We start from the raw sequence: 113,112 nt of genomic DNA, 5'->3' as shown, positions 1-113,112 counted from the left end.
TGTAGCCGTTCTCGTCGCGTATCGCCCAATCCAGCGAGCTGTAGAGCAGCTCGTTGAAATGGCTGAAGTAGCTGTTGACGTAGCGTTCGTCGTCGCCCCACACCGTGGTGAGGCAGCCCGGCGGCAGCGGCGGCACGAACACCAGCACGCCCTTCTGCTGTGGCGGCAGTTCTTCGCCGGTGCCTTCGTCGATCACCTTCATGCGGTAGCCGGGGCTCGGCAAACCAGGCGAGCCGAATTTCACCGGCTTGAGATCGAGGCCGGGCATCAGCGTGATGGCCGGCCAGCCGGTCTCGGTCTGCCAGTAGTTGTCGATCACCGGCACGCCGAGGCCTTCGGTAATCCAGTGCGCGGTCGGCTCGTCCAGCGGCTCGCCAGCCAGGAACAACCATTTCAGTGCCGATAGGTCGTACTTCTTCAGCCAACCGGCGTCCTGCTTTTTCAGCACGCGAATGCCGGTGGGCGAAGAAAACATGGTGCGCACGCCGTAACGCTCGCACAGCTGCCACCAGATGCCTGGATCGGGATGCGTGGGAAGCCCTTCGTACAGCAGCGACGTGGCGCCACCGATAAGTGGTCCGTAGACGTTGTACGAATGCCCCACCGCCCAGCCCACGTCGGAGGTGGAGAACATCACCTGTCCCGGCGCGATGTCGAACACGGTGCGGATCGACAAGGCCATCGCCACCGCGTAGCCGCCCACATCGCGCTGGATGCCTTTCGGTTTGCCCGTGGTGCCAGAGGTGTACAGCAGATAGCTGGGCTCGTTCGATTCCAGCCAGGCGACCGGCACCTCCGCGCCTTCGTACGACGCGCGCAGGCTGGCGTAATCGAGATCGCGGTCGGCGACGCGCGTCATCTGCGGATCCAGGCCACGATCGACGATCAGCACATGTGGTGGCTTGTGCGTCGCCTCTTCCAGCGCGGCATCGACCAGCGGCTTGTACGGAATGACCTTGCCACCGCGCATCCCGGCATCGGCCGCGATCAGCAACGCGGGCCGCGCATCGTCGATGCGCAGCGCCAGGTTGTGCGACGCGAAGCCGCCGAACACCACCGAGTGGATGGCGCCAATGCGTGCGCACGCGAGCATCGCGAACACCGCCTCGGCGATGTTGGGCATGTAGATCACCACGCGATCGCCCTTGCCCACGCCCAGCGAGGCGAGCACGGCGGCGAAGGTGTTCACTTCGCGATAGAGGTCGCGATAGGTGAGTTCGCGCGTGATGTTGGTTTCGGTGGAAATCGCCACCAGCGCCAGCTGTCCGCCGCGCTCTTCCAAGTGCCGATCGATCGCGTTGTAGCAGAGGTTGGTGGTGCCACCGACGAACCAACGGCGGAACGGCAGGCGAGAGGTATCGAGGATCTGCCGGGGCGGCGTTTGCCAGTGGATGCGCTCGGCCTGTTCGGCCCAGAAGGCTTCGGGTTCGTCCACCGAACGCTGGTAGAAATCCTCGTAGCGCATCGCTTGCACCTCGGCTCAGGCTGCTGACCGGATCTAGCCTAGTTCAGCAGCGCGAAACGGGCCTTGCGACCTTGGTCGAGTCGTGCCCCACGTGATCGCCGCAGCGGGCGACCACGCAGCCTGGTCCGTCAGAGGCAGGAAACTGCCGCGTCGCGATAGGCGGAGTTGTAGTCCTTCTTGATGTCCTGGGTTTCGTACATCATCACCTGCGCGCCCGTGCCATCGGCGGTCACTTCGACCAGCTCATGCGCACCGGCCTTGTCGTTCGCCGACACCATGCCCGACTGGTCCTTGTGCGAGGCGCTGGCCTCGGCCGTCTCCGCCCACTTGGCACGCACGCATTCCAGGTAGGTCGGGATGTCCTTGTTGGTGCGGCTGCTCATCTTGGGCGTGGTGTCACGCAGGCCGTGGGTGCCGCCACAGGCGGTCAACAGGGCACAGCAGGCGGCGATCGCAAAGAGTTGCTTCATGTCGGCATTCCAGTCGAGGATCGCCAGATTTAACCATGAAGCGCCACCCGACGGAGAGGCTTGACCCTCACGTCGCGTGAGCCCCCAGAGTGCCCGGCACGCAACGAGGACATCACCATGGAACTGACGGTCGGCGAATTGGCCAAGCGCAGCGGACTTACCGTCCGCACGCTGCATCACTACGACGCCATCGGCCTGCTGGTGCCCTCGCTGCGCTCCGCTGCCGGCTACCGGCTGTACGACCGGGCCAATATCGAACGCCTGCACCGTATCCAGGCCCTGCGCCAGCTGGGCCTGCCGCTGGCCGACATCGGAACCGCCCTGTCCGGGCCGCAGGCGCCGCTGGCCGAGGTGATCGATCGCCAGATCGCCCAGCTCGATCACGAGATCGCCAACGCCAGCCGCCTGCGCAGCCAGTTGGGGCGCCTGCGCGCCCAGTTGGACACCGGACAGGCCCCCGACCTTGCCGATTGGCTGGAGACCCTGCAGACCATGTCGCTCTACGAAAAATATTTCTCCCCCGAAGAACTGAAGACACTGCCGCTGCACACCGATCCGGACGTGCTGCCGCAATGGAGCGCGCTCGTCACCGCCGTGCAGTCCGCGATGGATCGCGGAGCGACCGTCGACGATGCGGACGTCCATCTGCTCGCCCTGCGCTGGATGGCCATGTTGGAACGCGGCACGGGCAACAACCCCGCGTTCCTGCTGCGGCTGCATGCGATCAACGAGCAGGAACCGCAGATGCGCGAGCTCAGTCGTATTTCCAAGGCGCTGGAACGCTTCGTGGAACAGGCCGTGATATCGGCGCGACTGGCCATCTTCGCGCGCTACCTGGACGAGGACGAGATGCAGCGCGTGCGTGCGAACTACGGCCACCAGATGTACGACTGGCCTGCGTTGATCGTCGAACTGCGCAAGGTCATGGCGGAGAACCGCCCCGCCGACGATCCTCACGTGCAGGTGTTGGCGCAGCGCTGGATGACCTTGTTCCGTGCCTATGCGGGTGACGATCCATCCACCCATGAACGCATCCGCGAGGCGTATGCCAAGGAGCCGGATCTGCGTCGAGGCAGCGCGGTGGACGAAACCCTTATCGCTTATCTGCGCGAAGCGTGGACCCACCAGCCACTCCAGTGAGAAGCGACGCGCGCCCCCATCCATGTCGACGTGCTAGGTTGGAGGCGCGCTTTCATTCATGCGAGGGGACGACATGCGACACCGCAAACTTTCACGACTGGGCGGATGGATGCTGGTGGTGGCGCTGGCCATCGTCGCGCCGATGGCACGCAGCGCCACGGACGATGCGACGCAGATCCGCCAGATCATGACCGACCAGCAGACGGCGTGGAATCGCGGTGACATCGATGCCTTCATGCAGCCCTACAAGGACGCGCCGGACACGACCTTCATCGGCTCGAAGATCCGCAAGGGCTATCGCCCCATTCTCGAGAATTACAAGAAGAACTACGCGTCGAAGGAACAGATGGGCACGCTTTCGTACTCGGACATCGAGGTGCGTCTGCTGCCCTGCGCCGACGGTCAGGCGGCCTATGCGATGGTCACGGGCCGTTTTCATCTGGACCGCACTGCACACGGCAGCGCAGCCAAGGACGATGGCGTGTATTCGCTGCTGTGGGAGCGCACATCGGCCGGCTGGAAGATCGTGCTCGATCACAGCAGCTGAACCCACCATCCGATCGTTGGCGTTGTGCCGGATTGCGATGCCACGCGACCACAAAGAAAAAGGCGGCCCAGGCCGCCCTTTTCGTACCGGCGTAAGCCGGCTTACTTCTTGGCGAACAGGTGCTCGACGCCGGCGCGCTCTTCGCGCAGTTCTTTGTCGGTGGCATCCATGCGGGCGCGCGAGAAATCGTTGATTTCCAGGCCCTGCACGATTTCGTACTTGCCGTTCTTCACGGTCACCGGGTAGCCGTAGATCACGCCCGGCTTGATGCCGTAGGAACCATCGGACGGGATACCCATCGAGGCCCAGTCACCTTCCGCGGTACCCAGCGCCCAGGTGCGCATGTGATCGACGGCGGCCGAGGCAGCCGACGCGGCCGAGGAAGCGCCACGCGCCTTGATGATGGCCGCGCCGCGCTGCTGCACGGTCGGGATGAAGTCGCTCTCGTACCAGGCCTGGTCGACCAGCGACAGCGCCGGCTTGCCGCCGACGGTGGCGTGGTGCAGGTCCGGGTACTGCGTGGAGCTGTGGTTGCCCCAGATGGTCATCTTCTTGATGTCGGTGCTGTGCTTGCCGGTCTTCTCGGCGAGCTGCGACAGCGCACGGTTGTGGTCGAGGCGGACCATCGCGGTGAAGCACTTCGGATCCAGGTCCGGGGCGTTCTGCTGGGCGATCAGCGCATTGGTGTTGGCCGGGTTGCCGACCACCAGCACGCGCACGTCACGCTTGGCGTGATCGTTCAGTGCCTTGCCCTGCGGGCCGAAGATGGCGCCGTTGGCTTCGAGCAGATCCTTGCGCTCCATGCCCGGGCCGCGCGGACGCGCGCCGACCAGCAGTGCGTAATCGACATCCTTGAAGGCGACGTTGACGTCGTCGGTGGCGACCACGCCGGCCAGCGTCGGGAACGCGCAGTCGTTGAGTTCCATCACCACGCCCTGCAGCGCGGGCAGCGCCGGGGTGATTTCCAGCAGGTGCAGGATCACCGGCTGGTCCGGACCCAGCATGTCGCCCGCGGCGATGCGGAACAGCAGGGCGTAACCGATCTGGCCGGCAGCGCCGGTAACGGCAACACGAACAGGGGCTTTCATCGGGGAGACTCCTTCAACTTGGGCTAACTAACTAAAGACAAGGCCCGCAACCAGTGGATGCGGGCCCCAAGACCATCAGGTCAGTTCTGCGAAGAACGCCTGGATGCGTTCCAGCCCGGGCTGCAATTGTGCGGTCGGGCAGGTATAGGAAATGCGCATGGCACGCGCCTCGCCGAAGGCCGAGCCCGGCACGCAGGCCACGCCCTTGGCTTCCAGCAACGCGGCGCACAGATCGACATCACTCTCGATACGCACGCCGTTGTGGCTCTTGCCGAAGGCCACGGAAATATCGGGGAACGCGTAGAACGCGCCCTGCGGATACGGGCACACGACGCCGGGAATCGCGCGCAGCGCGTTCACCACGACGTCGCGCTTGCCGGCGAACTCCTTGCACTTCGCTTCGGGCACGTCCTGCGGGCCGGCGAATGCAGCCACCGCCGCGGCGGTGATCACTTCCGGCACGCTGGTGATGTGGTTGGAGTTGAGCGTGGTGATGGCCTTGGCCACGTTCTCGGGGCCCGCGATGAGGCCCACGCGCCAGCCCGGCATGCCGTAGGTCTTGGACACCGAGTCGACGAAGATCAGGCGGTCCTTCAGCTCCGGCTTCAGATGCACGAAGTTGTGGTAGCCGATGCCGTCGAACACCATCGAGTTGTAGATGTCGTCGGTGACGATCCAGGTGTCCGGGTACTTCACCAGCACGTCGGCCAGCGCGGCGATTTCATCGCGCGTATAGACCATGCCCGTCGGGTTGGACGGATTGTTGAACAGGAACACCTTGGGCTTGCGTGCCAATGCGGCTTGGAGCTGCTCGGGCACCAGCTTGTAGTTCTGGTCCGGGCCGCAGTGCATCACGTTCGCCTTCACGCCGACGATATCGGCGATGTCGCGATAGGTGGTCCAGTACGGTGCGGCGAAGGCGATCTCGTCGCCCTCGTCCATCAACGCCTCGGCCAGGTTGTACAGCACCTGCTTGGCGCCGATGCCGATGGACAGGTTCAGACGGCCATAACCCTTGAAGCCCAGCTTCTCGATATGTACCAGGAAGGCATCGAGCAGCGCGTCGGCGCCGCGATTGCTGCCGTATTGCCCGGAGTCGTGCTGGAGCGCTTCGCGTGCGGCGGCGTACACATGCTCGCCAGGAAGGAAATTCGGTACGCCGATGGAGAAGCTGATGATGTCGCGGCCGGCAGCCTTGAGCTGCTTGGCCTTCTCGGCGATGACCATGATCGCGCTGGGTTTGGCGCGGCCGACACGCTGGGCAAGCTGGGGCATGACTTCCTCTGGGTGGGCGAGAAGACAGCAAACCCGGCGATTTTAGCATGCGGCGGCGCGTCATCCCCTTATCCCATGGTCGGCCCCTACGCCGACCGGACACGTGCGTATGCCCACGGGCGGGCGCATGATGGCCCGGCCGACTGGACCTGGCCGGCACGGCGGAGAAAGGGGCAACGGGCTGGCCGGAGGCCGCCCGGCAGGACAGCTCAGGAAACCTTACGAACACTCACCAAGGACATACGAATATGCACTGGCTCTGGGTGATCATTGTCGGTCTGGTCGTAGGTGTGATTGCCAAGGCGCTGACGCCTGGCAAGGAAGCGATGGGGTTCATCATCACCGCCATCCTCGGTATCGCCGGCTCATTCATTTCCACCTACATCGGCGAAAAGCTGGGGTGGTGGGGCGAGACCGGTTTCGTGCATTTCCTCGGGTCGATCGGCGGCGCGGTAGTGCTGCTGGTCATCTACCACGCCTTGTTCCGGCGCAACGCCACCGCGTGACAGGCTTGCCCCGGCGGTGCTTCGTGCGCCGCCGGGCCTTTGAAAACCCGGGATCAGGCGGCGCTGCCGCCGAACAGCTTGCCCGCCAGCGAGGCGAGCGAACCCAGGTCGAAACCGCCCTGCCCCTGCGCCGGCACCTGGCCGTCCGGGGTGAGATGGTCCACCGCATGCGGCAGCACCTGCGAGAGCTGGCCGAGCAACTGGTTCTGGTCGACGCCCAGCTTGCCCGCCGCTTCCTGCAGCAGCGAACCCAATCCGCCGTTCTGCAAAGCCTGGCCCAACTGGTCGCCGGATACCGGCTGGTTGGCGCCCGTGCCCACCCAGGACTGCGCCGCCTCGCCCAGCCCATGCTGCTGCAGCATGGACACCAGGCCCTGGATACCGCCCGCCTTTTCAATCAGCTGGCCTGCGATCGACACCAGCGACGAACCACCGGCCTGGCCGCCCTGGGCACCACCGAGCAGATCATTGAGGAATGACATGACCACATCTCCTTGCGAATGGAATGACGCACACCGGGTGCGGACTGGAGCCCTTCGATTCTAGGCCGGCGTCGGGCGCATCACCATGACAGCGGCCATAAAAAAAGCCGCCGTTCTCGCGAGCGGCGGCTTCTTCACATCGGGCGAACGAACTCAGCGCTGGTCGAGCACCGCGTTCCATTCCTGGACCCGGTCGGCCTTGGCGGCGAGCAGCGCGTCCACGTCGCCTTCCACGGTGACCTTCTCGATGGTGTCGCCCTGGCGGATGGCATCGACCACCGCCTGGTCTTCCGGGCCCACGACTTCGCCGAACACGCTGTGCTTGCCGTCCAGCCACGGCGTGGCGCCATGGGTGATGAAGAACTGGCTGCCGTTGGTGCGCGGACCGGCATTGGCCATCGACAGCACGCCCGGCTTGTCATGACGCAGCGAGGGATCGAACTCGTCCTCGAAGCGGTAGCCCGGGCCGCCACGGCCGCTGCCTTCCGGGCAACCACCCTGGACCATGAAATCGGCGATCACGCGATGGAACGACAGGCCATCGTAGTAGCCGCGACGCGCCAGGTTGACGAAGCTGGCCACCGTCACCGGGGTCTTGTCATCGTGCAGGCGCAGATGGATGGGGCCGCGGTTGGTGGTCATGGTGACGTTGATGGTCATCGGGTTTCCTTGTTCACATAGGCAGCGCGCAGGCCGAGGTCAGCCTGCGGGTTCGCAAGGATAACCCAGGCGGCGTCATGTGCAGGTCTCCGCTGGCTTGCAGTTAAGACAGTGGTTTATTTGGGCCCCAGCGTCCAGGCCGCCGGCATGCCGAGCGAGGCGCTGGTCAGCTCGCCGCTGCCGCGGGGTTGCGGGGTCGGCACGGGCACCACGGCGGGCCACGGTGCGCCGTCATAGAGATGGGCCCAAAGGCGATCCAGCGCCGCATATCCATAAGGTAGGAGCGGCACGTGCTTGTCGCCAAAACCGGGCAATGCGAGGAACGCATCGAAATGCTGCGCGTAGGGCACCTTCCAATACAGCGGGTGCCCACCCTTGCCTCGCAGCCAATCCACGTAGGGTTCGGACGTGAACGCCGTGGGCAACAAGCCGTCGGCGGCGCCATGCACCACCCATACCGGCAGGCTGGCGCGCGCGGGCTTCACGGCAGTAGCCGCCACGCCGTCGCGCAGGGCCTCTGTGCTTGCTTCGTTGTCCTCCCACAGCGCACGCAGGCAGCGGGCGCCCGGCAGCGTGGCATCGGCCGAATGATCGGTACCGCCGAACAAGCCCACGCCATTGCCCGGGGGAATGCCCGACGCGTCCGCCCACCACCCGGCCCTTACCACCGGGTCGGCTACGCCAGGCACACCTTTCGCGCCGATGGCCGAGTAGTGGAAACCGCAGGGCATATCGTCGGCGCCGCGCCGCATGTAGGCGGAGGCATAGGCCGCCGTCACGGCGCGCCACAGATCGAAGGCCGTGGTCGAAGCCGCCGTGGTCATCGCTTCATCGGTCCAGCCACCGGCGCGCAAATGTTCGTAAGCTTCGCTGGCCTGCGCCGCCACGCGGGTGCCGGACACCAGGCCGTGCTCATGCAACTGGTGGCAACGCTGTGCCCAGGCCGGCGGTACCTCGCCCTTGGGCGTGCGCGCCAGGGGCGCACCGTCAAAGCGTGGGTCGGCCAGTGCGCAGGGCAACCAGAGCGAGGCTTCGGTGGCGTAGTCGAACAACGCGCGGCCCTGATCAGGCACGCGCACGTTCGGCTCCAATGCGACCACCCCAGCCAGCACGCGATCATCGTCCAGGCCCGCGGCCTGCAGCACCGCGCCACCACCGTTGGACAAGCCGGTCGCGATGATGCGCGTGTTCTGCGCGGTGAACGGTGCCTGGTCGGGAAACGCGCGATCCAGCATCGCCAAGCCGAAGCGCGCCGCCTGCAGCACGTGGCGTCCCCAATCAGCCTCCGGGTTGTCGCCCGAATGAGCATGCTTCACGGCAATGTTTCCGTGCTGCACGGAGGCGGGTTCGAATTCCAGTGTCGCCGTTCCGCGCTTGGCGCGACCGCCGTCGAGCGCGACGCCCGTGTCATCGGCCGGGTCGAAATAGCCCGCACCGGTTCCCTTGTCCGTATAGGCCACGGCACAGCCGCGTGGCAGGCCCCAGGCCCCGGCGAGCGCGATGGCGCCATACACGCCGCGCGAACCGGACGATGCAGTGACCACCAGGCAGCGTCGCGCACGATCGAATCCGTCGGGCACCTGCAACAACACGCGATGCGGCGACTGCGCGCCCGGAATCCAGGCGAAAGCCTGGTACTCGCGCCCCGGCACGTTCGGCACGGCGCCATACACTTTGCCGAAGCCGCCGAGCGGCCCGAGATCGGCGATGCCTTTCCAGCTTGTCTGGATCGCGCGCCGACGCAATTCGGCCGCGGTCGGCTTCGACAGGGACGCGAACGTGGACTGGGTGCCGGCCAGGCCGGCCAGCCCGAGCCCCGCGCTGAGAAGGTCGTCGTCGCCTCGGTGCTCGGTGACGCGAACCTCGCCGCGAACGAAATCGGGGGCATGCATGCCGGTTTCCTTGGTCATGGGTGCGGACGCGCACGATGCCAGCACCGGCGCGAGCAGCAGCATCCATCGGGGAAGGCGTCTGGTCATGCCGTCCACCATAGCAAGTGATTTCGCCCCTACCATCGTACGAAAGTCCAGCACAGCAGCGGTCGCCACCGGGTGAGGACGTGACTTTCTGATCTCGACGCAGGCCTTTGGCCCCGCTAACGTCGGCGGCCATGACACGCCTGCTGATCGCCGACGACCATCCGCTGTTTCGTGCTGCGCTGCGCCAAGCCGCCAACGCAAGCGTCGACGGCTGCGTGGTGAGCGAAGCCGCCGATCTGGCCGGCGTGCTCGACGCCCTCGCCGGCGATCCGGACACCGATCTCGTACTGCTCGACCTGCACATGCCGGGCAGCCAGGGCTTGTCCGGCCTCGCCACCTTGCGCGGGCAGCATCCCAGCGTGGCGGTACTGGTCGTCTCCGCGCACGACGAGCCGCGCACCGTGCGCCGTGTACTCGACCACGGCGCGGCGGGATTCATTCCCAAGAGCGCCAGCCCGCACGAGATCGCCGAAGCCATCCGCCATGTGCTCGATTGCGGCCGCTGGCTGCCGCCAGGCCTCGCCCAACGCGTCGCCGCCCTGCCCGCCGATCCCGTCGATATCGATCTCGCCGCACGACTCGCGCGGCTCACCGAACAGCAATATCGCGTGCTCGCCCTGCTCGGCGAAGGCCTGCTCAACAAGCAGATCGCCGACCGGCTGACCATCCAGGAACGCACGGTGAAAGCACACGTCACCGCCATCTTCGAAAAGCTCGGCGTGCGCAACCGCACGCAAGCCGGCGTGCTGTTGAGATCGCTGGATCTGGCGGATTCGGTGAGGTTGTAGCGGAGGGCGTCTTCGCGTCGCGCGCGACAGATCCCTTGTAGGAGCGCACCCAGTGCGCGATAAGCCGACGGAGCGGACACGCCATCGCGCCACGGTCGCCCACTGGGTGGGCTCCTACAACAAAGCGAGTCCTTCACCTTCACCGATCTTTGTAGGAGCGCAGCCAGTGCGCGATAAGCCTACGGAGCGGTGACGACGTCACTCTGCGGTCGCCCACTGGGCGGGCTCCTACAACAAAGGCGAGCCCTTCACCTTCACTGACGCTTGTGGGAGCGCACCCTGTGCGCGACACCCTAAGCAGCGACACACCGCCGCTTGCATCTGCAAGCCTCAGGCACACCGACAAAAGATCACGGACCGCGAAACCCTCACCACCTTCCCACTGCCACCCGCTGCAGCACCTGCCTCAGCGCCAGCGGTTTCAACGGCTTGTACAACACGCCGATGCCTCGATCGAGCAGGCGTTGCCGCAGTTCACCGTCGCGGTCGGCGGTGAGGATCAGGGTGGGTACGCCCAGCGCGTCTTCGCCCAGTTCGTGCAGAACGTCCAACCCGGTGCGCCCCGCGTCGAGGTGGTAGTCGAAGATGTGCACGTCGGGACGCCACGGCGCGCACTGCGCCTGCTCCATCGTGCGTGCCGCGTGTACCTGCCAGCCCCAGCCCGACAGCAGCACGCTCAACGCGGAAAGAGCCGCCGGTTCGTTGTCCAGCAACAGGGCGCGGCCGGCCGGCAGTGGCTGGGCTTCGATCGGCGTTACGGCGTCGCGAGGCAGCGGATTCGCCCGCGGCACACGCAGCTCGAACATGCTGCCGCGCCCGCTCCACGATCGCAGTCCGATGGGATGACCCAGCAAGGCCGCCATGCGCTGTGCGATGGACAACCCGAGACCGAGGCCCTGTCCGCCGGCCGTGCTGCCGCGGCGGAACTCCTCGAAGATCGAGCGCTGCTCTTCCGGATCGATGCCCGGACCGTTGTCCCACACCTGCAAACGCAAGGACTCGCCCTGCATGCGCACGCCGAGCAACACACGCCCCTGCTCGGCATAACGCAGTGCATTGGAGAGGAAGTTCTGCAACACACGGCGCAGCAGCTGCGGATCGGAGTGCACCCACTGTCCACTGCCGACCACATCGAATCGGATACCGCGATCACCAGCCAGCGCCTGGAATTCCGCCGCCAGCGGATCGAACACATCCGCCAGGGGAAAGTCGCGCGGCTGCGCCTGCAGACGTCCTGCCTCCAGTCGCGCCATGTCGAGCAGACCGGCAAGCAGGCCTTCGGTGGCGGTGAGCGCGCCATGGAGATGCCGCGCCGTATTCGTATCGTTGCCGCGCTCGGCCAACGTATGGGCGAACAATTGCGCGGCATGCAACGGCTGCATCAGGTCGTGGCTCACTGCGGCGAGAAAACGGCTCTTCGCCTGGTTGGCGCGCTGGGCGTCCGCGGTCGCCGCGGCCAATGCCTGCGTGCGTTCGGTCACGCGCAACTCCAGCGTCTCGTTCGCGCGCTTGAGTGCGTCTTCAGCCTGCCGGAACGCCGTGACGTCGGTGAAGGTCGCCACGAATCCGCCACCCGGCATGGGGTTGCCGCGAATTTCCACGATGGTGCCATCGGGAAAGCGCCGCTCCGACAGATGCCGCGTGCCCGCGCGCATGTGCGTCAACCGGCGTTGCACGCGCGACTCGGATTCGCCAGGCCCGATCATGCCGCGATCGACGTTGTAGCGCGTGAGATCCGCCACGGGGCGACCCACGTGCAGCAGTTCGGCGGGGTAATCGAACAGGCTGGCGTAGCGCCGGTTCCAAGCCACCAGGCGAAGCTCGGCATCCACCACGCAGATGCCCTGGCTCATGTTCTCCAATGCCGCTTCGAGCACACGCTGGTTGAAGCGCAGGTCCTGCGCGGCCTCGCCCACGATCGCCGCAACGGTGTCGATCTCGTCGCGCCGTTGCTGTCGCACCACTTCCAGCAGCAAACGCGCAGACGATGCGCCGATGACGGCCGCCAGTTCGTGTTCCACCGCGGCGATACGCGTGCCACCCGCCACACCTTTCGGCGCCGCATCATCGAAGAGGCGCGCCACGCGCTCCGGCGGAAGAAATCGCGTCGCCAGCGCCCGCAGTTCCGGCAGGCCGATATCGCCCACACTCACCGACCGCATCGCGCGGCCGAAACGCGAGCCGGCCACGGCCAGCACGACGGCAACGTTCGCGATCAGGCTCAGCACCACAGCTCGCCCGAGACGACTCCAGTCGTCCAGGCCGAACAGCCCATCCGGCGCGAGCCACGCCAAACCAAGCGGTCCTTCGTGCCACCACGCCGGGCCGTGCGATTGCATGGTCGGCAGCAGCACATACAGCCAGACCAGCGTGCCAACGGCCAGGCCCGCCGCCACGGCGCGTGCACCCAGTTGCGGGCGATAGACGGCGATGAGCAATGCAGGAGCGAGGCCGGCCAATGCGGAAAAGGAAATCGCACCGATATCGGCCAGCGCGTCGTTGCGCGCCAGCACGCGGCTATAGCCCCAGGCCAGCAGGATCACCGCAAGAATGGCCACGCGACGCTGGTTGATCACCTCGCCGCGCAGGTCGCCGCGTTCATCGCGGCCCCAGCCCGCCCGCACGCGCAGCGGCGCAATGAAGTGGTTGACGATCATCAGGCTCAGCGCGAGCGTCGCCACAACCACCATGCTGGTGGCCGCGCTGAGTCCGCCGAGAAACGCCACCAACGCCAGGCCGTGCTGCCCACGGGCAAGCGGCAAGGCCAGCACGTAAAGATCCGATGGCACGCCACCCGGGCCGAGCCATGCATCGCCCAGCCGCGCCAGCGGCAGGATCGGCAGCGAGATCAGCAGCATGTACAGCGGGAACAGCCAACGCGCGGTACGCAGGTGCGAACCGTCACGGCACTCGACCACGCCTGCGTGGAACTGGTGTGGCAGCGTGAACATCGCCAGTGCGCCGAGCAGGATGAGCGCCGGAAATCCCGTGCTGTCGTGCTGCGTGCCGGCGCTGGCGATCAGCGTGCGGCTCGCGGGCGACAACACGAGCGTGCCAAGCGCCAGCATCGCGCCCAGCTTGAACAGCGACTCGAACGCCATGGCCAGCACCAGGCCGCGGTTGTGCGCCATCACCGATGCGCGCCGTGTGCCGAACAGCATCGCGAACAGGGCCATCAGCAAGGCGACGTAGAGTGCGCTGTCCTGCCAGGGGTCGGCTTCCGACAACTGGCCGCGGCTCAGCATGCCGTAGCTCATCGCTACCGCTTTCAGCTGCAGTGCGATGTACGGCACGATGCCGATCAGCACCACTGCCGTCACCAGGGCCGCAAGACCTGTGTGCCGACCCAGGCGCACGGCGATAAGGTCGGCCAGGGAACCCGCGTTGTAATCGCGCGCCAGCTGCACGAGTCGTCGCAATACCGCGATGGCGAACACATACATCAGGATCGCGCCCACGAACGTCGGCGGCAGCCACCATCCCGAGCGACTGGCCTGCGTGACCGTGCCGTAGAAGGTCCACGAGGTGCAGTGGATCGCCAATGACAGCGCGTAGATCACCGCCCAGCGGCGCTCGAACAGGTGCGGGCGCTTCTCGCCGAGCACGGCGACGCCGAACAGCAGACCAAGCCAGACGAGCGCGGCGAGGGTGATGGTGCTGGCGGTCAGCATGGGTGCATATCACTCCCTCTCCCCTCCGGGGAGAGGGTTGGGGTGAGGGGCCAGTCTTGCCTCAGTACTGCAACCGTGCCGCAAGCAGTCCCAAGGAAGAAAAGCGAGCGCTTCGCACATCGACACTTCAACGCGAGCACCCGCCCCTCACCCCAGCCCTCTCCCCGGCGGGGAGAGGGAGTCAATGGCGAAGTCCGAGCGCCTGGACAGCACCGATCAGCCAGCGCAATTGCACGCCCTGGCGGCTGTCGTAGTGTTCCCCCGAGTATCCCCACCAGTCCCAGCATGCCTGCGGATTCATGGGCGCGGTGCTCGCGCGGGTTTGAGGATACAGGACGGCCACGTCGTAGGCGTCCGCCCAGCGATTGAAGCCCGCATCCTTCACGAACGCCTCGCCCACCGCATCGGCGTTCTGCTTGCAGCCGTGGAAGGCGACCAGCAGTCCGCAGCGTTTGCCGGCGACGCAGTCCGGCGGCAGATAGATGTAGCCCTCCGCGGCGAGAAACGCATCGGCACCGTCGGGCCGGTATGCATCCTGATTGAAGCGCCGCAGTTCGCCCTTTGCCTCATTCGCACCACGCGGTGCCTTGCCGAACAGGCGGCCGAATATTTCTCCCGCGGCATCGAAACCGCAGTGGCCGAGGTACGGCGATACCGATTTGTCGCAATCGTCGCCCGTTGCGGCAATCGGCAGGTTGTGCGCGAAGGCGCGATGGCCATCGTTGGTGACCTGCAAGTTCTTCAAGGTGGGGTCGCCCTCACGCAGCGCTTCATAGAAACGCGCGCCGGCCTCTGCCACCACGGGCGACACGAGCGCATCGTCCTTGCCATGCAGCAGATACACACGCCCGTGTGCCAGATACTTGAACGCGCCGATGTCGCCTTTGGCCGAACGATCTTTCGCCCTGGCGGCCAAGGCAGCCGCGTCCGGTGCGGGTACGCCCTTCATGCACGTGCTCAGCGCGAGATCGAGGCGACCCGCGGCGCATCCGAACGGTCCGGCGGCGACGATCGCCGCCGCCGGAAACCATTCGGGATACGCCATCTGTACCTGCGTAGCCATATAGCCGCCCGAAGACAGTCCCGCTACCGCCACGCGTGCCGGGTCGAGCTTCAACGAGGGCAATCGCGGTGCATCGTCGGCGCGGGCAATGCCAGTCAGCATCAGTAACACAGCCATCAGCCCAGTGAAGCAACGCATGCGCATCTCCTTGATCACTCAGAAGGTATAGCGAGCGGTCAGCGTCACCATGCGCGGCGCGCCATAGAAGCCGGTGACGATACCCAGCGCCGCAATGTTGTAACCCGTCGTGCGATAACCCTTGTTCGCAAGATTGGTGCCTTGCAGGCTCAGCGTCCATGGCTGGTTGATCTGCCACACCACGCCGGCGTTCCACAGACCGTAGGCCGGCTGCATGATCAGCGGCGACAGCGTGGTCTCGGGATAGACGCTGGTCTGGTAGGTGTAGTTGATGCGACCGCTCACGCTTCCACCGTTGTCCAGCGGAATGGTGTGCTCCAGGTTCAGGCCACCCGACCACTTCGGCGCGTTGGTGAAACGTTGCGTGTCGGCGATGTTCTTGCCGGCGCTCATGAACTCGGTGTACTTGGTATGCAGGTACGCCCAGTTGCCGCTGAAGGTCCAGTTCTCCGCAGGCTTCCACGCGAACTCTTCTTCCCAGCCGTCGATATGGCCCTTGCCGGCGTTGGTGAAGTCGCCGAAGAAACCCTGCGCGCCATTGGGTTGCGTGTAGGAGGTGAACACGGACAGCTGGATGTCCGAATAGATGTTGTGGAAGAGCGCCGTGTTCAACATCAAGGTATCGTCGAAGAACGACATCTTGCTGCCGATTTCATACGAGGTGACCTTCTCGTCGGCAATCGGCCGGCACGATTGCGGGATCGCCACGCAGTTGGCGCGGATGTTGTAGCCGCCCGAATGGAAGCCCTGGCTGAAGCTGCCATAGAGCTTGATCTGGTCGGTGGCCGCATAGTCCAGCGACACCTTGGGCGACAGGTTGTGCGAGGTATGCGCGCCACTGAAATCGGCAAGCGTGCCGATCGGCGTGGTGAAGGTGTCGTTGGAATAGGCGTAGTTCTGGATGACCGCCGATTTCTTCTCGCTGGTGTAACGCAGCCCCACGTCCAGGCTCCACTGCGGGCTGATGTCCCAGGTGAAGTCGCCGTAGCCGGCGTAACTCTTGGTGCCGATGCTGCCTCCCGTACCGCCGTACTGCGACAGCAGCGGATAGTACGGTGGCGAGCCGAGGAAGATGTTGTGGATGTAACCCTTGGCCGTGCCATCGAAATAGAACAGGCCGAACACGCCGTGCACCGAGCCGCCGTTGTCGTAATTGGCCTGGAATTCCTGGGTGAACTGGTGGTCTTTGTAGACCGCGTTGACGTCGGCGATCTTCTCCGGAAGCGTGTCGAAGTCGATGTTGGTGTCGGTGGACGAACCGCGATACGACGAGATGGATTTCAGCGACCAGTCCTGGCTGACGATCCAGTTGAGCGTCAATGCGGTGCCCCACAGCGTGGTGCTGTTGCCCGCCGGCATGCCGCTGCGTGTGTCGAAATCGCTGGAGAGTGGCTGATACTTCGGGTCGAGCTTGTTGACCGCCAGCATCTTGGCGCCGCGCGGATTGGAATTGTCGCGCATGCCGTCGACCGAAAGTTGCGCGTTGAAGGTGGACGACGGGAAGAAGCCCAGCGACGCGCGCGCGGCATTGCTGTTCTTGTTGCCATTGCGGCTGTCGGTCAGCAGGTTGGTGCCGTAGCCGTCGTTGTGGCTGCTGGCGTAGGCCATGCGGCCACGCCACACGCCGTCGTCGGTGGCGCCGCCGATGGCGCCCTTGATGTCCTTCTCGCCATGCGTGCCCACGGTGCCTTCGACCGAGCCGGTGGTCTGCGTCGGCAGCGGGTTGGACACGTACTTGATCGCGCCGCCGATGGTGTTCTTGCCATACAGCGTGCCCTGCGGGCCACGCAGTACTTCGATGCGGTTGGTGTCGAACACGTCGAGCACGGTGCCTTGCGGGCGCGCCATGTAGACGTCATCGAGATAGATGCCGACGCCCGGGTCGAAGCCCCAGGTCGGATCGGCCTGGCCGACGCCGCGGATATACGCCGTGAGCGTGGTGTTGGAGCCGCGGGCTGCGTAGATCTGCAGCGAAGGCACTTTGCCCTGCAGGTCGGCGAGCGTCTGCACGTTCTGCTTGAACAGCGTCTGCGCGGTGAAGGCACTGACCGCGATCGGCACGTCCTGCAGCGTTTCCTCGCGCTTGCGGGCGGTAACCTTCACGCCCTCGAGCTGCTTGGCATCGGACGTCTTGGCCGTGGTGGCCGGCGCGGCATGGCTCTGCGGAGCCTCGTCGGCCTGCGCCATCCACGGACTGCAAAGCCCCACCGCCAGCCCGATCGCCATACTCAGATGCGTGCGTTTCATAGCTCCCCTCGCTTTGACGCATCCCGGACCCGGAATGCCGAATGTCACGGAGCTTAGGCAGCCGCCTTCACGCCCACACTTGTACCTTCGTACAGTGCCGCGGACGACATGCCGTCCGGATACTCGCCGCACGACGATGCCCATGAGGGGCATCCGGGGATGGGGTCGATGGCATTTCTGATCGTGCTGGCCGCGCTTTGCTTTCTCATGCTCACGGCCTATCGCGGCTACAGCGTGATCCTGTTCGCGCCGGTCGCGGCGCTGGGCGCGGTGTTGCTCACCGATCCGTCGCTGGTCGCGCCGATGTTCACCGGCCTGTTCATGGACAAGATGGTCGGCTTCCTCAAGCTGTATTTCCCGGTGTTCATGCTCGGCGCGCTGTTCGGCAAGGTGATCGAGCTTTCCGGCTTCTCGCGCTCCATCGTCGCCGCCACCCTCGGGTTGCTGGGCCGCGGCCGCGCCATGCTTTCCATCGTGATCGTGTGCGCGCTGCTCACCTACGGCGGCGTGTCGCTGTTCGTGGTGGTGTTCGCGGTGTATCCGTTCGCGGCGGAGCTGTTCCGCCAGTCGGATATTCCCAAGCGGCTCATTCCCGGCACCATCGCACTCGGCGCGTTTACCTTCACCATGGACTCGCTGCCGGGCACGCCGCAGATCCAGAACATCATCCCCACCTCGTTCTTCGGCACCAACGCCTGGGCCGCGCCGTGGCTCGGCACGCTGGGCGCGGTGTTCATCCTCGTCGTGGGCCTGCTCTACCTGGAATCGCGCCGTCGCAAGGCCGCCACTGCGGGTGAAGGCTATGGCAGCGCACTCGTCAACGAGCCGGTGGCATTCGAAGGTGACACGCTCGCGCATCCGGCCATCGCTCTGCTGCCGCTGGTGCTGGTCGGCGTGCTCAACAAGGTGCTTGGCGACGCGATCCCTCGCATTTACGGCGCCAGCCATGCCTTCGTGCCGGCCGTGATCGGCGACGCCAAGCCCGTGGTGCAGGAGGTTTCGAAGATCGCCGCGATCTGGGCCGTGGAAGGCGCCCTACTGGTCGGCATTGCCTGCGTGCTCGCGTTCGCCTGGCGCCCGGTGGCCCGGCGCTTCGCTGAGGGCAGCAAGGCCGCCGTGGGCGGCGCGTTGCTGGCCTCGATGAATACGGCGTCGGAATATGGCTTCGGCGCGGTCATCGCGGCGCTGCCCGGCTTCCGGGTGATCGCCAACGCCCTCCACGCCATCCCGCATCCGCTGGTGAACGAGGCCGTGACGGTCACGGCGCTGGCCGGTATTACCGGGTCCGCCTCGGGCGGCATGAGCATCGCGCTGGCCGCCATGGCCGACACCTTCATCCACAACGCCCAGGCGGCCGGGATTCCTCCTGAAGTACTGCATCGCGTGGCCGCCATGGCCTCGGGCGGCATGGATACCCTGCCCCACAACGGCGCGGTCATTACCCTGCTGGCGGTCACCGGGCTTACCCACCGCCAGTCCTACCGGGACATCTTCGCCATCACGGTCATCAAGACCCTGGCGGTTTTCGTGGTGATCCTGGCCTACAGCCTCACCGGATTGGTCTGACTCGCCCGGCGTCTCACGCCTGCTGCAATTTCCCCCTCGGCCCGCCCGGCTTCCCTCGGCGGGCCGCTTTTCCATGCCTGAACGGGTTTGTTAAGGCGGCACAAGCAAGCTGTCACATAACCCCGTATAATTCCGGAGTTATCCCTACTGAAACCTCACGCGACGGCCCCTGGCCGCCCGAGCCCATCTCATGTCCATCGAAAATCTGCGCAATATCGCCATCGTCGCCCACGTCGACCACGGCAAGACCACGCTCGTCGACCAGTTGCTCAAGCAGTCCGGCACGCTCAACGAGCGCACCGTCCTCGCCGAGCGCGTGATGGACAGCAACGACCAGGAAAAGGAGCGTGGCATCACGATCCTGGCCAAGAACACGGCCATCACGTGGACGGACAAGAAGACGGGCACCAAGAACCGCATCAACATCGTCGACACCCCAGGCCATGCCGACTTCGGCGGCGAGGTGGAGCGCGTGTTGTCGATGGTCGACACCGTGCTGATCCTGGTCGACGCGATGGATGGTCCGATGCCGCAGACCCGCTTCGTGACGCAGAAGGCCTTCGCCATGGGTTTCAAGCCCATCGTCGTGGTCAACAAGGTCGACCGCCCGGGCGCCCGTCCGGAGTGGGTGGTCGAGCAGGTGTGGGACCTGTTCGAGAAGCTCGGCGCCACCGATGAGCAGATGGAATTCCCGATCGTTTACGCCTCGGCGCTGAACGGTTACGCCTCGCTGGACGAGAACGCCCGCGAAGGCGACATGACCCCGCTGTACGAAGCGATCATGAAGCACGCGCCCAAGCCGGACGTGGATCCGGAAGGCGCCTTCCAGATGCGCATCAGCCAGCTGGACCACAACAATTTCGTGGGCGTGATCGGCATCGGCCGCATCCAGCGCGGCACCCTGAAGAAGGGCATGCCGGTCGCCGTGATCGATCGCCATGGCAAGAAGCGCCAGGGCAAGGTCGGCCAGGTGCTCGGCTTCCTCGGCCTCGAGCGCATCGAGCAGGACAGCGCCGAAGCCGGCGACATCGTCGCCATTTCGGGCATCCCCGAGCTGACCATTTCCGACACCGTGACCTCGATCGACGTGCCCGAAGCGCTGCCGGCGCTGAGCGTCGACGAGCCGATGATCAGCATGACCTTCCAGGTCAACAACTCGCCCTTCGTCGGCAACAAGGACCTGTCGGGCGGCAAGTTCCTCACCAGCCGCCAGCTGCGTGAGCGCCTGGACCGCGAGAAGGTGCACAACGTGGCGCTGCGCGTGGAAGACGGCTCCGACGCCGACAAGTTCCTGGTTTCGGGCCGTGGCGAACTGCACCTGTCGGTGCTGATCGAGAACATGCGCCGCGAAGGCTACGAGCTGGCCGTGTCGCGTCCGGAAGTGATCATCAAGGAAATCGACGGCCAGAAGATGGAGCCGATCGAGCAGCTGGTGGTCGACATCGAAGAGCAGCACCAGGGCGGCGTGATGGAGCGCCTGGGCATCCGCAAGGGTGAGCTGAAGAACATGGTGTCCGACGGCAAGGGCCGCGTGCGCCTGGAGTACCTGATCCCGGCGCGTGGCCTGATCGGCTTCCAGAACCAGTTCAAGACGCTCACCCAGGGTTCGGGCCTGCTGTTCCACGTGTTCGACCACTACGGCCCGTACACGCCGGTGGCCATCGCCAAGCGTCCGAACGGCGTGATGATCGCCAACGCCGGCGGCACCACCCCGGCCTACTCGCTTGGCCCGCTGCAGGAACGCGGCAAGCTGTTCGCCGCCGAAGGCGACTCGGTGTACGAAGGCCAGCTGATCGGCATCCATGCCAAGGACAACGACCTCACCGTCAACGCCATCAAGCCCAAGCCGCTGACCAACATGCGCGCCTCGGGCAAGGACGATGCGATCCAGCTCACTCCGGCGACCAAGTTCTCGCTGGAGCAGGCGCTGGACTTCATCGACGACGACGAGCTGGTCGAAGTCACCCCGAAGGAAATCCGCATGCGCAAGAAGCATCTCACCGAGAACGATCGCAAGAAGGCCTCGCGTTCGGCGGTCTGATCGCTTCCCGCACCGTGCTCAACAGAAAGGCCACCGCAAGGTGGCCTTTTTCTTGGGAAATTCGCTGAAAAAGCGTTGACACACCCTTGCCGCATAGTCACCATGCGCGCGCCCCAACCTTCGGGGCGTCCCTAGAAAACGAACCCACCATGGACAGCGACCCTGCCAGTCGTGTCCGCGCGCCCCGCATGAAGCGGCGCCGGCACGCCACGATGATGATCACGGCCCGGCCGTGAGCGGCATGCCTGCCTGACGGTCCGCTCATTGCCGCGCTCTTGCACGGAATGAGCAATGAAGAACACGCGTATCCTGCTGGCCGCCTGCCTGATGGCCGCACCGCTGATGGCCCATGCCGATGAAGACAAGCTCTTCATCCCGCAGTGGCTTGGCGCGCAATACACCTTCGTCGACCAGCACCAGTACTCGCTGCACTCGCCTTATCAAAGTGAGCTGAGCCTGCGTCCGCAGGGCGACACCAAGCGCTCGCACACCTTCGGCGCCTACTTCGGCGTCAACCTGCCCCTGCACCTGCAGTTCTACTTCGACGTGGAGATGTTCAAGGGCGAAGGCGTCTCCGGCGCCACCGGCCTGGGCGGCCTCACCAACGGCGACGTGATCCGCTCAGGTACCGCCGGCCTGCCCAAGAAGCCCTATGTCGCGCGACGCTACCTGCGCTGGTCGCTGCCGTTGGGTGACGAGACCGACGACGTCGAGCGTGGCCAGGACCAGCTGCCGGGCAAGGAAGCCACGCACCGCGTCGATGTGAAAGTCGGCAAGATGGCCGTGAGCGACGACTTCGACAAGAACCGCTATGCCAACGGCACGCGCACGCAGTTCATGGACTGGTCGCTGTTCAACAACACCGCCTGGGATTTCGCCGCCGATACGCGCGGCTACACCGACGGCGTGATGATCGCGTGGGTCAACCCCACGTGGACGCTGCGCTACGGCATCTATCGCATGCCGTACGAAGCGAATGGCCAGAAGCTCGTGTCCTCGCTCGGCGATTCCAACGGGCAGCAGGTCGAGCTCACCTTGCAGCCGCAGGCCGACGGCTGGGCGCTGCGTTTCCTCGCCTTCCGCAATGAAGCGCGCATGGGCATCTATCGCGATGCCATCGCCGCCGCACTCGCCACCGGGCAGCGGCCCGACATCCTGGCCGATGATGCGCCCGGTCGCCACAAGTACGGCTTCACCGTGAATGGCGAGCTTCCTCTTGCCGACCACGGCGACACCGGACTTTTCATGCGCGCAGGCTGGAACGATGGCCGCACGGAATCGTTCGTGTTCACCGAAGTGGATCGATCGCTGAGCGGCGGCTTCCAGCTCTCGGGCGCGCATTGGGCGAGGCCGGACGACCATCTTTCCATCGCGGTGGCGATCGATGGGCTGTCGCCCGAGCATCGCGAGTATCTTGCGCTGGGAGGCCAAGGCTTCGTGCTCGGCGACGGACGCCTCAACTATGGCCGCGAGGAGATCGTCGAGGCGTACTACAGCTACTCGCCGATCAAGCACCTCACGCTCAGCCCCGACATCCAATACATCCGCCACCCCGGCTACAACCGCGACCGCGGCCCCGCGCGATTCGTGGCATTGCGGGCGCACCTGGAAATCTGAGCGGCTCTTCGATGCTGTAGGAGCGCGGCCTTCGCGACACCTTGTTTATCTGGGAGCGCATCCTATGCGCGACCGCAGCACCTCATGCTTGCCGCTCCGTAGGCTTGTCGCGCACAGGGTGCGCTCCCACAAGAAAAGAAAGGCTCGCCACGAAACATTCCTGTCACTGTAGGAGCGCACCCAGTGCGCGATCGCGGGTCCGGTAATTACGCTCCATAGGCTTGTCGCGCACTGGGTGCGCTCCTGCAAAAGAACGCAGGCCTCCGCGACACCCTGCTTATGTGGGAGCGCATCCTATGCGCGACCGCCACACCTCACACTTGCCGCTACGTAGGCTTGTCGCGCACAGGGTGCGCTCCCACAAGAAAAGAAAGGCTCGCCACGAAACATTCCTGTCACTGTAGGAGCGCGCCCAGTGCGCGATCGCGGGTCCGGTAATTACGCTCCATAGGCTTGTCGCGCACTGGGTGCGCTCCTGCAAAAGAACGCAGGCCTTCGCGACACCCTGTTTATGTGGGAGCGCATCCTATGCGCGACCGCGGCACCTCATGCTTGCCACTTCGCAGCTTTGTCGCGCACTGGGTGCGCTCCCACAGAAGGCGCTGTGCGGGCATGCGTGCACTGGTCGCGTGCCGTCTGCGGGCTAATCGTTGTGGATGGAGCAGTCGTAGCAGGCCACCCACAAGGTGGCCTTTTTTTGTTTTCCGCATCCGTCCGGCCGGTCATGGACGCAGGGTCAAAACGGGTGCCGTATACGCCCATTGGTTACAAACGATATAAAACGAAGGCACTTGCATAGAATACAGCTTTCGTTATTGTTCTTTTATTGTCGCATTCTTTCGATACCAACCATTTGCTGCCACGTGCCGGCCTGTCCGGCATATCGGCGCCACGCGACGCGCTTCCGGCCGGCACGAGTCACGGCACGCCGTGAACCCGGGCCGGCCTTCGCTGCAACACGGCCAGTACCAAGGGAGGAGTCATGCGACAACTTGCAAGCAGTTTTCTAGGGCTGTTGATGCTGTTACACGCGGATATATCCGCGGCGCAGGATGCGGCCAGCACCGTGCCATTGGGCGGCAACGCCTATATCACCCAAGCCTCGCCCACGCAGGACGAAACCATCGCCGACGACGGCCTTCACAACTGGGATTCTCCCAAGACCGTGGTCAGCGTCTATTTCGATGTGCAGCAGGCTGGGCAGCTGCAGCTGTCATTGGTCGGTGTATTGAACGGTGCCAGCCATAGCACGGTGAAAGTCTCCATCGGCGACCAGACGAAACTGGTGCAACTGAGCAGCACCGCGCCGCCGCTCTTCCCGGTGGGCAACTTCAGCATCGACAAGCCCGGCTACGTGAAGGTCGACCTGCAAGGCATCGCCACCGACGGTGGTTACTTCGGCGATATCTCGGGGCTGCAGATCGCAGGCCCGGCGACGGCGGCCGGTACCGTCTATGCCAATGATCCCGCGAACTTCTATTGGTTGCGACGAGGCCCATCAGTGCATCTTGGCTTCACGGTACCCGCCGATACCGAGTACTTCTACAGCGAGATCACCGTGCCCGAAGGCCAGGATCCGATCGGCTCGTACTACATGGCCAACGGATTCAACGTGGGCTACTTCGGCATGCAGGTGAATTCGGCGACCGAGCGCCGGATCCTGTTCTCGGTGTGGGACTCACCCACCGGAAACACCACCCTGGTGAAGCAAGGACCGGGCGTCACCATCGCCAGCTTCGGTGGCGAAGGCACCGGCGGCCAGAGTTATCTGCGCTATCACTGGGTTGCCGGCGAAACGTACCGCTTTCTCACGCGTGCCCAACCTGACGGCAGCGGCAATACCCTGTTCACTTCGTGGTTCAGCAGCGCCAGCGCGCAGGGCAACTGCAGCGACCAGAACGACAAGGGTCGTTGCGACTGGAAACTCATTGCCACGTGGAAGTACGCAGGCACGTCGACCTACCTGCGTGGCGTCTATTCCTTCCTTGAATCCTTCGACCCCGAGCGCGGCTACATCGGGCGCGGCGCGACGTATGGCAACCAGTGGGCGATCAGCTCCACCGGCGAATGGAAGGAAATCACCTCAGCCTATTTCGATGTGGATCCGACCGGGCTGAACAAGCAGCGCCTCGACTTCGCCGGCGGCAATACCGGTAGCCAGTTCTATCTGCGCAACGACGGCTTCTTCAGCAACTCCACCACCTCGGGCCAGACCTTCACGCGTCCGACCACCAGCAATCACCCTGATCTGAACCTGCAAAACCTGCCCTGAGTGTCCCTGTTGCTGCGTCGGCACTGATCGCTCCGACGCAGCAACACACTAGGACAACTGCGCCCGCTCCAGCGCGGCGATGCGGCGATCCAGGCGAGGACCCAGGTAGCAGTGCGAGCCGCAGGGCAGCAAGCCGGCCTCGCCAAAGGCGCGCAGGTACCAGGACGGCGCGCGCGAGTGAAACCCTTCCAGGTCGCCATCGACACCATCGCGACTGGTAAACACTTCGAGAAACGCCACGCCTTCGAGCATGTCGCTGATACCCACCAGGCCAGCACGGATCTCGACGGGCTTGAGGTAATGCAGCACGTCCGAGCAGACGATCAGGTCGAAACGGTAGTCGAAGCGAAGATGTTCCAGTTGCCCGAAGCGCGCCAGGCCAATATTGCGGCGGCGTCCATAGCGGGCCACCACGTATTCGCTCGCATCCAGCCCCTGGTAATGCACGTCGGGCCGCAGGGCTCGCAGCGGCGCGCGCCATACGCCTTCGCCGCACCCGACGTCGAGTACGCTACGTATGGGGCGCCCGAGGTAGTACTCCGCCTGCGCCACCGCCATCGTCACCTTGCGCCGCAATTCCGCCGGCGAAGCGACCGAATGATCGGGGTGGCGATACCACTTGTCGAAATAGGCGCGGTCGTAAATCTTGGGCACGGTTTTCTCCTCAGGCCGTGCGTGAATGGTAGCCCACGCATGGCGCTCACTTGTCCTGAACATGGGCCGCGCCAGCATGGAGCCGTGTTACAGGAGAACCGCCCCCGTGCCTACCATTCGCATCCGCCTTACCGGCAGCCGCGACGACGCGGACACGCTGCTCACCACGCTCCATGGCATCGACGGCATCGAGCATGTGGAAGAACTCGAAGAGCCCTCGATGTATCCGCGCGACGACTCCAGCTCCAGCGACCTGGTCGATGACAACGGCAGCGAGCTGTTCCTGATCGAAGTACAGGCCGCCGACGGCCTTCATGCCGATGCCGTGCGGGCTGTCACCGAGGTGGAGGTCTCGCGCCTAGGGGCCGTCGTGGAGTTCGTGGACGAGTTCTAGGCCTGGCAACTCCCTGCTCCTGCGGGACCGCCCCCGGCGCAGGCGCCGGGCACGCATGAATGCCCGACAAACAAAAATCGCCGTGGCCGGTAAGCCGGCCGCCAGCTGCCGCGTTCACAGTGTGCAGCATGGCCGCCCACCGCCTCGCCACAGGAAGCCCTGACGCATGCGCGTAGTCCTGAAGTCCATCTTCGGTTCGCTCCTGCCTTCGCTGGCTACCGTCGCGCTGGTCTTCGCCATCGGCCCAGGCGCGGCGATGGCCCGCGCCCCCAGCCCACTCTCACAGGACGACGTCGCGTGGCTGCGCCGCGACGGCTTCGACCTGGACAGCGCCACGGTGGCCCGCTACCGCGACCTCGGTCGCTCGCGTTTCCTCGACCGGCAGCTGGACGACAGGGACGGCGATGCCATGCCGCCCCAGATCACCTCGCTGATCGACAGCTACGAAGTGGTGAACACCCCCACCGAACAGTTGCTTGCCAACCTTCGCGACGAGCAGGAGAAGATCAAGGCGATGCCCGACGGCGACGACAAGACCGCCGCCAAGAAAGCGCAACAGGAACACGCCAACCTGCTGCTGCAACAGGCGCAGCAGATCGAACTGCTGCACGCCATCTACGGCCCGAACCAGCTGAAGGAACAGATGGTGTGGTTCTGGCTCAACCATTTCAGCGTGTACGGCGCCAAGGGACGCGTGCGCTGGGTGGCCGCCGACTACGCACAGAACGCGATTCGGCCGCATGCGCTGGGCAAGTTCCGCGACCTGGTGATGGCAACGCTGCAGAGCCCGGCGATGATGGAATTTCTCGACAACGCCCAGAACGCCAAGGGTCATGTCAACGAAAACTACGCCCGGGAACTGATGGAACTGCATACCCTGGGCGTGAACTCCGGCTACACGCAGCAGGACGTGCAACAGCTCGCGCTGATCCTCACCGGTTCCGGCGTGGCGCCGTTGCGCGAACGGCCGATGCTGGACCGCCATCCGCGCGTCGCTGCCCAGTTCGTGCGCAACGGCCTGTTCGAATTCAATCCGATGCGCCACGACTACAGTGACAAGGTGCTGCTCGGCCAGAAGATCAAGGGCTCGGGTTTCCATGAGGTCGAGCAGGCGGTCGACCTCATCACACGCCAGCCTGCATGCGCGCAGTTCATCTCCCGCAAGCTCGCCGCCTATTTCGTCGCGGACGATCCACCGCCTGCGTTGGTGGCGAAAATGGCGCGTACGTTCCAGCGCACCGATGGCGACATCGCCGACGTGCTGCGCACGATGCTGGAATCGAAAGAGCTCTCTGCCAGCTACGGCAAGAAGTTCAAGGACCCGATGCAGTTCGTGGTGTCCTCGGTGCGCGTGGCCTACGACGGCAAGCCGATCGTCAATGCCAGGCCTCTGATCAACTGGCTCAACCAGCTCGGCGAACCGGTGTTTGGCCGTCTGACGCCTGACGGCTGGCCGCTGGATGCGAGCGGATGGTCGAGCTCCGGACAGATGGCCAAACGCTTCGAGATCGCCGGCGCCATCGGCACCGGCAACAACCGCCTGCTGACGCCGGAAGGCCTGCCACGGAACGGCGGCGATTTCCCGATGCTCACCACGCGCCTCTATTACGACACGTTCGACCCTTACCTGAGCACAGCCACGCGTGATGCGCTGGCCAAGGCCACCTCGCAGCAGGAATGGAACACCTTCCTGCTCTCCTCGCCCGACTTCAACTATCGCTGAGGCGCATCGATGAACCGTCGCGACTTTCTTCGTGCCGCAACCGCCGCGGCGATGGCCGCTCCGGCGTTTTCGTTCTCCGGCAGGCTGTTCGCTGCGCCGGCCAGTGCACCGCGATTCCTGCTCGTCTTCCTGCGCGGCGGCTACGACTGCAACAACCTGCTGGTTCCCTACGCCAGCGATTTCTACTACGAGTCACGACCGACCCTGGCGATCGCCCGGCCCGACGCGGGCAACGTCAACAGCGCCATCGCGCTCGACAGCCAATGGGGCCTCAATCCCGTCCTGCGCGATTCCATCTACCCGCTATGGCAGAAGGGCCAGGTAGCCTTCGTACCGTTCGCGGGCACCGATGATCTTTCGCGCAGCCATTTCGAAACGCAGGACAACATCGAGTCCGGCGAACCCAGCGGGCAGCGCAGCGATTTCCGCTCGGGCTTCATGGCGCGCCTTTCCGGCCAGATGAGCAGCGTGCCATCCATCGCCTTCACCGACGCGCTGCCACTCACCTTCCAGGGCGGCACGCGCGACATTCCCAACATTTCGTTGCGCGGCAACACCAAGTCCGTGTTCGACACGCGACAGGCCGACATTCTCGCCGGCATGTACAGAAACACCTCGCTCGCCTCGGCCGCCTCGGACGGCCTGGAACTTCGCCAGACCGTCTCGAAGGAGCTGCAGGCCGAAATGATGAAGGCCAACCGCGGCGCCCCCAACGCGAAGAATTTCGCCGCGGAAACACAGCGCATCGCCACCATGATGCGCGACCAGTATCGCCTCGGCTTCGTCGATGTCGGCGGCTGGGATACGCATGTGAACCAGGGCAACGTCACCGGTGGCCTCGCCAACAATCTCGCCAACCTCGGCAAGGGGCTGGCGGCGTACGCCGACGCGCTGGGCGACGAATGGAACAACACGGTCGTCGTAGTCGTGTCCGAGTTCGGCCGTACGTTCCGCGAGAACGGCAACAAGGGAACCGACCACGGCCATGGCACGGTCTACTGGGTGTTGGGTGGCAAGGTGAACGGCGGGCGCATTGCCGGTGAGCAGGTCGCCATCAATGCGCAGAGCCTGCTGCAGAACCGCGACTATCCCGTGCTCACCAATTACCGCGACATGCTGGGTGGCCTGTTGGGACGGACGTGGGGGTTGTCGGGCAGCCAGCTGCAAGCCGTTTTCCCTGGCGCACGACCGCGCGATCTGCAGCTGGCCTAGCTGACCACCTTTCTCTTTGCAGGTTCGCACCCAGTGCGCGACCGCAGAGCAAGGTGTCACCGCTCCGTAGGCTTTTCGCGCACTGGGTGCGCTCCCACAGAAGCAGGACCAGCAGGCCGCGACCCACCGTGTAGGAGCGCACCCAGTGCGCGACCGCAGAGCATGGCGTCACCGCTCCGTAGGCTTTTCGCGCACTGGGTGCGCTCCTACAACAGCCCGCTACTTATGGGAGCGCGACTGGGCGCGACCGTAGCGCTTGGGTGCACTGCTCCGTCGGCTTGTCGCGCACTGGGTGCGCTCCTATAAGGAAACCCGCTTTAGGCGCCTATACGGCGATAACGCCCATCCATCACGCGCTCCCAGCTCACACCGCCATCGAACGAGCTTTCGAGGCGCAGCGTGAGCACATCCGTCCCGTCGGGCGCATAGATGTGACGCGTCTGTCCGCGCGGCGAGCTGCGCACGAATGTGAAGCGTTGTCCGTCCCAGAGGCCCGGTGCCGGTGCACCAGGGACGAACCCGTAACTGTCGAACCAGTACAGGCTGTACTGGTCATGCTCGGGGCCGGCAACGAATACCGCGTGTGCCTGCAGGGCGATCTTGCCGTCCCGCTCTTCGCGGTAGTCCTGCAACAGGGAGCGACCGCCAAGCGCGGCCCGCGCGTGAATGAAACCCTTCGCCGGCCCGCCTTGTCCCCAGCGCGTGGTGGCGATCTCCTCATCGCCGGCCCAATCACCCGCCAATGCGTCGAGCATCCTCATGCCATGACCTCCCGGTCCCTTCATTCACTGTCGCGCGGCACCAGCATCACCTTGGCGATGTGGCCGTGCATGATGCCGAGGCTGCGTGCCAGATGCAGCGTGGCGAACAGGAGGACGATGCCGATCATGCACAGCACGGTCACATCGACCCAACCCACTTCGTGGAAGCCCAGGCCCCAGTTGATCAGCGGCTGGCCATCCAGGAACAGGCCGCCGAACTGGCTGCGGTCGACGGCAAGCGCGAGCGGCGAGGCGATGAAGGCGACCGATACGCTCAGCAGCGTCACCGCCAACGTGAAGTACACGATGCCCAGCGGCAGCATCAGCCACATGTAGCAGATCGTGGTCCACGTATGCAGGTCGGTGAACATGCGGCCGATGCGCTTCATCAGCCCCAGCTGTTGCACGGGATACACCGGACGACGCGGCATGCGCATGCCGAGCATGGTCTCCACGATGCGTCCTTCCATCAGCGACAGCACGCGCACGCTGCCGAAGAACAGCACGATGAACGGCAGGCCGATGATCAGGATCGACAGGCTGGCCGACAGCGAAATGCCGGTCACCGCCCAGGTGAAATAGAAGATGCCGGTGGCCAGCGACAGCAGCATGTAGAACAACGCGCCATAGGTGCGTGCGTCGGCGGCCACACCGAAGAAGCGGCCCAGCACCGAGCGGCGCTTCGGCGGCGGCGGCGGACGCAGTGCACGCTGGATCTTGATCTCCTGGTCACGATAGATGTCCGCCACTTCATCGGGCGCGCCATAGCTGCCCACCACATGGGCAAGCATCTCCGCTTCGCTGCGTTGCGGGTTTTCGGCCAGCTCGGCGCGGAGGTGTTCTTCCGCGTCGTACAGTGCATCCTGGATCAGCGCCGGGTCCGCTCCGCGCAGCGCTTCGCGCAGCTGCCTGAGATACTCGGCGATCGTGCGTGGTGCGTTCATTACACCCCTCCTTGCAAGACGGCATCGACGGAAGCGCGCGTGGCGTTCCAGGCGTCCACCCAGTCGCGCAACACCTCGCGCCCCGGCTTCGTAATGCGGTAATAGCGTCGCGGCGGCCCGCTCACGGAAGGCTCGACCTCGCTATCGAGCAGCCCGGCGGCCTCCAGGTTGCGCAATACGGGATAGAGCGCGCTCTGTTTCCCCGACAGCACGCCCTCCCCCACTTCTTCCAGACGCTTGGCGATCTGGTAGCCATACATCGGCTGCCGCGACTGCCCGAGCACCGCCAGCAGCACCAGCGATACAGTGCCCGCCGACAGTTCCTTCTGGAATTTCTTCAGATGGCTGGCATTGTCTTCCACAGCTCACCCGCACTGCTGGTTACCTTGGAGTGAACCATAGTGTGAAGTTAACAGTAGTACATGGGCCTGAAGTCACGGCTGGGCAAACAGTGTGTCTGGGCATGACCACCCATGTACCGGTACAGCGAGCCCGCCGCGGTAGCCGAGCATGTCGTCGACTTCATGGATGCCTTGCAGATCAAGCGTGCCGTGCTGGCAGTAGCGCTTGCGACTACTACGCCATGGTGGAGGCTCATCGCTCCAGAGAGGCGGAGCGCTGGTGCGATATCAGCGACCCGGCAGACTTCACTGTCGAACCTATCCTCCGGTTCCTGCCTCCTGACGCTGATGGTGGCCACCGCACTACTCGCGGGGCATCCGCGTGCGATCCCACCTCAGCGCTGACCTGGATGCTCTGGATCGTCGGCGACGGGACTGCCGCGGAGGTCATCGCCTCACTAGCTGCACTCCCCGCGAAACCGTTCAAGGACGCGTGCTTTTCCTCGTCCACTTGGAGTCGAAAGCAGGCCCACATAACGACTGAAACTGCATCGCACACTAAGAAACTAACATTTGCAGGCCAACAACAGCGTAAGGTGGACAGAGGCTTGCTTAGAGGTGAGCCCCTCCATCAGGCGCGCTCGGAGGCTCGCCATTAAGAGCGCTTGAGCACCCCAACCCATGATTTGAACTGTGTTGTATGGGGTTGGTTGAGCGGATTCAGCGGTTGTCCGTCCGGTACCAGGCAGTCGAGCTTTTGACCGACCTGCATCGTCTATGGGACACGGGCTTGGTGATCAGGGAATAGACGAAGTCATGCACTGTGCGCCCCGGCCTGGGAGCGCATGGGCATCGCAGCCTGTCAGTCGGTAGACCTTCTTTTCCATACCGTTCGATCACTACAAGGCGATCGACGCGGCCTTTGTATCTTCATTACCGGAGAGTTCGACATGGTGCCACCGAGAAAGACGATTTCACTATCGGACATCCACGATGTCTACCGAGGCACCGTGAAAGAACGGGACACGGCTGAGGTGGAACAGAGCTATCGCAAGACGGATCGCTTCAAGCGCGAGGCGGGCCATTCCGGTGTGGCACCCAACCGTCCGGCGCCGTTTACAGGACGTAAATCGCGCTGATGCCTTGAGTTGAACCTGGCACCATCGCCTTGCTTACCCGAGGCTGACGCAAGACCGATCGGTCTCTGGCAAGCGAAACGAGCTTGGCATGCGGCGCATCGTCAGCTATTGGCAGAACAATGCCTCACTCGCGCCAAGGAGCGAGGCCTCATGAATGATCGTGACACGCCGCCGTACCGCGGCAATCTCCTGCATTACACGTAACACGAGGATGTTCGTCGCCATGCCCAATCAGACCAGCTCGCCCAAAGGCGGCGCAAAGTGTTCCTCGTGCGAAGCCGTTTGCTGCCGTCTCACGGTCGTACTGCAGCCTGAGGATCGCGTTCCCGACTACCTGACCACCTACTCGCCCGAGGGTTTGCACGTGATGCAACGTGGAAAGGAGGGATGGTGCGTCGCCTTGAACAGCACGAACATGAATTGCGGTATCTATGAGAACCGCCCCTCCGTGTGCCGTCGCTTCGTGATGAACGGGCCATACTGCAAAGCCGTCCGTGCAGAGTACAGCGACCCCGCGGCCGCCAGCGCTCGGCACGCATCGGCTGCATAGGCTTCGTCGACGGCGACGGCGTATCGCGCAGGCTCCGAAAACCTTGGTCACCACCCACTTCGAGGCGCTCCATTGGCAAAGACAAACTATTCCTTTGAAAAACGCCAACGCGAATTAGCAAAGAAAAAGAAGCAGGATGAAAAGGAGGCCAAGAAGCAGGCCTCACGCGACAACGCCCGTTCGGCGCTCGACGTAAGCACGTCGACCAAGGGAACATGAGCCCCGGCAGCTTTTTAGGCAGGTGAGCAGCCAGCACGAGCCTGGGGAGCTGTAAAAAAAGAAGCCCGGCAATGGCCGGGCTTCTTTCTTGCGTATAGGCAGGATCTCTTAGATCGCCTGTACCTGTTCTGCCTGCAAGCCGCGCTGGCCCTGGGTCACGTTGAACGAGACCTTCTGGCCTTCGGCCAGGCTCTTGAAGCCGGACGACTGGATCGAGCGGAAGTGCACGAACACGTCGTCACCGCCCTGGTCGCGGCTGATGAAGCCAAAACCCTTGGCATCGTTGAACCACTTCACTGTACCGGTTTCTGCCTGGGACATAGTCAATTCTCCTTGGAGCAAATAAAGCCGCATGGCGGCGGGAAGCTGGGTCGCAAGGAGGAAGGGGGTACAACGGTGCAATGACGCTACACATCGGGCCACAATTCAGGGTGACCCTTGAAACTCAGCCCTCCCACCTTATCGGGCTTTGGCCCTGAGCACAAATGACCGACCTCCTGATGGGTTCCCCCAGGCACGGAGCGGGCATGTCGATTTGGGATCGTGCCGTTCGTCGTCATCTCAAAGGCGCCAGATAAGTGGCGAAGCGGCAAGGCATGGTGATGCCATGCTTTCCGCCCCTGGTAACAAGCGACGAATTCATGAGGACAACGCCATGACCATCACCATTACCGCCTTTGAACGCTCGCCCGATGGCGGCATGGGGCTGGCGCGTGATACGCGCGTTCGCTGGGCGCTGGAGGAAGCGGGCCAGCCGTACGAGGTTCGTCCGGTGTCATTTGCCGCGATGAAGGAGCCGGCGCATTTGGCCGTCCATCCGTTCGGCCAGATCCCCACCTATGAGGAAGGCGATCTCGTGCTGTTCGAGTCCGGCGCGATCATTCTTCATATCGCCACGCGACACCCGGGCCTGTTGCCGCAAGACGCCAACGCACGGGCACGGGCGATCGCCTGGATGTTTGCCGCGGTCAACACCGTGGAACCACCCATTCTCGAGATCGTCACCGCCAAGTTCACGGAGGGAGACAAGCCGTGGAGCAAGGATCGGATGCCGCTGATCGCCGACCGCATCCGCCATCGGCTGGGTCAACTCGCCACGCGGCTGGGCGATGCCGAATGGCTGGATGGCGCGTTCAGCGCGGGTGACCTGATGATGGTGTCGGTGCTGCTCAGGACGAGGCCCTCTGGCATCCTCAACGAATTCCCCAGCCTGGCCGCCTACGTTGTCCGCGGCGAAGCCCGCCCCGCATACAAGCGGGCTTTTGCCGCGCAGTTGGCGTTCAACACGGCGCAGCCGGCTGCCGGCTGATGCGCCGGCAAACGAGGGGCCGTGGTTACGTGGTTCGACGCCGCGCGCCCCGCTCTGCGCTCACCGTCGCCAGGTCGTAGCGCGCCTGCAGCACCAGCCAATAGGCCGGCGTCGGGTCCATCACGCAGGCGAGGCGCAAGGCGAACTCGGCGTTGATGCGACGCTCGCCCCGCGTGATCTGTCGCAACGTGGACACCGAGATGCCGGTGCGACGGGCCAGCCAGGCGATCGACATGGTGCGAGGGCGGAGATGGTCGTTCAACAGGATGTCGCCAGGGCTGCGTAACAGCACCGTGGAGTCAAAGTCCATCAGCGGATCGAGTTTGATGAGGCACATGGGGCTTCCTTTCCTGTCAGGCATGGCCCAATGACGGATCAAACCCTACAGGCTTCCGTGTCGGCGCATGCCGGTGATGGTGTCCGCTATCGCTGAGGGGCGGCGCACCGGCCGGCGGGCCGATGCGCCGTGGAAACGATCAACGGGTGCGGGAAATGCTCACTTCGCGCTTGCTATCAAGCCTGTCGGCGAACGAGCGGCATGAAGACGTGGCCGATGATGGCTGTCGGCGTACGCCGACAAGCTCGACCACGGCCCGTCCTGCCTGCGGGGCGCAGGACGCCGAAGGAAGAAGTGAGGGTGCCATCGAGGGGAATGGACGGGCGAATGCGTCCCGTATGATCGCGGACAGCCATGATCAACTCCGGATTAGTTGGTGATGGTCAGCGGGCCGTCGGTGTTCTCAGCACCACGGCCCGCGCTTCACGACATTGCTGTCGAGGCCACTCGCCGCGTCGTCGCCAACGCCGAAGTGGCCCGGCGAAAGTAGCAAACCCCATTCGAGTCGCCTGTCAGCGATCACCACGCAAGCACCCGACTGCGCGCCGACACGCGTGTCGGGATGTGGCGTCGATCGGCGGGAGCCGACGTCGAAAGCGGTCTTGCTTCGACTCCGGCCAGAACGCACGCCCGTGCGGCTTCAGTCGATCAACGACTTCTCGCCTCGCTCCCCTTTTCGACAAGAACGTCAAAGGCCTCGCCAATCTGTTCGTGCGTAAACGCGCAGTGCCCTTCCCCCACGGTTGGCAGCACGGTCACCTTCGATGCGTTACCCGCAGCCTTTGCGAGCCCGGGGTAGACCGTATCGAAGCGCGAAGGCACCGTCTGGTCGAACGTATTCCGCTGCAAGACGACGGGCGCGGTGACCTTCCCCGTCAACGTCACGTTGTCGGCGAGATACGCCATGGCCGAGGGTGATCCCTTGTACCTGCGCACCCTGCCATTGAACGCGCCGTCGTCAGCGAACTCGACGTAGGAGGTCTTCATCGTGTCGACAGGCATGCCACCCGCGCGTTGCTCGATCTCACGCAGGACCATGTAGTCGAGCATCAGTGCTCCAGGCAACGTGGCACTCGTCTCCTGCAATCGATCCGCCAGCCGCGCGGCGCTGGCGGGGTGGCTCTTCAGCGCTTCCTGGATGCGGTCCTGGTCGATCATGGCCGGAGATGCGGGATCGGCGAGATCCGGCAGTACGCCAGGGAAATACGCATCAAAGACGACCAAAGGCGTCACCACGCCACGCGCAATGATCTCCGGCGCAGATACATTCACACCGCACACCGACAAAGCACCGCTGTATGGCGGACCATGGCGTTCGATGGCCGCCAATGCCTCCAGGCCACCCAGCGAGAAACCCACCACATAAGCGTGGCGAGGTTTCCCGTGTTGCTTGATGAAGGACTCGCGGAGCTTCTCGCTGTCCTCCACCGCATCGCCTACCGCCCAGCCCTGCGACGCAAACGCGCTGGCCGCAACGGCATAGCCCCGGGAGAGAAAGACGGGTGCCTCTTCATTTCGTGGCCATGGATTCTGGCGCGGCACGCCCTTGGGTTCGTAACCGTGCATGAGCACGACCAGATCGCCGTTCCAATGCACGGGTATGTCGATGCGGTAAGGGACGCCATCAAGTGACCCCACCGACGTTTGGACGTCCGCCACGGAAACCGGGCCGGAGGAAGCGATCGACGTGTTGAACGGGCAACCGACACTACAGGCCACCAGCAGGCCGAGAAGCCAACTTCCGGGTGAGTGACGCATTCCGTGGTTCCCTGGGGATGGGATTTCAGGCTAACACGGTCGCTGAACTGGGCCATGGCTGCGCGGCCGACTGCCTGCTGCCACACATGGCCGGCAATGATGTCTGGTTCGGGTCGCAGACGGACTTTACGCGCGGAAATCAGGGGCGGAACGCACGCCCTTCTTGCCTGGATCGGCCGCGGATCCGCTTATGCACATGCGTTACATCCCCCTGCCATTTTGTTATTTCCAAGCCTGCAACGGCTGGCGAATACTCCCAGCGAGCGGCCTGCGGGCGCGCCCGAAATCCGTGAACGTACTTCCCGTGACGCCTGACGCCACGGTCGCGCATTTTTGGCCAGGGCTGCGGTTGGACGGCTACCGATGGCACGACGCAAAGGCTTGATGATGATGGGCGACGATTCGACATACCGCTGGCCTAGAGGGACACCGCTTTTCTGCCTCATTGGCCTCTACGCGTTGGGCTTTCTGGCGGCGGGGCAGCCAAACCTCACGAATCTGTTCGCGGGAAAAGTCGTCGTCGCGACGTACTTCCTCGTCAGCACCCTATTCGCCATCTATCTGTTTCGCTTTCGCGTCATCCTCGACGCAACATCCATACGTGCGGGCGCCTTCTTCTTCAAGGAGATCGAATTTGCCGACGTGATTCGGGCAAAGTACGTCCAAGACGATGGCCGCGGACAGATCATCCTCTATGCCCGCACTGGAGTGCGCATCAGCATCGGGGAAACCATCAACGACTTCGGTGCTTGCGCCAGAGCGATCAACGCGAGATTGCCCGAGCATCTCGTGATCATCCCCGGGAGTCGCACGATGGACGTTTTCAGTGGTGGCGATTTGGTTTAGCGCCGGCCCTATCCATGCGCTCGGGTGTCGAAACGTGCCGTAGCTCATGACAACCTCCACCGGAATCGGCCGCCCCGGTAGTGAAGCACTTTTCGAAGGGATGAATAAAGTCCCGTAACCGAAGCGAAAAGGGGACCTTGAGACGCGTCCACGACCGCAGCAATTTGCGAGGACGGTGATTGTCACGCCCTGGGGCGTAAACAGGCCTTACGGTGAAGCACAGTCGGTTTGGACGCTGAACCACAGGTGCCTTCCGTCAACGCGAAGACAGATACGCGCTCACGTGCTGGATATCGTCATCGCTCAACGTTGCGCCGATGCCTTGCATGATCCTGGCGTTCGAACTACCGCTTCTTGCGCCAGCCCGGAAGTCGTTCAGTGCCTTGATGACATAGACGGCCGATTGGCCGCGTAAGCGAGGGAACGCGGCCCAAGGCGGCTGGGGCTTGTCGTTCACCTCGACCCGGGGCCCCATGGCTTCACTGCCGTGGCATGCCTGGCAGGGAGGAATGCCGCGCGCCGGATCGCCGCCCAGATACAGCTGGGCTCCCACCGACTGTGTGTCGGCCGTTCCCGGCGGCCTGGGTGGCAATGACGCGTAATAGCTGGCCAGGTTTCGCATGTCGGCGTCGCTGAGGTTGGCGGCCTGCGCGCTCATGATCGCGTCGCTGCGCTGGCGACCTTTGAACAGCTTCAGCTGCAGGTACAGGTAGGTCGCCGATTGGCCGGCCAGGTTCGGAAAGTTCGGCGCGACAGCCATGCCCTTGGGTCCATGACAGGCCGCGCACACCGTGGCCTTGCCCTCGCCCTCGCGTGCGTTACCCTCGATGGGTGACTGCCGACGCACATCGACGAAAGGTGCGGGCCTGGACGCAGTACTGGCGGCTGCTGCCGGCGCATCCGACGCGGCATGCAAGCCCTGCGTCCAGGCAACGCTGATCGTCGCCAACGCGGTCAACCCGAGGATCCTCAGCGTTCGCATGCTTCGCCTCCTCATAGCTTCAGCGTGACGAAGGCGCCGAGCACGGCCGCATGCCAACGCGTCTGTGGGCCGAGATCGGTATAGACGCGGTTGCCGATCACGAGGTCGCCTGGCGCGTCGAATCCTGTGTAGTGCCAATCGGCGTAGCGTCCAAAACCATATTGGCCGTACAACCGCAGCCCTACCCGCGGCGTCAAGGCCAGGTTGAGGTTGGCGGTGAGCGTCTGCAGCCGATAGATGTTGGCGGGAAAACTGTTGCCGATGGACGCCGTGGTCAGGATGGACAGGTAACCCGGCGTGATCGCGCCCGTGCTTGCAAAGTCGTAACCGTTCACGCCACGCGAGTAGGTGTAGTTGTAGCCGACGTCGAGCCTGACCCTTGGCGTGAAGACGTGACTGACAGTGGCGCCGATGTTGGCGTCTTTCTCGGTGTCGGTAGCCGTCCATGCATTGGCAAAGGGATACATCGGCCCGCCGAACTGCGTATTAGCCTGCTGCGGCGATTGATCCATCAGCGACTCGTTGTCCGCCACGTTGCCCTGCTTGATGCGCGAGGACTCCATGCTCAAGTAGCCGTTGAACGTGGTGCTGGCGGAAGGCGTCCAGTCGAACGAGACGTCGGCGCCGGTGGTGCTGGCCGACTGGCGACCGATCTGGGCGCCGTACTGGTTGCGGTTGCCGTAGACCGTGGTGGTGAGTGTCGCGGTGTTGCCCAGCGGCGTCGTGATGATCGCCTTGAGCTTGCTCGCCTTGAGGTCGCTCATGTCGTACTTGTACATCTGGCTGACCGTGTAGGCGAGGATGCCCAGCTGGTCCTGCACGAACCCCGGCAGCGATGGCGAATACCACGGCATGTACGGGAAGTAGTTGTACGGACTGCCGGTGCGCTTCTCGTACTCGTAGCTGAAACGCAGCGTGCTCTCGCCCAGCGCGTGCGAGTCCCAGGTCAGCTTCAGGTGCTGGTCGTTGAGGTACGTGCGCTCCCTCTGTTGGGGTGTCTTGCGGTCGATCGTGTAGGTAAGCCCCAGCGAGTTGCGGTTGTTCACCTGATAGGTGCCGCCGACTTCACCCTGCCGCTCGTTGTAGCTGTAGGGAATATTGGCGAACTGGGTGAAATACGACTGATACAGCGGATTGCCGGCCTGGAACAGCCCGGCTTCGAGGTTGCCGACCACCAGCGTCTGCGAACCGTTTTCGTGGAGAAAGCCGTACTGGCCGGTCAGCGGGTTGTACATGGTGTAGCGAGTCATGTTGTTCTCGCCATGCCACCGGACATTGATGTACGTATTCAAGTTCGCCAGCGGTCGGAAGCTCGCGCGCAGGTTCACCAGACCGGTATCGATGCGCGCGTCGCCATTCTGCTGTGATAGCGCGGCGGTCGTATTCCAGTTGGCGCAAGCGATGCCGGTGGTTCCGATGAATTGGCCGGTGGGACAGAACGCAGGGTTGAGCGGTGCCTGCAGCGCATCGTTCTGGCGCATGCTGCCGTAGGACGCCGTGGCGGAGAACTCGCCGCGCCAGAACGACAGCGGGTGCGATCCTTCCAGTCGCACGTTGTAGTAGTTGTTGTCCGGCTCCAGCGAAAACGTGCCGCCGGTGATGGCCGATGCCGGCCCGGGAATCGGAGTGAACGGTGCGACGAAGCTGAGCTGGTCCTTGTGATCGCGGAAGAAGGAAGCGGTCATGGTGAAATTGAATCGCCAGCCGGCGGCGCCCGCCTTGTTGCGCATCCCGATGTTGATGTCGGTCGTAGTGAAATCGACGGGACGCACGGTTTCGTTCTGCCCGCCTCCGGTTCCCGGTATGCCTGGCGTTCCCGGGCCGCCGGGGCCTGGCGCGGTGTAGTAGTAGCTGAAGAACATCGAACCGCCCCAATCGCGCTGACCGCGGCGGTTTTCGTTGGTCACGCCGGCGTAGCCGATCCAGTCCTTGCCCAGCATGCCCTCCCAGCTCACGCCTTCGCTTTCGCGCGTGACCTGCAGCGTGCGGCGCGCACGATCCGCCTCGATGGCCGCCACCTGCGCCTGGCTGCTTGCGCCCGGCGTGATGCCCGCAGGCAAGGTCAGGTGGGTGGAACCCACGCCATTCCACAGTGGATAGGCGTCGGTGCTGAGCACATGGGGAATGTCACGGAAGAACGCTTCGACGCGATAGCTGCCATACGCGCCCATTCGCAGCCGGTAATACTGGTTGTCGTCGTTGATGCGGCTGCCCCGGAACTCGACGTACTGGCCAGTCTTTCGATTGAGCGCATCGAAGGCAAGCATGCCCAAGGCACCGGCATCCTTCCACGCCGAGTACTGCTGGAAGAATTCCGCGTTGCGATCGCCGCTGGTGTGCAGGTAACCAAACTGCAGCAGCCAGTGGTAGGTCCAGTCGCCCTGCCCCATGGGCGCTTCGGTGGGCGCCGCCGACGGATAGGGATACAGCGAGCCCGTTGGCGTCCGCAACTGATCAGGATGCAGGTACGACATGCCCATGGGATCGGCTGTCTGCATCGACGCCCACCCCGTGGGATCCAGGTTGTTGCCGAACTGCGTATTGCCCACACGCTGCGTGTCGCTCGAATCGAACTGTGCCGACGCCACGCCGGGCAGCGCGAGCGCCGATGTCGCGCACCACACAAGGCCCGTGGCCAGAGGATGTTGTTTCGGCACCGCTGCCTCCTCGCTCGGCCGCTCGCTATTGATGGAACATGGATCCGCTGGGGTTGTTGGACCCATGGATGTTGGTGTGACAGGTCACGCAGGCTCGCCCCATCAGGCGCTCGTCTGGGGTCAGGCCGTTGCGCATGCTCTGCCGCGTCTGCAGGTCGTTGGGGTGTCCGCTCATGGTGTGGCATTGCTGGCACAGCATCGGCATCGGCAGCACCAGCAGCGTCTGCTGGTTCGATCCATGCGGATCGTGGCAATTGAGGCAGTTCTCGCGTACCGGCGCGTGTTCGAAAATGAAGGGACCACGCTTCTCGGCATGACACGAGTAGCAGGTATCGTTGACGGTGTCGGTCTTCAGCAGCGGCCGGGTGACCGAACCATGAGGGTTGTGGCAATCGGTGCACGCCATCTGCCCTTCGGGCAGCGGCATATGCGAGCGTCGATTGAATTTGGCGAGGACATCCTGATGGCAGGTAGCGCAAACCTGGTTGATGGACGACTTCGCCAGCGCGCCTTCCGCGGAGTAGCGCACCATCGGATTGTGGCAATCGGTACACGACAGGCCGCGCGCTTCATGCACGGACCCCAGCCAGTGCTGCCTCGCGCCGCCGGTATGACAGCCGAGGCACACGGCCGTCTGTGTCTCCGGCGTGCTCGCGCTGCCGTGCGTGAACGCGATGATCGAGCCCTTGGCCGTGGGATTCTTCGCGTGATCGGAACCCGGGCCATGACATGCCTCGCACGCCGCCTGCGGCCCGGTGTTCGCCGCGCCCACCTGGAACGACTGCACATGCATGGCGTGCGAAGCGTGGAGGTCCTCCAGCGCGTGGCATGCATTGCACGTCTTCGCGCCAATCGCCTGGGCGTTGGGTGCGGACGGGTTGTTGGGAATGTGTGCCGAATCGAAAGGCGTGGCGGGGCCGGTACTCATCGATGCCGTCGACGGAGACGCCTCCTTCGATGCATGAACGCCCGCGCCCATATCGGTCGGCGGGAGCATGCGATCGATGTCGCTCTGCGTGAGCTTGGTGCTGTCTCCGCTCCTCGGTGGTGCCTGCTGGGCAAGCACCGCGGAGTTCATGGCCCATAGCGCGACCATGACCAACAGGTATGTCCATAGAACCGCGAGCGATCCCCGAAAAGTACGCATGACTCTCCCACGTCACCGCCTGACCGTTCCTGGGGCAACGGTCGTTCATCGATCGTCCAGCGCCTCAGTGCACTGGACAGGGTGGCAAGAGTTCATCCGGGAACGCTTGCGCCTAGGGCACTACTACTTCTTCGGGCTATGGGACGCGCACCAGCCCTTCGCGCTAACGGATTTCCCCGCAAATATCTGGCAGGGCCCATAGCCCGTCGGCCCGCCGGAGTAGAACTGGCAATTGGCACACGCATCTCCCGCCTTGTGCTGCGCGTTCGTCGTGGCAGAGGCGTCCTCCACGTATCCAAGTGCCTTGGCCGTGGCGTCCGAGGGATCCAGATGCGGCAGGTCGGCAGCACGAAGAAGGCCCGGCACGAACATCGCAACGCCCGTGACCGCGCTGCTTGCAGCAGCAAGCTTCAAAAAACGGCGACGAGCGACGACATGGGAATCTCCCGATGAAACCATGTGCACCTCCTCCCAAGGGGTGGATGCCCGCCTGCACGATCAAGCATGCGTGCCTCAGCGAGACAGAAGACAGCACCACCCCTGGCGCGAATCGCTCCATCGGGCAGGCATGACACCCGTATGTGCCGTTCGCGCGCGAATTGGTTTAAAGGGATGTGGAGGTGGGGGGCAGCCGGGACGGCCGACCCGGTATCAAGCGGAGTCAGGCGTACGTGGCACGTGCGGGTGCAGACGGAGATCCCGTGGGAAAATCCGTGGCATGTCATTGCGTAAAACCATGGAGCACGGCCGGTTTTCGCTGGACGCGAGCGCTTCCCTACCGGAAGCGGACCCGTGAGACATGGTCGGCTTCCGGCGTGAGGCTGTCCTTGCTGGCGCGTCGGTTTTACTCAAACCTTTTCGAGGAAAGCCCCTGCGCTACTTGTCTTCCGAAATCGTCAGGCCGCCGACGCTGATGCCGAGATCGATACCCTGGCCCGCGCCTGATAGTGCAAGTGAGACCTCACCCTTGGTGAGCACCTGTGCAGTGCCCGATTTCACGGCTCCCGCGCTGGCATCTGCCTGTGCGTAGGTACCCAGAACATCGCTTATTTTGTTGATATCGCTGAAGTTGCCGACGCCATTGTCAATGCGCGATTTGCCGGCCGTCAGTCCACCGCCGTGAGTCTCGATCTTCACCTTCATGGTTTGACCGTTCTTGCACGTAACCACGCCTTTGCCGCTGGTGTGCTTGTAGATCACCGACCAGCCGGACAGGCTGAATCGCATGGTGCATTCCAGGTCAGCGGCACTGACGACCTGGGAGAGGGTCAGCGCGCACAGCACGATGGACGTCCGAACGAGTCGTCGAGCTTTCATGAGATGACTCCGTGACTGAGGGTGAAAGTTCGGGCTGGCAGTCGTGTGCAACAGCAAAGCCTGATGATGACCTTGGAAAGACCATCGGCCTTGCACGCCCATGCGACCGCGGCAGCTCATCGTCCCGCAAAGAGGTGCTCCAGCAAACCGTAGTTTTACGCAGCCGCCTTGGCCATCAGCCATGTCTGGCTGGATCGAAGGATCCACTTCGGGTGGAAGCGGACCCTGCCGCATGCTTACGTGAGGATGGCGTGAGGCCGGAATCGAGGTTGAAGCCAGGCTGCCCCGCCGGAGGAACCAAAGAGGTATTTCGGCCAAGCCGCATAAGCAGCGCGCGCATCAACATCGCAGCCATCTTCTGATCATTGCGCCCGGCTGTTTTCTGCCGTACCTGCTTCTTTCAAGACCTTCTCTACCGCTTTGGCAATGGCCTCCGGCTGGTCGAGCTGCATGTCGTGCGAGGAGTTGGCGACGACTTGTCGCTCGCCTCGGCTGGAGGTGGCCGCTATCCGGGCCTGGGTCTTTTCGGTGGCTGCTTCGAGTGCTTTGCGGACATCCGGTGGCGCACCGGCCTGGGCATCGGAGGCGGCCAGCACGATCAGCGGAAGCTGACCGGCGGTTTCCTGGGGAGAAACCGGCTTGCTGAAGACGACGGCGTTGTCCTGAAGCTCGGACAGCAGGGTCCGCCAGAAGGCAGGTTTGTATTTGTAGGCAGCGACGACTGCATTGACCTTTTCGCTGGCGAGCGAATTGGGCGCCGCCGTGCAGCGCTGGAGTTCTGCGGGCGGCGAGGCAAGCTGACCCTTTTCCGCGCCTGCCAGGCATTGGCGGATGAAGTCGAATCGGTGGGCGTTCATCGCCTCCTCGTCCTTCGACCACTCGGGGGCAAAAGCCGCCACATCCTGCGCGGGTGGGTCGACGAGCACCATCCCGCTCACGTCGCCCGCATGCATTTGGGCATAGCGCCTTGCGATGTTGCTGCCCAGCGAATGCCCGACCAGGACCACCGGCGTCTTGAGGCCCGCGCGAGCGATCAGATCGTGAAGGTCCGACACGTCGGCGTCGAGGTTGCGTGGCATCGGTCCTTCGCTACTGAAGCCATAGCCGGCGCGGTCGTACGAACACACCTTGGCAAACGTCGCGACCAGAGGCTGGACCTTGAACCACGTGGTGGTGTCGGCGTGCGAGCCCGCTTCGAGGATCACCGTCCGCGCTCCCTGGCCGGTGCAACGGAGGTTGAGCTGGCGTCCCCGGCCGATGTCTATCAGGGAGCCCGCCTGGGCATAGCTGTCCGGAATGCGCTGCGGAACCATCGGGTCCTTTGCGGCCGAAATCGTACAGGCGCCGGCCAGCGCGGCGAGCACGGTGATGCGAAGCACTTCCCGGGATTTCCTGTTCACGATGCTCTCCCTCCATCGGTGGCAGCTCGGCGAGCCGACAGGCACCGTTGGGTGGACCCAGCCCCAGGCGGAAAGTTCTTTGCGGCATCAGCGAGGACAACCTGGCCGAAGCTCCCCTTCTCGAAATAGTGGCTAGAAAGGGACTTTTCCGCCGGCCACAGGCGATGCCCTAAAGAAACTCAACATATTTGTTGACAATCAACCTATATGTTGATATTAAACACCCATGGTGAATATCCGTCAGCCGCTGCAGGCCGTTACCGACACCGGGTTTGATCCGGAACTGGCGCAGTCGCGCCTGGACCAGGTGTTCTTCGCGCTGTCCGATCCCATTCGCCGGCAGATCCTGGAACAGCTCGATGGCCAGGCGCTGCTGGTGTCCGAGATCGCGGCAGCGTTCGATGTGTCGCTGCAGGCGGTGTCTCGCCATATCCAGGTGCTGGTGCGGGCTGGATTGATCCAGCAGGAGCGCACCGGACGCATCAGCCGTTGCAGCCTCGACGCGGGTCCCCTGCTCGATGCCGCCGTCTGGATGAATCGCTACAGCAAGTACTGGCAGCAGCAGTTCGACCTGCTCGCCGCCACGCTTGCGGACATCGACGAGCGCAAGGCCGCCTCGCCGACATCCACCCCGACTCGCAAGCAAGCCAAGAAACGCACCCCACGCAAGCAATGACCGGCGCCGTGCGCGATGCGTACGAATCCGGCGCCGGCCTCCCCACCCGTATTGGAGGTTGTCATGGCCATGCATCAGATCGTGAACCACGAAGACTGGCTCGAAGCACGCAAGCGCTTTCTCGCCAAGGAAAAGGAATTCACCCGCCTGCGCGATGAGCTGAGCCGCGAACGCCGCGAGCTGCCGTGGGAACGCATCGACAAGGACTATGCGTTCGAAGGCGAGCACGGCACGGAAACGCTGGCCGATCTTTTCGGCAAGCACAGCCAGCTCATCGTCTATCACTTCATGTACGCGCCCGATTGGGAGATCGGTTGTAAAAGCTGCTCGTTCTGGGCGGACAACTTCAACGGCATCACCCCGCATCTCAACCAGCGCGACGTGTCGATGGTGGCCGTCTCGCGCGGGCCGCTGCACAAGCTGCAGGCGCAGGCGCGCAAGTTCGGCTGGACGTTCAAATGGGTGTCCTCGGCCGGCAGCGACTTCAACTTCGACTACGGCGTGTCGTTTCCGCCGCCGTCGGCCGAGCACGAAAGTGCGCCCTACAACTACGGATCAATGATGGTCAAAGGCCCCGAAATGCCGGGCGTCAGCGCCTTCATCAAGCAGGGCGATGCCATCTTCCACACCTATTCCACCTATGGCCGTGGCGTGGACATGTTCAACACCGCCTATCACTACCTCGACATCGCGCCCAAGGGCCGCGACGAGGACGACCTGCCCTACCCCATGGCGTGGCTGAAGCATCGCATCGCCTACGAAAGCTGAGCCGCACGAGGAGATCACCATGAAATACGCAGACGTCAACGGAAAGCTGGCCGACTACCGCCGGCAGATCTCCGACATTCGGGAAAAGATGCGCGAGACGCTCGCGACGGTGGAACCGGAGAAAGTGAACGACTACGCGTTCGCCACGTTCGATGGCAGCGTGCGCCTATCCGAACTGTTCGGCGACCACGAAGACCTCATCGTCATCCACAACATGGGCGCGGCCTGTTCGTACTGCACGCTATGGGCGGATGGCTACAACGGCATCCACCAGCACGTGGTCTCGCGCGCAGGCTTCGTGGTCACCAGCCCCGATCGCCCCGGCGTGCAGAAGAAGTTCGCCGAAAGCCGCGGCTGGAAGTTTCCCATCGTGAGCCATGAAGGCAGCAGCTTCGCGGCCGACATGGGCTATGTGTCCCATAGCGGTGGATGGCTGCCGGGCGTGTCCGTGTTCCGGCGCGACGGCGAGGCGATCACGCGCGTGTCGGACACCGGCTTCAGCCCCGGCGACGACTTCTGCTCGCTCTGGCATTTCTTCGACATGCTGCCCGGTGGCGTCGGCGACTGGCCGCGTGTCGCGAAGAAGCCCTCGTGCTGTTCCAGCCACTGAGAGGAGAACGCGCCATGTGTCCCGCTTGCATTGGAACGTTGCTGCTCGTCCTTGGTGGTGCCGGCTCGGCCGGCGGTATCACCGCCGTGTCGTTGCGGAGCTTGGGACGCAGGAAGAAAACCACCGTCATTCCTGGCGAAAACCAGGCGCCGCAGCGAGGCAATGGCACGCGCGGCATACCGGCCATCCGCATGGATAGCCGTCCGAACGGAAGCTGAGCCTCACGCGACCGCAGAGGCCAGCCGGCGTATCGCTTGCGGCGGCTGGCCGAAGGCGCGTACGAAGGCGCGGCGCATGCGTTCGCGATCGGCGAAACCGGTTTCGCGCGCCACTACTTCGACGGGATGGCGGCTCTGCTCCATCATCAGGCGGGCCGCTTCCACGCGCAGGTGTTCGATGGCCTTCGCCGGCGACTGCCCGGTTTCGGCGCGGAAGCTGCGGCTGAACTGGCGCGGGCTGAGGTTCGCCACGGCGGCGAGTTCTTCGACCGACAGTTCGGACTGCAGGTGGCTTCGCGCGTAGCTGAGCGCGCTCTGGATGCGGTCGGACTTGGGCTCCAGCTCCAGCAGCGCGGAAAACTGCGACTGCCCGCCCGCACGACGGTGATACACCACCAGCTGCTGCGCGACGCGATGCGCCACGTCGGCGCCATGATCCTTTTCCACCATGGCCAGGGCGAGGTCGATGCCGGCGCTCATGCCTGCGGACGTCCAGATGTCGCCGTCGATGATGAAGATGCGGTCGTCTTCCACCTTCACCTTCGGCAACCGCTGCTGCAGTTCGCGCGCCAGCATCCAGTGCGTGGTGGCGCGGCGACCGTCGAGCAAGCCCGCCTCGCCGAGGATGAAAGCGCCGGTGCAGATGGCCGCCACGCGACGCGTGTGCCTCGCCGAGCGTCGCACGAACTCGACCAGCCCGGGCGTCGTTTCGGGGACACCGGTGCCGCCGCACACCAGCAAGGTGTCGAAACGCTTGCGTGCAAACGGCTCGGTCTGCATGGCCATGCCGAGCGAGCTGGCGATCATGCCACCCTGCTCCGACACGTGGCTGATGCGATAGGCCGTTTTCTCGAGGGTGATATTGGCGAACTCGAACACGGAGGCGGCCGCCAGGCTCATGACCTGGAAGCCGGGAAACACGACGAAACCGATGCGCTGCATGGCGCCCTCCGGACGATGTCCTGAAACGTGGCATATACGACATTTAAGCCATTCCGGGGCCAGCGTACAACAGCCGCCAGGGAAACCGGCATACCGCCGGCCACTTGGAGCCTCATTCATGAACACCCGACACCTCGGCACCGCCCTCATTACCGGTGCTTCTTCCGGCATTGGCGCCGTCTACGCCGACCGCCTGGCCCGCCGCGGCTACGACCTCATCCTCGTGGCGCGCAATCGCGATCGTCTCAACCGGCTGGCGAAGCACCTCACCGACGCCACCGGGCGCTCGGTCCAGATCTTCCCTGCCGACCTGAACAACAAGGCCGAGCTGGCCCGGGTCGAAGAGCTACTGCGCAAGGACCAGAGCATCACGACACTGGTGAACAACGCGGGTTTCGGCGCCGGTGCGCCGCTGCTCGACTCGGACATCGACAAGATGGAGGAGATGATCTCGCTCAACGTGAGCGCACTGACGCGTCTCACCCACGCGGCGGCACCGGGCCTGGTGGCGCGTGGCGGCGGCACCATCATCAACATCGCGTCGATCGTGGCCATTGCTCCCGAGCTGCTCAACGGCGTGTACGGCGGCACCAAGGCGTTCGTGCTTGCTTTCACCCAATCGCTGCATCACGAGCTGTCCGGCAAGGGTGTGCGCGTGCAGGCGGTGTTGCCGGGCGCCACCGCAACCGAGTTCTGGGGCGTGGCCGGCGTGCCGATCGAACATCTGCCGACCCAGATCGTGATGAGTTCGGAAGACATGGTCGACGCCTCGCTGGCCGGCCTCGACCAGGGTGAACTCGTCACCATTCCCGCGCTGCCCAACGCGGCCGACTGGTCCGCATTCGAAGGCGCGCGCCAACAGCTGGCGCCGAACCTGTCGCATGCCCAGCCTGCGGCACGCTACGGCGTGGCCCGCAAACAGGTCGCCTGAGTCTCGATACGCGGAACCGGGAACGATGCGCTCCTTGCGGGGAGCGCATCGTGGTCAGGGCAGCGACACCGTTGCGGTGAGCCCACCGCCGTCGCGACGGCTCAATGTCAGTTGTCCGCCGATGGAGCTGGTCAACTGCGCGGCAATCGCCAATCCCAGGCCCGAGCCGCCCGTGTTGCGATTGCGCGAAGACTCCAACCGGTAGAACGGCTGCAGCACGCGTTCGAGTTCGCCTTCGGGAATGCCCGGACCGCGATCGGACACGGTGATGCACAACGCGCCTTGCGGATCGCGCTTCGCGCCGATCTCCGCCGAGCCGCCGTACTTGATCGCGTTGTCCACCAGATTGCCGAGCACGCGCCGCAGCGCCTGCGCGCGCACCATGGACGTGCCATCGATGGTGCCCGACAGCGACACCGGTTGCCCGACGTCCTGATAGTCGAACGCGAGGCTTTCCAGGAACGAGCCGAGATTGATGCGCACCGGCGTTTCCGCCCCACCATGCGCACTGCGCGCATAGGCCACGCCCTCGCGCACGAGGTGTTCCATCTCGCGCAGGTCATCCAGCAGCTTGTCCTGCTCGGGCGATTCGTCCAGCGCCTCCACATGCAGGCGCATGCGCGTGATCGGCGTCTGCAGGTCGTGCGAGATGGACGCGAGGATGTGCAGGCGCTCCTTAAGGTGCTGGGCGATGCGGTCCTGCATGGTGTTGAACGCCCGCGCCGCGCGCGCCACTTCGGTGGGGCCGTCCTGCGACATGCGCGGGCCGTCGGCCGTGGGCTTCATCGCATCGGCGGCTTCGGCCAGCGTGGCCAGCGGGCGCGTCGCCAGTCGCACGGCGAACCAGGTACACAGCAGCAGCAACACCACCTGCAGCACGAACACGAACGGCAGCCAGGAGGCCACGGGCTTCATATGCGGCGTGATCTCCAGCGTCAGCGGCGCGCCATCGTGCAGGGTGAAGTGCACCTGGTAGCGTTCCGGCGACATGGACGTAGTGTTGCCGTAGACGTGGTAATCGGGGCCGACTTCACGGGCGATCATGTCCACCGCGCCCTTCGATCGTTGCGTCGCCAGCGTGTGCCCCGGCGCGCCGGCGCCGAGGATGTAGAAGTAGTTGTCGCGCTCCAGCCGGTTGAGCCAGCGCGGGCGTTCGTCGGCCGGCAGCCGGTCGAACACGGCGACGGACGTGCCGACGTCGTGCTCCAGCGTATTGAACATCACCGCCGTCGCGCTCTGCATGCGCTCGAAGTACAGCAGCGCGAACGACAGGCCCTGCGCCAGCATCAGCCCGGCGAAAATGATGAGGTACAGGCGCGCGGCCATGCTGGGCGGCAGCCAGTGCCGGCTCGGTGCGGCAGCCACGTTCATGCGCCCGGCCCGTGCACGGTCACCGGCATGCTGAACACGTAGCCTTCGCTGCGCACGGTCTTGATGTAGGCCTGATCCCTGGCGCCGTCGAGCAGGCGTTGGCGCAGGCGGCTCACCAGCAGATCGATGGAGCGGTCGAACAACTCTGCGTCCCTGCCCTGCGTGAGGTTGAGCAGCTGGTCGCGCGAGAGCACGCGTTGCGGGTGATCGAGGAACACGCGCAGCAGTCGGAACTCCGCGCCGCTCAGCGACACCACCGTGCCGTCCTCGTCCAGCAGATGACGCGCGGTGGTGTCCAGGCGCCAGCGGCCGAACGAGATCGTTTCGCTGGTTTCGGTGACGCGCAGGTTCGGTGGCAGCATGCGCGTACGGCGAATCACCGCCTTGATGCGCGCCAGCAGTTCGCGCGGCGAGAACGGCTTGGTGACATAGTCGTCCGCGCCCATTTCCAGGCCGATGATGCGATCGGTTTCATCGTCACGCGCCGTCAGCAGCACGACGGGCACGTGGCGATGCTTGCCGCTGCGCAGGTTGCGGCACAGCACCAGGCCATCGTCGCCCGGCATCATGATGTCGAGCACGACCAGGTCGAACGCCGAGGTATCCAGCTGCGCGAACATCTCCCGTCCATCGGCGGCCGGGGTCGCGCGCAGGCCGTTCTTGCGCAGGTAGTCCACGATGCCGGTGCGGATGCCGTGGTCGTCATCGACGACGAGGATGTGATCGACATGTTCCATGCCGTCTCCGTTGGTTGGATGGCGTGCGGTGGTGCGTGAGTCAGGCCTTGCCCAGCAGCTTGCGGACAGCGGCCTCGGTCTGCTCGTAGTTTCCCTCACCCACGTGGCGATACACCACCTTCCCGTTCTGATCGATCAGATAGATGGCTGGCCAGAACTGGTTGCCGTAGGCATTCCACACATGGCTCTCGTTGTCCTGGGCCACCGGATAGGTGATGCCCAGGCGCTGGATGGCTGCCTTCAACGCGGCGGGATCGCGTTCTTCGTCGTACTCGGGCGTGTGCACGCCGACCACGACCAAGCCATCGCCTGCGTAGCGCTGATAGAGCTCCTTGGTGTGCGGCAGCACGTGAAGGCAATTGATGCATTCGCGCGTCCAGAACTCCACCAGCACCACCTTGCCCCTCAGTTGATCCATGGACAGCGGTGACGAGTTGAACCAGCGCGTGGCGCCGGTGAAATCGGGGGCTGTTGCCTGGGCAACGGGCGTGCCGGCGTTGGCGACGCTGCCGGTACCGGGCCAGGCGGCGAACAGTGCCGCCACGAGGGCGAGGGCGGCGGCTGCGTAACGAAGGGAAATCATGGTCGGGGTCTCCATAGGCAGTGGACGCGCGGCGGGTGCGCATCCTGTGTGCATGCATTGGAACAACCCCGTTTATCCCGGGCATGTCGGCCGAACAGGCTTTTTGTATCGCTTTGTACAAGCGCCCAGGGCGCCAGCGACGCCGGGCGCGGCGGACTTGTATCCAAATGTATCCAACGCCCGCAACTACACATTTCGATGCGTTTTGGCCCATCGCGGGACACACGAGGGATACCCGCCGACGGTTTCCTATGCACACCGGCTGATCACCAGCCATGACCACCCACTCCCAAGGAAAACCGCCATGTCCAGCACCATCCTCTACACCGGCAAGACCCATACCACCGGCGGCCGCGACGGCCAGAGCCGCAGCGACGATGGTCGCCTCGACATCAAGCTTTCGACGCCCGGCTCCAGCGGCACCGGCACCAACCCGGAGCAGCTGTTTGGCGCGGGCTGGTCGGCCTGCTTCATCGGCGCAATGACCCTGGCGGCCCGCGCCAACAAGATCGCCCTGCCCGCCGGCACCGCCGTGTCCGCCGAGATCGACCTGGCCAATGGCGAGAGCGGTTACGTCCTGCAGGCACGCCTTGCCGTGTCGCTGCCGGGTCTCGACCGCGCCGTTGCGCAGTCGCTGATCGACGCCGCGCACCAGACCTGCCCGTACTCCAAGGCCACCCGCGGAAACATCGACGTCACGATCACGCTCGTCTGAATCCACACCTCACTCACCCATCACCAAAGGATCGCCCCATGAAGCGTACGCACGCCGCCCTTGCCGCCTCGTTTGCCCTGAGCCTCGCCGCGCTCGCCGGTTCCGTCCACGCCGACGAAGCCAAGACCCCGATGGAAAAATGCTACGGCGTTGCCCAGGCCGGCAAGAACGATTGCGCCGCCGGCCCTGGCACCACCTGCGCGGGTACCTCCAAGGTCGACTACCAGGGCAATGCCTGGGTACTGGTCAAGAAGGGCACCTGCACCACTATCGAGACGCCCAAGGGGCACGGCTCCCTCGAGGCCAAGTCGTGAACACCGCGGAGCGGACGTGGTCGCCCGCTTTGCCGGCCAGCGACGCTCCGTCGCTGGCTGCCCGCGGATCGCACCGGTTACCCGACGCGCTGATACCGCTGGTGGCGCGCCTGGGCATTGCCGCGGTGTTCTTCCAGTCGGGCCGCACCAAGGTCGAAGGTTTCCTTTCGATCAAGCCGTCGACCTACGAGCTGTTCGCCTCGGAATACGCGTTGCCGCTGATTCCGTCGGACTGGGCAGCTCGACTTGCCACCGGCGCCGAACACCTGTTTCCCCTGCTGCTGGTGCTCGGCCTGTTCACGCGGATGTCTGCGCTGGCCCTGTTGGCGATGACGCTGGTGATCGAGATCTTCGTCTATCCCGATGCGTGGCCCACGCACCTCAGCTGGGCGGCCCTGCTGTTGCCGCTGGTGTTGCGCGGTGCCGGTGACTGGTCGCTCGACCACCTCTGGCATGCACGGCGCGAACGGCACTGAGCTTCCGCTCCCTCTCTCTCTTCTGATCCAGACTCAAGGAACGCACTCCATGCGCAAGCTGCTGTTTGTCGCCATCGCGCTGATGGCCTCCACCGCACCGGCCTTCGCCGCCGATGCCGCGCCAACTAGCGTAAAGAACATCGTCATCGTGCCGGGCGCCTTCGTCGACGGCTCCGGCTGGCGCGTCGTCCACGACATCCTCATCCACAAGGGCTACACCGTCACCGTCGCGCAGCCTCATATCGAATCGCTGGCCGACGACGTCGAGCAGGCGCGTGAACTGATCCGTCGCCAGGATGGTCCGGTCGTGCTGGTCGGCCACAGCTACGGCGGCACGGTGATCACCGAGGCCGGCAATCGCGACAAGGTGAAGGCGCTGGTGTACGTCGCCGCGCTGCAGCCGGATGTCGGCGAGAGCCTCTCGCAGCTGGTCGGCTCGATGCCGGCGCCGAGCAATGACGTGGTGCCGACGCGCGATGGCCATCTCTACTTCGATGCGAAGAAGTTCGGTACCGATTTCGCCGGTGATCTCACCAGGAATCGCACCGACTTCATGGCGGTGTCGCAGGTGCCGGCCACCGCCGCCGCGTTCGGCACCACGATGGCTGTCGCCGCGTGGCACAGCAAGCCCACCTGGGCCGTGGTGACCACCGACGACCACGCGCTCAGCCCCGACCTGCAGCGCTGGATGTACCAGCGCGCCGGCTCCAAGGTCACCGAAATCAAGGCCAGCCACGTCGTCTACATCTCGCAGCCCGAAGCGGTCGCGAAAGTGATCGAAGACGCCGCCAAGAGCGTCAAGTAAGTCCCCCTCCCTCCTCGACCCACCACCAAGGAACCATCCCATGAGCACGATCGCCATCAAACCCCGCACCAGCTTCGCCGCTGCCGCCGCCCTCGTCGCCCTCGCCGTTGCCTCCATCGCCTCGCCGGTGCGCGCCGCCGACCAGGGCGTGCAGAAGGAAGAGCCGGGCCGCTGCTACGGCGTCAATTCCTGCAAGGGCGAGAGCCTCTGCGCCACCGCCAAGCACGACTGCAAGGGCCTCAATGATTGCAAGGGCCAGGGTGTCGTCGTGAAGACCAAGAGCGCCTGCCTCGCCGCCGGCGGCACGCTCACCGAACCCAAGCAGTAAGCCGCACGGGGCCCGCCCGGGTCCCTTCCCTATCCAGCCTTTCGGAGCACGCCATGTTCAATCCCCCACCGACGTTCGCTGGTTTTGGCCTGGGCCTGCGCCGGGAGCATTACCGCGATTTCCTCGACGGCGACGTGCCCGTCGATTTCGTCGAAGTGATCTCGGAAAACTTCATGGTGGACGGCGGGCAGCCGCTGGACATCCTGCGCCGCGTGCGCGAGAAGCATCCGGTGGCCCTGCATGGCGTGTCGATGTCGATCGGTTCGGCCGATGGGCTCAACCCCGGCTACCTGCGTCGCCTGCGCACGTTGGTGGATCGCATCGAACCGCTGTTCGTGTCCGATCACCTGAGCTGGTCGCGCTTTGCGCATTTCAACTCGCACGACCTGCTGCCGCTGCCTTACACCGAGGAAACCCTTGCCGTGGTGTGCCGGAACATCGATATGGCGCAGGAGGCGATGGGCCGCTCGATGCTGTTCGAAAACCCGTCGAGCTACCTCACCTTCGAGGCATCGACCATGGCCGAGTGGGAATTCCTCAACGAGATGTCCAGGCGTACCGGCTGCGGACTGCTGCTCGACATCAACAACATCTTCGTCAGCACGCAGAACCATGGCTGGGACGCGGACGTCTATCTGCACGGCATTCCGGCTGATCGCGTGCGGCAGATCCATTTGGCCGGTCATACGCAAGGCGATGGACTGCTGATCGATACGCACGACCAAGCGGTGAACGACGACGTGTGGTCGCTGTATGCGAAAGCCATGTTGCGCCTCGGCCCCGTGGCCACCATGATCGAACGCGACGGAGCGATTCCGCCGCTGGCAGACCTTCTCGACGAACTCGACACGGCGCGCGATATCGCCTGCCGCTCGCGCGACGTGGCGGAGGCGGCATGAAGCTCGCCGAACTCCAACGCGATTTCCGGCAGTGGCTGGTGACTTCGTCCGCTGCCGTCGAGCAGCACCTGGACGCAGGTGCCGCGCACGGACTCACCGTCTACCAGAACAACTACCGCGTCCAACTGGTGGGCTGCCTGGAAGCGAGCTACCCCCTCCTTCTGGCTCGCATGGGCGCCGATGCCTTTCGCCAGTTGGCCGTCGCGCATATCGACGATCATCCGCCACACGCCTGGACGCTCGATGCGTATGGCGCCGATTTCGGCGACACGCTGCGCGAACGCTTCCCGGATCATCCCGACCTGCACGAGCTGGCGTGGATCGAATGGGCGCTGTCGGAAGCGTTCGTCGCCACGGATACCGCGCTCATGCCGCCAAGCACGCTGGCGCAGGTTGATTGGGACAATGCCCGTCTCGCGCTCAACGCCTCGTTGCGCGAACGGCCGGCCACGACGAACGCCTACGCCGTGTGGTCTGCATGGCAGGACGGTGTCGAGGCTCCCGACGGCGCGATGCTGGACGTGCCTGCGGGCCTCATCGCGTGGCGGCGTGGCTTCTCTTGCCAGTTGAAGCCGATCGACGCCATCGAGTTCGCGGCGATCAGCTCGCTGTGCGACGACGATCGCTTCGCCTCGCTGTGCGAGAGCCTGGTCGACCACCTCGGTGAGGAAGCCGGCATCGCCAAGGCGGGCACCCTGCTCGCCGAGTGGATCGCGGCGGGCATCGTCGTCGAGATCCACGGCGATGAAGGCGGCGAAACGCTCGACATCGATCACGCGACATCGCCCGCCGCCATGTAACCGCTCACGCCTTAGCAACGAAGAACCTAGGCATCGCCTCACACCACGCTTCATCCCCCACATCCCCTGGAGCTCATCATGAACCTTTCGCCTTCCACCCGGACCCCGCCCCTCCCTCGCCGCGTGATCAACGCATTGTTGTTGGGCGCTGTCGCGCTCGGCGTCTCCCACCTCGCGATGGCCGACGAGGCCGTGCAGCAGCCGTCAGCGGCGACTTACCAGGTGGCCGTGCAGTCCAGGCTGCTGCCGGACCCGCATCGTGGCGAGGCCGGCGATCGCGTCGACTGGAATGTCGACTATCCCTCGCAGCTGGCTCCTCAACCGGTCGACGTGGCGAACGATGCCCCGGTCAACAAGCTGGCATCGACCGTCGCCACGTCCTCGGACCAGCCACTCTGAGCCACACCACGCACGCCAGGCGTCAGGTCACCGGGAAACGCCGCCCGGCCCCGGCGACGGCGGCGACGAGATCGATCGCGAGGGCCAGCACCATGGCTGTCGCACCGATGACGAACAGCCACGGATACTCGCCGCCGTTGTGCGCGAACAGGAACGACATGCCGTAGGCGGCCGTGGCCTGCAGTACCGCGAAGCTGGTGGTGGCTGCGCTCCACGCCGCCTTCTGATCCTCGGCATGATGCGGCAGCAGTTCATGCACACGCCCGAGGGCCAGCGGCACGATACCCGGAGTGAAGGCACCGACCACCACGCTCGATACCATGAGCGCGAACTGCCCCAGCCCCAAGGCAGGCAGCAGCACCGCCACGGCTTCGATCAGGAAGGCAAGGCGCAAGGCGGGTCCGAATCCCGTGCGATCGGCCAGATGTCCCGTGGCCAATGGCCCGATCAACGCGCCGATGCCGAACATCACCCAGTACGCGGCACCCGCATGCAGACCCAGGCCGAGCCCGTGCGCCACGAAATCAACCAGGAAGATCATGTGCGGCACCAGGCCGACGGCGTTGAGTCCATAACCCGCATAGAGCACGCGCAATCTGCTGTTGCCGTGCATGGGCGCGTGTGGCGAGGTGGTGGTCTCGTGAACGCCTTCCCGTGGCCAGCTGCTCCACGAGGCAAGCGTGAGCAGCGCCGCCATCGCGCCCAAGCCAAGCCAGGTAATGGTCAGCCCCTCGCGAAGCAGCAACGGAACGAGCGTGCCCGACAACGCGATGCCCACGCCTACGCCCATGAAGATCACGCCACCAGCAAGCCCGCGCCGTGACGGCGGCACCCGTGGAAGCACCGTCGGCGCCGCCAGCACCATCAAGACGCCACCGGCGAAACCTGATGCGAAGCGCCAGCTGAAGAACCAGATAAAGGACACCGGCAGCGCGCAGGCAAGCAAAGCCAGCGTGGCGACGACCATCATCAACCGGATGGCTGCCGCCGCGCCCATCCGGCGCGCCATGCCACGTGCAAGCACCGCACCCGCGAGATAGCCGGCCAGATTGGCCGCGCCGAGATACGCCGCGGCCGACGCCGCGAACCAATGCGCATCGATGATCGCGGGCAACAACGGCGTATACGCAAAACGCGCCAGCCCGATACCGACAAGACTGGCGCTCAAGCCGGCGAGCGTGGCGCGCCAGCTGCTGGACGAAGACGCATGCATGAAGATGACTTCCAGACGAGTGAATGACCATCCCTGGCAACAAACCCTGTGGGTATCGACGATCGGGCGACCCCAGGGCCACGCGTGAGGCCGGATGCCACTCACGTCGCCGTTGCGCACAGCCGGCAAGCAGCGATGGGGCGGGAGGGGGGATTAGGATTTGCCGGCGGCTCGTTGCCTGCGGAACTCGGCGGCGGGCAACCCGCCCCAACCCCAGTTCTCCATCTCTACTTCATCGATCACGACGAAGGTGGAGTCCAGCGGTTTGTCCAACACGTGCAGCAACAATTCGCTGACACCCTTGATCAGCGCCGCCTTCTCCTCGGGCGCAACCGAGCTGCGACCGGGGGCCGCTCCCTCGCGTGTGACCTTGATGTTGACGAAAGGCATGTTCGTTCTCCGTGGGGCGGGTGGCGGACGCGAACGTCCGCCCAGTGAAGCATCAATGGCCCGCGCTCTGGCCGCCGTCGACGTGCAGGATTTCACCGGTCACGAAGCTTGCGCTTTCGAGGAAGATGACCGCCTGTGCGACATCGTTGATCTCACCGAGGCGGTTCACTGGATGCAGCGCGGCGAGCCACTCGTGCGTCTCGGGCGCATGCATCGGCGTCTTGATCACGCCAGGCGAGACGGCGTTCACGCGGATGCCGCGCTTGGCGTACTCGACCGCCAGTGACTTCGTGGCCGAGTTGAGGCCGCCCTTGGTCAGCGAGGCAAGTACCGACGGCACGCCGTCGATCGCATGATCGGTGAGGCTGGTGGTGACATTGACCACGTGGCCGCTGCCCTGCTTCTCCATCTCGCTGAGCGCCGCCTGCGTGATATGGAAGAAGCCATTCAGGTTGACCGACAGCGTATTGGTGTAGTCCTCGGCGGTATACGCCGTGAACGGCTTGGCCATGAAGATGCCGGCATTGTTGACCAGCGTGTCGATGCGGCCGAAGCGCGCCATGGCCTCGCTCACGATGCGCCTGGCCACGTCCGGGTCGGCGACGTCGCCCGCCACCGCCAGAATGTCCGGATCGTTCGAGGGCTTGATGGAGCGCGAATTGGCGACGACGCGATAGTCGCGATCGCGGAATGCCTGTACCAGGCCGGCGCCGATGCCTTGCGAGGCGCCGGTGACGACGACCACTTTGCGTGCGTTGTTCATGATGTGTTGACTCCGAAGATTCATGGATGTCGGCGTGATGCCGATCGGGCCGACAGGTCCGACGGCCACGAATCTAGGCGTGCAACAGCGATTAGCGAATCCCTGCTATCCGGCAGACATTCTTCCGCGCCGCGTACGAATCGGCGTCGATGGCGATGTTTCCGGCGCAGGCATGAGCGCCGCGAACTGGGCACGAAGACGCGGCAGGGCGAAATCCGCGAAGGCACGCACCTTGGGCACCGCCAGGCGACCGAAGGGCGATACGAGATTCACCGGTATGGCCGCGGGCTCGGCGTCGGCCAGCACGATGCGCAGCTCGCCGCGGTTTATCTCCGGCGCCACGTGATAGGACAACAGTCGCGACACACCATGGCCATCCACCACCGAGGAAATCGCGCCACGCACGTTGTTGATCACCAGCCGCGGCGTGAACGACACCGCGCGCGGCACCGAAGAACCTTCCTGCGGAGGAAAGCTCCACGAATCCTGGCCCATGTGCGCCATGGTCACGATGGCATGCTTGGCGAGATCGGCGGGCTCCTTGATGCGTGGATGCGTCGCCAGGTAGCGCGGCGACGCCACGACCACGCGACGCACCTCGCCGACGCGCTGCGCCACCAGCGACGAATCGGCCAGATGCGTGATGCGCAGCGCGAGGTCCATGCCCTCGTCGATCAGGTTCACCGGCCGCTCCAGCATGTGCATGCGCACGCTGACGGTCGGGTACTCGTCCATGAAGGCATCGACGATGGAACGCAGGATCTCCACGCCGGCAAACACGGTCGAAGTGATGGTCAGCGTGCCGCGCGGCACCGAGCGCTCGCCGGCGGCGTTGCGATCCGCCTCTTCGAGATCGGCCAGTACCTTTCGGCAAGCCGCCGCATACCGCTCGCCCGCCTCGCTCAGCTTGAGCGAACGCGTGGTCCGGTGCAGCAAGGGCACGCCCACGTGCTCCTCGAGAAAGGCGATGGCGCGACTCACCGCTGCGGCCGAGCGTCCTGTCTTGCGGCTCGCCCCGGCGAGGCTGCCCTCGTCGAGCGCGGCGACGAAGACTTTCATGGCGTCGAGACGATCCATAGGCCTGGCTCACGTGGCGAGGATGCGATCCGCGCAAGCCGCGCGGCACGGCGCGATTTCACCACTCCGGGGCCGACACGTCGAGCATGCGCATCCATCATGCGCACCTACGCATTCGGCACGACCGCTCAGGAATGCATCGTTCGCCGGCCCGAGGGCTCCTGCTCGCGCGAGGTCCGTCGCGTCAACGCAGCGGACTGGCCGCCACCGATATCGAGTTGCTGCTCGGCCAACGCGGCGACACCCAGCCGGTGCGATACCACGATGAGCACGGTGTGCGGAAGCCGCGCCTTCAACGCCGCCAGCACGCGCAGCTCCGACGCGGTATCCAGCGCACTGGTCGCCTCATCCAGCAAGGCGATGTAAGGCTGCCGCAGGATCACCTGTGCGAGCAGCAGGCGCTGCAGTTCGCCGCCGGAAAGACGGCTGGACGAACTGTGCAGATCGGTGTCGAGACCCTGCCGCGAGGTGGAGAGCCTCAGGTCCAGGCCGACGTCCTTCAGCACGCCATGCAACACCTCGTCGCTGGCGTGCGGATCGGCCCAATGCAGGCATTCGCGTACCGTGCGTTGCCATGGCCGCACGCTCTGGCTCACGTAGGCGCTGTTGCGCACGCGTTGGCGATAGTCGTCGAAGTCGATGTCGTGGCCGCCTGCGCGCGCCTTGAAACCCTGTGGCGCCGCCATCCCGGCCAGCGCATCCACCAGGCTGCTCTTGCCGATGCCCGAATCGCCGGAAATCAGCGTCATCTCGCCGGGAATCAACGGCAGGTGCTCGACCAGGATGCCGGGCATGGGTGGTACCACGTTCATGCGTTCGACATGCAACGCATCGCGACGCTCGCCTGTCGGAGTCGCGGACGTGGATGCGAGCGCCGGCGGCATGCGCATGTAGCGTTCCCGCAGTTCGAGCGCGGGTCCGGCCGAGCGCAGCTGCTGGAAGCTCTGTCGGGTAGACACGAGATAGGGCAACAGGCGGCCGAGCAGCAGGCACACCGCGATGACCGACGCCTGGTCCACGCCCCGCCAACGCTGCGCGAACAGGAAGATGCCTGAAATGCCCAGTGCGGCCAGCAATTCGAGCACCAGCCGCCCGCTGGCCACCAGTTCGAGCTGCCGCCGATAGCCGTGCCCGAGCCGCGCGGAGACATCCGCATAGCCCGCCTTCTCGGCATCCTCGCGGCCGAAGGAACGCACGTGGCGAAGGCGCCGCGGAAAATCTTCGCTGTGCCAGAAAAGGCGCGTCATGTCCGCGACGTACTGGCGCGCGACTTCCGATTGCTCGCGTCCGAACAGACGCGATGCCAGCAAGCCTACGCCGGCCAGCAACGGCGCCGCGAACGCCAGCGGCGGCGACACCCATAGCGCGAGGCCCAGGCTCACCGCGCATGTGAGGCCGGCCAGCAGCAACTGCTGCAGCGCGCTCAAGCCCTGCACGATGACTTCGACATTGTGCGTGAGGACGTGGGCGATCTCGGCCGAGGTGGCGTCGGCCAGCGAACCCAGCGAGGCGTCGATGAGACGCGCGTGCACCTGTCGTCGCAGGCGCATCCCGTAGGCGCTGATCTGGCGCGCGCCGCATCGCGCGGCCTGCCATCGCAACCACGCGAAGCTGCCCATGGCGACGGCGAAGACGGCGACGCGCATCGCCATGCCGCCCTCCATGCCGGAAATGCGCGCAGCGATCGGCCATACGTGATCTGGCTGGATCAGGGGCACGAGCGCGACAGCGGCGATGCCGCCAGCCAGGGCCGCTGCGAGCGAAAGCACGACGTAAACGACCAGCCCCGTGACGTCTGCACGCGTCAGCGATGCCCATACGAGGTGCCAGGTGTCGTGAGCCCGGTCATTCGCCCGTGCTGGATGGACTGCCATGCTCGCTCACTCACGTTGACGGACGATGACCGGATCGATGCGAGGCTTCTTGCCACGCACCGAATGACCATGGCGGTGAGTGCCCGCCCGGCGGCAAAGGGTTGCCTGTGTCGTCAGGCGAGCAAGCCCAGCAAGGCGTCGACCGACGCCTTGGGATGCGATCCGCGACGCAGCTCATAGACGCCGCGCTCGACCATGCGCTGCTGGAACGGTGCCCAGCCGGGCTGACCCGAGGCGTAAGGCTGGTCGGCCACCAGGCGCGAGGCGGTGGCGTCGGTTGGCATGCGGCGCAGCAGCGGATCGGCATCCGCCGCCCGCTGGCCCGACACGAACACGGCACCGACCAGCTCCAGCGGGCCACCGCTGGATGGCACGGGCGCGTGGCGCAAATCCGCCTCGTGTTTCTCCACGCCGCTGCGGCGGCGGATCACCGGTGCTTCGCGAATCCACGAGCGCACGGCCTCGTCGCCGATGAAGCCAAGCGCGTCGGCCTTCACATGCAGGAAGTTGGCGACGCCCGTGGCGAGCAGGCTCGTGGGCTCGACGAAAACGGCGTCTTCCGCGAGAAAGTCCAGGCCGCCCAGCAAGCTGTGCAAGGCCAGCGTGGACTTGCCGGCGCCGCTGGCGCCGAGCAGCAGCAGGCCGCGCCCATGTCGTCCCACGCACGCGCCATGCAAGGGCACCAGGCCAAGCCGGCGCGTCGCCATGGTAAACACCGCGAACTCGATGAGCTCGTAGCGCAGGTGATAAGGCCTGGCCAGCATGTCGCGCGAGGCCACCACCAACGCCCTGCCCTCCTGCGGCGACATCACGACGTAGTTGCATTCGTCCATCACGCCGCAAAGCAGGCCTGCGCCCGATTGCGCGCGTACCGGAGGCGGCTCGTCCGCTGGCGCATCCACGCGGCGTTCGAGCAGGCGAAGCTCGACATGGAATGCCGGTGGCGACACCGACAGCCGATGCGCGGGCAAGCCCTCGTAGGCGAGCCGCGCCAGCTGCAACAGTTCGGGGCTGTCGCTTTCGAAGCGGAAGTCGCCGCCCAGCGCGCTGGCGTGCACGACGTCGCGCCGTCCGGTCCTCTCAAGAAACGGATCGAGGCTCGATTCGCCGGTATCGGAAAAGGAAAACGTCGCCATGGATGCAGGAATGGAAGGCCATTCATGTGATAGCACATCGCCAGGCGAACGGACATCCAAATATTTTTCGCCGCGCAGGCAACCCACGCACCGCCATCGGGCACTCACGTCCAACTGAGCGATGTGCCTGGACGGCGAAAACGGCCGGATCCGGCGCCCGCGCGCCGCTGTGGCGCGTCCCGATAGAGGCTTCCCGGCAATGCTAACGATCCAGGTCGGCCACTCCTATTACCTGAGGTTCGACCGGAAACAGTGGGAGCGTGGCAAACCCTATCCCCCGCTGGCCACCATCCAGGTCGCTGCCTTGCTGCGACGCATGGGACACGACGTCGCCCTGTTCGACGCGATGCTGGCGGACGACGAGCAAGCCTTCGGCGAGGAGGTGCGTGCACGCCGTCCCGACGTGGTCGTGCTCTACGAGGACAACTTCAACTACCTCACCAAGATGTGCCTGGCGCGCATGCGCGAAGCGGCCTGCCAGATGATCGGCGACGCGCGTGCCACCGGCGCCCGGGTGATCGTGGCCGGATCGGACGCCTCGGACCAGCCCGAGGCCTTTCTCGCGGCGGGCGCGCATGCCGTGCTGATCGGCGAAGGCGTCGCACCGCTGATCGAGCTGATAAGCCGGCTCGAACGCGCGCCGGATATCGACATGCATGCCTGGGTATCAGGCATCGCCGGCGTGGCTTCGCTGGACAGCGGAGAAACACGACTGACGCGCGTGGGCGTGCTGCCGCCCGATCCGCGCATCGTCGGCCATCCCGCGTGGGATCTGGTCGACGTCGATCGCTACCGCGCGATGTGGCAGGAGCGGCACGGCTATTTCAGCCTGAACATGGCCGCGTCGCGCGGCTGCCCGTTCCGCTGCAACTGGTGCGCCAAACCGATCTGGGGCAACCATTACAACCGCCGGACCGCGCAGGACGTGGCCGAGGAGATGAGCCACCTGAAGGCGAGTTTCCATCCCGACCATGTCTGGATGGCCGATGACATTTTCGGCTTCCACGTGAACTGGGTGGAGGAATTCGCGGAACACCTCGAAGCCGCCGACGGCTCCGTCCCCTTCACCATCCAGACGCGCGCCGACCTGATCAGCGAGCGCATGGCCGCCGCACTGAAGCGCGCGGGCTGCGCCGAAGCCTGGCTGGGCGCCGAAAGCGGCAGCCAGCGCGTGCTGGACCGCATGAACAAGGGAACCCACGTCGCCGACCTCATCGCCGCGCGCGAACGCTTCGGCGCCGCGGGCATTCGCGTGGGCTTCTTCATCCAGCTCGGTTATCTGGGCGAACAGCTGCCCGATCTGCTGGCCACGCGCGAGCTGGTCGAACGGGCCGCGCCGGACGACATCGGCGTGAGCGTGTCCTATCCGCTGCCCGGCACGAAGTTCTACGAGCAGGTGAAGGCGCAGCTCGGCGAAAAGACGCATTGGCGCGAGAGCAACGACCTGGCGATGATGTTCCGCGGCGCCTACGACTCCGGGTTCTATCGCAGCTTCCGCGATCTGCTGCACGAGCAGGTCACGCTGCAACAGGCCGCGGCCTCCCGGCAACAGGACGAAGGCGCGTGGGCTGCGCTCGATGCACGCTGGGAGGCATTGATTGCCAGCGAGACCGAACACCGCACCGAAGGCGCGCCGCCACAGCCGATCGTCGCCTCGCCGTGCAAGGCCCAGGCATCACTCTGAGCACCAACGCATGCTGCCCCCACTGAAGATCATCAAGGAAGGCCTGCACCGCACCACCGAGGCGCTGGCGGCGGAACTGGCGCAGCCGGGAAGCGCAACACCCGACTGGAGCGAGCTGGAATGGCGACTGGCCGCGGTATCGTCCGCGGTGCACGGCGTGTCGCCCCTGCTCGGCCGGGGCTGCACGTGGGACGTGCCCGAGTGGCGGCACTTCCTCTCCGCGCAGCGCGAGCATGTCGCATTGCGCCACCAGCGGATCGTGGCCCTGCTGGAGCGGATCGACCAGGCCGCACGTTCCGCCGGCGTGGCCCTGGTGCCACTGAAAGGTTGCGCACTGCATGCGATGGGCCTCTACGTGCCCGGCGAACGCCCCATGGCGGACATCGACCTGCTCGTGCGCGAAGCGGACGTCGAGCGCACTTCGCGACTGCTGCTGCAGCTCGGCTACGTGACGTCGTTCGAGCAATGGAAGCACCGCGTGTTCAAGCCACGCGCGGCCGAACCACCTGCCGTGCTGGGTGAACATCGCGACACGCCGATCAATATCGAACTGCATGCCCACATCCGGGAGCGCCTGCCCGTTTCCGTCGCGGACATCTCCGAACAGATTCATCCCTCGCAGCCCCGCGCCGGACTGAATGGCTATCCGTCGACGGGCGCATTGATGCGTCACCTGCTGCTGCACGCGGCCGGCAATATCTGCAACCGCAGCCTGCGCCTGCTGCATGTGCACGACATTGCCCAGCTGTCGGCACGCATGTCGCCGGACGATTGGGATCGCTGCCTCGATGAACGCGCCGCAGCGCCGGCATGGTGGGCGTTTCCGCCGCTGGCGATGGCGGCGCGTTACTACCCGGTTACCGTTCCCGAGGCGGTACTGAATCGACTGCATGCCGCGTGCCCGACGATCCTGCGGTCCATCTCCCGCCACCAGACCCTGACCCAGGTCTCCTGCTCCGACCTGTGGCTGCACGCGTTTCCCGGCATCGAATGGTCACGCTCGCTCGGCGATGCCGTGCAATACGTGAAGCACCGCATACGGCCACCGCAGGAAGCGATCCAGCAGCGCAAGGACATGGTCCGCACACAGCTGTGGTTGCGTGACCAGCGCTGGGTCACGGCACCGCAGAAGCGACGTGTGCTCACCTGGCTGACCCAACCCGTGCCGCGCATGGATACGATGTTTGCGGTGCGCGTCGGGTTGGAATCGCCGGCGACCTAGCCGGGCGCGTCAGTCGTCGAGACCGTCGGTAAGCACCTGCAGGTACAACGCCTCGAACGACTTGGCCGTGTAGTCGGCATCTTCCAGCATGGATTTGCGCTGCGCCGCCAGGGCCATGCGCAATCGCCGCGGCTCGTCGGACAGCACCTGCGCAATGGCGCCGGCCAGCGCGCGCCAATCGCCCACCGGTACGGCCACAGCGGCTGAGGGCGACCATTCGGCAATGTGCCCCACCGCGGTGCCCACCGTGGGCACGCCGACGGCGGCGGCTTCCAGCAGCACCAGGGGGCCGGCTTCATGGCACGACGACATCACCAGCAGGTCCGCCGCTTCCATCAGGGGGCGAAGTTCCCGCTGCGTCTTGAAACCGAGCAGACGCACATGCCGCTCCAGGTCGAGCTGGCGCACGAGGTCATGCACTTCGCCCTGCAGGGTGTCCACGCCGACGATATCCATGTGGAATGCCACGCCCTGCCGCGCCAGCACCGCCAGCGCACGCAGCAAGGTCGGCTGGTCCTTCACGCGATTGAGGCTGGCGACATGGATCAGCCTGGCGGTGGCATGGCTGCGTTCGCGGGGACAGATCGGCGGCCACGAACGTAGGTCGACGCCGAGCGGCACGCGCCTCGCCGCGATACCCAGCGCGCGCAGCGAATCGACGATCGGCCCGCTGGCTCCGGTCACGATGTCGGCGGCACGCAAGACCACGGCCTCGCGCAACCGGCCTTTCCAGCGGCGGCGGCCGCCATAGTCGATGTCGTGCATGGCCACGAGTTCGCCGCCGGCGATGTGCACCAGGCTTGGCAGGCCCAGTAGCCGCGCCGCCGCCACCGCGACCAGGCCGCACGAGCCGGAGAAGATCGCGTGCACCAGGTCGAACGGTTGGCGGCGGTGCTCGGTGCGGATGGCGGCGATGGCGCGGACGCGCGACCAGCCGTCGCCAATGTTGTGGACGGTCGCACCCGCCAGGCCCCAGCAGTCCGGCGCCGGTTCCTGGCGCAACGCGAACACGTGCACCTCGTGCACGCGCGCCAGCCGTTCGATCAAGGCCAGCAGCACCGGAATGACGCGGAACTCGCCCGTGCGATCCACGCCGCCCGGCACGACCAGCGCCAGCTTCACGAGGCTCTCCGCAGGTGCCGCTTCACCAGCTGTGCGTACGCGCGGCTCCACAGCCGGCCCACCACGTCGAAGGAAAGCGCGGCGTCGAAGTGTGCGCGCACGTGCTCGCGTGGCACGCGGTTCGTCGCGGCATGCACCAGCGATGCGGCGAGTGCGGAGGCATCGCCCCGCGGCCAGAGCTGGCCTACGGTGCCGCCTGCCGTAAAAGCGCGGAACGATGGAATGTCGGTGACCACCGGCATCACCCCGCACGCCATTGCTTCGAGCAGCGCATAACCGCTGCCTTCCACGTGACTGGCCGAAACATAGACGTCCGCGGCGCGCATGAGCCGCTCGACGTGCGCGTGATCCACCTTGCCCATGAGATGCACGCGGCCGGCCAGGCGTTCGTCGTGCTCGATGCGCTGGCGCACTTCATCCATCCACGGCGCATTGCCGAAGACGCACCACAGCTGCAGCCCCGGCAGGCGCGATACGGCCTGGGCGACGCCGTCCAGCATGGTCAACGGATCCTTGTTGCGATTCAGGTGTCCCACCCAGAGCACGCAGGGATCGCCGTGGAGACCCGTTTCGGAGCGAGCCTGCGCGCGACTCCCCACCGTGAAGCGACTGCTGGATTCGGGAATCTCGAACAGCGGGATCGACGCGTCGAACAGGCCCGCATCGAAGAACGGCCGCGCCTGCTCGGCGGCGGTGAACGCCACGCCCGACACGACGCGATGGCTGCGGCGCCACGATCCTCGCCGCCACCAGCGCGGCGGCCGATTCGCGTGGTCCTGCAGCACGACGGGGATGTCGCCCACCTGGCGAGCCATGGCGAAGGTTTCATCGGCGAAACCCAGCCCGTTGACGTGGATGACGTCGACATCGAGCGATTCGAGACACCGTGCCACCAGTCGGCCGCGCTCCGAAGGACGATGCGCCTGTGCGATGCTCGCGAAGCGGTAGTCGACGCCACGGCGCGTGACACGCGCATCGCGCGAGGCCAGCTGAATCACCGAAACGCGCGTGCCACTGCCATGCACCGCTTCGGCCACATCCGGCAGCGAAGGCCAATGGTGGAACACCTCGTCCGGTTCCCAGGTGGCCGGCGGAGGTATGAAGTTGATCTGGGCGACGTGCAGCGGAGCCACCGGGTCAGAGCCCCGAGACCTGTGGCATGCGCAGGCGCACCAGGCGATTGGCGAGATTGAGCTCCCACGGCCGGTCGTAGCGACGGAAGCGATAACGCCACGACGCCGCGGTGCTCAGCGCTCGCTTGGCCCAGGGCGGCGAGCGCATGTCCTGCACGGTGGGATAGCGGCAGCGCAGCACGGTGACGAAATCGTGGATGCGCTGGCGCATGCGGTCCGTCAACCACGGCGCATCGGCATGGCAGGTGTAGTTGACCCACTGCGGTTGCGCCCACTCTTCCACCGTCGTCGGAAACACCACCTGCTCGCCGTTGAGATCGAACAGCGGCGCCGACGGCCGCTTGGCGCGATCCTTCTCGTGCTGGCTGTGCACCGGCAGTGGCGTATACACGTAGATCACGATCTCGGTATGCGGGTTGATCTTCTTCAGTTCGCGGATGAACTCGAAGGTGTGTTCGGTCTCCTCTTCCGTGTTCTCCGGTGGTGCCACCATGAAGGAGAGCTCGGGGATCACGCCATGTCGGCGGCACATCTCCACCGCCGCCACGGTCTGGTCGGGCCGCGTGCCCTTGCGGATCTCCTTGAGCATCTGGCCGCTGGGCGATTCCGCGCCGATGTAGGCCATGCGCAGCTTGCTCTTGCGCACCAGCTTCCATGCATGGTCGGACAGCTTCAACAATGCGTCGGAGCGCGCGAAGCACCACCAGGGCAGTTCATGGCGCGCCATGACTTCGAGCAGCGGGATCATGTCTTCCTCGCGGTCGAAGAAGTTGTTGTCGAAGTACTGCACCGAGTCGGCGCCCAGCTCGTGCTTGAAGTAGCGCAGGTCGCGGTCGAGGCGTTCCGCGGACGACAGCATGGTGGTGCCGCCGAACATCGCCGCCACGCCACAGAACGTGCAATGGAAACGACAGCCGATCGCCGCCTGGTGCGCCACCGTGCGTCGTCCAAGATAGGTGCGCGCCAGATAGCGGCGCGGATCGCCGAGCTTGTCGTACGGCAGCACCCGCCCGGGGTCGGTATACGTAAAGTGGCGCGGTGCATTGTGGACGATGGCGCCGCCATGCTTCCACGAGAGTCCGGCGATGGCCGCGACATCGGGCACGGCGGCCTTGCCCAGCGCCGCGACCAGCTCGCTGAAGGTCTGCTCGCCCTGTCCCCGGATGGCGTAGTCCACATACGGTGCCGCAAGCGCCGCTTCGGTGTTGAGTGTCGGAAAGTAGCCGCCCCAGGTGATCGGCACGCGTGGATGGCGCGCGCGTATCGCCTTGGAAAGCGCGATCGCCGGCGCCAGTTGCGGCCCGCCCATCACGCTGATGCCCACGGCGTCGAAGCGGTCGCCTTCCATCGCACGCAGGGTTTCATTGACGACGTCGCGGTCCACGTTGCCGTCGATGATACGGCTTTGCCCGGTCCGGTCCAGCGTCGCGGCGAGGTTCAGCAGCGACAGCGGAAAGCGCGCGCTGGAACGCGAGGTGATGGTGGGGTTGATCAGCAGGGTGTGGGTCATGGGCTTGGTCCGGAAAGCGTCAGGGCGTCCGCCGCAGCTGGAACACGATGGCCACCGGCACTTCCAGCGCCAGCGGATCGAAATGCGCGCCTTTGGGGATGTCCGCGGGATCCAGCATGGGTTCGAGCACGTGCTCGATCTCCAGCCCCAGCGCAGCGCATGCGGCGTGCCAATGGCTGTACAGATGCGTGGTGTGGCGCACGGCGTAGCGTTGGCCGCCGGACCGGAAATCGCGCAGCCAACCCAGCGCGTGCCCGACCGGGTGCACGTCGCTGCACAGCAGCAGACCACCGGGGCGGGTGACGCGTCGCAGCTCCGCCAATGCGCTTTCCAGGTTGTCGAGGTGGCCAAGCACCAGGCCGCTCAGCGTGAGATCGGCCCAGGCGTTGGGCATCGGCAGATGCGTCACGTCACCCTGCACCAGTTCGACGGTGGCGTGGCCCTGCGCGCCCGCCAGCTCCTCGCTGGCGCGATCGAGCATGGCGGACGACGCATCCACGCCCGTGACCCGCGTGGCACCACGATGCAGCGCATGCAGCACGTATCGCCCACTGCCGCAGCCGGCGTCGAGCACCGAATAGCCGTCGAGATCCCCCGGCATGAGGCCGAGCATGGCGCGTTGCTCGGCCTGCATCACCGGGTTGTGCGCGTGCGCCGGATAATGGGGCGCCCACAGCGCATAGGCTTCGAGCGGATCGAGTATCGGCGGACGCGACATCACCGCTGCGCCTCCCTGCGAAGCCCGGCATCGTGGCCTTCGGCGGCGATGGCAAGCTCCAGCCCCGGCTCGATCGCCAGCAGCGCCGCGTCCGCCAGCTCCCGTGCCAGCAGTTTCGGACGTCCATCGAGCATCACGGGCACCGTCGCGACGCCGGCGACGTCGAACCATTCGGCGAAATCGGGATCGGCGATGCGCGGCACGCCGTCGCGTACCACGGCACGTATCTCGCTGCGCTCCAGGCCCAGCAGGCAGCCCGCTTCGTCGCCACCCAGGTCTTCCACGATCACCATGTCGGCCGGCGCGCCGGGCAGCAGGCTGCCTCGCACGCCGAGACGCAGGATGCGCGCGGCTTCCGTGGTCGCCAGCGCCAGCACGTCCCGTGGCGTGAGCGACGACTGGACCAGCGCGACGCGCATCTCTTCCAGCAGGTCGCGCGCACCGCTCAGGCGCGAGTCGGTTCCCAGCGCAAGGCATCCAGCACGATGCAGTCGACGAAGTCGCTGCGGATCGAGCGTTGCGCCCAGCAGGGCCAGGTTGCTCGACGGACACCACACCACGGCAGCGCCGACGTCGATGATCCGTTCGATGTCGCACTCGCGCAGGCCGACGCCGTGGACCAGCACGCTGTTCGACGCCAGGCATCCCATCGCGTCCAGCGCAGCCAGTTCCGACTGCGCCACCTCATCGGTGCCTTCCGCCAGATGGATCATCCATGGTTGTTCCGGCGAGGTCTCCGCGTGACTGCGCTGCGGGGGCGGACCGTATTGCGGCCAGCCGAGGGCATAGCTCCAGCCGGCATCGCGTACCAGCGCCACGGGAAAACCGTCGGCATCCAATGCCGGATGCCAGGGGTCATGGTGCGCCACGCAGGTGGTGCCGGCCAAAAGGTTCTTCAGCGCACCCTGCCAAAGGCGCAGCGCCTTGGGATGACGCAGGGCGGCGACGACCTGCGCATCGTCGAAATGGGGCTGGAACGCCTCGATCCACGCATAACTGTTGGCGAATGGCGCGCCATGCGCCAGCGGAGGCACCGCGTTCACCTGCAGGTGGTCATGCGCGTTGATCAGCCCGGGAAAAACCAGGTGGTCGCGCAGATCGATCCGGTAGGCGCCGGGCGCCGACGAGGTCGCCACGCGGCCGCATCGCGTGGACAACGGCGCGCGCGATACGCCGTCCGGCAGCACGGTGCCCGCATGATGAAGGCGAACGCTCGGCGATGGCGGCATGGCGTCCACCGCGTCACCGGCGCCGCATCACGATGAGGAAGTGATCGCCCATCTCGCGCAGCAAGGGCCATCCGCCGAGGCGGTCGTCCAGCCTGCCCAGCCGTTCGCACCAGCGGCGATGCCGGCGGTAGTAGTCCACCAGGTACGGCGGCGGCAGGAACAGGCTGAGCGCGCGGTAGCTTTCCAGCGTGAAGTGTTCGGCGAACGCGCGATAGAACTCGCGCGGCAGGTAGTAGTAGGTCCAGATCGTGTGGCGGTTCATGCCCACGGCCGTGGCGCCGCGGCTGGCGCGTACACCCGCGCGCCTGAAGCGGCCGCGCGAGACGTAATGCAGCACCTCCCACGGACAGATGCGACCGATGACGGAAAAGACCAGGTGACCGCCGGGCCTGAGCAGTCGAGCGCATTCACCCGCCACGGCTGGCATGTCGGGAACGCAATTGAGGGGCCCGAAATTCGAGTAGATGCCGTCGAACTGCTCCTGGAGTTGGCCGAGCTGATGGATGCCGAGATGCGTAGCCGTCACGCGGGATTCCATTCCCGCGACGGCGGCACGCGACCTCGTGCGCCCGACCATCTGAGGGGACCAGTCGGTGGCGGTCACCTGGTAACCACAACGTGCAAATTCGATGGCGTCGATGCCGGTGCCGCAGCCCAGGTCCAGCAGGTCCGAACCCACCGGAACCTTCTCCAGCACGGTTTCCCACAGCGACACGCGCATGCGTTGGATCAGCTCATTGTTCCCGCGAGGGCCATCGTAGTCGGCGGCCACGCTGTCGAAGGCATGCTGGGTATCGAGCAGCTGGCCTTCATCCAGCGATGAAGTCCAATCGCTCCCGCGCTCCATCCGCACGGCGCCGTTCGGCATGCCTCCCGGTCCGTGTTGCCCGCTCATGTCCATTCACGCTCCGACTCGCTGCCTTTGACCGATGCCACGCGCCGCGTGTCGCGCGGCGTCATCCCTTGTGCGGTGAGTGCCGCGGCGCGCGGCTTTGGTTGAATGATTCGCGCAAGGCCACGCGTGGACGAAGCGCCTGGCTATGCCCTGCGCCGCGCGGCGTTCCGCGCGACACCGGCGAAAACACCCAGCCCGAGTCCCGCCAGCAGGCCGATGCCGTAGGTCAGCACGGGATTGGGAAACGCCTGTCGCTCCGGCACGTAGACGGGCCAGGGCAACGACGTCTCGTAGGTGAAACTGGCGCTCAGGCGCGTCACCAGATCGCTCTGCTGCATCTGCAGGTTGCGGATGTCCTCGTTGCGACTGGCCAGCATCACGCTGGCCAATGACGCGCCCTTCCCGCTCGCCTCGTCCTTGCCGGCAGCCTGCACCAGGCGGTCGCGATCGGCGATGGCTTCCTTCAGCTCCGCCTTTACTTCGTCCAGGCGGCCATGCGCCAGCGACAGCGGCGTGGATTCCATGTCCCGATGCACGGCACGCAGGCGCGCTACCGTCGCCTCGGCAAGCTGGCGCGCCTGGGCAGGCGAATCGCCGCGCACGTTCACCCTCACCATCGGCCCGGCGTACGGCAAGGGTTCGAGCTTCATGCTCTTGCGGTAGAGCTGCGCCGTGCGCGAATCGTGCGCCAGGCCGAGGCTCGTCGTGACCTCGTCCTGGAAGGCCGCCGTCTGCAAGCGTTCCAGCACGCGCGCGATCGGCTCCACCTTGGGGTCCTGCCCCGGCGGCACCTGCCCTACCTGCCCGATCAGTATCCAGGCCGACGCCTCCCATTGCCGCCGCACCAGATGCGCGAACGCATACGTGACGGCCAGCACCACCACCAGCACGGCCAGGCACCACTTCCATTCGCGGACCAGGATGCGCCACATGTCGATCAGGTAGATCTCGTCTCTTTCCATGGTCGTCGGCTCTTTGAAGTTCATGTCGATATCCCGATGGCTGTGGCGGTTTCGCGGCGATTCGGCAGCAGCGCCACCAGCGCCTGCAGCAGCAGGCAGACGGCGATGAAGCCGGCATTGGTCCAAGTGAACGCCTGCGGGGCGAACGGCGACATCAGGCAGACGTAGGACATGCGAAGGAAGATCAGCAGGCCGAACAGCGACGCGCGCGGATACAGGCGCGAGACGCTCCAGCGCAGCCATGCATACAGCGCGATCATCGAGGCGATGGCACCGACCGGACCCAACGCCAGCAGGAACGGCAGGAACTCCGAACCCACGTTGATGTTCGACGCATCCAAGGGGATATCGGTGCCGGCCGTCGCCACCGAACCCGCCATCGGCACCACCTGGTTGATCAGGAACGTGGCATTCGCATAGTGCTTGGCCAGCAGCGAAGCGAAGTTGTACGGCCCCGCACTGGCATAGAGCAGCAGCCAGCGCACGCCTACCGGCATCGATCGGTAGTCGTCGCTGAACGGCAAGGCGACCGTCTCCAGCGTGCCGGATCGCAGCACGCCTAGCACCGAAAACACCGTGGCGCCGACGATCGCCAGCACCAGCACCGTCCTCCACGGCAACGGACGTGAGGCATCCCTGCGGAAAACCATCACGAGGGCGGTCGAGAACAAGGCGGCGAAGATGCGGTTGCGATCGATCACCAGCACCGGAAAGACCAGGCCGATCAGCACCAGCGTGGTACGCAGCCACTTGTTCCGCACACACAGCATGCCGATGGGCGGCAGTACCCAGCACATGTCGGAAATATGGCGCACGTGATCGCGCCCGCCCTCCATGCGCGCATACGACGACGGCGCGTCGATCAATGGAATCGGGAACAGCGTGAGGTCGAGCACGCAGAACACGATGATGAAAGCGGCGAACGCCAGCGCCACGAAGGATTCCCGCGTGCCGACATAACGATGGGCCAGGAACGCCGCCGAGGACGGCAGCCGCAGCCCCGCCATCACGTCGAACACCATGATCGCGCCGGACGCCGTCATGAGCAGGACGATGCCTTCCATATAGCCCGGCGGCAGGTCGTAGACGAACATCGTGAGCCCGCATGTCAGCAGCATGGGCAGGCAGAGATAGGCCGACGGCAATCGCAGCAAGGCCCTCATGCGCCCTCCGCCAGGTGCAGCGCCGTGCGCAACTTGATCCGCGAGGTCGCCACCAGCGACAGGTACACCACCATGTGGACGGCCACCGAAGCGAACCGCCGCTGCAGGAACGCGATCTTCGCGCCCAGGTAGTGCGACTGCGCCCTCAGCAGGGTGCGGTACGGCTCCTGGAACAGGCATTCGCGCCGCATCGCGACGTTCTGCGCTTCGAGCAGGTTGAGCACCCTCGCCCTGCCGTCGCGCGTGCGGCTCAGGTTGGTGCCGTGGATGCGATAGGCGCAGACGTTGACGTCGATGAAGCCGATGGCATCGTGGGCCGCCAGCCGCAGGAAGAAATCCCAGTCGTCGATGCGCAGGCTTTCGCTCCATCCGGCCACGGTTTCCAGTGCGCGCTTGCGCACCAGCGCCACCGGCCCGCCGATCGCCCATTGGGTGATGACCGCCAGGCGGATGCCTTCGTCCGACGCGTAAAGTCGCTTGTCGGCACGATGCAGGTCGCGCATGCCGCTCTCGTGCAGCTTGCGTCCGTCCTGGTCGACCACCATCGAATCGCCGATCACCGCCCACTTGCGCGCATGCGCCGACAGGTAGTCCACCATGGCCGCCAGTCCGCCGGGCAGCAGGTAGTCATCGCTGGCGCCCAGGCGCAGGAACTCGCCCCGCGCACGCGCGGCCAGTTCGTTCAAGGTGGCCGCGATGCCGCGATTGTCACGGTACACGTATTCCACCGGAATCTCGTGCCGATGCCGCGCTATCCACGCATCGATCCGCGCCGCCGTGCCGTCCGTGGAGCCATCGTCGATGATGACGAGCTCCTTGGCCGGATACGGGTCCTCCAGCACGCTGTCCAGGCAGCGTTCGATGAAGCGCTCGTGGTTGAACGCCGGGATGAGCACGGAAACCAGCGGCAGCGCCGGTGCGCTCATGGGTATTGCGGCGACCATTGGCCCAGCCCTCCCAGGAAGCGGCGCGCGACCCACGCGTTGAACAGGAAATACAGCGTGTAGTTGGCCGCGAAGGCGTACACCGCGCCGACCAGGCCAAAGCTCGCCGTGAACAGGTACACCAGCCCGAGGTAGCTGGCCGCAAACACGCATTCGGACGCGACGAACAGGCGTGTCATCGCCTTCGCCAGCATCAGGTAGGAGAGGACGAACGACGCGATCTTGATCACGTCGCCCGCCAGTTGCGGACCGTACAGAACATTGGCGGGTGCGAACCCCTCGCTGAAGAGCAACGCGGTCACCCAGCCTCGCGCGATGAAGATCGCAAGGGCGAGCAGCACCACCAGCGGAAGCAAAAAGCGGTAGGCGTTGCGTATTTCCAGGGCGAGCAGCGCGCGATCGTCGATCGAGGCGAGCTTGGGCAGGTAATAGACGTTGATGGCCGTGGTGATGAACAGCAGGTAGGCATCCGACACCTTGCTCACCGCCTGCCAGTAACCCACCTGTTCCCATCCGAACTGGGCAGCGAGATGATCGCGCACCGCGATGTTCACCAACGGCGACAGCAGGGCCGCGGTGAGCGTCATCACCGAGAAACCGGCAAGGCGACCGATCATCTCCCGGTCGAATCGCAGGCGCAGCATGCCGCGCTGGAAATACGGGCTGCGCCACCAGGCCGGCACGCCCACGGCAAGCCATAGCGTCTGCCCCAGCACCAGCGCCAGCAGCGCGCCGTACAGCTGCAGCCAGTGCGACAGCCACGCCACCAGCGCCACGTTGAGCACCGACCCGGCGATCTGCACCAGCGCCAGGCGACGCACGTCCATGAAGCCGTTGATCACTGCCAGCACGTAGTTGGCCAGCGCGATGCCCAGCTGCGCAACGGCGAGGATGCGGATGAGATCCGCATAGCGCCCATCGCCAAGCAGCCAGCGCGCCAGCGGCACGCTGAAGAGCAACGTGACCACGCCCATCAGCAACGACGCGCCAAGTGCGTACCACAGGGCGGCGCCGAGCAGGCGCTGCAGGCGCTGCGGGTCGTCGCGGTACTCCGCCACGTACTTCACGATGCCCGCGCTGATGCCACCGCCGGCGAGCACGGCGAGCAGCGACATCAGGCTCATGAACTGGCCCAGCCTGCCCACGCCTTCGGGTCCCGCGAACCACGCCACCAGCTTGATCACCACCAGGCCGGCGAGCAGGCGCGCCGCAGTGGACGCGGCGGTGTAGACACTGGCCCGCATGAGGTTCATGCCGCGCCCCCGAACGCCAGGCAGGCGTCGATCACCTGATGGACGGCGTCCTCGTCCAGCGTCGGCCCCATGGGCAGGCTGAGCACTTCGCGGTGCAGGCGTTCGGTCAGCGGCAGCCGCACGTCATGCAGCCGCGGATAGGCCGGCTGCAGGTGCGGCGGCACCGGATAATGGACCTGGCTCTGCACGCCATGGTGCTGCAGGTGCCGCTGCAAGGCATCGCGTCGATCGCTGCGCACCACGAACAGGTGCCAGGCGTGGCGTTCTTCGTCGAGCACGGTAGGAAGCAGCACCTCCGGATGCCGGATGGCCGCCAGGTAACGGCGCGCCACCGCACGACGAAGGGCGATGTCCTCGTCCAGGTACTTCAGCTTGACCCGGAGCATCGCGGCCTGCATCTCGTCGAGCCGCGAATTGATGCCCTGGCAGGCGTGGTGGTATTTCGTCTCGGAACCATAGTTGCGCAGCGTGGCGACACGCCTGGCAAGGGCGTCGTCGTCGGTGACGACGGCGCCGCCGTCGCCCAGCGCCCCCAGGTTCTTGGTGGGGAAGAAGCTGAAGCCCGCCGCGTCGCCCCAGGCGCCGGCCTTGCGTCCCGCACTGCTCGCGCCATGCGCCTGCGCGGCATCTTCGACCAGCAGCAGCCCGTGCTGCCGCGCCAGCGCGGACAGCGCGGCCATGTCAGCGAGCTGGCCGTACAGATGCACCGCCATGACGGCGCGCGTACGCGGCCCGATGGCGTCCTCCACGCGCGCGGGATCGAGGTTGAACGTCGTCGGATCCGGCTCGACGGGCACGGGCACCAGCCGGTTCTCGGTGATCGCCAGGAAGCTGGCGATGAAGGTATTGCCCGGCACGATGACTTCGTCGCCCTCACGCAAGAGGCCGAGTTCCTTGTAGCCGCGCAGGATCAGCGACAGCGCGTCGAGTCCGTTGCCCACGCCCACGGCATGACGCACGCCGCAATAGGCGGCAAATTCGCGCTCGAAGGCGGCCACCTCCTCGCCGAGGATGTACCAGCCTGAATCGATCACCCGGGCCGCCGCGGCCTTCAGCTCGTCCGCGTGCCGGGCGTTCATGTCCCTGGCGCTGAGAAAGCAAACGCCCATCAGAGCACCCACTCGTAGAAATCGTGCGCGATGCCGCGCGCGCCGAAGTACTCCTTCTGCGCGACCAGGCCGCCGTTGAGCACCTGGCCCTCCTGCTCGGTGGAGATCCCGAAGGAGAAATAATGGCGCCCCGCATAGCGATCGATGAGTTCCGCCAGCAGCAGGCTGAGCGCATTCAGCCGTCGCCCTTCTTCCGAGGCGGCGAGATACTGGGTATGCACGACGCGTCCGAAGTCGTAGAGCACGGCGCCGGCAAGCAATTCGTCGTCGCGCCGCGCCTCGTAAAGCACGATGTGTTCCGGGAAGCGCGACTGCAGCAGGCGCAGCTCGTCCAGCCGATGGGTGGGCACGGCGTCATGCCTGCGCAGCACCTCCGTCAGCAGGGCATGGAAGCTCGCCGGATCGGCGTTCGACTGGACATGAATACCGGCGTCGCGCGCCTTGTTCACTGCGCGCCTGCGCTCGTCGGTGAAGCGGAAGGGCTCCCGCAGCGCAATCACCGATGCGATATCACGTCGCCTCAAGCGCGCGCCGGACCGATGCAGCGCATACAGGTCTTCCTCGGCGGGATAACCGTGGAAGATATGCGGCACCGCCTTGTAGATCAGCCTGTCGATGCCGTTCGAACGATAGAACCCGGCGATCTTCCCGAACACCTCCAGCGTCGATTCCGCGCGTAAGGCGCTGGTGGAGATCAGCCCACCATAGGTGAGCCCGCCATGGCTCACCGCCGTGCCGCCCTGCACGTTGGCGGGAAGCACCGCCACGGCGACGCCGTTGCGTTCGACGATGAGGGAGCCATCGGTGAAGCGATCCGCGTGGTAGTCCATGTAAGCGCGCCGATGCAGCAGCACGCCGTTTCTCGACTCGGCGACCACCGTGTCCCAGGTGGCCGCATCGGTGGGCCTGTACGGCCTAACCGCGAGCATGGAAACCACCATTGCGGCGTGGCAGCACGGTTTCGGCCAGGCCGAATCCGTCCACACCCATGTCGTTGCCGTTGTAGAACATCAACAGCTTGTCGCGCTGGCGGATCAGCGACGGATAGCAGATGACGCGCGAATCCCATCCGCTGGGCGACAGCGAGAGGCCCAGTGCTTCGTCGTGGCGCTCCCAGTGGATGCCGTCGGCGCTGTAGGCAAGCCCGGGAAAGTACTCGCCCGTGGTGTTGCCGCGCGTGAAGTACATGGCGTAACCATCGCCCCACCGGTAAACACGCGGACGGCCGATACGGTATTCGTTGCCGCGCGGCTGCAGGCACACATGGTCTTCGCGCGGTATCGCCGCCAGGTCGTCCGTCTCCACGCAACGGATGTGGTATCGCGGAAACGGGCGTCCGTCGATCACTTCCCAGTCGTCGCCCACCGCGTACCACAGCCGCCAGCGGTCGCCCTCGCGCAGCACCGAATGCACGGCGCCGATGGTGCTGCGCCCGGGCGCGCGGTCCAGGATCGGCGTCTCCTGCATGCGCTCGAAGCGTTCGCCGCCATCGCGTGAAATCGCCAGGCCGGTGAAGGCGAGGAACTTGGCCCGCGCCACGCGCTGGAAGCCCACGTAGAACATGGTCAGGCCGTCGGGCGTGTCCACCAGGTCGCCCAGGATCATGCCGCTGTCGTCGAAGCATCCGCCGCGCCCGACATCCAGCACCGGCTCGCCGCTGATGCGCACGATCGACGAAGGATCGTCGGCCAGCACGTCCACGTAGCCGATCCGGCTGACGCCGTCCTCGTCGCGAAAGCCCGCGTAGACGCGGATCAGGTCGTCGTCGATGCGCCAGGGCGTGGGCGTCAGCGCCGAATGCGCCATCCAGCCACCCACGCCCTGGTGGGCGGTATCGAAGACCAGCCCCTTCTTGGTCCAGTCGAACATGGGCGTCAAAGCCTCACGTCGAAGCTGGATCGATCGGGCACCGCGCGCGCGGGCGAACCGACATAGACCCGCCCGGCTTCCGTATCGCGCGTCACCAGCGCGCCGGAGCCGATCACATTGTCCTGCGCGACTTTCACGTGATCGTTGAAGGTGGTGTTGACGCCGATGAAGCTGTTCTCGCCGATGTCGCAGTAGCCGGAGATCACCGCGTGGGAGGCGACGAACACGTTGTCGCGGATCACCGTGCGATGGCCGACGTGGTTGCCGCTCCACAGGATGCAGTTGTTGCCGATGCGCACGAACGGCTGGATGACGTTGTTCTCGAAGATGAAGCTGTTCTCGCCGATCTCCGCATTGCGCCATACGAAAGTGTGCGAGCTGACGTAAGTGGCGAAGCGGTATCCCTTCGCCTTGGCGTCCTGGTAGAAGCGCGTGCGCAGCCGGTTGAGCTGGCTGGAAGGAATGGCCACGAATGCGTCGTAGTCCGACGGCGGGTAATGCGTTTCCAGTTCTTCGTACGGAACCACGGGCCGCTCGGCCAGCGTCGGCTGTTGCACGTATTCGCGGTCGACGCTGAAGGCGACCACGTCGTAGTCGCTGTCATGCTGGAAGTATTCGCAGGCGATCAGCGCCAGCTCACCCGCGCCGATGAGCACTAACCGCCTTGGCATGCCGCCATGTCTCCCTGGTAGGCGTGTCCTACCTCGTGCAGGAACAGCGCGTAGTCGGTGATGTAATCGGCCGGGTCGTACAGCTGGTCGGCCAGCACCATCAGCACGCAGTCCTCGGTGAAGTCGTACATCTCGCGCCACACCATGCGGCGCAGCAGAAGGCCCTGCGATGGATCGTTGAGCACGACTTCACACGGACCGCTGCCGTCGTCGAGCAGGAAGGTGACCGAGCCGCGCACCGTCACCGCCAGCTGGTTGAGGTTGCGATGCGCGTGCATGCCGCGATGGACGTCGCACTTGGTGGCGAACAGGTAATACACGCGCCGGATCTCGAACGGCACGTTGCGATCCTTTTCCAACGCGATGAGCATGCCGCGGTTGTCGCCATGCTGCTGCAACTGGATTCGTTCGATGTCCATGTCCGTGGCCCGGCGAGAACGCGCGTGAGCGATGTCGTTAGCTGAGTGCCCACTGGCTGTGGAAAGGTTGCGCTCGCACCATCGATCACCACGTCGACGGCATTCGAGGCTTGAACCCGCACGGTCCTCGTCGCGTCACGGGACCACGCGATGCGTGCAACCTTTCGCGACGCTGGCGGCACTCACCCTCCCGATATCCGTCCCAACCGGCGGGATGACCTCCACTTTCATGGATACGTGGTGAGGCGACGTACAGCGCAGCGGAAAACCGCGAATGACACGACACGTCCGGAAGAGAAGCTGCGCTGCGACGTTGCCGGCTTGCCGGCGCGCTCCATCGAACACGCGCCTTGGCCCTCCGGCCGTATAAACTCCGCTGGACTTCATGCCGGGGAGCGGCGCATGCGCCGAGGGTGTCGCACGGATCAAGCCCTTGATGGGCGTGCACGTGACGAGGGCGGTGCCTGGACGGTTCTCTCGTGGCGCCGCTCTCGACCTGCGGGCTTCCGCAGCGGCGCTACCGGCAGGCCTGACCGCCCATGACCTCGCCTCGCATGCCGTCCGCAGGCTCGCTCCGACGTCGCCGCCATGCCGGTGATCGCATCGGCGCAAGCAGTCGCTCGCGTCGCCTGGCGCTGTGCTTCGCTGCCTGCCTGCCCCTCGCCGCCCACGCGCAATCGTCGAATGTAAGCGGCACCGTCGCGCTGAGTTCACAGCTGGTGGACCGCGGCCAGGCGGTGACACCGCAGACACCGGTGCTGCAGGGCGCGCTGGCCTGGTCGTTTGCGAAGGGCTGGTCACTGGGGGCCTCAGCCAGCGTGGAGGCGCGCAAGCCCGATCGCCTTGCCGAAGCGCTCGCCCAGATCGCGCGTTCCTGGTCGCTGTCGCCGGACTGGCAGATGCAGGCCAACCTCGTCTATTACGACTACCCCGGCAATCCGCACGCACGCGGCTTTGACCGCACCGAAGCCGGGCTGGGCTGGATCTACCGGGATGTGCTCACGCTGGGCGTGTCGGCCATCTACCCCGCGGGCAAGACCGACCACCATCTGCACGGCGCCGCCGATATCGGCTTCCATTGGCCCCTGCCCCGGCATTTTGCGTTGTCCGCGGGCCTGGGCGTGACCCAGACCGCCTACAGCTACTACGCGTACTATGGGCACGGCCATGGGCGCTACGAATACGAAAGCCACGACACCTACAGCTACGGCCATGCCGGCCTGCTCTGGAACAACGGTCCCTGGCGCGTGGAGGTGGACCGCGTGGCGACTTCCGGGCTCGCGCACCGGCACGGCTATCCGGATACGGCGCCGTGGATCGCGACGATCTCATGGTCGTTTTGACGCCGCGGGACAACCTTTTGCCGCTGACGGGGCACTCACGGGGCAACCCACCACCGTTTTGAGACGGCCATGAACGAAGCCGACATCGATGCAGACGCGACCGACCGCATGCTGCTTCAACGCATGTCGGCTGGCGATCGCGCCGCGTTGGCCGTGCTGTATCGCAGCTACCACGGTCGTCTATGCCGCTTTCTCTCCCGGTTGACGCGGCGCCCCGACGTCATCGAGGAGGTCATCAACGACTGCTTCTGGATCGCCTGGCAAAAGGCCGGGACGTTCCATGGCGACTCGCGCGTTTCCACCTGGATCATCGGCATTGCCTACCGCTGCGGCCTCAAGGCGCTGCGCCAGCACGGCGATGAGCCGGTGGAAGAGGACATGCAGGAAGACCGCTTCCCTGCCCATTGTCCCGACGAGGACCGCGAGCTGCGCGACTGGCTGGCGAAGGGGCTCAGCCGGCTCTCCGCCGACCAGCGCGTCGTCGTCGAGCTGGTCTACGGCCTCGGCCACACCCTCGATGATGTCGCCGTCATCATGCAGTGCCCGGTAGGCACGGTGAAGGCGCGCCTGTTCCATGCGCGGGTCAAGCTGCGCAACACCCTGCCGGCACTTGCGGGAGATCCGCCCATTCGTAAAGAGAGCATGCCATGAAGCTTCCGACGGACATCGGCAAGGATTGTGCCCGCGCGTGGGAGGCGATGCCCTGGTCGCTGCAGAACAGCGCCAGCCACGAACAGGACGAATGGCTTACGCAGCACCTGTCCCAGTGCGAAGCGTGCCGCCTCGAATTCGAGCAGCAGAGCCGCCTGCGCCTGGCCATTTCGCTGCCGCCGGATATCCCGGTCGATGCGGACGCCGGGCTGCGCCGCCTGCTTGCCCGCATCGATGCACCCGATACGCATGCGACTACCCAACGCCCGCGCACGGGCTGGGTGACGCGCGCCCTGGTGGCCGCCGTGCTGGTGCAGGCCATCGGCATCGGCGTGCTCGGTGCCAGGCTGTGGTCCGAAAACCAGCCGGATTACCGGACGTTGAGCCAGGCGACCGCACCGCTGCCTTCCGGATCGATCCATGTCGTGCCCGAGGACACCATGAAACTGGCGGAGTGGAACGGCCTGCTCCACTCGCTGCACCTGCAGGTGATCGATGGCCCCAATGAAGTGGGCGCGTACACCGTGGTGGTGGCTGGCGCATCCGCCTCGCCGAAGGACGCGCTGCAGAAGCTGCGCAGCACGCACGGCATCCGCCTCGCCGAGCCCATCGCCTCCGCCCCATGAAGCATGGCGTTCCCGCATGCCTGTTGATCGTGGCGCTCGCCGCGCTGGCGGCGTGCACGCCGCCGCGGCCCACCATGCCCGATAGCGGCGATGCCGCGCAGGGCCCGATCGCCAACGTGCAGGCGATGGATACGAGCCGCGACATCGTGCTGGCGGTCGCCAACCCGCTCGATCCCCCGGCCACGCACGCGGGCTCCAGCCTGCTCGGCTACACGCCCGCCGGTACGTATGGCGCGGGCCAGCGTGCGGTATCCACGCTGGCCGCGCTGAAGCAGAGCTACGGCATCCGCGAGATCACCGGCTGGCCCATCAAATCGCTGGATCTCTACTGCATCGTGCTCGAGCCGCCCCCGGGCATGACGCGCGAAGCCCTGCTCGACACGCTGTCCAGGGACAACCGCGTGCAGCTTGCGCAACCGCTGCAGGATTACGCCGTCTACGGCGATACGGCTCAGGCCGCGCACCAGTACAACGATCCGTATGCGAACCTGCAGCGAGGCTTCGTCGAGACGGACGCCGCGCTCGCGCACAACGTCACCCGAGGCGATGGCGTGCACGTCGCCGTCGTCGATACGGGCGTGGACATGATGCATCCCGATATCCAGGGAAGCGTCGTCCGGGCCCGCAACCTCGTGGATGTCGATGTCGCGGCTTTCAACGCCGACAGCCACGGCACCGAAGTGGCCGGCATCATCTCGGCCATCGGCGACAACCATCAGGGCATCGTGGGCATCGCGCCCAAGGCGATGCTCGACGTCTACAAGGCCTGCTGGTATCTGCCCGCATCGGGCAGCGGTGCGCACTGCAATTCCTTCACGCTCGCCAAGGCCCTGGCCGCGGTCATCGACACCGACGCGCGCATCGTCAACCTCAGCCTCGGCGGTCCGGCCGATCCGTTGCTCAATCGACTGCTCGGCGAACTGCTGCGCCAGGGCCGCATCGTCATTGCCGCCATGCCGCCGGAAGGCAACAACGGCGGCTTTCCGAACGATGCGCCCGGCGTCATCGTGGTGAGGGCAAGCGGGCCTTCCCCCGCACCGCCGGGCGTGCTCAGTGCGCCCGGCAACGACATCCTCACCACCCAGCCCGGCGGTGGCTATGACTTCACCACGGGCTCTTCGATGGCCGCCGCCCACGTGAGCGGCATCGTGGCGTTGTTGCTGGCCATCGCGCCCAGGCTCGATGCGAGTGCCGTGCATGACCTGCTGCTGCGCTCCAGCAAGACCACCCAGGGCAAGCTGCAGGTCGATGCCGCGGCAGCGGTCGCTGCGCTGCGCACGCAGCATCCCGCGTCGCCCTGAGCACACCCACGGATGCCCCGGTGAAGAACAGAGACAGCGCCGTACGCCCGCTCCCCGACGTCGGCAGTGATGCAACGACGGGTGCGATCGGGCGCCTTGAATGGGTCGGCATGGAAGGCATCGCGCTGCCGGTGTGCTTCGATGCAGGCGGCGGCGAAATGCAACGCACGGCGGCGAAGGTCGACATGTTCGTCAACCTGGTCCGGGCGCAGCAGCGCGGCATCCACATGTCGCGCTTGTATCTGCTGGCCGATGCGCACCTGGGCGGCGAACCCGTCGATGCGGCATCGTTGGAACGACTGCTGCGGGCCTTCCTTCATTCGCACGAAGGCATCGCCGATCGTGCCTGCATCCACCTTCGCTTCGAGGTGCTCGTACGCCGTGCGGCCCTGCGCAGCAGCAACCATGGCTGGCGCGCGTATCCGGTGTGCCTGGAGGCGAGCCTGTCGGAACACGGTTACCGTTTCGAACTCGGTACCGACGTGGTCTACTCGTCCACCTGCCCCGCGTCGGCAGCGCTTTCGCGCCAGCTCATCCAGCAGCAGTTTGCCGAGGCCTTTTCCCCTGGCGCTTCCTTGGATCATGCCGCTGTCATGGCGTGGCTGGGCAGCGAACAAGGCATCGTCGCCACGCCACATGCGCAACGCAGCACCGCACATCTTCGCGTGCGCCCCGCACCGGATGCATCGCTGTCGCTCATCGCGCTGCTCGATCGTGCCGAACACGCGTTGGGCACCGCCGTGCAGACCGCCGTGAAACGGGAAGACGAACAGGCCTTCGCGCTCGCCAACGGTGGCAACCTCATGTTCTGCGAGGATGCTGCGCGACGGATCCAGCAGGCACTTGAAGGCGATCCTGGCGTTGCCGGCTTCAACGTCCGCGTCGCTCACCACGAAAGCCTGCACGCACACGATGCCGTGGCCCATGCAAGCGGCGGTGCGCTGGAGCATGTGTCGCCTGCAGCGCCCTTCCAAGCCTTGCCATGGTGAACCGCGGCACGGTCGGCTGATCCGATTCGCGCAGTGCAACCTATTGCCGGGATGGCGACAGCAAGCATCACGCGCGCTTTATGGGCAGCTCGCCGCTCTGCTACCGTGAGGTCTTTCCAATGCCGGGGGACCCCATGCTGCGCCACTGCCTTGCTGCCGCCATCGCATTCGCCATTGCCCTGCCCGTGGCCGCCATCGCGGCCGACCAGCCCGCCGCACATACACCAACGCCGAAGGAATTGCTGGCCAAGTCGCAGCCGCAGGAATGGCGCACGCCCGATCCGCAGAACCTGCTGATCATGACGCTGCCCAAGGGCCAGGTGCTGATCGAACTGGCGCCGGATTTCACGCCCCTGCACGTCGCCAACATCCGCACGCTGGTGCGCGAGCACTATTTCGATGGCCTCGCCATCGTGCGCGTGCAGGACAACTTCGTGACCCAGTGGGGCGACCCGGAAGACGACGACAACGGCGACAAGAGCAAGCTCAAGCCGCTGGGCAGCGCCAAGGCGAAACTGCCGCCGGAATACACGCGACCGTTCGATGCGAAGCTGCCGTTCACGCGCCTGCCCGACGGTGACGTCTACGCGCCGGAAGTCGGCTTCTCCCAAGGCTTCCCGGTGGGGCGCGACAAGGCGCACGGACAGGAATGGCTCACGCACTGCTACGGCATGGTGGGCGTGGGACGCGACGCCGACCCGGAAACCGGCAGCGGCACCGGCCTGTACGTCGTGATCGGCCAGGCGCCCCGTGGACTCGATCGCAACCTCGCCGTGGTCGGCCGCGTGCTGCAGGGCATGGAATATCTCTCGGGCCTGCCGCGCGGCACCGGCCCGCTCGGCTTCTACGACAAGCCCGAGCAGCGCGTGGGCATTAGCGCCATCCAGCTCGCCTCCGAACTGCCACCGGAACAGCGGCCGAAGATCGAAGTGCTGCGCACCGACAGCGCCACCTTCACCGCGTTGATCGAAGCCAAGCGCAATCGCCGCGACGACTTCTATCGCAACCCGGCCGGCAAGATCGACCTGTGCAGCATCAACATCCCGGTCCGCGAGGCGAAAGCGCAGCCCTGAGCTGCGCCTCGCCGCCGTCACGTCCCGGGATGGTTCCTCCGCCTGACGATGCGGCGCCATGCCCATCGCCAGGCGAGTGCCAGCGGCAGCGCAAGCAGCAGGAACGGCAGGCCATAAGCGACCGCGGACAGCGCATCGCCGACACCCTCGATCAGCTGGTCGAGCAGTCCGCTGAGTGACGCACTCAACCGATGCCCGCGTGAGCCGGCATCGGCATCGTGGAAATCCAGCTCCAACAGGTTGGTGTCGAGCCGCCGCTGCTGCATGGCAGCCTCGCCCTGCAACGATTCGCGCTGCTGCTGTACCTGTGCCTGCTCGTGGCTCAACGCCATCAGGTCGGCAACGGCGAGATCCCTGCGTGAAGCCAGTTCGTCCAGCCGCCTGGCATAGGCATCCAGTTGCGCCTGCTTGCGCTGGTTGTCGTTCACCGCATCCGCCAGATCCTCCGCATGCGTTTCGCGCGAAACGAACTTGCCGCCTTGCCCCGCCATGCCGACCAGGGGCTCGACGGCGCCTGGCGTCGCGCGAACCACCAACGAGGAACGCCATTCACCCTGCGTGATGCGCAATACGTTGCATGCGCCGAAGCGCTGCGTTTCACAGGCCTCGCGCACGGCGCCCACCCTGGCGTCGATCTGCGCCTTCGGCAGCTCGATACCGACGGCATGTTCGTAAGCGAGCTTTGCACCCGCTTTCGCCGCCTCGCCCGTCAACGTGGCGGGCGCCACCTCCTGCTTTCTTGAACAGCCAGCCAGCAACAGCACGGCCAGCACCGCAAACATCCACTTGCGTGCACGCATGACAACCCTTCCTGGATCCCGGTTCCGGATGAGTCTGCCACAGACGTTGCCCTCGACTTGCCCCGGATATCATTTCGATATATCGTTTTATTTTGATATATCGAAATCAACGCCATGCACGATCCGTCACGCCGAGCCAAGGCCGCACTGCGCGGCGATCCGGACCGCTCCAGCGGCCAACGCCTGCTGGGACATGGCGACCTGAAGCTGTTGCTGCTGGCCCTGCTCGAACAGCAACCAGGCCACGGGTATGAATTGATCCACCGCATCGCGGACATGTTCCACGGCCACTACGCGCCCAGTCCTGGCGCGATCTACCCCACGTTGACCATGCTCGAGGAGCTGGGGTTGCTGCAGGTCGACCAGGAACACGGTGGCCGCAAGCTCTATACCGTCACGGCGCAGGGACGTCGGTTCCTGGCCGACCACCACGATGCCGTCGACGCCATGACGCTGCGCACACGCCATGCCGTACGGATCGCCGCAAAGATGGCCTTGCCACCGGCCGTGCGGCACGCCATGCATGCGGTGAAGCACGCGCTGATGGCACGCGGCACCGCATGGAACGCATCCGAAGCGAAACGCGTCGCGGCACTGCTGGAACACGCCGCCAGCGAGATCGCCGCCGAACCCGACGACTGACCCCCATCGAGATCACTCCCCATGACCCGACATGCCCATCAGATGCAGCGCCACACGGTGGTGCTTCGCGAGATCGAGGTACTGCGCACGCAGCGCATCACGCCGCACATGCAGCGCGTGGTGTTTGGCGGCGAGGCGTTGCGCGGCTTCCACAGCGCTTCACCGGACGACCACACGAAGCTGTTCTTCCCCAATCGCGCAGGCCAGCTCGTACTCCCCACACCCGGCCAGGGACGCCTGGAATTTCCCGAAGGTGTCGAACCTTCACCGATGCGCGACTACACGCCCCGCCGCTACGACGCCGAAGTCAACGAGCTCACGGTGGATTTCGTGCTTCACGGCGACGGCCCCGCCGCCAGGTGGGCCGAACAGGCCGAGCCGGGGCAACGCATCGGCGCCGGCGGTCCGCGCGGGTCCTTCGTGGTGGCGGATGACTTCGATCACTACGTGATGATCGGCGACGAAACCGCCTTGCCCGCGGTCAGCCGCTGGCTCGAGGAACTGCCGTACGGCGCGCACGCCATCGTACTGATGGAAATTCCCGGCAGCGCGGATCGACAGACGCTCGAATCGCGCGCCCAGGTCGACTTCGCCTGGTTCGAACGCGACAACCTCGATGCCGCCACCAGCCAGCTGCTGGAACACGCGCTGCAACGCTTGCCCACGCCATCGGGCGACACGTTCTGGTGGATCGCCGCGGAATCCTCACGCGCGCGACGCATGCGCCAATATCTTTCCGATGAACGCAACATTCCCAAGGAATGGTTGCGTGCGACAGGCTACTGGAAAGCCGAAGGAAGCGAGGACGAAGCGTGAATGGCATGAATTTCCGCTGAGCGCGTGGACGCCATCACTACGAAAATTTGCCGTTGTCGCGGATAAGAGTGAGTCGACGACCGGCACCAGCCGGTCATTGCAGGAGGCAATGGATGTCCTGGCGCAGCCGAAGGCTGATGTGGTTCGTCTACGCACCGGTGGCCGTCCTGCTGCTGTTGATCGCGGCGGCGATCTTCATCGTCGCCACGTTCGACTGGAATCGGCTCAAGCCCACCATCAACGAGCGCGTCAGCCAGACCATTGGCCGTCCCTTCGTCATCCAGGGCGACATCACGGTCAGCTGGGCGCGCGAGCCGGGGGAAGGCGGCCTTGCGGCATGGGTGCCTTGGCCCACGCTGCAGGCGCGGGACATCGTCATCGGCAATCCCGACTGGGCCAAGCAATTGCAGTTCGCTCAACTGGATGCCGTGCGATTCCGCCTCGCACCGTTGCGCCTGCTGTTCCATCACGTGGAGATTCCCACGCTCTACGTGGTGCGTCCGCGCATCGACCTGGAGCGCGACGCCCAGGGCCGCGCCACCTGGGACTTCACCTTCGGCAAGAGCGCCCAGCCGTCCAGCTGGGCGCTCGACCTGCACGCCGTCGGTTTCGACCACTCGGAGATCACCTTCGACGACGCGGTAAACAAGGCAAACCTGAAGATCACGGTGGAACCGTTGCAACAGGCGATTCCCTACGACCAGATCGTGGCGCAGCAATCCGCCGATGCCGCCGAGCAGGCGGGCAAGGTCGCCGGCGCCGGCGCTCGACAGGCGGTGGCCAAGGCCAACGCGAAGGATGAAAGCCGGCCAGGCAGTACGCACGCCGCCTATCAGTTCGCCTGGCAGGCCGAGGGCCGCTACCAGGGCGAGCCGGTGAAAGGCACCGGCAAGACCGGCGGGGTGCTCGCGCTGCAGCAGACCGACCAGCCCTTCCCGCTGCAGGCCAACATCCATGTGGACGACAGCCACATCGCCTTCGTGGGCACGTTTACCGATCCGCTGCACCTGGCTGCGCTCGACATCCGCCTGTGGTTCTCCGGCGCCAGCATGGCCAAGCTGTATCCGCTGATTGGCGTCACGCTGCCCGACACGCCGCCCTTCGCGACGCAGGGTCATCTCAAGGCGAACCTCAAGCGAGGTGACAGCCACTTCTCCTATGAAAACTTCCGCGGCCGTGTCGGCGGCAGCGATATCGCCGGCAACGTGACGTTCGACACCGGCGGCCCGCGCCCCAAGCTGGCCGGCGAAGTGAAATCGCAGGTACTGCGCTTCGCTGACCTCGCCCCGCTGATCGGCGCCGACACCAATGCGGAGAAGCAACGCCGCGGCGACGCCACGCCGCAACCGTCCGACAAGGCGCTGCCGGTCGAGCCGTTCCGCACGGATCGCTGGCGCGCCATGGACGCCGACGTGCAGTTCAGCGCCGGGCATATCGTGCGCGATGCATCCCTGCCCATCGATGCGCTCTCCACGCACGTGGTCATGGACAACGGCGTGCTTCGCCTCGATCCGCTCTCCTTCGACCTGGCCGGTGGCAAGGTCAACAGCAACCTGAGCCTCGACGGCAGCCGCACGCCCATGCAGGGCAACATCAAGCTCGGCGCACGCCACCTCAAGCTCAAGGAATTGTTTCCGAAATTCGAACCGATGCGAACCAGCTTCGGCGAGATCAATGGCGATGCCACCCTCGACGCGCGTGGCAATTCGGTGAGCGAGTTGCTGGGCACCTCCAGCGGCGAGGTGAAGCTGCTGATGAACGACGGCGCGATCAGCAAGGCCTTGCTGGAGACTGCCGGACTCAACGTGGGCAACATCATCATCAGCAAGCTGTTCGGCGACAAGACGGTGAAGATCAACTGCGCCGCCTCGGATCTCGCCGCCACCAATGGCCTGTTCCAGACACGCCTGTTCGTGTTCGACACCGAAGATGCCACCGTCAACATCGATGGCACGGTCAACTTCGCCAACGAAAAACTGGATCTGGACGTGCACCCGAACTCGAAAGGCCTGCGCGTGCTGTCGCTGCGCTCGCCGCTCTATGTGAAGGGCACCTTGAAGAACCCGGACGTGGGCGTCCAGCCTGGTCCACTGATCCTGCGCGGTGGCGGCGCCGTGGCGCTGGGCGTGCTCGCCGCGCCCGTGGCGGCCCTGCTGCCGCTGGTGGTCACCAGCAAGGGCGAGCCCGACAACGCCTGCGCCGCCGTGCTCGAACAGATGCGCAATCCGTCGAAGGCCACGCCGCCTTCGACCAAAAATCCGCCGAAAACCGCACAAAAGCAGTGACTGCGCACTACTTACGCGGCGGCGACGCTAGAATGCGCCGCCCCGTTCCCGTCGATGTACGTCCATGCAATCCGTCACCAAAGCCCGCTGGCAGATCCACTTCTGCGTCCTGCTATGGGGCTTCACCGCCATCCTGGGCAAGCTGATCACCCTGCCTGCCTTGCCGCTGGTGTGGTGGCGCATGTTGCTGGTCTCCGGCTCGTTGCTGCTGATGCCGCGCGTCTGGCGGGGGCTCAAGGCCATGCCCGTGCGATTGCGCTGGTCCTACGCCGGCATCGGCGTACTGGTGTCGCTGCATTGGCTGACGTTCTATGCCGCGATCAAGCTTGCCAACGCGTCCGTCGCCGCCACCTGCATCGCCTTGGGGCCGGTGTTCCTCGCGCTGGTGGAACCATGGATCGCCCGGCGCAAGTTCGATCCGCGCGAGCTGCTGATCGGCGTGGCCGTCGTGCCCGGCGTGGCGATGGTGGTCGGCGGCGTTCCTGTCGACATGCGGCTCGGCATCGCCGTGGGTGCGTTCTCCGCCTTGCTGGTGGCCCTGTTCGGCTCCTACAACAAGCGCCTGGTGGAACACGGTGACCCGCTCACGGTGACCTGCATCGAGCTCGGCACCGGCACGCTGTTCCTTACCGTATTGGCGCCACTACTGCCGCACACGGGCGCCGCCTTCGTGGTGCCCAGCCTGCACGATGCCGCGCTGCTGGTGCTGCTCTCGTTCGGCTGCACGCTGCTTCCGTTCGCGCTCGCGCTGGTGGCACTGCGCCACATGAGCGCGTTCGGCACGCAGATGGTGACGAACCTGGAACCCGTCTACGCCATCGTGCTGGCCATGCTCATGCTGGGCGAGCAGCGCGAACTGGACGGTTGGTTCTACGCAGGCGTGGCGGTGATCCTCGCGGCCGTGTTCATGCATCCGCTGCTGAGTCGACAGCAGGGAAAGGCCACGCAGCCCGAACTGCTGGGCACCGCGGAAAGCCACAACGTCGTCGAATGACGCCTCATGTCTGCGCGGCAAGCCAGGCGCGCAGATGCCCGATGAACGCACGCACCTTGGCCGGCGGCTGCCGCCCCGGATACACCGCGTGGATGCCGCCTTCGGGCAGACGGTACTGCGCCAGCAGCGGCACGAGGCGGCCTTCGCGGATGTCGTCGGTGACCAGGTAGTCCGGCAGCACGCTGACGCCGGCGCCGTGGCGCACCAGGGCATGCGCTGCCACCACGTTGTTGGCTTGCGCCGCCTGCTTCATGCGCACGGTACGGCGTGAACCATCGGGTGCCGTGAACGTCCAGCGCAGCGGGGAAGACAACAGCGCGAGCGACACCCATGCCAGCGATGGCAACTCCGCCAGGCTGCGCGGCTCGCCCCGGCCAGCAAGATAGCCCGGCGAAGCGACCAGCAGCTGGCGGAAGCTGCCCAGCCGCGTCGAACGCAGATTCGAATCGCGCAACCAACCCATGCGGATGGCCAGATCGAAGCGTTCGGCGATCAGGTCGCTCACGTGGTCGCTCAGCACCAGGTCGGTCTGCAGTTGCGGATGGCTGCGCATGAAGTCGGCCAGGGCCGGCGCCACCACCGAGGTGCCGTAATCGCTGGTGGCGGTAAGCCGCAGCGTGCCGCTGGGCTTCTCCTGGTCGCTGCCCACCTGTTCGATCGCCGCCTCCGCCTCGGCGAGGATGCGAGCGCAGGCAGCGTGGAACGTGCTCCCCGCTTCGGTGAGCGTCATGCGCCGGGTGCTGCGCAGTACCAGGGTGACGCCGAGTTCCTGCTCCAGCTTCGCCAGATGCTGGCTCACCATCGCCTTGGTCATGCCCAGCGTTTCGGCAGCCGCCGTGAACGAGCCGGCACGCACCAGCGCCACGAACACCGCCAACCGGTTGAGATTCACTTCGCTGGACATGGACGCCTCACTGTCAAGCCAAACTTTACAGTGAATTCCCGTTTGATGCGTTTATCCACGTCGATCAGAGGCGCATGCTTTGCCTCAGCCCGGTACCGGCGACGCATTCATGAACCCCGCGCCCTCGCTCGCCGGCACCCCACCCGTTGCTGGAGTCCCTGTCCCATGAAGATTGCCCTGTTCGGCGCCACCGGCCATATCGGTCACGCCATCCTCGACGAAGCGCTGGCGCGCGGCTACGACGTCACCGCCATCGTGCGCGATCCATCGCGCCTGTCCACCCGCAATCCCCGACTCAGCGTGGTCACCGGCGACGTCGGCAAGCCGGAGACGTGGCTGGACGCCGTGCGCGGCGCGGATGCCGCCGTCGCCAGCCTTTCCGCGCGCCGCGATGGCGACAACGACGTCATTCCGGTCAATGCGGCCGTGTTGCTGGACAACCTGCCCGCCGCAGGCGTGAAGCGCTTTGCATGGGTCGGCGGCGCCGGCTCGCTGGAGACCGCTCCGGGCGTGCTGGTGATGGACGACCCGCACTTCCCTGACGCCTGGAAGCCCGAAGCAGCCGGCCAGGGCAAGGCACTGGACGTATTTCGCGCCAGCCGGTCCCCGATCGATTGGACGTTTATCAGTCCGGCCGCCCTGATCGAGGATGGCCCGCGCACCGGCACGTACCGCGTCGGTGGCGATCAACTGCTGGTGGACGCCAACGGCAAGAGCCAGATCAGCGTTGCCGACTACGCGGTCGCCCTGCTCGACCGCATCGAAAAAGGCGATGCGAGCCGCAGGCGCATCACGGTGGCCTACTGAGCTTTCCGCGGGCGGCTGCAGCCGCCCGCACCCACTTCACCGTCAGGCGAGTTACAACCACCAGCGTACGCCAGCCACCCAGATCGTTTCGCGGGCATGGAACGCGGGCGCGCCAGGCGCCTGGCTATCACCGTAGCGCCGCGTCCAGTTCACGCCGACATAGGGCGCGAACTTGCGGCTGAACTCATAGCGCAGGCGCAGCCCGGCCTCCACATCCGACAGGCCCGACGACACGCCACGCTGCGGATCATCCTTGCCGTACAGGTTGAGTTCGAGTTTGGGCTCCAGGATCAAGCGTTGCGTGAACAACAGTTCGTAGCTGGCTTCGAGCCTCAACGCCGTGCGCCCCTGCTCGCCCGCATAGAACGTCGCCTGCGTTTCGAACCAGTACGGCGCCAGGCCCTGCACACCGACAGCGGCCCATTGCCGTGTCGGTCCTCGGCCAAAATCCTGCCGCGCACCGAGCTGTGCATCCCAGAAACTGGCCCAGGCGTGGCTCCACAACACATCGGCGCGGCCTTCGGTGCCGTCGCTGCCGCGCTCGCCTTCGGCTTTCACCCACAGGCGATCGATGGGATTGCCGAGCCATCCCTCCGCCTCCCAGCTCGTGGCGTAGTCACCGGATGTGCTGCGCGTCCGCTCAAGGCGATCGAACAACAGCATGCCCGTCGCCGACGCATCGTCCATCTGCATCAATGCGCCCATCTGCTCCCGCGTCATGGCGGGCATGGCGTGCTGGGGCGGAGGCGGCGGTACATGGTCGTTGGGCGGAAGCGTCGCTTCGCCGGTAGCGGGCATGTCATGGCCGGAGTGGTCCATGCCGTCATGCACCTGCGCGCTGTCGGCCGGCTTGGTCGTCGCGTGATGGCCCGCATGGGGATCGGTCTGCGGTGCATGCTGCATGGACATGCCGGGCATGTCCTGCATGTCGGCACTTTGCGCCAGCAGCATCGATGGCGCACAGGCGCCCAGCGCCAGTGCGATGCCCGGAATCATTCGCCGGTTCATGCCACCACCACCTCGCGGAACATGCCCGCCTCCATGTGGTAGAGCAGATGGCAGTGGTACGCCCAGCGTCCCGGGGCATCGGCGCTCACGCGATAACTCAGCTGCTGCGCCGGCTGCACCATCACCGTGTGCTTGCGCGCCTGGAACGAGCCGTCCGGCGACTCCAGCTCGCTCCACATGCCATGCAGGTGGATCGGGTGGGTCATCATGGTGTCGTTCACCAGCGTCACGCGCAGGTGCTCGCCATGGCGGAAGCGCAGCGGCTCCGCGGCCGAGGCGCGCCTGCCGTCGAACGACCACAGGTAACGCTCCATGTTGCCGGTGAGGTGCAGGGTGAGTTCGCGGTCGACGTTCGGCGAGATCGGCGCATCGATCGCGTGCAGGTCCGCATAGCTGAGCACCCGGCGGCCGTTGTCGCGCAACCCCACGCCAGGATCGTCGAGGTTGCGTCGCGGCGCGGCCACTCGCATGTCGACCTCCGGCCCGGTCTTCAGCGAAGGCGCAGGCTCGTGGTGCATCGACATCGACATGCCGGGCATCGCCATCATGTCCATGCCGGACATGTCGTGCCCCATGCCGCCGTGATCCATCGCGCCCATCATGTCGCCCATGCTCAGCAGCGGACGCGGATCGAGCGACGGCACGTCGGCCGTCATGCCGATGCGAGGCGCAAGCGTGGCGCGTGCGTAACCCGTGCGATCCATGCTCTGGGCGAAGATGGTCCACGCGCGATCAGCGGACGGCTGCACGATCACGTCGTAGGTTTCGGCCGTACCGATGCGGAACTCATCCACGCTCACCGGCTCGATCGCCTGCCCGTCGGCCGCCACCACGGTCATCTTCAAACCCGGGATGCGCACATCGAAGAAGGTCATCGACGAGCCATTGATGAAGCGCAGCCGGATCTTCTCGCCCGCGTTGAACAGTCCTGTCCAATTGCCGGCCGGCGTCTGCCCGTTCACCAGATACGTGTAGGCCACGGCGGAAACGTCGGCCAGGTCGGTGGGGTCCATGCGCATCTGGTTCCACATGCGCCGTTCGGCCAGCGCGCCCGACAGGCCGTCGCGCCCCGCATCGCGCAGGAAGTCGCCCACCGTACGCTTGCCGACGTTGTAGTAACCGCCCTGCTTCTTCAGGTTGGCGTAGACGGTTTCCGGGTCGAGATCGGTCCAGTCGTTCAACAGCACCACGTAGTCGCGATCCGCCGCGTGGCGCTCGCCATCGCGCGGCTCGACCACGATCGGGCCATACAGCCCGGTCTGCTCCTGGAAGCGCGAATGGCTGTGGTACCAGTACGTGCCCGCCTGGTTCACCGTGAAGCGATAGACGTATTCGCCGCCAGGCGGTATGCCGTCGAAACTCAGGCCGGGCACGCCGTCCATGTCCGCCGGCAACACGATGCCGTGCCAGTGGATGGAGCTGGTTTCGCGCAGCCGGTTGCGCACGCGCAGCGTCACCGTGTCGCCCTGGCGCCAGCGCAGCAGCGGCGCGGGCAGCTGCCCATTCACCACCGTGGCGATGCGCTTGCGCCCGGTGTAGTCGACCGGCAGCTCGCCGATCTCCAGTTCGAAATGGTTGCCGCGGAGTTCGGCGCGCGGCATGGCGATCTGGGCCAGCGCGTCGCCGCGCCAAAGTCCCAGGCCAGCGGCGACGCCACCCAGCGCCAGCCCCTGGACGAAACGCCGACGCGGCAGTTGAAAGCCGCGCGGTTCCTGCTTGTTCATGGTCCTGCTCCGTCAGTCGTGCCCGCGAGGCGGGCGCGTCGAATCGGCCGATGATCCGGCCCCGTGCATCGAACGGAGAATCAGGCGACCGGCGGTCGCAAGGGCGGTTCGTATACCGGCTGGGGCGCCGTCTCCCGACGCGACAGCCAGCCCTGGCTGGCAGGCTCTGCCTCGGCTACCGGCCCCCATGACGACGGCGGCACGCTGACCGAGGCATGCGCACAGCAGCCGTCAGCTGCCATCGTGATCGAATGCGCCGCGCCATGGTCCGGCGCGTGCGGCACTGACATGCCCATCGACGCCGCCATCGACGCGCAGCAATCCTCGGGCTGCGCCCACGCCGCGCTGCCCAGCGCCAGCCACGCGCACAGAGCCAGCGCGAACAGGGCGCGGCAACGACGCAGATGACGGAAAAGATGGCGGGTCATGACGGGAGCATAGCCACCGTCGCACCACCCGCTCAACTCTGGAGGTGGCTCCGCAAGACGTGCAGTCCCATGCAGGAGCGCATCCAGTGCGCGACCGCGTGGAATGGGGCGTCGATCGCGCACTGGGTGCGCTCCTACAGTGGAGGCGGCGGGGCCGTATAATCGCCTGCCATCCGGCGCCTCCATGACCATGAACTACCGTCACGCCTACCACGCCGGCAACTTCGCCGATGTCCTCAAGCACACGGTGCTGTTCGCGCTGATCGAAGCCTTGCAGGCCAAGGCCACGCCGTTCGCCTTCGTCGACACCCATGCCGGCAGCGGCTGCTATGCGCTGGACAGCACCGAGGCCGGCAAGACGGGCGAATACAAGGACGGCATCGCGCGCCTGCTGTTCCCCGATCTCCATGCCTCCGGTGGGCGTTCCGAACCACTGCCGCCGCTGCTGCGCCGCTGGCTGGACGCGATCCTCCGCGTACCGGGCAACGAACACGGCCTGAAGCTTTATCCAGGCTCGCCCTTGCAGGTGGCGAACGCCATGCGCGAAACCGACAGCGCGCAGCTGTGCGAACTGCACCCGGAAGAAGCCACGCGCCTGCGCGAGCTGTTCCGCCACGATCACCGCGTCCATGTCCATGAGCGCAACGGTTATGAAGCGCTGAAGGCGTTGCTGCCGCCCAAGGAAAAGCGCGGCCTGGTGCTGATCGATCCGCCCTACGAGGCGCAGGACGCCGAGTACCGCGTGATCGAGCAGGCGCTCAAGCTGGCCCTGCAGCGCTGGCCCACCGGCGTCTATGCCGTCTGGTACCCGATCAAGCTGCGCAGCCAGGTGCAACCCTTCCACCGCTGGCTGCAGCGTTGCGGCGCCCGCCGTGTGCTGCGTGCCGAACTGCTCGTGCATCCCGACGATTCACCGCTGCGCCTCAATGGTTCGGGCATGGTCATCCTCAACGCGCCCTGGAAGCTCGACGACGTGCTGCGCGATTCGCTGCGCGCCATGGCACCGCTGCTCTCGCAGGAACGCCGGGCCGAATGGCGCCTCGACTGGCTGGTGGAAGAAACCCAGGCCTGAACGCCGGGCGACATGCACCGCTGTTGCCTACCACGCTTGCCCGAGGCCGGCTAAGCTCATGGCGTCCCCGTCTGGAACGCCGGAGCCTGTCATGCCTGTCCGTCTCGCTTCCTATCTGCTTCGCGGCATGGCGATCGCCAGCCTGACGGCTCTGGCCGCATGCGCTCCCGCGCCGATCTACAAGCCTTCGACCAACACCATCGCGGTTCCTCCGAACGCGGTGGCGCAATCGCCAGAGCGCTTTGCGAACGCAGACGTGATCTGGGGCGGCCGCATCGTGCAGGTGAACAACTTCCACGACCACAGCGAGATCGAGATCCTTGGCTACCCGCTGGACAGCTCGCAGCGTCCCAAGGTGGACAACGGCGGCGGCTGGGGTCGCTTCGTCGCCGTCGTGCCGGGTTATGTCGAATCGTTCGACTATCCCTCCGGTTCGCTGATCACGCTCACTGGCCGCATCACCGGCAGCCGCAACGGCAACGTGGGCGAGGCCGGTTACGTGTTTCCCACGGTGAGCGTGGCGCAGTCGCATGTGTGGACGGCCGCCGAAATGGAGAGCGGCAAGTCCAACGTGAGCTTCGGCATCGGCGTGGGCGTGGTCCACTGACGGCAGTCGCCGTTTACACTGTGGCCTTCGTCCAAGGGAATGCACGATGTCAGGCCACGCCAATTCGCTGAGAGCGATCCTGCTCGCTCTCGGCGCCAACTTCGCCATCTTTATCAGCAAGCTCGTCGCCGCCTTCGTCACCGGCTCGGGGGCGATGATGGCCGAAGCGGTGCACTCACTCGCCGATTGCGGCAACCAGGGGCTGCTGCTGTTGGGCATGCGCCAGGCCGATCGCCCGCCGTCGGATGAGTATCCGCTGGGTTGGGGCCGTGCACCGTATTTCTGGTCGTTCCTGGTGGCGATGCTGCTGTTCAGCGTCGGCGGCATGTTTTCGATCTACGAAGGCATCCACAAACTCAGCCATCCCGAACCGCTGAAATGGCCCTGGCTGGCCATCGGCGTGCTCGGCTTCGGCGTGGTGGCCGAATCCATCTCGATGCACGGCTGTCTCACCGAAGTGAACAAGGCACGCGGGGAACGCAGCCTGTGGCGATGGTTCCACGAGACGCGCTCCAGCGAGTTGCTGGTGATCTTCGGCGAAGATCTCGCGGCGCTGCTGGGCCTCAGCGTCGCGCTCGTCGCGGTGCTCGCCACCATGATCACCGGCAACCTTCTCTACGACGCCATCGGCACCATCGTCATCGGCGCACTGCTGGTCGTCGTCGCCATCGCCGTGGCCTACGAAGTGAAGGCGCTGCTGATCGGCCAAGGCGTCGAGCCCGCACGGCGCGAAGAAATGCTCGCCTTCGTCAATGCGCGTCCTGAAGTGGACGTCGTGCTCAACCTCATCACGCTGCAGATGGGTCCAGACGTGATGGTGGCCGTCAAGGCCCGCATGTCGCCCGCGCCGGATCAGGCAACCCTGATCGCCAACATCAACGACGTCGAGCGCGCGATGAAGGAGCGCTTCCCGGACATCCGCTGGAGCTTCTTCGAGCCGGACGTGGCGGATTGATGTCCCCTCCACTGTAGGAGCGCACCCAGTGCGCAACCGCGGCGTGGCGATCTTCCCGTGCTGTAGGCCCTTCGCGCAGCGGGTGCGCTCCTACAAGGAATCAGGGCGACGCCAGCTGCAGCAAATCCCACTTGTTGCCGTACAGATCCTTGAACACCACCACGGTGCCATAGCTCTCCGTGCGCGGCTCTTCGCAGAACTCCGCACCCGCTCCACGCATGCGCTCGTAGTCGCGCCAGAAATCATCCGTGTGCAGCAGCAGGAAGACGCGGCCGCCAGTCTGGTCGCCCACGCGTGCGGCCTGCTCCGCACCTGACGCCTTCGCCAGCAACAGGCGTGTTTCCGTGGCGCCGGGCGGCGCAACGATGACCCAGCGCTTGCCACCGCCCATGTCGGTGTCCTCGACCAGCTGGAAACCAAGCACCGTCGTGTACCAGGCAATGGCGTCGTCGTAGTCGGCCACGACCAGCGCGATGCTTCCGATGTGTTGCTTCACTTCGCTTTCTCCGTGGGCCATGGGCCCAGTTCCGCCTGCATCTTCTTGGTGAGCCTGGCCCGCACCAGGCCGTAGGAGGTCTCGATATGCGTGGCGAGTTCGGCGGTAGTGAATCGCCGGGGTTCGACCACCGACACCCAGCGGGCGCGGGCCAGATAGGGGGACGCGATGATACCGGGCTGGTCCGTGAGTTCCAGGAAGCGATCATCGGGCACCTTGAAGGCGAGCCGGCCTGCCTCGCTGCTATCGGCCGGCGTCACGGCGAACATCTTGCCGCCCACGCTGAACACCAGGTCGGCGCCCCATTTGATGTCCCGCGTCGCCCCGGGCAGACGCCCGCAGAGCGCCTCCAGCTGGGCAACCGTCATGCCTTTGCTCGCTGCCATGGATTTCACCCTCCCTCGACCGACTGACATGCTCCAAAGGCGCATTCTGGCGTGTCAGCGGCGCCATAGCCGCGCGTGGGCGCCGCATCGGCAATGCGGTGCGACATAGAGCCTCTTGGAAGCCCTCTCCAAAAGGAGTTTCATTCATGTTGCATCGCACACAATACGGTAAAGTATGGCCATGAGCACCGCGATCGATCTCACCAATACCCGCCGCGCCCTCCCCCTGCGCAGCCGGGAGCGATTTGCCCGGCCACGCCTCCTCGAGCTGCCACGCCCGAAAGGTGAGCTGGTGCATGCCCACGACGGCCGCGAACTGCGCCTGCGCGGCATCGAACCGGGAGACGTTGCGGCCCTCAAGCGCCAGTTCGGACGGCTGTCTCCCGAAGACATCCGCCGTCGCTTCCTGCATTCGATGGGCGAGCTGCCCGAGCCGATGGCCCAGCGCCTCTGCCGCATCGATCCTGCCCTGGAAACCGCCTTCGTGCTGATGGACGAGACCGTGCATCCGGCCGAGATCCGCGGCGTGGGCCGCATCTACGTCGACGAAGCCGCCAACAGTGCCGAGTTCTCGGTGCTGGTCGAGCGCGAATGGACCCGCCAGGGCCTGGGCGCCTTGCTGATGCAGCGCCTGGTGGACGACTGCCGTCGCCGTGGCCTGCATGAGATCTGGGGCTATGTGCTGCTGGAGAACCGCCCCATGCTGCACCTGTGCAAGGAACTGGGCTTCGTCCGCCGCCTGACGCCGGAAGAGCCCGGCACGACGCAGATCTCCCTGCAGCTCTGATCCGCGCCACGCACGGCGGAAGGGTTGTCGCGCAGGCAGCGCGCCCCAACAACAGGTCACCAAGCCAGCGCCCCGGTCCGTCCGGGGCGCTCGCGTTACACTTGCCCGCTTTCGCGGCGCCGCCCGACGAAGCCGCCCTCCGATCCCGCGTACGCATGGCCCAAACGATCCCGCATCCGTCCCTGCCCACCAGCCCCAAGCAGCGCCGTTTCTGGACGTCGCCGCATGGCTCCTCGCGCGCCCTGCTGGTGGCCGAAGCCGCGCGCACCCATCAGGGCCTGCTGGTCGCGGTGACCCGCGACACGCAACGTGCCCATGCACTGGAGGAGGAGCTGCGCGTCTTCGCCGGCAACCTCCCCGTGCTGCATTTCCCCGATTGGGAAACGCTGCCCTACGACGTGTTCAGCCCGCATCCGGACATCGTCTCCCAGCGCATCGCCACGCTGTTCCAGTTGCCGAACACGCAACGCGGCGTGCTGGTGGTGCCGATCGCCACGCTGATGCAGCGCATCGCCCCGCGCAGCCACATCACCGGCAGCGGGCTGATGGTGAAGAAGGGCCAGAAGCTGGACCTCGCCACCGAGCAGCGGCGACTGGAAGCCGCGGGTTATCGCAACGTGCCGCAGGTGGCCGAGCCAGGCGACTTCGCCGTGCGCGGTGCGCTGATCGACATCTTTCCGATGGGCGCGGCCGAACCGTATCGCATCGAATTGTTCGACGACGAGATCGAGTCGATCCGCAGCTTCGACCCGGAAACGCAGCGCTCGCAGCAGCAGGTGGAGCGCATCGAACTGCTGCCGGCACGCGAGTTCCCGCTCACCGAAAACGCCGCCAAGGATTTCCGCACGCACCTGCGCGAGCGCTTCCCCATCGACGTGCGCCGCTGTCCGCTCTACCAGGACATGAAGGAAGGCGTCACGCCGGGCGGCATCGAGTACTACCTGCCGATGTTCTTCGAGCAGACCGCCACGCTGTTCGACTACCTCGCCGACAACGCTGTGTTCCTGCTGGGCGAGGCCGCCATGGAATCGGCAGAACAGTTCTGGACGCAGACCGGCGAGCGCTACGACCAGCGTGCGCACGACATCGAGCGTCCGGTATTGCCGCCGGCGGAGCTCTATCTGCAACCCGAACAGCTGCGCGAGCAACTCAACAAGCGTTTGCGCATCGAGCTGGTCGAGAGTGGCCACGAGCATGCGCAGGCGAGCGGCACGCAGCCAGCTCTGGAACTTCCGCTCAACCGCAAGGGCGAGGAACCGGGTACGTCGCTGCGCCACTTCCTGGCGAGCTACCCGGGCCGCGTGCTGATCGCGGCCGATTCGGCGGGCCGTCGTGAGGCGTTGATCGAGCAGCTGGCCAGCGCCGGCCTCAAGCCCGATGCAGTGGACGGCTGGACGGCCTTTGTGGCCGCGAACGAAAAGCCGCGCTTCGCCATCACCATCGCATCGCTGGAACAGGGCTTCGCGCTCACCGAACCGGCACTCACCGTACTCACCGAGCGCGAACTGTTCGGCGAGCGCGTGCGTACCGAGCGCAAGCGTCGTCGTGGCGCCGCGCGCGATCCCGAAAGCATCATCCGCGACCTCACCGAGCTGACCATCGGCGCGCCCATCGTGCACGTCGACCATGGCGTGGGACGCTACCAGGGCCTGGTGTCGATGGAACTGGGCGGGATGGAGGGCGAGTTCCTCACCATCGAGTACGCCAAGGGCGACAAGCTCTACGTGCCGGTGGCGCAGCTCGGCCTGGTCAGCCGTTACACGGGCACCGCGCCCGAACTCGCGCCGCTGCACTCGCTGGGCGGCGATGCGTGGGAACGTGCACGCCGCAAGGCCGCCGAGAAGGTGCGCGACGTCGCCGCGGAACTGCTGGCGATCTATGCACAGCGCGAAGCCCGCGGCGGCGAATCGCTGCCGATCGACCGCCAACTGGTCGAGGAATTCGGCGCCAGCTTCCCGTTCGAGGAAACGCCCGACCAGGAACACGCGATCAACGCCGTACTCACGGATCTTGCCGCGCCGCGGGCGATGGATCGCGTGATCTGCGGCGACGTGGGTTTCGGCAAGACCGAAGTGGCGCTCCGCGCGGCGTTTGCCGCCGCCACCGCCGGCAAGCAGGTGGCGGTGCTGGTGCCCACCACCCTGCTCGCCCAGCAGCACTACCGCAATTTCGCCGACCGCTTTGCCGACTGGCCGGTGCGCGTGGACGTGCTGTCGCGCTTCAAGTCGACCAAGGAAGTGAACGAGGCGCTCAAGCGCCTCGCCGACGGGCAGATCGATGTGATCGTGGGCACGCACAAGCTGCTCGCGCCGGACATCCGCTTCAAGAACCTCGGCCTCGTGGTGGTGGACGAGGAACAACGCTTTGGCGTGCGCCAGAAGGAACAGCTGAAGAAGCTGCGCGCCGAAGTCGACCTGCTCACCATGACGGCCACGCCGATCCCGCGCACGCTCAACATGGCGATGAGCGGGCTGCGCGATCTCTCGTTGATCGCCACGCCGCCTGCGCATCGCATGGCCGTGCGCACCTTCATTTCCACCTGGGAACCGGCACTGATCCGCGAAGCGTTCCAGCGCGAGCTGCAGCGCGGCGGCCAGGTGTATTTCCTGCATAACGAGGTGGACACCATCGAGCGCGCCGCGCGCGAGGTGGAGGAACTGATTCCCGAGGCGCGCATCGGCATTGCCCATGGCCAGATGCCCGAGCGCGAACTGGAACGCGTGATGGCGGACTTCCACCGCCAGCGTTTCAACGTACTGGTGTGCACCACCATCATCGAGACCGGCATCGACATCCCGACCGCCAACACCATCATCATCAACCGTGCCGATCGCTTCGGCCTGGCGCAGCTGCACCAGCTGCGTGGCCGCGTGGGACGTTCGCATCATCGCGCCTATGCCTATCTCGTGGTGCCCGACCGCAAGGCGATGACGGCCGATGCGGAGAAGCGCCTCGAAGCGCTGGCCTCGCTGGAAGAACTGGGCGCGGGCTTTACGCTCGCCACGCATGATCTGGAAATCCGCGGTGCAGGCGAACTGCTGGGCGACGAGCAGTCCGGCCAGATCCAGGAGATCGGCTTCGGGCTCTACACCGAACTGCTGGAGCGCGCGGTGCGCGCACTGAAGTCCGGCAAGGTGCCCGACTTCGACCTGTCCAGCGAGCACGAAACCGAAGTGGAACTGCACCTGCCGGCGCTGATTCCCGACGACTACCTGCCCGACGTGCATACGCGCCTGACGCTGTACAAGCGCATCGCCAGCGCGCGCAACGAGGATCATCTGCGCGACCTGCAGGTGGAGATGATCGACCGCTTCGGCCTGCTGCCCGATCCGGCCAAACAGCTGTTCGCGGTGGCGCAGCTCAAGCTGATGGCCACGCCGCTGGGCATCCGCAAGCTGGACTTCGGCGCCAATGGCGGCCGCATCACGTTCCGGGACAAGCCGGAAGTCGAGCCGATGGCGATCATCCGCCTGATCCAGAGCCAGCCGCGCGTATACAAGCTGGACGGCCAGGACAAGTTGAAGGTGATCCTGGATCTGCCCGGCGCCAGCGAGCGTATCCGCGCCGCGCAGGAGGTGCTGGTACAGCTGGGCGCACGCCGGCCCGGCTGATCGGCTGGCCGTTGCCCGTTGTCCCGCCCTGATCGGGATGACGGGCATGGCATCTCCGCCTGCCTTACCATGGCCCTGACTCGTTCGAAGGGGCCGAACATGTTGTCCGAGGACGAACTGGCGCTGCTCGAAGCCATCCGCGAAAGCGGCAGCCTGTCGCGCGCCGCGGCACGGCTCGGCAAGGCGCCCTCCACCATCTCGCATGCTGCGCGCCAGCTCGAAGCACGCTTCGATGCACTGCTGTTCGATCGTCGCCGCTATCGACTGCAACTCACGCCGGCCGGGCAACTGCTCGCCATCGAAGCTGCGCGCCTCATGCAGGACGTGTCGCGCCTCAGCCGCCGCGTGAAACAGATCGCCAGCGGCTGGGAAGACCGGCTGTGGATCGTCACGGACGAAATCCTCGAGTTCGACATACTCGCGCCGGTCATCCGCAGCTTCGATGGCTTGCAGTCCGGCGTCGCGCTGCGCCTCACCAACGAAGTGCTGGGCGGCACCTGGGAAGCCCTGCGCGATGGTCGCGCCGACCTCATCGTGGGCGCCACCAACGAACCGCCCGCCATCCCCAAGCTGCGCTGGTTCGAGCTGGGCGTCATGGAGTGGGTGTTCGCCGTGTCGCCTCGTCATCCATTGGCAAAGGCCACGGAGCCCTTGCAACGAGAAGCCCTGGCCAATCACCGCAGCATCGTCGTGGCCGATACGTCGCGCAGCTCTGCGGGGCGTGCCTATGGCGTCGTGGGCGGCCAGGCAACGCTCGCCCTGCCCAGCATGCGCGCGAAGATCACCGCCCAGCGGCAGGGTCTGGGCGTAGGCTGGCTGCCCCGCCAACGCGTGGCGGGCCTGCTCAAGCGTGGGGAGCTGGTAGAGAAGCAGGTGGCTGATCCGCGCGAACCCAATACGCTGTACGTCGCCTGGCGCGGCGACCACGAAGGCCGCGCCTTGTCATGGTGGCTGGGAGAATTGAGGCAGCCGCGCCTGGCCAAGCGGCTCATCAAGGGTCTGGAAATCACCGACTGACAACATCGCCTGCCGCAACCTGCGCGCAGCCGATCCGAAGGAGCGACTTGCCATGATCCGCAACCGTTCCATGCCACCGGGTGTCTTCATTCCCGAGTTGGCCTATCGCGACGTGCGGGAGGCAGCTGCATGGCTGTGTCGCGTATTCGGTTTCCAGGAGCGACTGCGCATCGGCGACCACCGCGTGCAGCTCGTGTATGGCGGCGCGTCGATGGTCGTGATCGAACACCCTTCCGAGTCGCCCGTCGACGCCGCGACGCATGCGACCATGGTGCATGTGCCGGATGTGCACAGTCACCATGCGCGTGCACTCGCCTGCGCCGCGAAGATCATCGTCCCGCCGGCGGACCACCCATACGGCGAACGCCAGTATGCAGTCGAAGACATCGGTGGGCATCGCTGGGTATTCTCGCAATCCATCGCTGATGTCGATCCGATCCAATGGGGCGGCACGCTGTTTTCCGAGCAGGAGATCGTATGACGCAAGAAGCGCTTGCCCAGCAACCCGGGCTGCCGATGTTCCATCCCAGGATGCTCATCCGCCCCGCCATCGCCTGGCTCACCGTCAGCCTGTTCCTCATCTTCGGTTCGGACTGGATGGCGCACCTGAGTCGCCATGAAATCGGCCTGTCGCTGTTCGCATGGCTGTTCTTCGTGATCGTGTGGGTCGCCTTCGGCGTCGTGCATGAAGCCGAGGAGCTGGCGAGCCTGCTGGGCGAACCCGTCGGCACGCTGGTGCTCACCCTTTCCATCGTGATCATCGAAGTGGTGCTGATTTCGGCCGTGATGCTCGGCGCCGGCGACACCGCCACGCTGGCGCGCGACACCATGTTCGCCGTGCTGATGATCGTGTTGAACGGCGTGGTCGGCCTGGGCTTGCTGATCGGCGGCATTCGCCATCACGAACAGGCCTTCAACCTGCACGGCGCGTCGGCGTATCTTGCGGTGATCATTCCGCTCGCGACCATCGCCCTGGTGCTGCCCAACTTCACCGCGTCCACCTCGGACGGCACGCTGACGTCCGTACAAGCCACTGCGTTCTCGATCCTCACCATCGCGCTGTACGGCTTGTTCCTGTGGCTGCAGACCGGACGTTACAAAGGCTATTTCGTGGCGCCCCGCTCGGACTCCGACGCCAACGAACCGGAACAACCTCCGCCGCCGCGCCGCACGCCACGCAAGGGCGAGATGCTGTTCCACGTTGCCCTGCTGCTGCTCAACATCCTGCCGATCGTGATCCTGTCCAAGAGCCTGGCCAAGGTGCTCGACTACGGGATCGCGGCCACGGGCGCGCCTCATGCGCTGGGCGGCATCATCATCGCCATGCTGGTGTTCACGCCCGAAGGCATTTCCGCACTGGTCGCCATCCGCCGCGACGAACTCACCCGCGCGATCAACCTGTGCCTGGGCGGTGCGGCATCCACCGTGGGACTTACCGTGCCCGCCGTGCTCGCCATCGGCCTGTTCACCGGCAAGCCGGTGGTGCTTGGCCTGCCGCCGGCGAGCATCGTGCTGCTGGCTTCAACGCTCGTGTTGAGCAGCCTCACCTTCTCGGGATGGCGCACCACCATGCTGGAAGGCGCGGTGCACCTGTCGATGTTCGCGGTGTTCCTGGTGCTGGTGTTCAGCCCCTGAGTCCGCGAGGCGCGTTCGACTGGAACGCGCCTCGCGCCCGATCAGTGCTTGGACACGCCCGCTCGCACGAGGTAGTACACGGCGAACATCGCCTGCGGATCCGTCCACGCATGCGCCACTTCCAGCCCGGCCTTGGCGGCGAGCGCGGCGAAATCCTCGTGTGAATACTTGCAGCTGTATTCGACCTGCATGGCTTCCTCGGGCGCGAACGACACCAGCTGCTTGCCGACGCGTACCTTCTGGTCGCGCGTGCTGACCAGGAACGTCTCGATGCGTCCTGCCATCGCGTTGTAGTGCGCACGATGGCGGAACGACGCCAGGTCGAAATCGCTGCCGATCTCGCGGTTGAGGCGCACCAGCATGTTCAAGGTGAATTCCGCGGTGACGCCGGCCTTGTCGTTGTACGCGGCCTCGATCGTGGCCGTGTCCTTCTTGAGGTCGGCGCCGATCAGGATGCCGCCGGCATCGCCCATTTCGTTGCGCATCTTGCGCAGCAGCTCGGCGGCATCGCGCGCTTCGAAATTGCCGATGGTGGAACCGGGGAAATACAACACCGTACGCCGCGGCGCGCGTGGCGGGATCGGCAGGCGCAGCGGGCGGGTGAAGTCGCCGGGATGTGGCTGCACTGCCAGTGCGGGAAAGCACTCGGCCATCTCCTGCACGCAACGGCGCAAGGGTTCGGCCGAGATCTCCACCGGCACGTACGACACGGGCGCGTGCAGATGTTCCAGCAGCATGCGCGTCTTCACCGCATTGCCGCTGCCGTATTCCACCAGGCGCACTTCTTCGCCCAGCACGTCGGCCATTTCGCCGGCGTGGGTGGCCATGAGCGCGATCTCGCAGCGGGTCAGGTAATACTCCGGCTGCTCGCAGATCGCCTCGAACAATTGCGAACCGCGTTCGTCGTAGAACAACCACGACGGCAGCCGCTTCGGCTGCAAGCGCAACCCGCGCTGCACGATGCCGACGAGGTCGTCGACAGGCGGGCGACGATCGTCGTCGCGGAGCTCAAAGGCTTGTACATTCATCGATCCTGCCCCAGGCGTATCCCCATGAACTGCCAGCGCGCATGGGGTGGAAAGAAATTTCGGTAACTGGCGCGAATGTGCTCGCGCGGCGTCGCGCAGGAGCCGCCTCGCAACACCCATTGCCCGCACATGAACTTGCCGTTGTATTCGCCGAGCGAACCGGCCAGCGGCCGGAAGCCCGGATAACTGATATAGGGCGAAGCGGTCCATTCCCAAACATCGCCATACATCTGCAGGAGACCGCCTTGCGGCTCCGCTGCGCGCGGATGCAGGGCATGGGTGTCGAGCAGGTTGCCCTGCACCGGCAACGTCGATGCGGCGCTTTCCCACTCCGCCTCGGTGGGCAGGCGCGAACCGGCCCAGCGTGCGAAGGCATCGGCTTCGAAGTAGCTGACGTGCGAGACAGGAGCTTCCGGGTCGATCGCCTGCACGCCTGCCAGGGTGAATTCGCTGGCGAGGTCTTCCTGCCAGTACAACGGCCGCTGCCACTGCTCGCGGCACACCGTGTCCCAGCCTTCGGACAACCACAGGGATGGCTCGCGATAGCCGCCGTCGTGCACGAACGCGGCGTACTCGGCATTGGTCACCAACCGGTTAGCCAATGCATGCGGTTGCAGCAGCGTGCGATGGCGCGGCGATTCGTTGTCGAACGAGAAGCCGTTGCCGTCATGTCCACTCTCCACCACGCCTTCGCGCCCCTCGATGAAGGTCAGCGGCACTGGCGCGCTCGCCGCCACCGGTGCGGCCTTCGGCGCATACGCAGGCAACAGTGGATTGCAGGCCAGGGCGTGCTTGATATCGGTGAGCAGCAACTCCTGATGTTGCTGCTCATGTTCCAGGCCAAGTTCGATGATCGCGAGCGTGGTCGGATCGACGCCACCCATGAGGCGCTCACCCACCGCGTCATCGACGTGTTCGCGATAACCGCGTATCTGCTGCACCGTCGGCCGCGAAAGAACCCCGCGGCGCGGACGCGCATGCATTGGTCCCACCGATTGGTAGTACGAGTTGAACAGGTAGTGCCACTCCGGATGCAACGGCCGGTACACGGCATCGCGTTCGAGCACGAAGCGCTCGAAGAACCAGGTGGTGTGCGCGAGATGCCACTTGGCCGGGCTGGCGTCCGGCATGGACTGCACCAGCATGTCCTCGGGACTCAACGGTGCGCACAAGGCCAAGCTGCGGGAGCGGATTCGCCGGAATCGCAGCACCAACGCCTCGGCTTGCAGGGCCGAAGACGCGAGCGTCATCGCCGCCTCCGGAACGGGAAGGCAGCGTGCACGGGATGCACAGGTGCACGCTCTACCTTCAGGTGATTCGCATCATGCCCAAGCATCACTAAACCATGCCGTACGAACCGTTCACATCGTGTGATGCGATGATGGCGTTTGCCTGACAATGCGTTATGCCGCAGTGCAATGAATGCGCTTGGCACAGGTGTGTCTCTCCCGACGCGAGGTGACGTATGAACGCTCCTGCTCTCCTTCTGCCTGCGGCCCTCCTGGCCGCATGGGCCCTGCCGGCGCCCATCGCAGCCGCCCAGGACAAGACGCCAGCGTACACGCCCTTGCGGCCCGTCAGCGAATGCCTGCGACCAGACCGGGTCAACGAGTGGTATGTAGTGGACCAGACGACCGTCATTGCCCGTGCCGGTCCCGATCGCTACCTGATCAAGCTGCAAGCGAAGTGTCCGCAACTTGGCATCGGCCAGAGCCTGCGCTTTCGACCCAATCGAGCGAACGAGGCGGCGGGCATGGGCGCGATGTGCGGCGAGGCCGGCGAGACCGTGGCCTCGCGCGATCAGCCTCCCTGTGCCGTCCAGTCGATCGGCAAGATCGACAAGGCACAGTTCGATGCACTCGGCAGCAAGGCCGGCAAGCACGGCACGCAACCCTGAAGCGCCGAAAACGAAAAAGCCCGGCGTGTGCCGGGCTTTTTCGTTCGTGCGTTGAAGCGGTCGATCGATCAGTGGCCGTAATGACGGTAGCCGCCGCGATAGTAGTAACCGCCACGATGGTAATAACCCGGATGACCCACCACCACGGTGGCGCCCACCGCCGGACCGTAATACACCGGCGCAGGCGGGCCGTAGACCACCGGAGCCGGCGCGTAATACACCGGCGGAGGCGGTGCGTAGACCACCGGGGCGGGCGCGTAGTACGCCGGGCCCACGACCGGCAGGCCGATACCCACATTCAAGCTCACATGGCTGCCCGCGAAAGCCGGTGCGACGGCGACGCAGCCGATCAGCAGGGCAGTCGCCAGTGCAACGCGCTTGACGGTGGAAATCTTCGTTTTCATGAGTTTGTCTCCCAAGGGAGGCTTGATTCCGACAGAAGGACTCGACAATGCCTTCTACCGCTCTTTGCCGGTATCAATGCTCGGGCTTTTGCGCTGAATCGGCACTGAGCAGAAACGCGTTGTTTGTTCAGCGTTTTCCCTGATTGCGGACGTGGTTCACAGTGCCGCCCCAAGGCGACTCCCGGGCGTTCAAACGCAAGATCCAGCAGCCGTGGATATCGGCCCGGCGCGTGAAGTCGAACGGTATGCTGGGCGCGCTCCAATCCTCGATGCTGAACCGTTCATCCAGCGCGTCACGATCCAGCTTGAACCGGCGGAAATTATTGGAGAACACGATCACGCCCTCCGGCGCCAGACGACCGGCGCACGCCAGCAGCAGTTCGACATGGTCGCGTTGGACGTCGAAGTCCTCGGCGCGCTTGGAGTTGGAAAACGTCGGCGGATCGACATAGATCAGCCCATAACGCTCCCGATCGCGCTGCAGGAAGCTCATCGCATCGGCCTGCATCAGGCGGTGTTTCACCCCGGTGAATCCATTGAGCGCGAGGTTGCGGGACGCCCAATCGAGATAGGTCGCGGAGAGATCGACGCTGGTGGTGTCCTGCGCCCCGCCATCGGCCGCATACACGCTGGCGGTAGCCGTATAGGCGAACAGGTTGAGGAAGCGCCGGCCCTTGGCCAGTTCGCGGACCTTGGCTCGCACGAGGCGGTGGTCGAGGAACAGGCCGGTGTCCAGGTAATCGGTGAGGTTGACCAGGAAGTGCAGGCCGCCTTCGGCGACCTCGATGAACTCGCCGCGCTGATCGAACTGCCCGTACTTGGAGCCGCCCTTGCCTCGCTCGCGGGTCTTCAACGCGATGCGTTCCCGCGGCACGCCAAGCACCTCGCCCGCCACGCGCACGATCTCGCGCAGGCGGTGGCGCGCGGTTTCCGCAGGGATGTCGGCCGGCGCTCGGTATTCCTGGATGTGCAGCCAGAGCCCGCCATCGTCCTGGCCGTAGACATCGATGGCCGCCGCGTATTCCGGCAGATCCTGATCGTAGGCGCGCCAGCAGGCGATGCCCTCGCGCTCCAGCCGCTTGCGCAGGTGCCGCAGGTTCTTCTCCAGGCGGTTGCGCAGCATCTGCGCGCCTTCGGACAGCGGCTTCGCCTCGCGCGGCGTTTCGCTGCGCGCGTGCAGCTCGAACACCAGCAACACGGTTTCCAGGGCGCCGTTGTAGAGGGCGTATTTCTTTTCCGCGCGCAGCGGAATGGCGTGGCCGAGCTCCGCATCGCCGGCCAGGACGGCGGCACGCCAGCCGGCAAACCGCTCGCGCAGGGCTTCGCCCAAGGCCCGGTACAGGCGCGGCATCTCGGCCCGGTCGCCCAGGCGCTCGCCGTACGGCGGATTGGTGATCACCACGCCGCGCGTATAGCCCGGCGGGGGCGCCACATGGGTGGCGTCGTGCTTGTCCAGCGTGAGGAAGCCGGAGACGCCCGCTTCCTGCGCATTGCGCTTGGCGGTCTGCACCATGCGCGGATCGGCGTCGCTGCCGAAGAAGCAGCTGCGCAGACCGCGAAGGCCGGTTTCGGCGCGTTGCCGCGCTTCGTCCAGCAGGCTGCGCCACAGGGTGATGTCGTGCTGCTGCCAGCCGAGGAAGCCGTAGTACTCGCGATGCAGGCCCGGCGCCACGTCGGCCGCCATCCAGGCGCCTTCGATCAGCAACGTGCCCGAACCGCACATGGGATCGAGCAGCGCACCGCCTTCGGCATAGACCTCCGGCCAGCGCGCGCGCAGCAGCATCGCGGCGGCGAGGTTTTCCTTCAGCGGCGCTTCGCCCTGCAGCTCGCGCCAACCGCGGCGGTGCAGCGGAGCGCCGGACAGGTCCAGCGAGACGGTGGCGCGATCGCGGCGCAGGCGCAGGTTGATGCGCACGTCGGGCTCTTCGGTGTCCACGTCCGGTCGCGAGCCGTCGCGCTGGCGGAACTGGTCGACGACGGCATCCTTCACGCGCTGGGCGATGAACTGGCTGTGCGTGAGCTTGCTCTGCGCCGAGTTCGCATCCACGGCCAGGGTGGCGCGGGAGGCGAGATGCTTCGACCAATCGATGGCCTGCACGCCGGCGTAGAGCGCGTCGTCGGTGGCGGCGTCGAATTCCGCCAGCGGCATCAGCACGCGGCTGGCCAATCGCGACCACAAACAGGCGCGATAGG

The 113,112-nt window shown here is 65.5% G+C and carries 108 protein-coding genes (2 of these 108 only partly in view); 49 read left to right on the top strand and 59 right to left on the bottom strand.

Going from position 1 to position 113,112, the window contains the following annotated elements:
* On the bottom strand, positions 1-1,465 hold the 5' portion of the coding sequence (prpE, locus tag CA260_RS07450; protein WP_111981960.1) for a propionate--CoA ligase. The gene continues 425 nt to the left of window position 1, outside the view; the window shows 1,465 of its 1,890 coding nt (coding positions 1-1,465); its start codon is at positions 1,463-1,465; its stop codon lies off the left edge, out of view.
* Positions 1,466-1,593: 128 nt separating this feature from the next.
* Positions 1,594-1,935: a hypothetical protein gene (locus CA260_RS07445; RefSeq protein ID WP_111981958.1), complete on the bottom strand. Its 342-nt coding sequence runs from the start codon at positions 1,933-1,935 to the stop codon at positions 1,594-1,596.
* A 117-nt stretch (positions 1,936-2,052) separates the two neighbouring features.
* Here CA260_RS07445 and CA260_RS07440 point away from each other — a divergent pair, with 117 nt between their 5' ends.
* Entirely contained in the window at positions 2,053-3,075 is a 1,023-nt protein-coding gene (locus CA260_RS07440; protein WP_111981956.1) for a MerR family transcriptional regulator, read from the top strand.
* A 73-nt stretch (positions 3,076-3,148) separates the two neighbouring features.
* Complete coding sequence (locus CA260_RS07435) at positions 3,149-3,622, top strand: YybH family protein (RefSeq protein ID WP_238149639.1); 474 nt, start codon at positions 3,149-3,151, stop codon at positions 3,620-3,622.
* A gap of 101 nt (positions 3,623-3,723) precedes the next feature.
* Here the strand turns inward: CA260_RS07435 and CA260_RS07430 are convergent, their stop codons facing one another.
* Positions 3,724-4,710, bottom strand: coding sequence for a malate dehydrogenase (locus CA260_RS07430; RefSeq protein WP_111981952.1), 987 nt, complete (start codon positions 4,708-4,710; stop codon positions 3,724-3,726).
* A 75-nt stretch (positions 4,711-4,785) separates the two neighbouring features.
* Positions 4,786-5,985 (bottom strand): aminotransferase class I/II-fold pyridoxal phosphate-dependent enzyme, encoded by a 1,200-nt coding sequence (locus CA260_RS07425; protein WP_111981947.1) that lies wholly within the window; start codon positions 5,983-5,985, stop codon positions 4,786-4,788.
* 248 nt (positions 5,986-6,233) lie between these two features.
* On the opposite strand from CA260_RS07425, the gene CA260_RS07420 reads away from it, so the two are divergent.
* Positions 6,234-6,491 (top strand): GlsB/YeaQ/YmgE family stress response membrane protein, encoded by a 258-nt coding sequence (locus CA260_RS07420; protein WP_038619608.1) that lies wholly within the window; start codon positions 6,234-6,236, stop codon positions 6,489-6,491.
* A gap of 53 nt (positions 6,492-6,544) precedes the next feature.
* Here the strand turns inward: CA260_RS07420 and CA260_RS07415 are convergent, their stop codons facing one another.
* From CA260_RS07415 to CA260_RS07405, 3 genes are all read right to left on the bottom strand, one after another.
* Entirely contained in the window at positions 6,545-6,973 is a 429-nt protein-coding gene (locus tag CA260_RS07415; RefSeq protein ID WP_111981941.1) for a YidB family protein, read from the bottom strand.
* A gap of 153 nt (positions 6,974-7,126) precedes the next feature.
* Positions 7,127-7,633: a peptidylprolyl isomerase gene (locus CA260_RS07410; RefSeq protein WP_111981935.1), complete on the bottom strand. Its 507-nt coding sequence runs from the start codon at positions 7,631-7,633 to the stop codon at positions 7,127-7,129.
* Positions 7,634-7,749: 116 nt separating this feature from the next.
* Positions 7,750-9,612, bottom strand: coding sequence for a D-(-)-3-hydroxybutyrate oligomer hydrolase (locus tag CA260_RS07405; RefSeq protein ID WP_238149638.1), 1,863 nt, complete (start codon positions 9,610-9,612; stop codon positions 7,750-7,752).
* Positions 9,613-9,743: 131 nt separating this feature from the next.
* Between CA260_RS07405 and CA260_RS07400 the strand changes: the two genes are divergently transcribed.
* Complete coding sequence (locus tag CA260_RS07400; RefSeq protein ID WP_111981927.1) at positions 9,744-10,400, top strand: response regulator transcription factor; 657 nt, start codon at positions 9,744-9,746, stop codon at positions 10,398-10,400.
* 368 nt (positions 10,401-10,768) lie between these two features.
* Here the strand turns inward: CA260_RS07400 and CA260_RS07395 are convergent, their stop codons facing one another.
* The 3 genes from CA260_RS07395 to CA260_RS07385 form a co-directional block, all read right to left on the bottom strand.
* Positions 10,769-14,071 (bottom strand): hybrid sensor histidine kinase/response regulator, encoded by a 3,303-nt coding sequence (locus tag CA260_RS07395; protein WP_111981925.1) that lies wholly within the window; start codon positions 14,069-14,071, stop codon positions 10,769-10,771.
* Between the two features lie 181 nt (positions 14,072-14,252).
* Positions 14,253-15,272: an extracellular catalytic domain type 2 short-chain-length polyhydroxyalkanoate depolymerase gene (locus tag CA260_RS07390; protein WP_111981923.1), complete on the bottom strand. Its 1,020-nt coding sequence runs from the start codon at positions 15,270-15,272 to the stop codon at positions 14,253-14,255.
* 18 nt (positions 15,273-15,290) lie between these two features.
* Positions 15,291-17,519 (bottom strand): TonB-dependent receptor, encoded by a 2,229-nt coding sequence (locus CA260_RS07385; protein WP_111981919.1) that lies wholly within the window; start codon positions 17,517-17,519, stop codon positions 15,291-15,293.
* 168 nt (positions 17,520-17,687) lie between these two features.
* Between CA260_RS07385 and CA260_RS07380 the strand changes: the two genes are divergently transcribed.
* The 4 genes from CA260_RS07380 to CA260_RS07365 all read left to right on the top strand — a co-directional run bounded on the left by CA260_RS07380 (position 17,688) and on the right by CA260_RS07365 (position 25,015).
* Entirely contained in the window at positions 17,688-19,085 is a 1,398-nt protein-coding gene (locus CA260_RS07380; RefSeq protein WP_111981914.1) for a GntP family permease, read from the top strand.
* 190 nt (positions 19,086-19,275) lie between these two features.
* Positions 19,276-21,126 carry a translational GTPase TypA gene (typA, locus tag CA260_RS07375; RefSeq protein WP_111981912.1) on the top strand — a complete coding sequence of 617 codons (1,851 nt, stop codon included), beginning with the start codon at positions 19,276-19,278 and terminating at the stop codon, positions 21,124-21,126.
* 291 nt (positions 21,127-21,417) lie between these two features.
* A complete protein-coding gene (locus CA260_RS07370; RefSeq protein ID WP_111981910.1) occupies positions 21,418-22,743 on the top strand; it encodes a carbohydrate porin in 1,326 nt (441 codons plus the stop codon).
* A 982-nt stretch (positions 22,744-23,725) separates the two neighbouring features.
* Complete coding sequence (locus CA260_RS07365; RefSeq protein WP_111981908.1) at positions 23,726-25,015, top strand: DUF3472 domain-containing protein; 1,290 nt, start codon at positions 23,726-23,728, stop codon at positions 25,013-25,015.
* Between the two features lie 48 nt (positions 25,016-25,063).
* On the opposite strand, the gene CA260_RS07360 is transcribed toward CA260_RS07365, so the two are convergent.
* The gene (locus tag CA260_RS07360) at positions 25,064-25,669 is read right to left on the bottom strand and encodes a class I SAM-dependent DNA methyltransferase (RefSeq protein ID WP_111981906.1); all 606 of its coding nucleotides are present in this window, start codon (positions 25,667-25,669) and stop codon (positions 25,064-25,066) included.
* A 106-nt stretch (positions 25,670-25,775) separates the two neighbouring features.
* Between CA260_RS07360 and CA260_RS07355 the strand changes: the two genes are divergently transcribed.
* The 3 genes from CA260_RS07355 (at position 25,776) to CA260_RS07345 (ending at position 28,998) form a co-directional block, all read left to right on the top strand.
* Positions 25,776-26,063 carry a hypothetical protein gene (locus tag CA260_RS07355; RefSeq protein WP_038619637.1) on the top strand — a complete coding sequence of 96 codons (288 nt, stop codon included), beginning with the start codon at positions 25,776-25,778 and terminating at the stop codon, positions 26,061-26,063.
* Positions 26,064-26,229: 166 nt separating this feature from the next.
* Entirely contained in the window at positions 26,230-27,786 is a 1,557-nt protein-coding gene (locus tag CA260_RS07350; RefSeq protein ID WP_111981905.1) for a DUF1800 domain-containing protein, read from the top strand.
* Between the two features lie 9 nt (positions 27,787-27,795).
* Positions 27,796-28,998 (top strand): DUF1501 domain-containing protein, encoded by a 1,203-nt coding sequence (locus CA260_RS07345; RefSeq protein WP_111981903.1) that lies wholly within the window; start codon positions 27,796-27,798, stop codon positions 28,996-28,998.
* A gap of 317 nt (positions 28,999-29,315) precedes the next feature.
* Here the strand turns inward: CA260_RS07345 and CA260_RS07340 are convergent, their stop codons facing one another.
* The 3 genes from CA260_RS07340 to CA260_RS07330 are packed head-to-tail and all read right to left on the bottom strand — an operon-like array spanning position 29,316 to position 31,065.
* Complete coding sequence (locus tag CA260_RS07340; protein ID WP_238149637.1) at positions 29,316-29,759, bottom strand: DUF1579 family protein; 444 nt, start codon at positions 29,757-29,759, stop codon at positions 29,316-29,318.
* Between the two features lie 20 nt (positions 29,760-29,779).
* Positions 29,780-30,703, bottom strand: coding sequence for a sensor domain-containing protein (locus tag CA260_RS07335; protein ID WP_111981899.1), 924 nt, complete (start codon positions 30,701-30,703; stop codon positions 29,780-29,782).
* A complete protein-coding gene (locus CA260_RS07330; protein ID WP_111981897.1) occupies positions 30,703-31,065 on the bottom strand; it encodes a PadR family transcriptional regulator in 363 nt (120 codons plus the stop codon). Before CA260_RS07330 ends, CA260_RS07335 begins: the two co-directional genes overlap by 1 nt.
* Before the next feature lie 824 nt (positions 31,066-31,889).
* On the opposite strand from CA260_RS07330, the gene CA260_RS20870 reads away from it, so the two are divergent.
* On the top strand, positions 31,890-32,183 hold the full coding sequence (locus CA260_RS20870) for a hypothetical protein (protein WP_146745295.1): 294 nt from the start codon (positions 31,890-31,892) through the stop codon (positions 32,181-32,183).
* Between the two features lie 211 nt (positions 32,184-32,394).
* Positions 32,395-32,733, top strand: coding sequence for a YkgJ family cysteine cluster protein (locus CA260_RS07320; RefSeq protein ID WP_111983053.1), 339 nt, complete (start codon positions 32,395-32,397; stop codon positions 32,731-32,733).
* Positions 32,734-33,060: 327 nt separating this feature from the next.
* Here CA260_RS07320 and CA260_RS07315 read toward each other — a convergent pair whose 3' ends face one another.
* Positions 33,061-33,273 carry a cold-shock protein gene (locus CA260_RS07315; RefSeq protein WP_111981893.1) on the bottom strand — a complete coding sequence of 71 codons (213 nt, stop codon included), beginning with the start codon at positions 33,271-33,273 and terminating at the stop codon, positions 33,061-33,063.
* Positions 33,274-33,607: 334 nt separating this feature from the next.
* On the opposite strand from CA260_RS07315, the gene CA260_RS07310 reads away from it, so the two are divergent.
* On the top strand, positions 33,608-34,261 hold the full coding sequence (locus tag CA260_RS07310; protein WP_111981892.1) for a glutathione S-transferase family protein: 654 nt from the start codon (positions 33,608-33,610) through the stop codon (positions 34,259-34,261).
* A gap of 25 nt (positions 34,262-34,286) precedes the next feature.
* Here CA260_RS07310 and CA260_RS07305 read toward each other — a convergent pair whose 3' ends face one another.
* Together CA260_RS07305 and CA260_RS07300 are read right to left on the bottom strand one after the other, a co-directional pair.
* On the bottom strand, positions 34,287-34,598 hold the full coding sequence (locus CA260_RS07305; RefSeq protein ID WP_191983769.1) for a HigA family addiction module antitoxin: 312 nt from the start codon (positions 34,596-34,598) through the stop codon (positions 34,287-34,289).
* A 648-nt stretch (positions 34,599-35,246) separates the two neighbouring features.
* Complete coding sequence (locus tag CA260_RS07300; RefSeq protein ID WP_111981890.1) at positions 35,247-36,356, bottom strand: alpha/beta hydrolase family protein; 1,110 nt, start codon at positions 36,354-36,356, stop codon at positions 35,247-35,249.
* Between the two features lie 363 nt (positions 36,357-36,719).
* On the opposite strand from CA260_RS07300, the gene CA260_RS07295 reads away from it, so the two are divergent.
* Positions 36,720-37,202, top strand: a complete 483-nt coding sequence (locus tag CA260_RS07295; protein WP_146745294.1) for a hypothetical protein — start codon at positions 36,720-36,722, stop codon at positions 37,200-37,202.
* A gap of 256 nt (positions 37,203-37,458) precedes the next feature.
* Here the strand turns inward: CA260_RS07295 and CA260_RS07290 are convergent, their stop codons facing one another.
* The 6 genes from CA260_RS07290 to CA260_RS07265 all read right to left on the bottom strand — a co-directional run bounded on the left by CA260_RS07290 (position 37,459) and on the right by CA260_RS07265 (position 44,705).
* Positions 37,459-38,184, bottom strand: a complete 726-nt coding sequence (locus CA260_RS07290) for a c-type cytochrome (RefSeq protein ID WP_111981886.1) — start codon at positions 38,182-38,184, stop codon at positions 37,459-37,461.
* A gap of 11 nt (positions 38,185-38,195) precedes the next feature.
* Positions 38,196-40,841: an MtrB/PioB family outer membrane beta-barrel protein gene (locus CA260_RS07285; RefSeq protein ID WP_172461741.1), complete on the bottom strand. Its 2,646-nt coding sequence runs from the start codon at positions 40,839-40,841 to the stop codon at positions 38,196-38,198.
* Between the two features lie 25 nt (positions 40,842-40,866).
* Complete coding sequence (locus CA260_RS07280; protein WP_111981882.1) at positions 40,867-41,988, bottom strand: DmsE family decaheme c-type cytochrome; 1,122 nt, start codon at positions 41,986-41,988, stop codon at positions 40,867-40,869.
* A 123-nt stretch (positions 41,989-42,111) separates the two neighbouring features.
* Complete coding sequence (locus tag CA260_RS07275) at positions 42,112-42,447, bottom strand: high-potential iron-sulfur protein (protein WP_111981880.1); 336 nt, start codon at positions 42,445-42,447, stop codon at positions 42,112-42,114.
* Positions 42,448-42,864: 417 nt separating this feature from the next.
* Positions 42,865-43,305: a hypothetical protein gene (locus CA260_RS07270; RefSeq protein WP_111981878.1), complete on the bottom strand. Its 441-nt coding sequence runs from the start codon at positions 43,303-43,305 to the stop codon at positions 42,865-42,867.
* 362 nt (positions 43,306-43,667) lie between these two features.
* Positions 43,668-44,705: an alpha/beta fold hydrolase gene (locus CA260_RS07265; protein ID WP_238149636.1), complete on the bottom strand. Its 1,038-nt coding sequence runs from the start codon at positions 44,703-44,705 to the stop codon at positions 43,668-43,670.
* A 226-nt stretch (positions 44,706-44,931) separates the two neighbouring features.
* Between CA260_RS07265 and CA260_RS07260 the strand changes: the two genes are divergently transcribed.
* The 3 genes from CA260_RS07260 to CA260_RS07250 all read left to right on the top strand — a co-directional run bounded on the left by CA260_RS07260 (position 44,932) and on the right by CA260_RS07250 (position 46,759).
* Positions 44,932-45,381, top strand: coding sequence for an ArsR/SmtB family transcription factor (locus CA260_RS07260; protein ID WP_111981876.1), 450 nt, complete (start codon positions 44,932-44,934; stop codon positions 45,379-45,381).
* Between the two features lie 63 nt (positions 45,382-45,444).
* A complete protein-coding gene (locus tag CA260_RS07255) occupies positions 45,445-46,149 on the top strand; it encodes a DUF899 domain-containing protein (RefSeq protein WP_111981874.1) in 705 nt (234 codons plus the stop codon).
* Positions 46,150-46,168: 19 nt separating this feature from the next.
* The gene (locus CA260_RS07250; protein WP_111981872.1) at positions 46,169-46,759 is read left to right on the top strand and encodes a DUF899 family protein; all 591 of its coding nucleotides are present in this window, start codon (positions 46,169-46,171) and stop codon (positions 46,757-46,759) included.
* Positions 46,760-46,980: 221 nt separating this feature from the next.
* Here the strand turns inward: CA260_RS07250 and CA260_RS07240 are convergent, their stop codons facing one another.
* Complete coding sequence (locus tag CA260_RS07240; protein ID WP_111981869.1) at positions 46,981-47,919, bottom strand: GlxA family transcriptional regulator; 939 nt, start codon at positions 47,917-47,919, stop codon at positions 46,981-46,983.
* Positions 47,920-48,037: 118 nt separating this feature from the next.
* Between CA260_RS07240 and CA260_RS07235 the strand changes: the two genes are divergently transcribed.
* Complete coding sequence (locus CA260_RS07235) at positions 48,038-48,850, top strand: SDR family NAD(P)-dependent oxidoreductase (RefSeq protein ID WP_111981867.1); 813 nt, start codon at positions 48,038-48,040, stop codon at positions 48,848-48,850.
* Positions 48,851-48,904: 54 nt separating this feature from the next.
* On the opposite strand, the gene CA260_RS07230 is transcribed toward CA260_RS07235, so the two are convergent.
* From CA260_RS07230 to CA260_RS07220, 3 genes are read right to left on the bottom strand one after another with little or no spacing between them, the layout of a single operon-like run.
* The gene (locus tag CA260_RS07230) at positions 48,905-50,221 is read right to left on the bottom strand and encodes a sensor histidine kinase (protein WP_111981865.1); all 1,317 of its coding nucleotides are present in this window, start codon (positions 50,219-50,221) and stop codon (positions 48,905-48,907) included.
* Positions 50,218-50,958, bottom strand: a complete 741-nt coding sequence (locus tag CA260_RS07225) for a response regulator (RefSeq protein ID WP_111981860.1) — start codon at positions 50,956-50,958, stop codon at positions 50,218-50,220. Before CA260_RS07225 ends, CA260_RS07230 begins: the two co-directional genes overlap by 4 nt.
* Positions 50,959-50,998: 40 nt before the next feature.
* Complete coding sequence (locus CA260_RS07220; RefSeq protein WP_111981855.1) at positions 50,999-51,541, bottom strand: thioredoxin family protein; 543 nt, start codon at positions 51,539-51,541, stop codon at positions 50,999-51,001.
* Positions 51,542-51,845: 304 nt separating this feature from the next.
* On the opposite strand from CA260_RS07220, the gene CA260_RS07215 reads away from it, so the two are divergent.
* From CA260_RS07215 to CA260_RS07180, 8 genes are all read left to right on the top strand, one after another.
* The gene (locus CA260_RS07215; protein ID WP_111981851.1) at positions 51,846-52,256 is read left to right on the top strand and encodes an organic hydroperoxide resistance protein; all 411 of its coding nucleotides are present in this window, start codon (positions 51,846-51,848) and stop codon (positions 52,254-52,256) included.
* 38 nt (positions 52,257-52,294) lie between these two features.
* Entirely contained in the window at positions 52,295-52,570 is a 276-nt protein-coding gene (locus CA260_RS07210; RefSeq protein WP_111981846.1) for a DUF2282 domain-containing protein, read from the top strand.
* Positions 52,567-53,046 (top strand): DoxX family protein, encoded by a 480-nt coding sequence (locus tag CA260_RS07205; RefSeq protein WP_172461740.1) that lies wholly within the window; start codon positions 52,567-52,569, stop codon positions 53,044-53,046. The genes CA260_RS07210 and CA260_RS07205 overlap by 4 nt, the downstream gene beginning before the upstream one ends.
* 49 nt (positions 53,047-53,095) lie before the next feature.
* A complete protein-coding gene (locus CA260_RS07200; protein ID WP_111981842.1) occupies positions 53,096-53,851 on the top strand; it encodes an alpha/beta fold hydrolase in 756 nt (251 codons plus the stop codon).
* Between the two features lie 40 nt (positions 53,852-53,891).
* Positions 53,892-54,179, top strand: coding sequence for a hypothetical protein (locus tag CA260_RS07195; protein WP_111981837.1), 288 nt, complete (start codon positions 53,892-53,894; stop codon positions 54,177-54,179).
* A gap of 53 nt (positions 54,180-54,232) precedes the next feature.
* Entirely contained in the window at positions 54,233-55,078 is an 846-nt protein-coding gene (locus tag CA260_RS07190; protein WP_111981833.1) for a DUF692 domain-containing protein, read from the top strand.
* Positions 55,075-55,878: a DNA-binding domain-containing protein gene (locus CA260_RS07185; RefSeq protein WP_111981828.1), complete on the top strand. Its 804-nt coding sequence runs from the start codon at positions 55,075-55,077 to the stop codon at positions 55,876-55,878. The genes CA260_RS07190 and CA260_RS07185 overlap by 4 nt, the downstream gene beginning before the upstream one ends.
* A 78-nt stretch (positions 55,879-55,956) precedes the next feature.
* Complete coding sequence (locus tag CA260_RS07180; protein WP_111981824.1) at positions 55,957-56,277, top strand: hypothetical protein; 321 nt, start codon at positions 55,957-55,959, stop codon at positions 56,275-56,277.
* A 22-nt stretch (positions 56,278-56,299) separates the two neighbouring features.
* On the opposite strand, the gene CA260_RS07175 is transcribed toward CA260_RS07180, so the two are convergent.
* The 6 genes from CA260_RS07175 to CA260_RS07150 form a co-directional block, all read right to left on the bottom strand.
* Positions 56,300-57,490 (bottom strand): YbfB/YjiJ family MFS transporter, encoded by a 1,191-nt coding sequence (locus tag CA260_RS07175; protein ID WP_111981819.1) that lies wholly within the window; start codon positions 57,488-57,490, stop codon positions 56,300-56,302.
* Between the two features lie 153 nt (positions 57,491-57,643).
* Positions 57,644-57,880 carry a tautomerase family protein gene (locus CA260_RS07170; protein WP_111981815.1) on the bottom strand — a complete coding sequence of 79 codons (237 nt, stop codon included), beginning with the start codon at positions 57,878-57,880 and terminating at the stop codon, positions 57,644-57,646.
* Between the two features lie 52 nt (positions 57,881-57,932).
* Positions 57,933-58,643, bottom strand: a complete 711-nt coding sequence (locus CA260_RS07165; RefSeq protein ID WP_111981812.1) for an SDR family NAD(P)-dependent oxidoreductase — start codon at positions 58,641-58,643, stop codon at positions 57,933-57,935.
* Between the two features lie 105 nt (positions 58,644-58,748).
* Positions 58,749-59,702, bottom strand: a complete 954-nt coding sequence (locus CA260_RS07160) for a LysR family transcriptional regulator (RefSeq protein WP_238149635.1) — start codon at positions 59,700-59,702, stop codon at positions 58,749-58,751.
* Positions 59,703-59,848: 146 nt separating this feature from the next.
* Positions 59,849-61,594, bottom strand: a complete 1,746-nt coding sequence (locus tag CA260_RS07155; protein ID WP_111981806.1) for an ATP-binding cassette domain-containing protein — start codon at positions 61,592-61,594, stop codon at positions 59,849-59,851.
* Positions 61,595-61,707: 113 nt separating this feature from the next.
* Positions 61,708-62,730, bottom strand: a complete 1,023-nt coding sequence (locus CA260_RS07150; protein WP_111981801.1) for a serine kinase — start codon at positions 62,728-62,730, stop codon at positions 61,708-61,710.
* A 199-nt stretch (positions 62,731-62,929) separates the two neighbouring features.
* On the opposite strand from CA260_RS07150, the gene CA260_RS07145 reads away from it, so the two are divergent.
* Together CA260_RS07145 and CA260_RS07140 are read left to right on the top strand one after the other, a co-directional pair.
* On the top strand, positions 62,930-64,414 hold the full coding sequence (locus tag CA260_RS07145; protein ID WP_111981797.1) for a B12-binding domain-containing radical SAM protein: 1,485 nt from the start codon (positions 62,930-62,932) through the stop codon (positions 64,412-64,414).
* A gap of 10 nt (positions 64,415-64,424) precedes the next feature.
* Positions 64,425-65,636, top strand: a complete 1,212-nt coding sequence (locus CA260_RS07140) for a nucleotidyltransferase family protein (RefSeq protein ID WP_111981793.1) — start codon at positions 64,425-64,427, stop codon at positions 65,634-65,636.
* Positions 65,637-65,645: 9 nt separating this feature from the next.
* On the opposite strand, the gene CA260_RS07135 is transcribed toward CA260_RS07140, so the two are convergent.
* From CA260_RS07135 to CA260_RS07065, 15 genes are all read right to left on the bottom strand, one after another.
* The gene (locus CA260_RS07135; RefSeq protein WP_111981790.1) at positions 65,646-66,758 is read right to left on the bottom strand and encodes a glycosyltransferase family 4 protein; all 1,113 of its coding nucleotides are present in this window, start codon (positions 66,756-66,758) and stop codon (positions 65,646-65,648) included.
* Positions 66,755-67,882 (bottom strand): glycosyltransferase family 4 protein, encoded by a 1,128-nt coding sequence (locus tag CA260_RS07130; RefSeq protein ID WP_111983049.1) that lies wholly within the window; start codon positions 67,880-67,882, stop codon positions 66,755-66,757. Before CA260_RS07130 ends, CA260_RS07135 begins: the two co-directional genes overlap by 4 nt.
* Before the next feature lie 13 nt (positions 67,883-67,895).
* The gene (locus CA260_RS07125) at positions 67,896-69,401 is read right to left on the bottom strand and encodes a B12-binding domain-containing radical SAM protein (protein ID WP_111981786.1); all 1,506 of its coding nucleotides are present in this window, start codon (positions 69,399-69,401) and stop codon (positions 67,896-67,898) included.
* Positions 69,402-69,420: 19 nt separating this feature from the next.
* Positions 69,421-70,119 (bottom strand): class I SAM-dependent methyltransferase, encoded by a 699-nt coding sequence (locus CA260_RS07120; RefSeq protein ID WP_111981782.1) that lies wholly within the window; start codon positions 70,117-70,119, stop codon positions 69,421-69,423.
* A complete protein-coding gene (locus tag CA260_RS07115; protein WP_425479701.1) occupies positions 70,119-71,357 on the bottom strand; it encodes an amidohydrolase family protein in 1,239 nt (412 codons plus the stop codon). The genes CA260_RS07120 and CA260_RS07115 overlap by 1 nt, the downstream gene beginning before the upstream one ends.
* 4 nt (positions 71,358-71,361) lie before the next feature.
* Positions 71,362-72,195 (bottom strand): class I SAM-dependent methyltransferase, encoded by an 834-nt coding sequence (locus tag CA260_RS07110; protein WP_172461799.1) that lies wholly within the window; start codon positions 72,193-72,195, stop codon positions 71,362-71,364.
* A gap of 191 nt (positions 72,196-72,386) precedes the next feature.
* A complete protein-coding gene (locus tag CA260_RS07105) occupies positions 72,387-73,229 on the bottom strand; it encodes a Wzz/FepE/Etk N-terminal domain-containing protein (RefSeq protein WP_238149634.1) in 843 nt (280 codons plus the stop codon).
* Positions 73,226-74,368 (bottom strand): hypothetical protein, encoded by a 1,143-nt coding sequence (locus CA260_RS07100; RefSeq protein WP_111981776.1) that lies wholly within the window; start codon positions 74,366-74,368, stop codon positions 73,226-73,228. The genes CA260_RS07105 and CA260_RS07100 overlap by 4 nt, the downstream gene beginning before the upstream one ends.
* Positions 74,365-75,312 carry a glycosyltransferase gene (locus CA260_RS07095; RefSeq protein WP_111981774.1) on the bottom strand — a complete coding sequence of 316 codons (948 nt, stop codon included), beginning with the start codon at positions 75,310-75,312 and terminating at the stop codon, positions 74,365-74,367. The genes CA260_RS07100 and CA260_RS07095 overlap by 4 nt, the downstream gene beginning before the upstream one ends.
* Positions 75,291-76,565 (bottom strand): O-antigen translocase, encoded by a 1,275-nt coding sequence (locus CA260_RS07090; RefSeq protein ID WP_111981770.1) that lies wholly within the window; start codon positions 76,563-76,565, stop codon positions 75,291-75,293. The genes CA260_RS07095 and CA260_RS07090 overlap by 22 nt, the downstream gene beginning before the upstream one ends.
* Positions 76,562-77,674, bottom strand: a complete 1,113-nt coding sequence (locus CA260_RS07085; protein ID WP_111981766.1) for a DegT/DnrJ/EryC1/StrS family aminotransferase — start codon at positions 77,672-77,674, stop codon at positions 76,562-76,564. The genes CA260_RS07090 and CA260_RS07085 overlap by 4 nt, the downstream gene beginning before the upstream one ends.
* Complete coding sequence (locus CA260_RS07080; RefSeq protein WP_111983046.1) at positions 77,674-78,603, bottom strand: GNAT family N-acetyltransferase; 930 nt, start codon at positions 78,601-78,603, stop codon at positions 77,674-77,676. The genes CA260_RS07085 and CA260_RS07080 overlap by 1 nt, the downstream gene beginning before the upstream one ends.
* Positions 78,590-79,543, bottom strand: a complete 954-nt coding sequence (locus CA260_RS07075; protein ID WP_111981762.1) for a hypothetical protein — start codon at positions 79,541-79,543, stop codon at positions 78,590-78,592. The genes CA260_RS07080 and CA260_RS07075 overlap by 14 nt, the downstream gene beginning before the upstream one ends.
* 5 nt (positions 79,544-79,548) lie before the next feature.
* Complete coding sequence (locus CA260_RS07070) at positions 79,549-80,214, bottom strand: acetyltransferase (protein ID WP_111981758.1); 666 nt, start codon at positions 80,212-80,214, stop codon at positions 79,549-79,551.
* A complete protein-coding gene (locus tag CA260_RS07065; RefSeq protein WP_111981755.1) occupies positions 80,199-80,633 on the bottom strand; it encodes a sugar 3,4-ketoisomerase in 435 nt (144 codons plus the stop codon). Before CA260_RS07065 ends, CA260_RS07070 begins: the two co-directional genes overlap by 16 nt.
* Before the next feature lie 539 nt (positions 80,634-81,172).
* Between CA260_RS07065 and CA260_RS07060 the strand changes: the two genes are divergently transcribed.
* The 6 genes from CA260_RS07060 to CA260_RS07035 all read left to right on the top strand — a co-directional run bounded on the left by CA260_RS07060 (position 81,173) and on the right by CA260_RS07035 (position 86,616).
* Positions 81,173-81,976: a TorF family putative porin gene (locus CA260_RS07060; protein WP_111981751.1), complete on the top strand. Its 804-nt coding sequence runs from the start codon at positions 81,173-81,175 to the stop codon at positions 81,974-81,976.
* 69 nt (positions 81,977-82,045) lie between these two features.
* Positions 82,046-82,627 (top strand): RNA polymerase sigma factor, encoded by a 582-nt coding sequence (locus tag CA260_RS07055; protein ID WP_111981748.1) that lies wholly within the window; start codon positions 82,046-82,048, stop codon positions 82,625-82,627.
* The gene (locus CA260_RS07050; protein WP_111981745.1) at positions 82,624-83,253 is read left to right on the top strand and encodes an anti-sigma factor family protein; all 630 of its coding nucleotides are present in this window, start codon (positions 82,624-82,626) and stop codon (positions 83,251-83,253) included. The genes CA260_RS07055 and CA260_RS07050 overlap by 4 nt, the downstream gene beginning before the upstream one ends.
* Positions 83,250-84,554, top strand: coding sequence for a S8 family serine peptidase (locus CA260_RS07045; protein ID WP_111981743.1), 1,305 nt, complete (start codon positions 83,250-83,252; stop codon positions 84,552-84,554). The genes CA260_RS07050 and CA260_RS07045 overlap by 4 nt, the downstream gene beginning before the upstream one ends.
* Positions 84,555-84,574: 20 nt before the next feature.
* Positions 84,575-85,543, top strand: coding sequence for a GTP cyclohydrolase FolE2 (folE2, locus tag CA260_RS07040; protein ID WP_111981741.1), 969 nt, complete (start codon positions 84,575-84,577; stop codon positions 85,541-85,543).
* 134 nt (positions 85,544-85,677) lie between these two features.
* Positions 85,678-86,616 (top strand): peptidylprolyl isomerase, encoded by a 939-nt coding sequence (locus CA260_RS07035; RefSeq protein ID WP_111981739.1) that lies wholly within the window; start codon positions 85,678-85,680, stop codon positions 86,614-86,616.
* Positions 86,617-86,633: 17 nt separating this feature from the next.
* Here the strand turns inward: CA260_RS07035 and CA260_RS07030 are convergent, their stop codons facing one another.
* The gene (locus CA260_RS07030; protein ID WP_111981736.1) at positions 86,634-87,416 is read right to left on the bottom strand and encodes a DUF4349 domain-containing protein; all 783 of its coding nucleotides are present in this window, start codon (positions 87,414-87,416) and stop codon (positions 86,634-86,636) included.
* Between the two features lie 114 nt (positions 87,417-87,530).
* Between CA260_RS07030 and CA260_RS07025 the strand changes: the two genes are divergently transcribed.
* From CA260_RS07025 to CA260_RS07010, 4 genes are all read left to right on the top strand, one after another.
* On the top strand, positions 87,531-88,058 hold the full coding sequence (locus CA260_RS07025; protein ID WP_111981732.1) for a PadR family transcriptional regulator: 528 nt from the start codon (positions 87,531-87,533) through the stop codon (positions 88,056-88,058).
* A 21-nt stretch (positions 88,059-88,079) separates the two neighbouring features.
* Positions 88,080-88,874 carry a siderophore-interacting protein gene (locus CA260_RS07020; protein ID WP_111981728.1) on the top strand — a complete coding sequence of 265 codons (795 nt, stop codon included), beginning with the start codon at positions 88,080-88,082 and terminating at the stop codon, positions 88,872-88,874.
* Positions 88,875-88,987: 113 nt separating this feature from the next.
* The gene (locus CA260_RS07015; protein ID WP_111981724.1) at positions 88,988-91,159 is read left to right on the top strand and encodes an AsmA family protein; all 2,172 of its coding nucleotides are present in this window, start codon (positions 88,988-88,990) and stop codon (positions 91,157-91,159) included.
* 64 nt (positions 91,160-91,223) lie between these two features.
* A complete protein-coding gene (locus CA260_RS07010; RefSeq protein ID WP_111981721.1) occupies positions 91,224-92,153 on the top strand; it encodes a DMT family transporter in 930 nt (309 codons plus the stop codon).
* Between the two features lie 4 nt (positions 92,154-92,157).
* Here the strand turns inward: CA260_RS07010 and CA260_RS07005 are convergent, their stop codons facing one another.
* Positions 92,158-93,057 (bottom strand): LysR family transcriptional regulator, encoded by a 900-nt coding sequence (locus CA260_RS07005; RefSeq protein WP_111981718.1) that lies wholly within the window; start codon positions 93,055-93,057, stop codon positions 92,158-92,160.
* Positions 93,058-93,222: 165 nt separating this feature from the next.
* Between CA260_RS07005 and CA260_RS07000 the strand changes: the two genes are divergently transcribed.
* The gene (locus CA260_RS07000) at positions 93,223-93,864 is read left to right on the top strand and encodes an NAD(P)-dependent oxidoreductase (protein ID WP_111981715.1); all 642 of its coding nucleotides are present in this window, start codon (positions 93,223-93,225) and stop codon (positions 93,862-93,864) included.
* 51 nt (positions 93,865-93,915) lie between these two features.
* Here CA260_RS07000 and CA260_RS06995 read toward each other — a convergent pair whose 3' ends face one another.
* From CA260_RS06995 to CA260_RS06985, 3 genes are all read right to left on the bottom strand, one after another.
* A complete protein-coding gene (locus tag CA260_RS06995) occupies positions 93,916-94,872 on the bottom strand; it encodes a copper resistance protein B (RefSeq protein WP_111981712.1) in 957 nt (318 codons plus the stop codon).
* A complete protein-coding gene (locus CA260_RS06990; RefSeq protein ID WP_111981709.1) occupies positions 94,869-96,596 on the bottom strand; it encodes a copper resistance system multicopper oxidase in 1,728 nt (575 codons plus the stop codon). The genes CA260_RS06995 and CA260_RS06990 overlap by 4 nt, the downstream gene beginning before the upstream one ends.
* An 80-nt stretch (positions 96,597-96,676) precedes the next feature.
* Positions 96,677-97,024: a hypothetical protein gene (locus CA260_RS06985; RefSeq protein WP_111981706.1), complete on the bottom strand. Its 348-nt coding sequence runs from the start codon at positions 97,022-97,024 to the stop codon at positions 96,677-96,679.
* A 190-nt stretch (positions 97,025-97,214) separates the two neighbouring features.
* Between CA260_RS06985 and CA260_RS06980 the strand changes: the two genes are divergently transcribed.
* The 3 genes from CA260_RS06980 to CA260_RS06970 all read left to right on the top strand — a co-directional run bounded on the left by CA260_RS06980 (position 97,215) and on the right by CA260_RS06970 (position 99,658).
* Entirely contained in the window at positions 97,215-98,096 is an 882-nt protein-coding gene (locus tag CA260_RS06980; protein ID WP_111983045.1) for a 23S rRNA (adenine(2030)-N(6))-methyltransferase RlmJ, read from the top strand.
* A gap of 91 nt (positions 98,097-98,187) precedes the next feature.
* Positions 98,188-98,703, top strand: a complete 516-nt coding sequence (locus CA260_RS06975) for a Slp family lipoprotein (protein ID WP_111981703.1) — start codon at positions 98,188-98,190, stop codon at positions 98,701-98,703.
* 46 nt (positions 98,704-98,749) lie between these two features.
* Positions 98,750-99,658, top strand: a complete 909-nt coding sequence (locus CA260_RS06970) for a cation diffusion facilitator family transporter (RefSeq protein WP_111981701.1) — start codon at positions 98,750-98,752, stop codon at positions 99,656-99,658.
* Positions 99,659-99,758: 100 nt separating this feature from the next.
* On the opposite strand, the gene CA260_RS06965 is transcribed toward CA260_RS06970, so the two are convergent.
* Both CA260_RS06965 and CA260_RS06960 read right to left on the bottom strand, forming a co-directional pair.
* Entirely contained in the window at positions 99,759-100,154 is a 396-nt protein-coding gene (locus CA260_RS06965) for a VOC family protein (protein ID WP_111981699.1), read from the bottom strand.
* Complete coding sequence (locus tag CA260_RS06960; RefSeq protein WP_238149632.1) at positions 100,151-100,540, bottom strand: MmcQ/YjbR family DNA-binding protein; 390 nt, start codon at positions 100,538-100,540, stop codon at positions 100,151-100,153. The genes CA260_RS06965 and CA260_RS06960 overlap by 4 nt, the downstream gene beginning before the upstream one ends.
* Positions 100,541-100,721: 181 nt before the next feature.
* On the opposite strand from CA260_RS06960, the gene CA260_RS06955 reads away from it, so the two are divergent.
* The 5 genes from CA260_RS06955 to CA260_RS06935 all read left to right on the top strand — a co-directional run bounded on the left by CA260_RS06955 (position 100,722) and on the right by CA260_RS06935 (position 107,590).
* Positions 100,722-101,327: a GNAT family N-acetyltransferase gene (locus CA260_RS06955; RefSeq protein WP_172461738.1), complete on the top strand. Its 606-nt coding sequence runs from the start codon at positions 100,722-100,724 to the stop codon at positions 101,325-101,327.
* 155 nt (positions 101,328-101,482) lie between these two features.
* Entirely contained in the window at positions 101,483-104,938 is a 3,456-nt protein-coding gene (gene mfd, locus CA260_RS06950) for a transcription-repair coupling factor (RefSeq protein ID WP_111981695.1), read from the top strand.
* A 99-nt stretch (positions 104,939-105,037) separates the two neighbouring features.
* On the top strand, positions 105,038-105,955 hold the full coding sequence (locus CA260_RS06945; protein ID WP_111983043.1) for a LysR family transcriptional regulator: 918 nt from the start codon (positions 105,038-105,040) through the stop codon (positions 105,953-105,955).
* Between the two features lie 52 nt (positions 105,956-106,007).
* Positions 106,008-106,436, top strand: a complete 429-nt coding sequence (locus CA260_RS06940; RefSeq protein ID WP_111981681.1) for a VOC family protein — start codon at positions 106,008-106,010, stop codon at positions 106,434-106,436.
* Positions 106,433-107,590, top strand: a complete 1,158-nt coding sequence (locus CA260_RS06935) for a calcium:proton antiporter (protein ID WP_111981678.1) — start codon at positions 106,433-106,435, stop codon at positions 107,588-107,590. The genes CA260_RS06940 and CA260_RS06935 overlap by 4 nt, the downstream gene beginning before the upstream one ends.
* Positions 107,591-107,631: 41 nt before the next feature.
* On the opposite strand, the gene egtD is transcribed toward CA260_RS06935, so the two are convergent.
* Together egtD and egtB are read right to left on the bottom strand one after the other, a co-directional pair.
* Positions 107,632-108,618: an L-histidine N(alpha)-methyltransferase gene (egtD, locus tag CA260_RS06930; protein ID WP_111981675.1), complete on the bottom strand. Its 987-nt coding sequence runs from the start codon at positions 108,616-108,618 to the stop codon at positions 107,632-107,634.
* Positions 108,615-109,868: an ergothioneine biosynthesis protein EgtB gene (gene egtB, locus CA260_RS06925; protein ID WP_111981672.1), complete on the bottom strand. Its 1,254-nt coding sequence runs from the start codon at positions 109,866-109,868 to the stop codon at positions 108,615-108,617. The genes egtD and egtB overlap by 4 nt, the downstream gene beginning before the upstream one ends.
* Positions 109,869-110,083: 215 nt before the next feature.
* On the opposite strand from egtB, the gene CA260_RS06920 reads away from it, so the two are divergent.
* On the top strand, positions 110,084-110,515 hold the full coding sequence (locus CA260_RS06920; protein ID WP_111981669.1) for a DUF6491 family protein: 432 nt from the start codon (positions 110,084-110,086) through the stop codon (positions 110,513-110,515).
* 68 nt (positions 110,516-110,583) lie between these two features.
* On the opposite strand, the gene CA260_RS06915 is transcribed toward CA260_RS06920, so the two are convergent.
* Both CA260_RS06915 and rlmKL read right to left on the bottom strand, forming a co-directional pair.
* On the bottom strand, positions 110,584-110,919 hold the full coding sequence (locus tag CA260_RS06915; RefSeq protein WP_111981666.1) for a hypothetical protein: 336 nt from the start codon (positions 110,917-110,919) through the stop codon (positions 110,584-110,586).
* A gap of 127 nt (positions 110,920-111,046) precedes the next feature.
* A protein-coding gene (rlmKL, locus tag CA260_RS06910; RefSeq protein ID WP_111981663.1) for a bifunctional 23S rRNA (guanine(2069)-N(7))-methyltransferase RlmK/23S rRNA (guanine(2445)-N(2))-methyltransferase RlmL crosses the window boundary here: on the bottom strand, positions 111,047-113,112 show its 3' portion. The gene runs 130 nt beyond the window's last position; 2,066 of the gene's 2,196 nt are visible here — the last part of the coding sequence; its start codon lies beyond the right edge, outside the window; its stop codon occupies positions 111,047-111,049.

This window comes from Dyella jiangningensis, assembly GCF_003264855.1.
GTDB classification, from domain to species: Bacteria; Pseudomonadota; Gammaproteobacteria; order Xanthomonadales; family Rhodanobacteraceae; genus Dyella; species Dyella jiangningensis_C.
The sequence above is the reverse complement of the archived record's forward strand: the minus strand, read 5'-3'. Positions and strand labels throughout refer to the sequence as shown.

Bases quoted from the DNA above. Each gene is read 5' to 3' on its own strand.
- CA260_RS07445 (WP_111981958.1), bottom strand. From the start codon at position 1,935: ATGAAGCAACTCTTTGCGATCGCCGCCTGCTGTGCCCTGTTGACCGCC.
- CA260_RS07440 (WP_111981956.1), top strand. From the start codon at position 2,053: ATGGAACTGACGGTCGGCGAATTGGCCAAGCGCAGCGGACTTACCGTC.
- CA260_RS07435 (WP_238149639.1), top strand. From the start codon at position 3,149: ATGCGACACCGCAAACTTTCACGACTGGGCGGATGGATGCTGGTGGTG.
- CA260_RS07430 (WP_111981952.1), bottom strand. From the start codon at position 4,710: ATGAAAGCCCCTGTTCGTGTTGCCGTTACCGGCGCTGCCGGCCAGATC.
- CA260_RS07425 (WP_111981947.1), bottom strand. From the start codon at position 5,985: ATGCCCCAGCTTGCCCAGCGTGTCGGCCGCGCCAAACCCAGCGCGATC.
- CA260_RS07420 (WP_038619608.1), top strand. From the start codon at position 6,234: ATGCACTGGCTCTGGGTGATCATTGTCGGTCTGGTCGTAGGTGTGATT.
- CA260_RS07415 (WP_111981941.1), bottom strand. From the start codon at position 6,973: ATGTCATTCCTCAATGATCTGCTCGGTGGTGCCCAGGGCGGCCAGGCC.
- CA260_RS07410 (WP_111981935.1), bottom strand. From the start codon at position 7,633: ATGACCATCAACGTCACCATGACCACCAACCGCGGCCCCATCCATCTG.
- CA260_RS07405 (WP_238149638.1), bottom strand. From the start codon at position 9,612: ATGACCAGACGCCTTCCCCGATGGATGCTGCTGCTCGCGCCGGTGCTG.
- CA260_RS07400 (WP_111981927.1), top strand. From the start codon at position 9,744: ATGACACGCCTGCTGATCGCCGACGACCATCCGCTGTTTCGTGCTGCG.
- CA260_RS07395 (WP_111981925.1), bottom strand. From the start codon at position 14,071: ATGCTGACCGCCAGCACCATCACCCTCGCCGCGCTCGTCTGGCTTGGT.
- CA260_RS07390 (WP_111981923.1), bottom strand. From the start codon at position 15,272: ATGCGTTGCTTCACTGGGCTGATGGCTGTGTTACTGATGCTGACTGGC.
- CA260_RS07385 (WP_111981919.1), bottom strand. From the start codon at position 17,519: ATGAAACGCACGCATCTGAGTATGGCGATCGGGCTGGCGGTGGGGCTT.
- CA260_RS07380 (WP_111981914.1), top strand. From the start codon at position 17,688: ATGGCATTTCTGATCGTGCTGGCCGCGCTTTGCTTTCTCATGCTCACG.
- typA (WP_111981912.1), top strand. From the start codon at position 19,276: ATGTCCATCGAAAATCTGCGCAATATCGCCATCGTCGCCCACGTCGAC.
- CA260_RS07370 (WP_111981910.1), top strand. From the start codon at position 21,418: ATGAAGAACACGCGTATCCTGCTGGCCGCCTGCCTGATGGCCGCACCG.
- CA260_RS07365 (WP_111981908.1), top strand. From the start codon at position 23,726: ATGCGACAACTTGCAAGCAGTTTTCTAGGGCTGTTGATGCTGTTACAC.
- CA260_RS07350 (WP_111981905.1), top strand. From the start codon at position 26,230: ATGCGCGTAGTCCTGAAGTCCATCTTCGGTTCGCTCCTGCCTTCGCTG.
- CA260_RS07345 (WP_111981903.1), top strand. From the start codon at position 27,796: ATGAACCGTCGCGACTTTCTTCGTGCCGCAACCGCCGCGGCGATGGCC.
- CA260_RS07340 (WP_238149637.1), bottom strand. From the start codon at position 29,759: ATGAGGATGCTCGACGCATTGGCGGGTGATTGGGCCGGCGATGAGGAG.
- CA260_RS07335 (WP_111981899.1), bottom strand. From the start codon at position 30,703: ATGAACGCACCACGCACGATCGCCGAGTATCTCAGGCAGCTGCGCGAA.
- CA260_RS20870 (WP_146745295.1), top strand. From the start codon at position 31,890: ATGGGCATCGCAGCCTGTCAGTCGGTAGACCTTCTTTTCCATACCGTT.
- CA260_RS07320 (WP_111983053.1), top strand. From the start codon at position 32,395: ATGTTCGTCGCCATGCCCAATCAGACCAGCTCGCCCAAAGGCGGCGCA.
- CA260_RS07315 (WP_111981893.1), bottom strand. From the start codon at position 33,273: ATGTCCCAGGCAGAAACCGGTACAGTGAAGTGGTTCAACGATGCCAAG.
- CA260_RS07310 (WP_111981892.1), top strand. From the start codon at position 33,608: ATGACCATCACCATTACCGCCTTTGAACGCTCGCCCGATGGCGGCATG.
- CA260_RS07305 (WP_191983769.1), bottom strand. From the start codon at position 34,598: ATGTGCCTCATCAAACTCGATCCGCTGATGGACTTTGACTCCACGGTG.
- CA260_RS07300 (WP_111981890.1), bottom strand. From the start codon at position 36,356: ATGCGTCACTCACCCGGAAGTTGGCTTCTCGGCCTGCTGGTGGCCTGT.
- CA260_RS07295 (WP_146745294.1), top strand. From the start codon at position 36,720: ATGGCACGACGCAAAGGCTTGATGATGATGGGCGACGATTCGACATAC.
- CA260_RS07290 (WP_111981886.1), bottom strand. From the start codon at position 38,184: ATGCGAACGCTGAGGATCCTCGGGTTGACCGCGTTGGCGACGATCAGC.
- CA260_RS07280 (WP_111981882.1), bottom strand. From the start codon at position 41,988: ATGCGTACTTTTCGGGGATCGCTCGCGGTTCTATGGACATACCTGTTG.
- CA260_RS07275 (WP_111981880.1), bottom strand. From the start codon at position 42,447: ATGGTTTCATCGGGAGATTCCCATGTCGTCGCTCGTCGCCGTTTTTTG.
- CA260_RS07270 (WP_111981878.1), bottom strand. From the start codon at position 43,305: ATGAAAGCTCGACGACTCGTTCGGACGTCCATCGTGCTGTGCGCGCTG.
- CA260_RS07260 (WP_111981876.1), top strand. From the start codon at position 44,932: ATGGTGAATATCCGTCAGCCGCTGCAGGCCGTTACCGACACCGGGTTT.
- CA260_RS07255 (WP_111981874.1), top strand. From the start codon at position 45,445: ATGGCCATGCATCAGATCGTGAACCACGAAGACTGGCTCGAAGCACGC.
- CA260_RS07250 (WP_111981872.1), top strand. From the start codon at position 46,169: ATGAAATACGCAGACGTCAACGGAAAGCTGGCCGACTACCGCCGGCAG.
- CA260_RS07240 (WP_111981869.1), bottom strand. From the start codon at position 47,919: ATGCAGCGCATCGGTTTCGTCGTGTTTCCCGGCTTCCAGGTCATGAGC.
- CA260_RS07235 (WP_111981867.1), top strand. From the start codon at position 48,038: ATGAACACCCGACACCTCGGCACCGCCCTCATTACCGGTGCTTCTTCC.
- CA260_RS07230 (WP_111981865.1), bottom strand. From the start codon at position 50,221: ATGAACGTGGCTGCCGCACCGAGCCGGCACTGGCTGCCGCCCAGCATG.
- CA260_RS07225 (WP_111981860.1), bottom strand. From the start codon at position 50,958: ATGGAACATGTCGATCACATCCTCGTCGTCGATGACGACCACGGCATC.
- CA260_RS07220 (WP_111981855.1), bottom strand. From the start codon at position 51,541: ATGATTTCCCTTCGTTACGCAGCCGCCGCCCTCGCCCTCGTGGCGGCA.
- CA260_RS07215 (WP_111981851.1), top strand. From the start codon at position 51,846: ATGTCCAGCACCATCCTCTACACCGGCAAGACCCATACCACCGGCGGC.
- CA260_RS07210 (WP_111981846.1), top strand. From the start codon at position 52,295: ATGAAGCGTACGCACGCCGCCCTTGCCGCCTCGTTTGCCCTGAGCCTC.
- CA260_RS07200 (WP_111981842.1), top strand. From the start codon at position 53,096: ATGCGCAAGCTGCTGTTTGTCGCCATCGCGCTGATGGCCTCCACCGCA.
- CA260_RS07195 (WP_111981837.1), top strand. From the start codon at position 53,892: ATGAGCACGATCGCCATCAAACCCCGCACCAGCTTCGCCGCTGCCGCC.
- CA260_RS07190 (WP_111981833.1), top strand. From the start codon at position 54,233: ATGTTCAATCCCCCACCGACGTTCGCTGGTTTTGGCCTGGGCCTGCGC.
- CA260_RS07185 (WP_111981828.1), top strand. From the start codon at position 55,075: ATGAAGCTCGCCGAACTCCAACGCGATTTCCGGCAGTGGCTGGTGACT.
- CA260_RS07180 (WP_111981824.1), top strand. From the start codon at position 55,957: ATGAACCTTTCGCCTTCCACCCGGACCCCGCCCCTCCCTCGCCGCGTG.
- CA260_RS07175 (WP_111981819.1), bottom strand. From the start codon at position 57,490: ATGCATGCGTCTTCGTCCAGCAGCTGGCGCGCCACGCTCGCCGGCTTG.
- CA260_RS07170 (WP_111981815.1), bottom strand. From the start codon at position 57,880: ATGCCTTTCGTCAACATCAAGGTCACACGCGAGGGAGCGGCCCCCGGT.
- CA260_RS07165 (WP_111981812.1), bottom strand. From the start codon at position 58,643: ATGAACAACGCACGCAAAGTGGTCGTCGTCACCGGCGCCTCGCAAGGC.
- CA260_RS07160 (WP_238149635.1), bottom strand. From the start codon at position 59,702: ATGAAAGTCTTCGTCGCCGCGCTCGACGAGGGCAGCCTCGCCGGGGCG.
- CA260_RS07155 (WP_111981806.1), bottom strand. From the start codon at position 61,594: ATGGCAGTCCATCCAGCACGGGCGAATGACCGGGCTCACGACACCTGG.
- CA260_RS07150 (WP_111981801.1), bottom strand. From the start codon at position 62,730: ATGGCGACGTTTTCCTTTTCCGATACCGGCGAATCGAGCCTCGATCCG.
- CA260_RS07145 (WP_111981797.1), top strand. From the start codon at position 62,930: ATGCTAACGATCCAGGTCGGCCACTCCTATTACCTGAGGTTCGACCGG.
- CA260_RS07140 (WP_111981793.1), top strand. From the start codon at position 64,425: ATGCTGCCCCCACTGAAGATCATCAAGGAAGGCCTGCACCGCACCACC.
- CA260_RS07125 (WP_111981786.1), bottom strand. From the start codon at position 69,401: ATGACCCACACCCTGCTGATCAACCCCACCATCACCTCGCGTTCCAGC.
- CA260_RS07120 (WP_111981782.1), bottom strand. From the start codon at position 70,119: ATGTCGCGTCCGCCGATACTCGATCCGCTCGAAGCCTATGCGCTGTGG.
- CA260_RS07110 (WP_172461799.1), bottom strand. From the start codon at position 72,195: ATGGAGCGCGGGAGCGATTGGACTTCATCGCTGGATGAAGGCCAGCTG.
- CA260_RS07105 (WP_238149634.1), bottom strand. From the start codon at position 73,229: ATGAACTTCAAAGAGCCGACGACCATGGAAAGAGACGAGATCTACCTG.
- CA260_RS07100 (WP_111981776.1), bottom strand. From the start codon at position 74,368: ATGAGGGCCTTGCTGCGATTGCCGTCGGCCTATCTCTGCCTGCCCATG.
- CA260_RS07095 (WP_111981774.1), bottom strand. From the start codon at position 75,312: ATGGTCGCCGCAATACCCATGAGCGCACCGGCGCTGCCGCTGGTTTCC.
- CA260_RS07090 (WP_111981770.1), bottom strand. From the start codon at position 76,565: ATGAACCTCATGCGGGCCAGTGTCTACACCGCCGCGTCCACTGCGGCG.
- CA260_RS07085 (WP_111981766.1), bottom strand. From the start codon at position 77,674: ATGGGCGTTTGCTTTCTCAGCGCCAGGGACATGAACGCCCGGCACGCG.
- CA260_RS07080 (WP_111983046.1), bottom strand. From the start codon at position 78,603: ATGCTCGCGGTTAGGCCGTACAGGCCCACCGATGCGGCCACCTGGGAC.
- CA260_RS07075 (WP_111981762.1), bottom strand. From the start codon at position 79,543: ATGTTCGACTGGACCAAGAAGGGGCTGGTCTTCGATACCGCCCACCAG.
- CA260_RS07070 (WP_111981758.1), bottom strand. From the start codon at position 80,214: ATGCCAAGGCGGTTAGTGCTCATCGGCGCGGGTGAGCTGGCGCTGATC.
- CA260_RS07065 (WP_111981755.1), bottom strand. From the start codon at position 80,633: ATGGACATCGAACGAATCCAGTTGCAGCAGCATGGCGACAACCGCGGC.
- CA260_RS07060 (WP_111981751.1), top strand. From the start codon at position 81,173: ATGACCTCGCCTCGCATGCCGTCCGCAGGCTCGCTCCGACGTCGCCGC.
- CA260_RS07055 (WP_111981748.1), top strand. From the start codon at position 82,046: ATGAACGAAGCCGACATCGATGCAGACGCGACCGACCGCATGCTGCTT.
- CA260_RS07050 (WP_111981745.1), top strand. From the start codon at position 82,624: ATGAAGCTTCCGACGGACATCGGCAAGGATTGTGCCCGCGCGTGGGAG.
- CA260_RS07045 (WP_111981743.1), top strand. From the start codon at position 83,250: ATGAAGCATGGCGTTCCCGCATGCCTGTTGATCGTGGCGCTCGCCGCG.
- CA260_RS07035 (WP_111981739.1), top strand. From the start codon at position 85,678: ATGCTGCGCCACTGCCTTGCTGCCGCCATCGCATTCGCCATTGCCCTG.
- CA260_RS07030 (WP_111981736.1), bottom strand. From the start codon at position 87,416: ATGCGTGCACGCAAGTGGATGTTTGCGGTGCTGGCCGTGCTGTTGCTG.
- CA260_RS07025 (WP_111981732.1), top strand. From the start codon at position 87,531: ATGCACGATCCGTCACGCCGAGCCAAGGCCGCACTGCGCGGCGATCCG.
- CA260_RS07020 (WP_111981728.1), top strand. From the start codon at position 88,080: ATGACCCGACATGCCCATCAGATGCAGCGCCACACGGTGGTGCTTCGC.
- CA260_RS07015 (WP_111981724.1), top strand. From the start codon at position 88,988: ATGTCCTGGCGCAGCCGAAGGCTGATGTGGTTCGTCTACGCACCGGTG.
- CA260_RS07010 (WP_111981721.1), top strand. From the start codon at position 91,224: ATGCAATCCGTCACCAAAGCCCGCTGGCAGATCCACTTCTGCGTCCTG.
- CA260_RS07005 (WP_111981718.1), bottom strand. From the start codon at position 93,057: ATGTCCAGCGAAGTGAATCTCAACCGGTTGGCGGTGTTCGTGGCGCTG.
- CA260_RS07000 (WP_111981715.1), top strand. From the start codon at position 93,223: ATGAAGATTGCCCTGTTCGGCGCCACCGGCCATATCGGTCACGCCATC.
- CA260_RS06995 (WP_111981712.1), bottom strand. From the start codon at position 94,872: ATGAACCGGCGAATGATTCCGGGCATCGCACTGGCGCTGGGCGCCTGT.
- CA260_RS06990 (WP_111981709.1), bottom strand. From the start codon at position 96,596: ATGAACAAGCAGGAACCGCGCGGCTTTCAACTGCCGCGTCGGCGTTTC.
- CA260_RS06985 (WP_111981706.1), bottom strand. From the start codon at position 97,024: ATGACCCGCCATCTTTTCCGTCATCTGCGTCGTTGCCGCGCCCTGTTC.
- CA260_RS06980 (WP_111983045.1), top strand. From the start codon at position 97,215: ATGAACTACCGTCACGCCTACCACGCCGGCAACTTCGCCGATGTCCTC.
- CA260_RS06975 (WP_111981703.1), top strand. From the start codon at position 98,188: ATGCCTGTCCGTCTCGCTTCCTATCTGCTTCGCGGCATGGCGATCGCC.
- CA260_RS06970 (WP_111981701.1), top strand. From the start codon at position 98,750: ATGTCAGGCCACGCCAATTCGCTGAGAGCGATCCTGCTCGCTCTCGGC.
- CA260_RS06960 (WP_238149632.1), bottom strand. From the start codon at position 100,540: ATGGCAGCGAGCAAAGGCATGACGGTTGCCCAGCTGGAGGCGCTCTGC.
- CA260_RS06955 (WP_172461738.1), top strand. From the start codon at position 100,722: ATGAGCACCGCGATCGATCTCACCAATACCCGCCGCGCCCTCCCCCTG.
- mfd (WP_111981695.1), top strand. From the start codon at position 101,483: ATGGCCCAAACGATCCCGCATCCGTCCCTGCCCACCAGCCCCAAGCAG.
- CA260_RS06945 (WP_111983043.1), top strand. From the start codon at position 105,038: ATGTTGTCCGAGGACGAACTGGCGCTGCTCGAAGCCATCCGCGAAAGC.
- CA260_RS06940 (WP_111981681.1), top strand. From the start codon at position 106,008: ATGATCCGCAACCGTTCCATGCCACCGGGTGTCTTCATTCCCGAGTTG.
- CA260_RS06935 (WP_111981678.1), top strand. From the start codon at position 106,433: ATGACGCAAGAAGCGCTTGCCCAGCAACCCGGGCTGCCGATGTTCCAT.
- egtD (WP_111981675.1), bottom strand. From the start codon at position 108,618: ATGAATGTACAAGCCTTTGAGCTCCGCGACGACGATCGTCGCCCGCCT.
- egtB (WP_111981672.1), bottom strand. From the start codon at position 109,868: ATGACGCTCGCGTCTTCGGCCCTGCAAGCCGAGGCGTTGGTGCTGCGA.
- CA260_RS06920 (WP_111981669.1), top strand. From the start codon at position 110,084: ATGAACGCTCCTGCTCTCCTTCTGCCTGCGGCCCTCCTGGCCGCATGG.
- CA260_RS06915 (WP_111981666.1), bottom strand. From the start codon at position 110,919: ATGAAAACGAAGATTTCCACCGTCAAGCGCGTTGCACTGGCGACTGCC.